The 115,343-nt window shown below is 41.4% G+C and carries 122 protein-coding genes, 1 pseudogene, 2 riboswitches and 1 other annotated feature (1 of these 126 running past the window's edge); of the genes and pseudogenes, 22 read left to right on the top strand and 101 right to left on the bottom strand.

The window, feature by feature from the left end:
* The 6 genes from QFZ73_RS20915 to QFZ73_RS20890 all read right to left on the bottom strand — a co-directional run.
* Positions 1–721 carry the 5' portion of a dihydrolipoamide acetyltransferase family protein gene (locus QFZ73_RS20915; protein ID WP_307270249.1) on the bottom strand. 563 nt of this gene lie to the left of the window's left edge, so 721 of the gene's 1,284 nt are visible here — the first part of the coding sequence; it begins with the start codon at positions 719–721; its stop codon lies off the left edge, out of view.
* A gap of 26 nt (positions 722–747) precedes the next feature.
* Positions 748–1,731 (bottom strand): alpha-ketoacid dehydrogenase subunit beta, encoded by a 984-nt coding sequence (locus QFZ73_RS20910; protein WP_307270246.1) that lies wholly within the window; start codon positions 1,729–1,731, stop codon positions 748–750.
* Positions 1,732–1,743: 12 nt separating this feature from the next.
* Positions 1,744–2,739, bottom strand: coding sequence for a thiamine pyrophosphate-dependent dehydrogenase E1 component subunit alpha (locus tag QFZ73_RS20905; RefSeq protein ID WP_307270243.1), 996 nt, complete (start codon positions 2,737–2,739; stop codon positions 1,744–1,746).
* Between the two features lie 24 nt (positions 2,740–2,763).
* Positions 2,764–4,185 carry a dihydrolipoyl dehydrogenase gene (gene lpdA, locus QFZ73_RS20900; protein ID WP_251434866.1) on the bottom strand — a complete coding sequence of 474 codons (1,422 nt, stop codon included), beginning with the start codon at positions 4,183–4,185 and terminating at the stop codon, positions 2,764–2,766.
* 131 nt (positions 4,186–4,316) lie between these two features.
* Positions 4,317–5,414, bottom strand: coding sequence for a branched-chain amino acid dehydrogenase (bcd, locus tag QFZ73_RS20895; RefSeq protein WP_251434864.1), 1,098 nt, complete (start codon positions 5,412–5,414; stop codon positions 4,317–4,319).
* Positions 5,415–5,787: 373 nt separating this feature from the next.
* Positions 5,788–7,845: a sigma-54 interaction domain-containing protein gene (locus QFZ73_RS20890; RefSeq protein ID WP_307270237.1), complete on the bottom strand. Its 2,058-nt coding sequence runs from the start codon at positions 7,843–7,845 to the stop codon at positions 5,788–5,790.
* 205 nt (positions 7,846–8,050) lie between these two features.
* Between QFZ73_RS20890 and QFZ73_RS20885 the strand changes: the two genes are divergently transcribed.
* Positions 8,051–8,287, top strand: coding sequence for a DUF2627 domain-containing protein (locus QFZ73_RS20885; RefSeq protein ID WP_101222519.1), 237 nt, complete (start codon positions 8,051–8,053; stop codon positions 8,285–8,287).
* A 43-nt stretch (positions 8,288–8,330) separates the two neighbouring features.
* Here the strand turns inward: QFZ73_RS20885 and QFZ73_RS20880 are convergent, their stop codons facing one another.
* From QFZ73_RS20880 to QFZ73_RS20735, 30 genes are all read right to left on the bottom strand, one after another.
* Positions 8,331–9,065 (bottom strand): glycerophosphodiester phosphodiesterase, encoded by a 735-nt coding sequence (locus QFZ73_RS20880; RefSeq protein WP_307270231.1) that lies wholly within the window; start codon positions 9,063–9,065, stop codon positions 8,331–8,333.
* Positions 9,066–9,146: 81 nt separating this feature from the next.
* Positions 9,147–9,314 carry a hypothetical protein gene (locus QFZ73_RS20875; RefSeq protein ID WP_251431038.1) on the bottom strand — a complete coding sequence of 56 codons (168 nt, stop codon included), beginning with the start codon at positions 9,312–9,314 and terminating at the stop codon, positions 9,147–9,149.
* 199 nt (positions 9,315–9,513) lie between these two features.
* The gene (locus tag QFZ73_RS20870) at positions 9,514–9,723 is read right to left on the bottom strand and encodes a hypothetical protein (protein WP_307270226.1); all 210 of its coding nucleotides are present in this window, start codon (positions 9,721–9,723) and stop codon (positions 9,514–9,516) included.
* A gap of 13 nt (positions 9,724–9,736) precedes the next feature.
* Positions 9,737–9,904 carry a hypothetical protein gene (locus QFZ73_RS20865; protein ID WP_307270224.1) on the bottom strand — a complete coding sequence of 56 codons (168 nt, stop codon included), beginning with the start codon at positions 9,902–9,904 and terminating at the stop codon, positions 9,737–9,739.
* A gap of 522 nt (positions 9,905–10,426) precedes the next feature.
* Positions 10,427–11,218 carry a sporulation transcription factor Spo0A gene (gene spo0A, locus QFZ73_RS20860; RefSeq protein WP_034308269.1) on the bottom strand — a complete coding sequence of 264 codons (792 nt, stop codon included), beginning with the start codon at positions 11,216–11,218 and terminating at the stop codon, positions 10,427–10,429.
* Between the two features lie 330 nt (positions 11,219–11,548).
* A complete protein-coding gene (spoIVB, locus tag QFZ73_RS20855) occupies positions 11,549–12,841 on the bottom strand; it encodes a SpoIVB peptidase (protein ID WP_307270221.1) in 1,293 nt (430 codons plus the stop codon).
* A 152-nt stretch (positions 12,842–12,993) separates the two neighbouring features.
* Positions 12,994–14,709 carry a DNA repair protein RecN gene (gene recN / locus QFZ73_RS20850; protein ID WP_307270218.1) on the bottom strand — a complete coding sequence of 572 codons (1,716 nt, stop codon included), beginning with the start codon at positions 14,707–14,709 and terminating at the stop codon, positions 12,994–12,996.
* 22 nt (positions 14,710–14,731) lie between these two features.
* Positions 14,732–15,181, bottom strand: coding sequence for a transcriptional regulator AhrC/ArgR (gene ahrC, locus QFZ73_RS20845; RefSeq protein WP_034308279.1), 450 nt, complete (start codon positions 15,179–15,181; stop codon positions 14,732–14,734).
* A gap of 328 nt (positions 15,182–15,509) precedes the next feature.
* Positions 15,510–16,337 carry a TlyA family RNA methyltransferase gene (locus QFZ73_RS20840; protein WP_307270213.1) on the bottom strand — a complete coding sequence of 276 codons (828 nt, stop codon included), beginning with the start codon at positions 16,335–16,337 and terminating at the stop codon, positions 15,510–15,512.
* 4 nt (positions 16,338–16,341) lie between these two features.
* A complete protein-coding gene (dxs, locus tag QFZ73_RS20835; protein WP_307270210.1) occupies positions 16,342–18,234 on the bottom strand; it encodes a 1-deoxy-D-xylulose-5-phosphate synthase in 1,893 nt (630 codons plus the stop codon).
* Between the two features lie 249 nt (positions 18,235–18,483).
* Positions 18,484–19,377 (bottom strand): polyprenyl synthetase family protein, encoded by an 894-nt coding sequence (locus QFZ73_RS20830; RefSeq protein WP_307270207.1) that lies wholly within the window; start codon positions 19,375–19,377, stop codon positions 18,484–18,486.
* Position 19,378: 1 nt separating this feature from the next.
* Positions 19,379–19,612, bottom strand: coding sequence for an exodeoxyribonuclease VII small subunit (locus QFZ73_RS20825; RefSeq protein WP_034308286.1), 234 nt, complete (start codon positions 19,610–19,612; stop codon positions 19,379–19,381).
* Entirely contained in the window at positions 19,609–20,961 is a 1,353-nt protein-coding gene (xseA, locus tag QFZ73_RS20820; protein WP_251431014.1) for an exodeoxyribonuclease VII large subunit, read from the bottom strand. The genes QFZ73_RS20825 and xseA overlap by 4 nt, the downstream gene beginning before the upstream one ends.
* Before the next feature lie 150 nt (positions 20,962–21,111).
* Complete coding sequence (gene folD / locus QFZ73_RS20815) at positions 21,112–21,987, bottom strand: bifunctional methylenetetrahydrofolate dehydrogenase/methenyltetrahydrofolate cyclohydrolase FolD (protein ID WP_307270201.1); 876 nt, start codon at positions 21,985–21,987, stop codon at positions 21,112–21,114.
* Between the two features lie 69 nt (positions 21,988–22,056).
* Positions 22,057–22,449 carry a transcription antitermination factor NusB gene (gene nusB / locus QFZ73_RS20810; protein WP_251431009.1) on the bottom strand — a complete coding sequence of 131 codons (393 nt, stop codon included), beginning with the start codon at positions 22,447–22,449 and terminating at the stop codon, positions 22,057–22,059.
* Positions 22,450–22,896: 447 nt separating this feature from the next.
* The gene (locus tag QFZ73_RS20805) at positions 22,897–23,301 is read right to left on the bottom strand and encodes an Asp23/Gls24 family envelope stress response protein (protein WP_222620245.1); all 405 of its coding nucleotides are present in this window, start codon (positions 23,299–23,301) and stop codon (positions 22,897–22,899) included.
* Positions 23,302–23,338: 37 nt separating this feature from the next.
* On the bottom strand, positions 23,339–24,691 hold the full coding sequence (accC, locus tag QFZ73_RS20800; RefSeq protein ID WP_251431006.1) for an acetyl-CoA carboxylase biotin carboxylase subunit: 1,353 nt from the start codon (positions 24,689–24,691) through the stop codon (positions 23,339–23,341).
* Positions 24,692–24,705: 14 nt separating this feature from the next.
* The gene (accB, locus tag QFZ73_RS20795; protein WP_307270194.1) at positions 24,706–25,203 is read right to left on the bottom strand and encodes an acetyl-CoA carboxylase biotin carboxyl carrier protein; all 498 of its coding nucleotides are present in this window, start codon (positions 25,201–25,203) and stop codon (positions 24,706–24,708) included.
* A 620-nt stretch (positions 25,204–25,823) separates the two neighbouring features.
* Positions 25,824–26,417 carry a SpoIIIAH-like family protein gene (locus QFZ73_RS20790; RefSeq protein WP_251431000.1) on the bottom strand — a complete coding sequence of 198 codons (594 nt, stop codon included), beginning with the start codon at positions 26,415–26,417 and terminating at the stop codon, positions 25,824–25,826.
* A gap of 14 nt (positions 26,418–26,431) precedes the next feature.
* Positions 26,432–27,103, bottom strand: a complete 672-nt coding sequence (gene spoIIIAG, locus QFZ73_RS20785; protein WP_063233088.1) for a stage III sporulation protein AG — start codon at positions 27,101–27,103, stop codon at positions 26,432–26,434.
* A 7-nt stretch (positions 27,104–27,110) separates the two neighbouring features.
* Positions 27,111–27,719, bottom strand: coding sequence for a stage III sporulation protein AF (gene spoIIIAF, locus QFZ73_RS20780; protein WP_251430994.1), 609 nt, complete (start codon positions 27,717–27,719; stop codon positions 27,111–27,113).
* Between the two features lie 16 nt (positions 27,720–27,735).
* A complete protein-coding gene (gene spoIIIAE / locus QFZ73_RS20775; RefSeq protein ID WP_251430991.1) occupies positions 27,736–28,944 on the bottom strand; it encodes a stage III sporulation protein AE in 1,209 nt (402 codons plus the stop codon).
* Positions 28,945–28,977: 33 nt separating this feature from the next.
* Positions 28,978–29,367, bottom strand: coding sequence for a stage III sporulation protein AD (spoIIIAD, locus tag QFZ73_RS20770; RefSeq protein WP_094246647.1), 390 nt, complete (start codon positions 29,365–29,367; stop codon positions 28,978–28,980).
* Between the two features lie 14 nt (positions 29,368–29,381).
* Positions 29,382–29,585, bottom strand: coding sequence for a stage III sporulation protein AC (spoIIIAC, locus tag QFZ73_RS20765; protein WP_034308319.1), 204 nt, complete (start codon positions 29,583–29,585; stop codon positions 29,382–29,384).
* Between the two features lie 21 nt (positions 29,586–29,606).
* Positions 29,607–30,122 carry a stage III sporulation protein SpoIIIAB gene (gene spoIIIAB / locus QFZ73_RS20760; RefSeq protein ID WP_251430989.1) on the bottom strand — a complete coding sequence of 172 codons (516 nt, stop codon included), beginning with the start codon at positions 30,120–30,122 and terminating at the stop codon, positions 29,607–29,609.
* Entirely contained in the window at positions 30,115–31,047 is a 933-nt protein-coding gene (gene spoIIIAA, locus QFZ73_RS20755) for a stage III sporulation protein AA (RefSeq protein ID WP_251430986.1), read from the bottom strand. The genes spoIIIAB and spoIIIAA overlap by 8 nt, the downstream gene beginning before the upstream one ends.
* Before the next feature lie 893 nt (positions 31,048–31,940).
* Positions 31,941–32,498 (bottom strand): elongation factor P, encoded by a 558-nt coding sequence (gene efp, locus QFZ73_RS20750; RefSeq protein ID WP_034308328.1) that lies wholly within the window; start codon positions 32,496–32,498, stop codon positions 31,941–31,943.
* Between the two features lie 26 nt (positions 32,499–32,524).
* Positions 32,525–33,586 (bottom strand): M24 family metallopeptidase, encoded by a 1,062-nt coding sequence (locus tag QFZ73_RS20745; RefSeq protein ID WP_251430983.1) that lies wholly within the window; start codon positions 33,584–33,586, stop codon positions 32,525–32,527.
* Entirely contained in the window at positions 33,587–34,033 is a 447-nt protein-coding gene (gene aroQ / locus QFZ73_RS20740) for a type II 3-dehydroquinate dehydratase (protein ID WP_307270180.1), read from the bottom strand.
* A 94-nt stretch (positions 34,034–34,127) separates the two neighbouring features.
* Positions 34,128–34,640 (bottom strand): YqhR family membrane protein, encoded by a 513-nt coding sequence (locus QFZ73_RS20735; protein WP_307270177.1) that lies wholly within the window; start codon positions 34,638–34,640, stop codon positions 34,128–34,130.
* 333 nt (positions 34,641–34,973) lie between these two features.
* Between QFZ73_RS20735 and QFZ73_RS20730 the strand changes: the two genes are divergently transcribed.
* Both QFZ73_RS20730 and QFZ73_RS20725 read left to right on the top strand, forming a co-directional pair.
* Complete coding sequence (locus QFZ73_RS20730; protein ID WP_307270173.1) at positions 34,974–35,927, top strand: DUF1385 domain-containing protein; 954 nt, start codon at positions 34,974–34,976, stop codon at positions 35,925–35,927.
* Positions 35,928–36,063: 136 nt separating this feature from the next.
* Positions 36,064–36,438: an SA1362 family protein gene (locus tag QFZ73_RS20725; RefSeq protein WP_063233078.1), complete on the top strand. Its 375-nt coding sequence runs from the start codon at positions 36,064–36,066 to the stop codon at positions 36,436–36,438.
* 22 nt (positions 36,439–36,460) lie between these two features.
* Here QFZ73_RS20725 and QFZ73_RS20720 read toward each other — a convergent pair whose 3' ends face one another.
* Both QFZ73_RS20720 and splB read right to left on the bottom strand, forming a co-directional pair.
* Positions 36,461–37,342, bottom strand: a complete 882-nt coding sequence (locus tag QFZ73_RS20720) for a patatin-like phospholipase family protein (RefSeq protein ID WP_207440971.1) — start codon at positions 37,340–37,342, stop codon at positions 36,461–36,463.
* 85 nt (positions 37,343–37,427) lie between these two features.
* Positions 37,428–38,453 (bottom strand): spore photoproduct lyase, encoded by a 1,026-nt coding sequence (gene splB / locus QFZ73_RS20715; protein ID WP_307270166.1) that lies wholly within the window; start codon positions 38,451–38,453, stop codon positions 37,428–37,430.
* Between the two features lie 137 nt (positions 38,454–38,590).
* Here splB and QFZ73_RS20710 point away from each other — a divergent pair, with 137 nt between their 5' ends.
* The gene (locus QFZ73_RS20710) at positions 38,591–38,776 is read left to right on the top strand and encodes a hypothetical protein (RefSeq protein ID WP_063233075.1); all 186 of its coding nucleotides are present in this window, start codon (positions 38,591–38,593) and stop codon (positions 38,774–38,776) included.
* A 147-nt stretch (positions 38,777–38,923) separates the two neighbouring features.
* Here QFZ73_RS20710 and QFZ73_RS20705 read toward each other — a convergent pair.
* Both QFZ73_RS20705 and QFZ73_RS20700 read right to left on the bottom strand, forming a co-directional pair.
* Positions 38,924–41,495 (bottom strand): annotated as a pseudogene (locus tag QFZ73_RS20705) (vitamin B12-dependent ribonucleotide reductase).
* Positions 41,496–41,885: 390 nt separating this feature from the next.
* Positions 41,886–42,722, bottom strand: a complete 837-nt coding sequence (locus QFZ73_RS20700) for a lipoate--protein ligase family protein (RefSeq protein WP_251430969.1) — start codon at positions 42,720–42,722, stop codon at positions 41,886–41,888.
* A gap of 202 nt (positions 42,723–42,924) precedes the next feature.
* Here QFZ73_RS20700 and QFZ73_RS20695 point away from each other — a divergent pair, with 202 nt between their 5' ends.
* Complete coding sequence (locus QFZ73_RS20695) at positions 42,925–43,308, top strand: rhodanese-like domain-containing protein (RefSeq protein WP_076365383.1); 384 nt, start codon at positions 42,925–42,927, stop codon at positions 43,306–43,308.
* A 154-nt stretch (positions 43,309–43,462) separates the two neighbouring features.
* On the opposite strand, the gene gcvPB is transcribed toward QFZ73_RS20695, so the two are convergent.
* Genes gcvPB through gcvT form a run of 3 tightly spaced genes read right to left on the bottom strand, consistent with a single transcriptional unit; the run spans position 43,463 to position 47,383 of the window.
* Positions 43,463–44,920: an aminomethyl-transferring glycine dehydrogenase subunit GcvPB gene (gene gcvPB / locus QFZ73_RS20690; RefSeq protein ID WP_251430966.1), complete on the bottom strand. Its 1,458-nt coding sequence runs from the start codon at positions 44,918–44,920 to the stop codon at positions 43,463–43,465.
* Positions 44,913–46,259 (bottom strand): aminomethyl-transferring glycine dehydrogenase subunit GcvPA, encoded by a 1,347-nt coding sequence (gcvPA, locus tag QFZ73_RS20685; RefSeq protein WP_251430963.1) that lies wholly within the window; start codon positions 46,257–46,259, stop codon positions 44,913–44,915. The genes gcvPB and gcvPA overlap by 8 nt, the downstream gene beginning before the upstream one ends.
* Before the next feature lie 17 nt (positions 46,260–46,276).
* Positions 46,277–47,383, bottom strand: a complete 1,107-nt coding sequence (gcvT, locus tag QFZ73_RS20680; protein ID WP_307270149.1) for a glycine cleavage system aminomethyltransferase GcvT — start codon at positions 47,381–47,383, stop codon at positions 46,277–46,279.
* A 141-nt stretch (positions 47,384–47,524) separates the two neighbouring features.
* Positions 47,525–47,608, bottom strand: a riboswitch (glycine riboswitch).
* Positions 47,609–47,611: 3 nt separating this feature from the next.
* Positions 47,612–47,699, bottom strand: a riboswitch (glycine riboswitch).
* Between the two features lie 375 nt (positions 47,700–48,074).
* Here gcvT and QFZ73_RS20675 point away from each other — a divergent pair.
* The gene (locus QFZ73_RS20675) at positions 48,075–49,763 is read left to right on the top strand and encodes a DEAD/DEAH box helicase (protein ID WP_251430957.1); all 1,689 of its coding nucleotides are present in this window, start codon (positions 48,075–48,077) and stop codon (positions 49,761–49,763) included.
* On the top strand, positions 49,741–50,538 hold the full coding sequence (locus QFZ73_RS20670) for a YqhG family protein (RefSeq protein WP_251430952.1): 798 nt from the start codon (positions 49,741–49,743) through the stop codon (positions 50,536–50,538). Before QFZ73_RS20675 ends, QFZ73_RS20670 begins: the two co-directional genes overlap by 23 nt.
* A gap of 46 nt (positions 50,539–50,584) precedes the next feature.
* Here QFZ73_RS20670 and QFZ73_RS20665 read toward each other — a convergent pair whose 3' ends face one another.
* The 9 genes from QFZ73_RS20665 to QFZ73_RS20625 all read right to left on the bottom strand — a co-directional run bounded on the left by QFZ73_RS20665 (position 50,585) and on the right by QFZ73_RS20625 (position 55,439).
* On the bottom strand, positions 50,585–50,770 hold the full coding sequence (locus QFZ73_RS20665) for a YqzE family protein (protein ID WP_063233067.1): 186 nt from the start codon (positions 50,768–50,770) through the stop codon (positions 50,585–50,587).
* A 119-nt stretch (positions 50,771–50,889) separates the two neighbouring features.
* Positions 50,890–51,276, bottom strand: coding sequence for a competence type IV pilus minor pilin ComGG (gene comGG, locus QFZ73_RS20660; RefSeq protein ID WP_307270141.1), 387 nt, complete (start codon positions 51,274–51,276; stop codon positions 50,890–50,892).
* Positions 51,269–51,748: a competence type IV pilus minor pilin ComGF gene (gene comGF, locus QFZ73_RS20655; RefSeq protein WP_251430946.1), complete on the bottom strand. Its 480-nt coding sequence runs from the start codon at positions 51,746–51,748 to the stop codon at positions 51,269–51,271. Before comGF ends, comGG begins: the two co-directional genes overlap by 8 nt.
* A complete protein-coding gene (locus QFZ73_RS20650) occupies positions 51,696–52,034 on the bottom strand; it encodes a hypothetical protein (protein ID WP_251430942.1) in 339 nt (112 codons plus the stop codon). The genes comGF and QFZ73_RS20650 overlap by 53 nt, the downstream gene beginning before the upstream one ends.
* Positions 52,021–52,464, bottom strand: coding sequence for a competence type IV pilus minor pilin ComGD (gene comGD, locus QFZ73_RS20645; protein WP_251430939.1), 444 nt, complete (start codon positions 52,462–52,464; stop codon positions 52,021–52,023). The genes QFZ73_RS20650 and comGD overlap by 14 nt, the downstream gene beginning before the upstream one ends.
* Positions 52,465–52,471: 7 nt before the next feature.
* A complete protein-coding gene (gene comGC, locus QFZ73_RS20640) occupies positions 52,472–52,831 on the bottom strand; it encodes a competence type IV pilus major pilin ComGC (RefSeq protein ID WP_373458959.1) in 360 nt (119 codons plus the stop codon).
* Positions 52,832–52,860: 29 nt separating this feature from the next.
* Positions 52,861–53,895, bottom strand: a complete 1,035-nt coding sequence (gene comGB, locus QFZ73_RS20635) for a competence type IV pilus assembly protein ComGB (protein ID WP_307270131.1) — start codon at positions 53,893–53,895, stop codon at positions 52,861–52,863.
* Positions 53,879–54,964 carry a competence type IV pilus ATPase ComGA gene (comGA, locus tag QFZ73_RS20630; RefSeq protein WP_373458958.1) on the bottom strand — a complete coding sequence of 362 codons (1,086 nt, stop codon included), beginning with the start codon at positions 54,962–54,964 and terminating at the stop codon, positions 53,879–53,881. The genes comGB and comGA overlap by 17 nt, the downstream gene beginning before the upstream one ends.
* A gap of 94 nt (positions 54,965–55,058) precedes the next feature.
* Complete coding sequence (locus QFZ73_RS20625) at positions 55,059–55,439, bottom strand: Spx/MgsR family RNA polymerase-binding regulatory protein (RefSeq protein WP_251430933.1); 381 nt, start codon at positions 55,437–55,439, stop codon at positions 55,059–55,061.
* A gap of 215 nt (positions 55,440–55,654) precedes the next feature.
* On the opposite strand from QFZ73_RS20625, the gene QFZ73_RS20620 reads away from it, so the two are divergent.
* A complete protein-coding gene (locus tag QFZ73_RS20620; RefSeq protein WP_251430930.1) occupies positions 55,655–56,356 on the top strand; it encodes a helix-turn-helix transcriptional regulator in 702 nt (233 codons plus the stop codon).
* An 85-nt stretch (positions 56,357–56,441) separates the two neighbouring features.
* Positions 56,442–56,684, top strand: a complete 243-nt coding sequence (locus QFZ73_RS20615; protein ID WP_076365317.1) for a DUF2626 domain-containing protein — start codon at positions 56,442–56,444, stop codon at positions 56,682–56,684.
* A 53-nt stretch (positions 56,685–56,737) separates the two neighbouring features.
* On the opposite strand, the gene QFZ73_RS20610 is transcribed toward QFZ73_RS20615, so the two are convergent.
* Complete coding sequence (locus QFZ73_RS20610; RefSeq protein ID WP_307270117.1) at positions 56,738–57,838, bottom strand: class I SAM-dependent methyltransferase; 1,101 nt, start codon at positions 57,836–57,838, stop codon at positions 56,738–56,740.
* 364 nt (positions 57,839–58,202) lie between these two features.
* On the bottom strand, positions 58,203–58,829 hold the full coding sequence (locus QFZ73_RS20605) for an MBL fold metallo-hydrolase (protein WP_251430925.1): 627 nt from the start codon (positions 58,827–58,829) through the stop codon (positions 58,203–58,205).
* Positions 58,830–59,062: 233 nt separating this feature from the next.
* Between QFZ73_RS20605 and QFZ73_RS20600 the strand changes: the two genes are divergently transcribed.
* Complete coding sequence (locus tag QFZ73_RS20600) at positions 59,063–59,236, top strand: DUF2759 domain-containing protein (protein ID WP_034308396.1); 174 nt, start codon at positions 59,063–59,065, stop codon at positions 59,234–59,236.
* 41 nt (positions 59,237–59,277) lie between these two features.
* Here the strand turns inward: QFZ73_RS20600 and QFZ73_RS20595 are convergent, their stop codons facing one another.
* The 5 genes from QFZ73_RS20595 to QFZ73_RS20575 all read right to left on the bottom strand — a co-directional run bounded on the left by QFZ73_RS20595 (position 59,278) and on the right by QFZ73_RS20575 (position 65,175).
* Complete coding sequence (locus tag QFZ73_RS20595; RefSeq protein WP_307270104.1) at positions 59,278–60,450, bottom strand: YqgU-like beta propeller domain-containing protein; 1,173 nt, start codon at positions 60,448–60,450, stop codon at positions 59,278–59,280.
* 172 nt (positions 60,451–60,622) lie between these two features.
* On the bottom strand, positions 60,623–61,789 hold the full coding sequence (locus QFZ73_RS20590; protein WP_307270101.1) for a M14 family metallopeptidase: 1,167 nt from the start codon (positions 61,787–61,789) through the stop codon (positions 60,623–60,625).
* A gap of 147 nt (positions 61,790–61,936) precedes the next feature.
* Positions 61,937–63,790, bottom strand: coding sequence for an LTA synthase family protein (locus tag QFZ73_RS20585; RefSeq protein ID WP_307270098.1), 1,854 nt, complete (start codon positions 63,788–63,790; stop codon positions 61,937–61,939).
* A 189-nt stretch (positions 63,791–63,979) separates the two neighbouring features.
* Positions 63,980–64,951, bottom strand: a complete 972-nt coding sequence (locus QFZ73_RS20580; protein ID WP_307270095.1) for an ROK family glucokinase — start codon at positions 64,949–64,951, stop codon at positions 63,980–63,982.
* Between the two features lie 14 nt (positions 64,952–64,965).
* On the bottom strand, positions 64,966–65,175 hold the full coding sequence (locus tag QFZ73_RS20575; RefSeq protein WP_076365307.1) for a YqgQ family protein: 210 nt from the start codon (positions 65,173–65,175) through the stop codon (positions 64,966–64,968).
* 214 nt (positions 65,176–65,389) lie between these two features.
* Between QFZ73_RS20575 and QFZ73_RS20570 the strand changes: the two genes are divergently transcribed.
* A complete protein-coding gene (locus QFZ73_RS20570) occupies positions 65,390–66,247 on the top strand; it encodes a hypothetical protein (RefSeq protein ID WP_251430910.1) in 858 nt (285 codons plus the stop codon).
* Here QFZ73_RS20570 and QFZ73_RS20565 read toward each other — a convergent pair.
* The 6 genes from QFZ73_RS20565 to QFZ73_RS20540 form a co-directional block, all read right to left on the bottom strand.
* Positions 66,242–67,780: a rhomboid family intramembrane serine protease gene (locus tag QFZ73_RS20565; RefSeq protein WP_307270091.1), complete on the bottom strand. Its 1,539-nt coding sequence runs from the start codon at positions 67,778–67,780 to the stop codon at positions 66,242–66,244. The two genes, QFZ73_RS20570 and QFZ73_RS20565, sit on opposite strands and share 6 nt — an antisense overlap.
* 184 nt (positions 67,781–67,964) lie before the next feature.
* A protein-coding gene (locus QFZ73_RS20560) for an IS3 family transposase (protein WP_307270088.1) occupies positions 67,965–69,313 on the bottom strand; the annotation gives its coding sequence in 2 pieces (ribosomal slippage) (positions 67,965–68,869 and positions 68,869–69,313; 1,350 coding nt in all).
* A gap of 84 nt (positions 69,314–69,397) precedes the next feature.
* The gene (locus QFZ73_RS20555) at positions 69,398–69,586 is read right to left on the bottom strand and encodes a hypothetical protein (protein ID WP_192205532.1); all 189 of its coding nucleotides are present in this window, start codon (positions 69,584–69,586) and stop codon (positions 69,398–69,400) included.
* Between the two features lie 76 nt (positions 69,587–69,662).
* On the bottom strand, positions 69,663–70,235 hold the full coding sequence (locus tag QFZ73_RS20550; protein WP_307270083.1) for a 5-formyltetrahydrofolate cyclo-ligase: 573 nt from the start codon (positions 70,233–70,235) through the stop codon (positions 69,663–69,665).
* Between the two features lie 176 nt (positions 70,236–70,411).
* Positions 70,412–70,561 (bottom strand): 50S ribosomal protein L33, encoded by a 150-nt coding sequence (gene rpmG, locus QFZ73_RS20545; RefSeq protein WP_028391797.1) that lies wholly within the window; start codon positions 70,559–70,561, stop codon positions 70,412–70,414.
* A 118-nt stretch (positions 70,562–70,679) separates the two neighbouring features.
* A complete protein-coding gene (locus tag QFZ73_RS20540) occupies positions 70,680–71,288 on the bottom strand; it encodes a hypothetical protein (protein ID WP_230161855.1) in 609 nt (202 codons plus the stop codon).
* A 428-nt stretch (positions 71,289–71,716) separates the two neighbouring features.
* Between QFZ73_RS20540 and QFZ73_RS20535 the strand changes: the two genes are divergently transcribed.
* From QFZ73_RS20535 to QFZ73_RS20525, 3 genes are all read left to right on the top strand, one after another.
* On the top strand, positions 71,717–71,869 hold the full coding sequence (locus QFZ73_RS20535; RefSeq protein ID WP_307270079.1) for a hypothetical protein: 153 nt from the start codon (positions 71,717–71,719) through the stop codon (positions 71,867–71,869).
* A gap of 229 nt (positions 71,870–72,098) precedes the next feature.
* Positions 72,099–72,221, top strand: coding sequence for a hypothetical protein (locus tag QFZ73_RS20530; protein WP_307270076.1), 123 nt, complete (start codon positions 72,099–72,101; stop codon positions 72,219–72,221).
* A 4-nt stretch (positions 72,222–72,225) separates the two neighbouring features.
* Positions 72,226–72,408, top strand: a complete 183-nt coding sequence (locus QFZ73_RS20525; protein WP_307270073.1) for a hypothetical protein — start codon at positions 72,226–72,228, stop codon at positions 72,406–72,408.
* Between the two features lie 214 nt (positions 72,409–72,622).
* Here QFZ73_RS20525 and phoU read toward each other — a convergent pair whose 3' ends face one another.
* The 9 genes from phoU to QFZ73_RS20480 form a co-directional block, all read right to left on the bottom strand.
* The gene (gene phoU / locus QFZ73_RS20520) at positions 72,623–73,276 is read right to left on the bottom strand and encodes a phosphate signaling complex protein PhoU (protein WP_307270070.1); all 654 of its coding nucleotides are present in this window, start codon (positions 73,274–73,276) and stop codon (positions 72,623–72,625) included.
* A 20-nt stretch (positions 73,277–73,296) separates the two neighbouring features.
* Positions 73,297–74,118, bottom strand: a complete 822-nt coding sequence (gene pstB, locus QFZ73_RS20515; RefSeq protein WP_373459020.1) for a phosphate ABC transporter ATP-binding protein PstB — start codon at positions 74,116–74,118, stop codon at positions 73,297–73,299.
* Positions 74,119–74,139: 21 nt separating this feature from the next.
* Positions 74,140–75,018 carry a phosphate ABC transporter permease PstA gene (gene pstA, locus QFZ73_RS20510; RefSeq protein WP_307270063.1) on the bottom strand — a complete coding sequence of 293 codons (879 nt, stop codon included), beginning with the start codon at positions 75,016–75,018 and terminating at the stop codon, positions 74,140–74,142.
* A 3-nt stretch (positions 75,019–75,021) separates the two neighbouring features.
* Positions 75,022–75,921 carry a phosphate ABC transporter permease subunit PstC gene (gene pstC, locus QFZ73_RS20505; protein ID WP_307272948.1) on the bottom strand — a complete coding sequence of 300 codons (900 nt, stop codon included), beginning with the start codon at positions 75,919–75,921 and terminating at the stop codon, positions 75,022–75,024.
* A 139-nt stretch (positions 75,922–76,060) separates the two neighbouring features.
* The gene (locus QFZ73_RS20500) at positions 76,061–77,023 is read right to left on the bottom strand and encodes a PstS family phosphate ABC transporter substrate-binding protein (protein WP_307270059.1); all 963 of its coding nucleotides are present in this window, start codon (positions 77,021–77,023) and stop codon (positions 76,061–76,063) included.
* Between the two features lie 205 nt (positions 77,024–77,228).
* Positions 77,229–79,397, bottom strand: coding sequence for a peptidoglycan D,D-transpeptidase FtsI family protein (locus tag QFZ73_RS20495; RefSeq protein WP_307270056.1), 2,169 nt, complete (start codon positions 79,395–79,397; stop codon positions 77,229–77,231).
* A gap of 191 nt (positions 79,398–79,588) precedes the next feature.
* The gene (locus QFZ73_RS20490) at positions 79,589–80,809 is read right to left on the bottom strand and encodes an MFS transporter (protein ID WP_251430858.1); all 1,221 of its coding nucleotides are present in this window, start codon (positions 80,807–80,809) and stop codon (positions 79,589–79,591) included.
* Positions 80,810–82,333: 1,524 nt separating this feature from the next.
* Positions 82,334–82,942: a superoxide dismutase SodA gene (sodA, locus tag QFZ73_RS20485; protein WP_034308436.1), complete on the bottom strand. Its 609-nt coding sequence runs from the start codon at positions 82,940–82,942 to the stop codon at positions 82,334–82,336.
* A 143-nt stretch (positions 82,943–83,085) separates the two neighbouring features.
* A complete protein-coding gene (locus tag QFZ73_RS20480; RefSeq protein WP_307270050.1) occupies positions 83,086–83,571 on the bottom strand; it encodes a DUF456 domain-containing protein in 486 nt (161 codons plus the stop codon).
* A 163-nt stretch (positions 83,572–83,734) separates the two neighbouring features.
* On the opposite strand from QFZ73_RS20480, the gene QFZ73_RS20475 reads away from it, so the two are divergent.
* From QFZ73_RS20475 to ispG, 4 genes are all read left to right on the top strand, one after another.
* The gene (locus QFZ73_RS20475; protein WP_307270047.1) at positions 83,735–84,502 is read left to right on the top strand and encodes a DUF1189 domain-containing protein; all 768 of its coding nucleotides are present in this window, start codon (positions 83,735–83,737) and stop codon (positions 84,500–84,502) included.
* Positions 84,503–84,688: 186 nt separating this feature from the next.
* A complete protein-coding gene (locus QFZ73_RS20470) occupies positions 84,689–84,814 on the top strand; it encodes an anti-repressor SinI family protein (RefSeq protein ID WP_251430848.1) in 126 nt (41 codons plus the stop codon).
* Positions 84,815–84,937: 123 nt separating this feature from the next.
* Complete coding sequence (locus QFZ73_RS20465) at positions 84,938–85,270, top strand: LysM peptidoglycan-binding domain-containing protein (RefSeq protein ID WP_251430846.1); 333 nt, start codon at positions 84,938–84,940, stop codon at positions 85,268–85,270.
* A gap of 213 nt (positions 85,271–85,483) precedes the next feature.
* Positions 85,484–86,596, top strand: coding sequence for a flavodoxin-dependent (E)-4-hydroxy-3-methylbut-2-enyl-diphosphate synthase (ispG, locus tag QFZ73_RS20460; protein WP_185116202.1), 1,113 nt, complete (start codon positions 85,484–85,486; stop codon positions 86,594–86,596).
* Positions 86,597–86,687: 91 nt separating this feature from the next.
* On the opposite strand, the gene QFZ73_RS20455 is transcribed toward ispG, so the two are convergent.
* Entirely contained in the window at positions 86,688–87,155 is a 468-nt protein-coding gene (locus tag QFZ73_RS20455; RefSeq protein ID WP_307270040.1) for a DUF4190 domain-containing protein, read from the bottom strand.
* Positions 87,156–87,322: 167 nt separating this feature from the next.
* Here QFZ73_RS20455 and QFZ73_RS20450 point away from each other — a divergent pair, with 167 nt between their 5' ends.
* The gene (locus QFZ73_RS20450) at positions 87,323–87,907 is read left to right on the top strand and encodes a 5' nucleotidase, NT5C type (RefSeq protein ID WP_251430840.1); all 585 of its coding nucleotides are present in this window, start codon (positions 87,323–87,325) and stop codon (positions 87,905–87,907) included.
* A gap of 36 nt (positions 87,908–87,943) precedes the next feature.
* Here QFZ73_RS20450 and QFZ73_RS20445 read toward each other — a convergent pair whose 3' ends face one another.
* Genes QFZ73_RS20445 through QFZ73_RS20435 form a run of 3 tightly spaced genes read right to left on the bottom strand, consistent with a single transcriptional unit; the run spans position 87,944 to position 90,004 of the window.
* Complete coding sequence (locus QFZ73_RS20445) at positions 87,944–88,369, bottom strand: Fur family transcriptional regulator (protein ID WP_307270035.1); 426 nt, start codon at positions 88,367–88,369, stop codon at positions 87,944–87,946.
* Positions 88,370–88,384: 15 nt separating this feature from the next.
* A complete protein-coding gene (locus QFZ73_RS20440) occupies positions 88,385–89,218 on the bottom strand; it encodes a metal ABC transporter permease (protein ID WP_063233033.1) in 834 nt (277 codons plus the stop codon).
* 21 nt (positions 89,219–89,239) lie between these two features.
* Positions 89,240–90,004 carry a metal ABC transporter ATP-binding protein gene (locus tag QFZ73_RS20435; protein ID WP_307270030.1) on the bottom strand — a complete coding sequence of 255 codons (765 nt, stop codon included), beginning with the start codon at positions 90,002–90,004 and terminating at the stop codon, positions 89,240–89,242.
* Positions 90,005–90,219: 215 nt separating this feature from the next.
* On the opposite strand from QFZ73_RS20435, the gene QFZ73_RS20430 reads away from it, so the two are divergent.
* Entirely contained in the window at positions 90,220–90,480 is a 261-nt protein-coding gene (locus tag QFZ73_RS20430; protein WP_063233031.1) for a DUF2624 family protein, read from the top strand.
* A 102-nt stretch (positions 90,481–90,582) separates the two neighbouring features.
* Here QFZ73_RS20430 and QFZ73_RS20425 read toward each other — a convergent pair whose 3' ends face one another.
* Together QFZ73_RS20425 and QFZ73_RS20420 are read right to left on the bottom strand one after the other, a co-directional pair.
* The gene (locus QFZ73_RS20425; protein WP_307270025.1) at positions 90,583–91,479 is read right to left on the bottom strand and encodes a deoxyribonuclease IV; all 897 of its coding nucleotides are present in this window, start codon (positions 91,477–91,479) and stop codon (positions 90,583–90,585) included.
* 12 nt (positions 91,480–91,491) lie between these two features.
* Positions 91,492–92,805, bottom strand: coding sequence for a DEAD/DEAH box helicase (locus QFZ73_RS20420; RefSeq protein ID WP_251430829.1), 1,314 nt, complete (start codon positions 92,803–92,805; stop codon positions 91,492–91,494).
* 403 nt (positions 92,806–93,208) lie between these two features.
* Between QFZ73_RS20420 and vrrA the strand changes: the two genes are divergently transcribed.
* Positions 93,209–93,895, top strand: a complete 687-nt coding sequence (vrrA, locus tag QFZ73_RS20415; protein WP_307270022.1) for a VrrA/YqfQ family protein — start codon at positions 93,209–93,211, stop codon at positions 93,893–93,895.
* Between the two features lie 126 nt (positions 93,896–94,021).
* The gene (locus tag QFZ73_RS20410; protein WP_307270020.1) at positions 94,022–94,966 is read left to right on the top strand and encodes a 4-hydroxy-3-methylbut-2-enyl diphosphate reductase; all 945 of its coding nucleotides are present in this window, start codon (positions 94,022–94,024) and stop codon (positions 94,964–94,966) included.
* A gap of 48 nt (positions 94,967–95,014) precedes the next feature.
* On the opposite strand, the gene QFZ73_RS20405 is transcribed toward QFZ73_RS20410, so the two are convergent.
* The 21 genes from QFZ73_RS20405 to yqfC form a co-directional block, all read right to left on the bottom strand.
* Positions 95,015–96,133 carry a Nif3-like dinuclear metal center hexameric protein gene (locus QFZ73_RS20405; RefSeq protein ID WP_307270018.1) on the bottom strand — a complete coding sequence of 373 codons (1,119 nt, stop codon included), beginning with the start codon at positions 96,131–96,133 and terminating at the stop codon, positions 95,015–95,017.
* A complete protein-coding gene (locus QFZ73_RS20400; protein WP_307270015.1) occupies positions 96,130–96,837 on the bottom strand; it encodes a tRNA (adenine(22)-N(1))-methyltransferase in 708 nt (235 codons plus the stop codon). Before QFZ73_RS20400 ends, QFZ73_RS20405 begins: the two co-directional genes overlap by 4 nt.
* A 214-nt stretch (positions 96,838–97,051) precedes the next feature.
* The gene (gene cccA, locus QFZ73_RS20395; RefSeq protein ID WP_251430801.1) at positions 97,052–97,420 is read right to left on the bottom strand and encodes a cytochrome c550; all 369 of its coding nucleotides are present in this window, start codon (positions 97,418–97,420) and stop codon (positions 97,052–97,054) included.
* A gap of 236 nt (positions 97,421–97,656) precedes the next feature.
* Positions 97,657–97,851 (bottom strand): hypothetical protein, encoded by a 195-nt coding sequence (locus tag QFZ73_RS20390; RefSeq protein ID WP_307270011.1) that lies wholly within the window; start codon positions 97,849–97,851, stop codon positions 97,657–97,659.
* 529 nt (positions 97,852–98,380) lie between these two features.
* Entirely contained in the window at positions 98,381–99,514 is a 1,134-nt protein-coding gene (rpoD, locus tag QFZ73_RS20385; protein WP_034308477.1) for an RNA polymerase sigma factor RpoD, read from the bottom strand.
* Positions 99,515–99,549: 35 nt separating this feature from the next.
* A complete protein-coding gene (gene dnaG / locus QFZ73_RS20380) occupies positions 99,550–101,355 on the bottom strand; it encodes a DNA primase (protein ID WP_307272942.1) in 1,806 nt (601 codons plus the stop codon).
* Between the two features lie 51 nt (positions 101,356–101,406).
* Positions 101,407–101,862: a YaiI/YqxD family protein gene (locus QFZ73_RS20375; protein ID WP_307272939.1), complete on the bottom strand. Its 456-nt coding sequence runs from the start codon at positions 101,860–101,862 to the stop codon at positions 101,407–101,409.
* Between the two features lie 512 nt (positions 101,863–102,374).
* Positions 102,375–103,196 (bottom strand): pyruvate, water dikinase regulatory protein, encoded by an 822-nt coding sequence (locus QFZ73_RS20370; RefSeq protein ID WP_230160715.1) that lies wholly within the window; start codon positions 103,194–103,196, stop codon positions 102,375–102,377.
* A 16-nt stretch (positions 103,197–103,212) separates the two neighbouring features.
* Positions 103,213–103,851 carry a transcriptional regulator CcpN gene (ccpN, locus tag QFZ73_RS20365; protein WP_034308483.1) on the bottom strand — a complete coding sequence of 213 codons (639 nt, stop codon included), beginning with the start codon at positions 103,849–103,851 and terminating at the stop codon, positions 103,213–103,215.
* Between the two features lie 162 nt (positions 103,852–104,013).
* On the bottom strand, positions 104,014–106,083 hold the full coding sequence (gene glyS / locus QFZ73_RS20360; protein WP_307270002.1) for a glycine--tRNA ligase subunit beta: 2,070 nt from the start codon (positions 106,081–106,083) through the stop codon (positions 104,014–104,016).
* Positions 106,070–106,966 carry a glycine--tRNA ligase subunit alpha gene (glyQ, locus tag QFZ73_RS20355; RefSeq protein WP_034308488.1) on the bottom strand — a complete coding sequence of 299 codons (897 nt, stop codon included), beginning with the start codon at positions 106,964–106,966 and terminating at the stop codon, positions 106,070–106,072. The genes glyS and glyQ overlap by 14 nt, the downstream gene beginning before the upstream one ends.
* Before the next feature lie 98 nt (positions 106,967–107,064).
* Positions 107,065–107,241 (bottom strand) — a binding site (T-box leader).
* 59 nt (positions 107,242–107,300) lie between these two features.
* Complete coding sequence (gene recO / locus QFZ73_RS20350) at positions 107,301–108,053, bottom strand: DNA repair protein RecO (protein WP_307269999.1); 753 nt, start codon at positions 108,051–108,053, stop codon at positions 107,301–107,303.
* 33 nt (positions 108,054–108,086) lie between these two features.
* A complete protein-coding gene (locus tag QFZ73_RS20345) occupies positions 108,087–108,230 on the bottom strand; it encodes a YqzL family protein (protein ID WP_101222596.1) in 144 nt (47 codons plus the stop codon).
* Between the two features lie 100 nt (positions 108,231–108,330).
* On the bottom strand, positions 108,331–109,260 hold the full coding sequence (gene era, locus QFZ73_RS20340) for a GTPase Era (protein WP_230302623.1): 930 nt from the start codon (positions 109,258–109,260) through the stop codon (positions 108,331–108,333).
* The gene (locus QFZ73_RS20335; RefSeq protein ID WP_076365241.1) at positions 109,253–109,651 is read right to left on the bottom strand and encodes a cytidine deaminase; all 399 of its coding nucleotides are present in this window, start codon (positions 109,649–109,651) and stop codon (positions 109,253–109,255) included. Before QFZ73_RS20335 ends, era begins: the two co-directional genes overlap by 8 nt.
* A gap of 39 nt (positions 109,652–109,690) precedes the next feature.
* Entirely contained in the window at positions 109,691–110,068 is a 378-nt protein-coding gene (locus tag QFZ73_RS20330; RefSeq protein WP_251430787.1) for a diacylglycerol kinase family protein, read from the bottom strand.
* A complete protein-coding gene (gene ybeY / locus QFZ73_RS20325; protein WP_251430784.1) occupies positions 110,046–110,522 on the bottom strand; it encodes an rRNA maturation RNase YbeY in 477 nt (158 codons plus the stop codon). The genes QFZ73_RS20330 and ybeY overlap by 23 nt, the downstream gene beginning before the upstream one ends.
* Positions 110,519–112,693, bottom strand: a complete 2,175-nt coding sequence (locus QFZ73_RS20320; protein WP_307269987.1) for an HD family phosphohydrolase — start codon at positions 112,691–112,693, stop codon at positions 110,519–110,521. Before QFZ73_RS20320 ends, ybeY begins: the two co-directional genes overlap by 4 nt.
* Positions 112,694–112,883: 190 nt before the next feature.
* Positions 112,884–113,846, bottom strand: coding sequence for a PhoH family protein (locus QFZ73_RS20315; protein WP_207437151.1), 963 nt, complete (start codon positions 113,844–113,846; stop codon positions 112,884–112,886).
* 3 nt (positions 113,847–113,849) lie between these two features.
* Positions 113,850–115,037 (bottom strand): sporulation protein YqfD, encoded by a 1,188-nt coding sequence (gene yqfD / locus QFZ73_RS20310; RefSeq protein WP_307269981.1) that lies wholly within the window; start codon positions 115,035–115,037, stop codon positions 113,850–113,852.
* A gap of 15 nt (positions 115,038–115,052) precedes the next feature.
* The gene (yqfC, locus tag QFZ73_RS20305; RefSeq protein ID WP_034308511.1) at positions 115,053–115,337 is read right to left on the bottom strand and encodes a sporulation protein YqfC; all 285 of its coding nucleotides are present in this window, start codon (positions 115,335–115,337) and stop codon (positions 115,053–115,055) included.
* Positions 115,338–115,343: the final 6 nt, after the last annotated feature.

Here is a 115,343-nt window from a genome sequence, read left to right as displayed (position 1 = left end):
GATTATCACGCAACTTCACCATATTGCTTGCGTCAACTTCCACCATCGTCCAGGCATGTGGAATTTCGTGCTTACTTTTCAACATATTGGACGCAATTGCCTTTCGGATGCCGGTAACGGGTATTTCCTTGTCACCAGCCGCAGTAGGCACGTTTATTACTGGACTGGTTTGACGATTAACTTGAGGAGCAATCGCTTCAGGAGCCGAATCGGATATTGCGGAAGGCTCATCCGCCTTAGGAAGTTCCCCTGATTCAACAAGTTTCAGTAAATCTTTACGGGTGATCCGTCCCTCATTCCCCGTTCCTTTAACTTTTGAAAGATCGATTCCATGCTCCTGGGAAAGTTTTAACACAGCTGGCGAATAGCGAGCTTTCCTTGATGGTTCGGCCGCTTGCTGCACATCTCTTGTAACGGGTGCCTCACCATTTTCCTCACTATGAGAAACTTGCCCAGCATTTTCGTTATCCGTCTTTGCCATTTCAACTTCAATCGAGCAAATGACTTCCCCGACTGCCAATGTTTGATTCTCATCCGCTCTCAATTCCTTGATGATGCCGGTGAAGGAAGAAGGAACCTCAGCATTTACTTTATCCGTCATCACTTCAGCTAGCGGGTCGTATTTCGTGACATGATCCCCAGGCTTTACAAGCCATTTACTGATGGTTCCCTCTGTGACACTTTCGCCTAGTTGAGGCATCTTCATTAATTCCATAGCCATTATTCTTTCCTCCTTCTTAACAGTCATTAATACTCGGCCAATTCCCTCATAGCTTTTTCCACTTTATCAGGATTCACCATAAATTGTTTTTCCATCGTAGGTGCATATGGCATGGCAGGTACATCAGGTCCGGCCAATCGTTTTACAGGGGCATCCAAATCAAAAAGGCAATGCTCGGCAATGATGGCCGCGACCTCACTCATGATGCTTCCTTCTTTATTATCTTCCGTAACCAGTAATACTTTCCCCGTTTTAGAAGCTGCTTCTATGATGGCATCCTTATCCATTGGGTAGACGGTACGCAAGTCAAGAACATGTGCAGATATTCCATCTGCAGCTAATTTTTCTGCTGCCTGAAGGGCAAAATGCACACAAAGGCCATAGGAGATGACAGTAATGTCTTCCCCTTCCCGTTTCACATCCGCCTTACCGATTGGAAGTACATAATCTTCAGTGGGTACCTCACCCTTGATCAAGCGGTATGCGCGTTTATGTTCAAAGAAAAGCACTGGGTCTTCATCGCGAATGGCAGCTTTAAGCAAGCCCTTTACATCATACGGAGTGGAAGGCATCACAATTTTCAAGCCCGGCTGATTGGCAAAGATTGCTTCAACCGATTGTGAATGATAAAGAGCTCCATGAACCCCTCCTCCATATGGAGCACGGATTACCATAGGACAGCTCCAGTCATTATTGGAACGGTATCTAATTTTGGCTGCCTCTGAAACTATTTGGTTAATGGCAGGCATGATGAAATCAGCAAATTGCATCTCAGCTATCGGCCGAAGCCCATACATGGCGGCTCCAATTCCCACACCTGCAATTGCAGATTCAGCGAGAGGGGTATCGATGACCCTGGCTTCACCGAATTGGTCGTATAAACCATTAGTGGCTTTAAAGACCCCACCTTTTTTTCCTACATCCTCTCCCAATACGAATACACGGGAATCGCGTTCCATCTCTTCCCTCATTGCCATTGTCACGGCATCTATATAAGAAATCACTGGCATTCTATTACCCCCTTACTTTTGTGCATACACATGATTCATAGCACTTTCAGCCTTCGGATATGGAGCATTTTCAGCATAATCGGTTGCTTCGTTGACTATCTTCATGACTTCATCATTCATTCGTTTCTCAATGTCATCATCCATGATTCCCACTTCTTTTAAATACGCTCCAAATGTCATTATGGAATCCTTCGTTTTGGCTTCGGCCACTTCGTCCGCTGTCCGGTAGCTTCGGTCATCATCATCACTTGAATGAGGTGTGAGCCTGTATGAAACGGTTTCTACTAGTGTAGGGCCTTCTCCCCTTCGTGCACGGTCAGCCGCTTCTTTCACCGCTGCATACACTGCCAATGGATCATTGCCGTCCACCGTTATTCCAGGCATCCCATAGCCAATCGCCCTGTCGGAAACATTTTCACACGATAGCTGTTTCGAAATAGGAACGGAAATCGCATATTTATTATTTTCACACATGAAAATGACCGGTAGCTTATGCACACCTGCAAAGTTGGCCCCTTCATGAAAATCGCCCTGATTGGATGAACCTTCCCCAAACGTTACGAATGTTACCAAATCCTTACCTTCCATCTTCCCTGCAAGGGCAATTCCAACAGCATGCGGGACCTGTGTCGTAACAGGCGATGAACCAGTGACGATCCTATTTTTCTTTTGACCAAAATGACCAGGCATTTGGCGCCCGCCGGAATTGGGATCTTCCTCTTTCGCGAAACCTGAAAGCATCAAGTCTTTTGCGGTCATTCCGAAGGTAAGCACAACACCTACATCCCGATAATAAGGCAGGACATAATCCTTTTGCCGATCAAGCGCAAACGCTGCCCCAACCTGTGCAGCTTCTTGCCCCTGGCAGGAAATCACGAAGGGAATTTTCCCGGATCGGTTTAAAAGCCACATGCGCTCATCAACTCTGCGGGACAAAAGCATTGTCCGGTACATATCTAAAACCGTTTCCTCATTTAAGCCTAATTGTTCATGACGTTTTTCTACCATCATAAAACCTCCTGACCTTATTCTTTATGAATGAATGGCACGTCCATCGACAGCAAGGGCCGCCTCTCCGATTGCTTCAGAAAGACTTGGGTGCGGATGAATTGTCTTGCCTATCTCCCATGGTGTCGCATCAAGCACTTTTGCAAGTCCCGCTTCTGAAATCATATCCGTAACATGTGGTCCGATCATATGAACGCCCAGTATATCATCCGTTTTCTTATCGGCGATGATTTTGACAAAACCGTCCGCTTCCCCGAAAACAAGGGCCTTACCAACTGCACGGAACGGGAATTTCCCAATTTTAAGACCATAGCCTTCCTTGTTTGCCTGTTCTTCCGTCAAACCGACACTTGCAGCTTCAGGGCTTGAATACACACATTTTGAAATGAGCGAATAATCCAGCCGTTCCGGTTTTTGGCCTGCCATATGTTCAACGGCTATAATACCTTCATGGGAGGCAACGTGAGCCAATTGCAGACCGCCGATACAATCACCGATCGCATAGATATGTGATTCCTTCGTTTGGAAGAAGTCATTGGTTTCAATAAAACCATTTTCTTTCACAATTTCCGTATTTTCAAGTCCGATCCCTTCAACATTTGCTGATCTGCCTACGGAAACCAGCATTTTTTCAGCTGTGAATTCCTCTACCGAACCTTTGACTTCAGCAGAAATGGATACTGAAACATCCGTTTTCAGGGTTTCAGGCAATACCTTGGCACCTGTAACGAATTTGACGCCTTTTTTCTTTAGGAGACGAAGCATTTCACTGGAAATATCATGGTCCTCAGTCGGAATGATTCTATCTGCATATTCCAGTACTGTCACTTCCACGCCAAAATCATTGAGCATCGAAGCCCATTCAATGCCGATAACTCCCCCGCCTACAATAATCATAGATTTTGGCAGGCTCTCAAGCTTGAGAGCTTCATCCGATGTAAGCACAAATTCCCCATCTATCGTCAAACCGGGCAGTGTCCTCGGACGCGAACCGGTGGCAATGATGACATTCTGAGGAATGAGCATTTCATTTTCACTGCCATTATTCATTTCCACGGAAATTGTCCCAGGCATCGGTGAAAATATAGATGGGCCAAGTATACGTCCTAACCCTTCATAAACCGTTATCTTCCCTTGTTTCATCAGGTGCTGGACACCTTTATAGAGTTGGTCGACCACTTTATTCTTTCTTTCCTGCACCTTAAGGAAATCTACCTTTACATCCCCGGTAACAACACCGAATTCCTCACTTTTCACTGCAGTCTGATAAACTTCCGCACTCCTTAAAAGTGCTTTTGAAGGGATACAGCCTTTATGTAGACACGTTCCGCCGAGCTTTCCTTTCTCCACGACAGCCGTTTTCAATCCTAATTGAGCAGCCCTTATCGCTGCCACATACCCGCCTGTTCCTCCTCCGAGGATAACGAGGTCAAATTCTTCAGCCAAAACCGCTCCTCCTCACAAATACATACTATTGTCACCAGTTTTACTTGCCCTATGTTTATTACGTTATCCTTGTTGAAAATTCCTGTGTTTATTTAAAAAAACACAGGAATCTATATCTTGTAAAACTACATTCACTTTCTTCCATTCAAGATATGTTTTTCATTTTGCAAGAATTGGCTCCTTGAATTCCTCATGCGAGCAATGCGCTCCTCGGCCATCCTATCCGCTGCTTTATAAGTTGGGATTTTATCACGTTTTGCAATCTCGATGACCCGTTCAATTGTATCATAAACCGTTTCCACTTTCTTAAGGGCTCTTTCCCGATTATACCCTAGAAGCTCATCGGCCACATTTATGACTCCACCAGCATTAATTACATAATCAGGAGCATATATAATCCCTTTTTCATGAATTTGATCGCCATGAACAGGTTCCTTTAATTGATTATTGGCTGCACCGGCAATGACCTTCGCCCTGATTTGATTGATTGTATGATCATTTATGACAGCCCCTAATGCACATGGTGCATAGATATCACAGTCGACTCCATAAATTTCATCAGGATTCACTGCAGTCGCCCCAAAGGATTCAACCGCACGGGCCACGCTTTCTTTATTGATATCCGTAACGATCAGCTTGGCGCCCTCCTCATGAAGGTGACGGCATAAGTTATAAGAAACATTCCCGACGCCTTGAACTGCAATTACCTTGCCTTCTAAAGAATCCGTTCCGAATGCTTCTTTTGCAGCAGCCTTCATACCGCGATACACCCCATAAGCAGTTACAGGGGAAGGGTTACCCGAAGAACCGAATGCAGGGGAAATCCCAGTGACAAAATCCGTCTCCTCATGAATGAGATCCATATCCTCAACCGTTGTACCTACATCTTCAGCTGTTATATAACGCCCATTCAGCCCTTGGATATACCTTCCGAACGCACGGAACATTTCTTCATTTTTATCCTTACGCGGATCGCCGATGATGACGGTTTTCCCCCCGCCTAAATTCAAGCCGGCAGCTGCGTTCTTATATGTCATTCCTCTCGAAAGCCTTAAGGCATCTTCAATGGCTTCTTCTTCAGATGCATACGTCCACATCCTTGTGCCTCCAAGCGCAGGCCCTAATGTTGTATCATGAATGGCAATAATCGCTTTAAGACCCGATTGTTTATCCTGACAGAATAGCAGTTGCTCGTAATCATACTTCTCAAGATATTTAAAAATTTCCATAAAGGAATCCTCCCTAGATGTTTTAATACATGTCAGATATGAGGACATTAAATTACTCCTCATTCTCATTCTTACTTGTTCCTACGTTCATTTTAAATAAAATCGCTACTCACATGATATTTTACCCATGGGGAATGGTTCCCTGGAAAAATCCATGTACCTTTAAATATGCAAATAACATGCCAATAAAATACATAATGAGAGCCTTTTTATCCAAAAAAAGGAGATGCTGGTTAATATGTTGGGCAACTATAGCCTATAACAAATTCAAAAAAATTTCATGTTAGAAGTGGAGTCTCGCTTAAATTAAAATAAATCAGAAAATTCCGTGCAGTTTTTTTCATAGTACGCAATTGTTTGCGTGCAAAAATTTTCACAGTTTTAGTTTTTCCATTTTGTAATATAGATTTCTAACTGAAATCCCCAGTGCTTTTGCCGTAAGTGTTTTATTTCCCTTGTGGGTATGGAACGCTTGCTGAATGATTTCGGCTTCATACTGGTCTATTATCTCCGAGAGCGATTTTCCCGATACGTAGCCAGAAGGCTTCATTAATAATTTCTCCTGTTTCAATGGAATCTCTTCGATAAAATCCGGAATATGATGTATATCAATGATCGTCTCGTTCAATTTCATGAAAATGATGGCCCGTCCTAAGATATTTTCCAGTTCCCTCACATTACCTGGCCAGTTATAGACTTGCATCTTATGTATAGCTGCTGCCGTAATTCCCTCTATGCTCCGTCCATACTCTTGATTGATTTTATTAATCAAATGCTCCGCCAATTCTCTCAAATCTTCTTTTCGCTTTCTTAATGGAGCAATGAAAATAGGCATGCGGTTCAGCCTGAAATACAAGTCTTCCCTGAATGATCCGGTTGCGATGGCCTGTTCAAGATTGATATTCGTAGCGGCTATGACCCGGACATTGATGGGAATCGGCTTCGTCCCCCCCACTCTGACGATTTCCTTTTCTTGTAAGACCCGAAGTAATTTAGCTTGGATGTTGGCTGGTAATTCACCAATTTCGTCCAAAAAGATACTCCCTTGATTTGCCTCTTCAAAAAAACCGACCTTTCCGCCCCTGCTTGCCCCTGTAAAGGCTCCTTCATCATAACCGAACAGTTCACTTTCAAGTAATGATTCCGAGATGGCCGCACAATTTACACGTACGAATTTATTGAATTTCCTATCGCTCGCATTATGGATGGCGTGTGCAAATAACTCTTTGCCAGTCCCTGATTCCCCCCTTAATAAGACAGTAGCAGGTGTTTTTGCCGATAATTTCGCCTGTTCAATGGGAAGCTTCATCTCTTCGGAAGCCCCAATTATATCATCGAAGGAATATTTAGCCTGCAATGTACGAATAATCTGTCTTGCCCGATTCAGTTCATGGGTCAAGGCCTGAATTTCCGATACATCATGAATGACGCCAACGCTCCCTTTCAGGCACCCATCCACGATGATTGGAGCAACATTCACGATCACTTCCTTATGTTTTGGGCCGACACGCATATTTACACCCCGAACAGGTTTTTTTGTCTGAAGCACTTTCATATGCATACTTTCACCTTCGTAAATATCGATGGAAGCCGGCTTACCAATCACTTGGGTCTTTGTTAAGCCAGTGATTCTTGTATATGCCGGATTGATCAAAAGCCCCCTGCCTTGATCATCCACAACAGATATGGCTTCATCACTGGATTGAATGATCGCTTGGAGCATCGTCTGTATCTCTTTTAAATCAGTGATCTGCTCCGCCAATTGTACAGCTTCCGTTTTATTCCTGAACACGGAAAAGGCACCTATGATTTCCTTATCGGCATTCACCAGAGGTATCCTTGTCGTTATGAGTTCCATCCCATTGCTAAGGGTGATTTCCTGATTTACTTCTTTTTGGTTCGTTTGCATCACTCGCAGCAATCCAGTCGAAGGGATGAAATCTTTGATATGCCTGCCTATCACATCCTCGCGCTTTGTGTCAGATGCACGTTCCGCACTATCATTGAACATGATGATGAATCCTTCATGATCAATCACCACCATCCCTTCGCTGGTCGTATTAAGGATCAAGTCCATTTTTGCCGAGGTATTCTCCAATTTACTTATTAAACGATTTTTCTCTTCAAACAACTTAGCCATAATGAGGGCGACACTTCCAGGAATGAGAATCGTTTGTTCACCCATGTCCCTTTTTATCTTTTTATAGACAGACGGGTCACCGGTCGTATCAAAAATGATGTCCAAATCCCGCTCCAGACCCATGCTCCAATTGGTCACTGTAGGAATCTTTCGTTCCTTTGCAGCAAGCATCCCTTCAGCGGATTCATTCGTATCAGCCATACAAACAATGGAGAATACTTCACTTTCCGATAGGAGTTTCAACACGGTTGTCCCTCCCACTCCTCCCCCTATTATCATGACCTTTTGCATGAGCCATCCCCCTTAAGATATAATTACCCCTTTTAATAGATCATTCCCTGCAATTTTTTTCATACTTCACACCATTTTACCATATCGGCACCCTTAAAAAACAGCCACCAACTCCCAGTCATTATCTGGATTCCCGAAACTTGACAAATAATTTATATCCTTTATCATTTTTTAAAGACGGAATTTTCGGAAGGGATTTGACCGCATGAAACGTTTAATCGCTTTTTTGATTCTTTTTATACCCGGTGCCTTTGCTGCCTATGGCATAAAAATAATGAGGGACATGGTGTTCGGTATTTTACAGCCTCCCTATCCAGTCCTTTGGCTGCAATTTTTAATCGGACTGCTCATTACGATTGGCGGAATAGCCTTTATCGCCGGCTTCGTCCTTCATCGAGATCGAAAACAAAATAAGGTCCAAAGCAGGTTCAATAAATTTTAAACGCAAAAAGAAGGTGCCATGTATCATATGGCACCTTCTTTCTTTAACTTGATTTCAATCCTTCTCTGATCCGTACGGCTGCCTCGGGAAAATCGGTTATGATGCCGCTGCACCCCAATTTGAATAACCGCTTCATCTCGGCTTCTTTATTAATGGTATATGGGCGTACAGGAACACCCATACTCACCGATGCTTGAATTAGTGCATCAGGGGCAGCACGGATATTTGGGTGGATTGCACTTCCGCCTATTGCCTTGGCATATATCCACGGCATGTATAGACCATCCCTATAAAGCGGTGCGGTTTCCAATTCAGGTGCCAATTGATGGCAATTGACCAAACTGTAATGATTGAAAGAAGAAAGGATTACCCTTTCCTCCATTTCGTAAGTACGGATGAGCCGGATGACTTTCTCTTCTAAGCCTGGATACAGAAAAAGCGTATTTTTCAATTCAATATTGCAAAAAAGCTGATTATCGTAAAGCCAAATAAATAGTTCTTCAAGCGTCGGAATCTTTTCTTTACCCAAATTACCCTTATGGGTTGAGGACGCATTAAGAGTTTTCAACTCCTTCAAGGTCCGGTCTTTTACATACCCCGAGGCATTCGTGGTCCGATCGAGCTTTTCATCGTGAATGATGACCACTTCTCCATCCTTCGAGAGCTGGACATCCGTTTCAATTCCGTCCGCCCCGACACGGGCAGCTTCTTTGAACGCCGACATCGTATTTTCCGGATGTGTTCCCGCAGAGCCTCGATGTGCAAAGATTAAGGTCATGATGAAACGCCGCCTCTCTCAATAAAATGTTATATCCCAATTTTATGAACAGAAACAGCAAATTATTTTCATCTAGATCAATCATTTAATCAAAATGCAGGTGATTATTTTCTGCATAGAAGGTTCCTTTAGTCCTTTCGTCAAATCACTCACTTTCTTTTCCAAGTCTTTAATTTGCATGTGTGAATCCGGAAAGGCCATTTGACCAATCGTAATTTCCCCTTCCCCTATAGATTCAAGCATATCCATGATTGACTTCCGTTTTCGTCCAATTGATATATTTGAGCCATCAACCTCTCGAATTGATTTCTTGTTTGTTCATATTGAAAATTTTGTTCACCATTCAATTGTCCCAGATACATTTCATATACATCAAGCTTTTCCTTTATTGATTCAATTTTCATTATTTTTGATTTATAAAAAAGCAAAGTCCCATTCAGTTCTTCTTTTAAAAGATCAGGTTAAATCCCTTCACATTTATTAACGTTTTCCGTTCCATTCGATTCCCGATCACAGCCGCCCTCACTCTTCCATGCGTTTCAATTACGCCGCCGATTAATTTTCCCTTCTTTTCATCCGTGAAGATATTTTTGGCTTTCAGAAACTCCCCATTGAATATGATCCTATATGTATATTTTCCCCTGCTGTTAAGTGGCATTCGTTGGCATGTTTCACAAAGATGTTCCTTGCTGCAGATATTTTGGAAACGCGCCTTTACCAAATATCCCACCTTTAATGAATACATCCCCCTCCTTTGACTTGATTTCCTTCACATTACTTACATCAAGCTCACTTAAAATGGATATATCCTTCGTAGCCGTCACGGAAAAATGATCCATTTCCGTCTTCCCACTTGAATTCTTTCCCCGCTTGCCTCTGTAAGTGCATCCTTTAATTCTTTGACGTTCTCCAATATGATTTGCGGAAAACCGAACAAGATAGGATTCATTGAAGAATGGAAAAGCCTTTTTGAAAAACGGTTATAAAAATAATATCCTTATCCGCTTCCAATACAAAATACTCATTTTTCATTTACTCCTCTCTTCCGAATGATTAAATATACCTATAATTATAATCTAAAAATTTAGAAAAGGAGCTATATAGCAATTTGTGCCGCTTTTCAATCAAACAAAAACGCCTTTTATTTATGGGATTTCCTGCAAAATCCAATAAATAAAAGGCGTTTAATTTTTTTACCGGCAGCGTAAAAAATTCTGAAGTTGCCGATTAGAAAAAATCACGAAGCAACTTCTTCCTGTCCTTTACCTCCAGATGGAGATTTCCTATTTATATTTAGCGGCTCTAGCCTTTATATGGTCAATTGTTACCCTGAATCTTAACAATGGGTTCCCCTACCCCTGTCAAGAAGCCTTATGTTCGAGACGCAGCTTATCGGCAACCATGGCAATGAATTCGGAATTTGTGGGTTTTGCCTTAGTCATGCTTACGGTATATCCGAAAAGAGATGAAATGGATTCTATATTTCCACGGCTCCAGGCCACTTCAATCGCATGCCGGATAGCACGTTCAACACGGCTGGCCGTAGTATTGTATTTTTTTGCGATATCCGGATATAAAACCTTGGTGATAGAACCCAATAGTTCGATATCATTATATACCATGGATATCGCTTCCCTTAAATACAAATAGCCCTTAATATGTGCTGGGACTCCAATCTCGTGAATGATGCTTGTGATGCTGGCATCTAGGTTCTTCGGCTTGGATTCATTTTGGGGACGATAGCTAAATTGACTATGATTTTTTAAAACCGCCTGCCCTTTACCGCTTACCTGACGTATGTGATTGGCCAGATTTTCCATATCAAATGGTTTCAGGATAAAGTAAGACGCGCCCAAATCAACAGCTTTTTTCGTTACATCTTCTTGACCAAAGGCAGTAAGCATAATCACATTAGGCATAGCACCCCGTTTTACTTCACGAAGTTTTTCAAGTACACCTAACCCATCTAAATGAGGCATGATAATATCGAGGATCAATATATCCGGATCAACGCTTTCAAGCATACCCAGGCAATCTTGACCGTTATGTGCCACCCCAATTACTTCCATGTCTTCCTGTGCAGAAATGTATTCTTCCAGAAGGCCAACAAGTTCTCTATTATCATCTACAACGCACACCTTAATTTTTTTCACGCTTGATTTCCTCCTCAACTACAATTGGTCTTTTTTTCTATATGACTAAATTCTATTGTAATTGAACTTTTCGACAATGGAAACTAAATTCCTTTTATTTTTGAAAAAATATAAGGAATTCAATATTATTCTCCGGATATCTCTTGTTTTCGACTTCGTTTGCTATTCGAATAAACTTGTTTGTCGAAAAATCTTCATATCGTTTTCATTTTATCACATCGTTTCAAAAAAACCTCTATTTTTTGAAGAAATCAAATTTAATTCATGCCCGAACCTATGCTAATCATAAATTTCCATTAAAAAGGGGCATCCAAAAGGATACCCGGATTCTTAGCTTGCCTTTTCATAATTATCTTTGTCGTATATATTTATACCGGCTTCGTTTAACATCCATTCGATATGGACTCCATACCCACTTGTAGGATCATTAACGAATACATGGGTGACTGCACCGATTAATTTCCCATTTTGTATGATAGGACTGCCGCTCATACCTTGAACGATCCCACCCGTTTTTTGAAGCAATTCCTTATCCGTCACTTTTAAAACCATTCCCTTAATTGCAGGAAACTTCTGTGGTATGGAACTGACGATTTCGACATCGAATTCCTCCACTTCAGAACCATCCACCACTGTAAGGATTTTTGCTGGTCCTTCCTTTACCTCATGGGAAAGGGTGATGGGGAGTGGCTTTTCGTTTATTCCATTTTTAAAATCCTGATTTAATTTCCCAAAAATGCCAAAGGGACTATTGCGATTGATATTTCCTATTTTTTCTTTATTGGAAGAAAAGCGTGCCAATTTTTCTCCAGGATCACCATTGCTTCCCTTTTCAATGGATGTGACCGTCGATTGAACAATCTGACCGTCCTTAACAACAATCGGCTTTTTTGTATCCATATCGGATATGACATGTCCCAACGCCCCATATTTTTTCGAATCCGGGTGATAAAACGTCATCGTTCCGATGCCAGCTGCCGAATCACGGATATATAAACCTAATTTGTAAGTTCCTTCATTCTTATCTTTTAGAGGTAATAGGGTACTATGAAGCATTTCATTATCACGGTTAATGACAAGATTCAACGCCTCACCCTTTTCGCCTGCCTGCTGAACAAAAGGGGTTACATCCCCCATCTTCTTTATCGTCTGACCATTGATTTCTGTAATAATATCACCGATTTCAATTTTCGCTTTTTCTCCCGGTGATTTTTTCCCCTGCGCAGTATCAATAAGATGATGACCTACTACGAGAACCCCAAGAGTATTAAGCTTTACTCCAATGGATTGGCCTCCAGGCATGACTTTAAAGTCTTTTAACACCCTGATGTCGACCTTTTTGGCAGGCAAGCCTGCTACATCGAGTAACACTTCATTCGTACCTGGTTTCTCAGCACCAAGCGTAATCGAAGCTTGTTCATCATGAAGCGAAATTCCATCACTGGATTCCGAAGTTTTTGCGGAAACAGGCAATGATTTGGAAATACTATATTGACTTCCTTCAAATAGCACAAGATGATTTGGAATTAAAAAATATTCACGAGATGGCTGGTATAACCCTAATGTTAATAGCGAAACAAGGAGAATTCCACCGATGATCCTGTTTATCCATACAAATTTCAACCCATTCACTCTCCTCGCTCTCTGAAACTTTATGGCTACACCTTTAATTTAGCCCTCATGACAGTCATTTATAACAGATGCAAAAAATAAAAGCTATCCGTTTTTGGATAGCTTTACAATGAATGCTTATAAATAATCTTCTTACCGTCCCATCATGATGTAATCTTCAGCCTTTTGGCCAGCTGGATTAATTCATTGGCATGCTGCTTCGTCAAATCCGTTATCTCTACTCCTGAAATCATCCTGCCAATTTCTTTTACTTTTTCAGTTTCAATTAGCGGCTTGACCGAGGTATTAGTGCGTCCGGCCCTTACATTTTTCGCTATGAAAAGGTGAGTATCCGCCATAGCTGCAACCTGTGGCAAATGGGATATGCACAGTACTTGTGATCCAGTTGCCACTTTATAGATCTTTTCGGCAATGGATTGTGCAACCCGTCCGCTCACACCTGTGTCCACTTCATCAAATATAATGGACGTTATGCCTTGGTGCTTGGAGAAAATGCTTTTCAAAGCCAGCATGATTCTCGACAGTTCTCCGCCAGAAGCGATTTTAGAAAGAGGTTTTAACGGTTCACCTGGATTGGTGGAAATATAAAATTCCATTGAATCCAGCCCTGACTGATTAATGCCCTTCTCTGACAATTCATCGAAAGTATAGGCCGTTTGAAGGAAATGTGGTTCGAAAATTGTCTTTTCCATGTATAAATCTTTTAATTCCTGATGGATCTTTTTGGTTAACTGCTGAGCGAATTTCTGGCGAAGTTCAGAAAGATTCTTTGCTTCGACAATTAAATCTGCCTTGATGGATTTCATTTCCTTTTCAAGCTTCGCTATATGTGTTTCCCTATTTTGCAGTTTTTCGACTTCTTCTTCTATAGCGGCTCCATATTCCAGGATTTCCTCGATGGTCCGCCCGTATTTACGCTTTAATTGATTTATTTCATTAAGGCGACTTTCAATGAATTCCACACGTTCAGTATCATAATCCAAAGAGTCTAATTGGTCTCGGATGTTTGACACGGCCTCTTCAAGCAGGAAGTAGCTATTTGAAACGGTTTCAGAGCTGTTCTTCAAACCTTCATCAAGCCCTGCCGCTTCCTCCAAATTATTCATGGCTACGGAAAGCCAATCAATTGCATGCTGCTCACCATTTAAAGCATTATAACTGGTTTGCAGCGCTTCATGGATTTTTTCGAAATTATTAATTTTCTTCCGCTCTTCCATCAATTCTTCATCTTCGCGTAATTTCAAATCAGCTTTTTGGATTTCATCGAATTGAAATTGGATCAAATCAAGGCGGTGGACCATTTGCTGTTCATTTTGGCTCAAACCATTCAATTGTTTAGAAGCGGTTTCATAACGTTTATATAGCTTTTGGTATTCAGTGAGTGCAGATGCGATTTTTTCACCGCCGAATTGATCGAGTAGTGGAAGATGGAGTCGTTCATCCATTAATTCCTGATGTTCATGCTGTCCATGGATATCTATCAATGTCCGTCCTATCTCCCGTAAAGTGGAAATCGTTACAAGCTTTCCATTTACCCTGCAAACGCTTTTGCCGCTTTGTGAGATGTCCCTTCGAAGTATCGCCATCCCATCATTCATATCCAGGCCAAACTCTTCCGCTTTTGCAAAGACCGGGTGTTTTTCATCTTCAATTTGGAATAATCCTTCTATTTCGGCCTTAGACTCACCATGCCGAATGAACTCTGCAGAACCACGCCCCCCAACCAAAAGATGAACGGCATCTATTATGATTGACTTCCCTGCCCCTGTTTCCCCTGTCAAGACCGTCAAGCCTTTCTCAAATGAAACGGACAGGCTGTCTATGATTGCAAAATTCCTAATCGATAGTTCTATTAACAAACTAGGTCACCTCACAAAATTATTAGAGCATGTCCAAGAATTTGCCGGAAATGATCTTTGCATCTTCCTCAGAACGGCAGATAATTAAACAAGTATCATCGCCGCCGATCGTCCCGAGTATTTCTTGCCAATTTAAATTATCGATCAATGCACAGATTGCCTGGGCATTACCTGGGAGCATCTTCATAACCAGTAAATTGTTGGCTGAGTCAATGCGAACAAATGCATCGACAAGGATTCTCTTTAATTTTTGAAGTGGATTGAAACGTTGGTCGGCCGGCAGACTGTATTTATACCTTCCATCCGTTAAAGGAACTTTTACAAGGTGAAGCTCTTTAATATCCCTCGAAACAGTGGCTTGAGTTACATTGTATCCAGCTAATTTCAATTCTTCAACTAACTCATCCTGGGTTTCGATATCATTATTCGTTATAATGTCCCTTATTTTTATATGTCGTTGTCCTTTATTCATAAGTAGAAGCACCTCTTCTCAACTGTTGCTCAATTAATGATAATGTATCACTTTCATTTCTAACTTAAGAAAGCTGCCCCAATATGGGATTGCTTCGGTATCATCAGTACGTGCAAATAGGCCGCTTTAGAAAGTGGCTAATATTAATGTTATCGGATTTTTATGCAATTGTACAACTTTTTCTCTAAAATGAATACAAGTCTATTTTTTGTACTTACCTATTTTATGTTCCACCCATAAATGATTCGAGTGCATATGACGCACAGTGTATAGTGAAAAAGCTCCTTTAGCCAACCATTCAGCCAAAGGAGCCCATACAAAGTTCTAGCTATTCTTTTTTAAATTGGGCATGGGCCTCTCCAACGATGTCATCAACCGTTTTCGAAAACAATATCGCTCCATCTTCCTTCGACCCTTGCCAGTGTAAATGAAGTAAGAATTCAATATTTCCATCACCGCCGGTAATCGGTGAGAAGGAGGCATCCTTAATATCATAGCCTTCCTTTATAGAAAAAGAAATGATCTTATCCAACACTTGTTTATGGATTTTGGGATCACGAACAATCCCCTTTTTACCCACTTGATCCTTCCCGGCTTCGAATTGCGGTTTAACCAAAGCAACGACATCACTATTCGGGACGAGCAAAGTCTTTAGCACCGGTAAAATTAACGTAAGCGAGATGAAAGAAACATCAATGCTTGCAAAGTTTGGCATCTCCCCATCGAGATCGGCGGGTGTAACATAACGGAAATTGGTCCGTTCCATTACTTTAACCCGCTCATCCTGCCTAAGCTTCCAGGCAAGTTGATTATAACCCACATCAAGCGCATAAGACATGGTGGCGCCATTTTGCAAAGCACAATCCGTGAACCCACCAGTTGATGAACCGATATCAAGCAGTATTTTTCCATTCACTTGTAAATCGAATTCCCTTAATGCCTTCTCAAGTTTAAGACCGCCTCTTGAAACGTAAGGCATGACTTTTCCTTTGATCGTAAATTCGAGGTCGACCGGCACTTTTTCCCCCGGTTTTTCGTACCTCTCTTCATTCGCGTAGACAAGGCCTGCCATAACCATACGCTTCGCTTTTTCACGTGTATCGGCCAAGCCTTGTTCCACTAGTAATACATCTACTCTTTCTTTCATCACTTTCATATTGTCAGGCCCTTTTTTCTTTTTTGGGTGTTATCATTTTAATCTTTTTGATGGCTGTCTCAGTCGTTAAACCGATTTCTTCAAGAAGTTCATCGACACTTCCATGTTCAATGAAATAATCAGGTATTCCCATTCGATCTATAGTTGCCCCATAAAACCCTTGATCATGAGCATATTCAAGTACAGAACTACCAAAACCACCTTGAAGAACCGCTTCTTCTATTGTCAAGATAGGCATTTTTTCACCAAGGAGACTGCTTAGCATGTTCTCATCCAAAGGCTTAATGAACCGGGCATTGATCACCTTGACTGAATAATCCTCTTTCTCCAGCAGTTCTGCCGCTTCAAGAGCCATGGGAATCGTTGTACCGAACGTTAAGATGGCCGCATCCGTTCCTTCTTTAAGGACTTCCCACGTACCGATTGGAATCTGCTGTAATTCGGTATCCATCGCAACTCCCCAACCATTCCCACGAGGGAAACGCATAGCAATCGGACCATCATTATAGTTTAAGGCCGTATTGACCATATGCTGACCTTCGTTTTCATCTTTCGGCATCATCAACACCATATTCGGAACGTGGCGTAAGAAAGCAATATCGAAAACGCCTTGATGCGTTTCACCATCTGAACCAACCAATCCGGCACGATCGATCCCTATGAAAACGTTCAAATTCTGACGGCAGATATCATGCACCACCTGGTCATAAGCCCTTTGAAGGAATGTTGAATAAATAGCCAGAAAAGGTTTCATTTTTTGTGTTGCCAATCCGGCTGCAAAAGTTGCAGCATGCTGCTCTGCAATACCTACATCATAGAAACGCTCCGGGAACTCCCGGGAAAAGCCCACCAATTTCGAACCTACGGGCATTGCAGGTGTAATCGCGACAATCCGCTCATCGTCACGGGCTAGCCGGCTGACAGTATCGCTTACAAGAGCGCTCCAAGCAGGACCTTTACTAGGGGATTTCACGAAATCACCTGTCTCGATCTTGTATGGGCCTGTCCCATGCCAGTTTCCTGTTGTATCCAACTCGGCAGGGGAATATCCCTTTCCTTTTTTCGTGATGACATGCAGCAGTACAGGTCCCTTCGTTTTCTTGGCATATCTTAAATTCTCCAGCAATTCCTCATAATTATGACCATCCACTGGTCCAAGGTATGTGAAACCGAGCTCTTCGAAAAAGATTCCTGAGACCAATAAGTACTTCATGCTATCCTTCAAGCGTTCTGCTGTAGCCGCAAGTTTACCACCGACTGCAGGAATTTTTTTCAAAAGCAGCTCCAATTCATCTTTTGCCCAGTTATATTTACCTGCTGTCCGCAATCTTCCCAATATCGTGTGTAAAGCACCTACGTTAGGGGCTATGGACATTTCATTATCATTCAGGATAACGATCATGTCCTTTTTTTCATCACCGATATGATTCAACGCTTCCAGCGCCATTCCGCCTGTTAGGGCACCGTCCCCGATTACAGGCAAAATAAAACTGCTTTCACCTTTGATATCACGGGCAGCCGCCATTCCCATTGCAGCTGAAAGGGAAGTCGAGCTATGACCGGTTTCCCAAACATCATGGGGGCTTTCAATCATTTTAGGAAAACCGCAAAGACCTTTATATTTCTTTAAGGTGTCGAACTCTCCTGCTCTGCCAGTCAGGATTTTATGGACATAGGATTGATGTCCGACATCCCATAAAATTTTATCATTCGGACTGTCGAATTCTTTATGCAAGGCTATAGTCAATTCGACGACACCTAAATTGGGACCAATATGCCCACCGGTCACCGATAATTTTTCCACAAGGAATTTACGTACTTCCATACTTAACTCGACAAGTTCTTCATTATTCATCTTCTTCAAAAAAGAAGGGTCTTTTATAGATAGAAGATCCAAACAGGACCACTCACTTTCTGTCATCTTCGGTTGTAAGCATAAACAAAGCCTCATAAAAGAGGGCTATGGAAGACTTGACCGAAAAATTGGTTTTAAGTTAAAAAATAGCCGCCAACACCCAGGTGATTTCGGCGGCTTATTATACCTATTTTATCACGTTTCTCAATTGAAAAATTCATTTTGATTTTCACATATTTTTGCACAATGAGTATACCATAAAACCTCAATTGATAACAAATTTAGCCACAATCAATGGTTGCGGTTCGCTATTAAATCAGTTAGTTCATTCAACAAACCCGTTTGTAAGGTTGTTTTTCCTAAAGCGGCATGGGCAAGTTCTATATGATGTTCCAACTTTTCCTTTGCCCCTTGAAGTGTAAGTAAAGAGGGATATGTGCTTTTATGATTCCCCACATCACTTCCAACCGGCTTGCCGATCAACTCGACGGACCCTTCAATATCCAGAATATCATCGCGAATTTGAAAAGCAAGCCCCAGTTGGTATGCAAAGTCACGTAAATGCAGTTGCTGTTCTTCATTCGCTCCGGCTAATATAGCTCCGGAAAGGATGCTTGCAGTCAATAACTTCCCTGTTTTATGTTCATGGACATACTCCAATTCCTGAAGGGTCAATTGTTTATTTTCCCCTTCCATATCGGCAACTTGACCTCCAACCATTCCTTCGGCTCCGGCAGACTTCGCAATTTCACTTACAAGGTCCAGCTTCATTTCAGCCGTCACCTCGGGATCGGTCATATCCGTCACCAATTGAAAGCTATATGTAAGAAGCGCATCACCTGCCAGTATTGCAACCGCTTCACCGAACACTTTATGGTTCGTCGGTTTTCCGCGGCGGAGATCATCATCATCCATCGCCGGAAGATCATCATGAATCAAAGAATATGTATGAATCATTTCAATGGCAGCCGCTGCAGGAATCCCCATCCTCAAGCTTTTTCCAAAGGCCTCCAGAACCGCAAAGACCAATAACGGGCGAATCCGTTTACCTCCTGCCTCCAGTGAATAGATCATGGCTTCTTTGACCACTGCCGGGGCTTTAAGTTTATTGACATATTCCACGATTTCCCGTTCTATAACCGCCTTATATTCTTTAGAAAACATTTCAAAGGACGCCGTACCCATGTCATTCTTCCTCCTGTACAGCGAAGTTTTCAAGTTCCCCATCTTCGCGTAAAATTTGAGTCAACTGATCTTCAACAGCCTTAAGCTTTGAATGGCAAAGCCTTGATAAATCCATTCCTTGTTTATATATGGAGATGGCTTCTTCCAAGGGCACATCGCCTTCTTCCAACTGTTCCACAATTTTTTCGAGATTCTCCATCGCTTCTTCAAATGTAGCTTCCTGTTTTTTTGTCATGGTTCAATCCGCTCCTTTATTTCTTTAATTTCACATTCAAGGGTACCATCTTTAATCGAAACCGCTATCTTATCCCCTTTGGATACTTGCTGTGTACTTTTCACTAATGTCTCATCCTCAGCAAAAACCAATCCATAGCCCCGTTCCATGATTTTTAGTGGACTCAGCGCAGACAAAGTGGCTGTAATATGGACGAACTGCTGTGATTTTTGCCGATAGATGGCTTCCATGGCCCTCCGTAAAACCTTTACATGCTGGTGCAATTCATCTTTCGCATTTTTCACCGCTTGTTCAGGATGCTGCTTTTTCAGAATATCGTTCAGCTGATTCAGCTCATCTCTCTTTTTCATGAAATATCGCGTGCTGGTCCTCCCTAGCCTGTCCATCGTCTTGTCTAGCTGTTCAAGCTTCTGTTCATACATTTTATGTGGATAACGGAAAGCATAAGACCTCTCCATCCTGGTCAAACGGGTTCGTTCAAAATTGACCGCTTCTTGAATGGAGCGGGTCAATCGATTCTTGCGGTTCATAAGGCGTTCGAGTATTTCATTCAAGTGAGGAACCGCTAACTCCGCTGCACCAGTCGGTGTAGGAGCACGCATATCGGCGACAAAATCAGCAATTGTAAAATCGGTTTCGTGACCGACAGCAGAAATTACCGGTATATCGGAATCATAAATCGATTCAGCCACTATCTCCTCATTAAAGGCCCATAGCTCCTCGATCGACCCGCCGCCCCTTCCGACGATGAGAACATCACTCTCAGCCCTTGCGTTAGCCGTGGAAATTGCCTTGGCAATCGATTTAGCGGCATTATTCCCTTGTACAAGTGCTGGATAAACGATGATCCTGGCGATTGGATATCTCCGCTTGATGGTTATCAGGATATCTCTTAGTGCAGCTCCGGTCGGCGATGTAATGACACCTACAGATTTAGGGTAATGGGGAATCGGCTTCTTATGTTCGGCCAAAAACAAACCTGCCTCCTCCAGCTTTTTCTTCAGCTGTTCATAAGCAAGATACAAATCCCCCACACCATCAGGGGCCATGCTTTTCACATAAAGCTGATACTGTCCCCCCGCTTCATATAATGATATATCGCCCTTAACAAGTACCTTCATACCATTTTCGGGCAGGAATTTCATCCCTTTATTATTGGCGGCAAACATAACGGAGAGGAGTCGGGCCTTCTCATCCTTTAAAGTAAAATACATATGTCCGCTTGTATGTTGTTTAAAATTTGAAATTTCACCTTTTATGTATACATTTTGCAAGTGGGGGTCGGCATCGAACTTCCGTTTGATGTACTTCGTTAAAGCCGACACACTCAAATATTGTTGATTGCTCATATAATGTCTCCTTCCGATGGAAATCGGATATAAAGAAAACCCGCCTATGGATTACACTTAAAACTTGATTAATCCATGAATGGAAAAAAAGCGGTCTCCCGTTATTATAAAACAAGAGGTCCGCTTCTTTAAAATAAATTAACGTTTTTTTCAGCTTTTTAATGCTTGATTGTTCTGTTCAAGTGCTTTTTGAGCAGATTTGACCGTATTCTTCATAAGCATCGTAATCGTCATTGGACCAACGCCTTTAGGAACAGGTGTAATGTATGAAGCCTTATTTTTCACTTCATCAAACGCCACATCACCGCAAAGCTTCCCTTCATCATTCCTGTTCATTCCGACGTCAATGACGACTGCGCCTTCTTTAATATGGTCACTCGTGATCGAGTCCCTCTTTCCGACAGCTGCCACAACTACATCGGCTTGCTTGGTATAATATGCAAGATCCTTTGTCCGTGAATGACAGTATGTAACGGTTGCATTTGCATTTAAAAACAATTGTCCGGCTGGTTTTCCGACGATATTGCTTCTCCCTACGATGACAACATGCTTACCTTCAAGGTCATAGTCGATATACTCAAGCATCACCATGACGCCGTAAGGAGTACAAGGTAAAAATGTATCCTGTCCCGTCATCATCCGCCCAATATTAATCGGGTGGAATCCATCTACATCCTTTTCAGGGGAAATCGCTTCAATGATCGCTTTTTCCTGAATATGTCCAGGCAATGGCAGCTGCACCAATATACCATGAATGCTGTCATCCTGGTTTAACTCGGCAATGCTCTGAATTAATTCCTCCTGAGAGAGTTCCGCAGGCTTTTTAATTAATACGGAATGCATGCCCAAGTCCTCACAGGCCTTTTGCTTATTGCGCACATAAGTTTGTGATGCTTGATTGTCACCCACCAGGATTACAGCCAAACCCGGAACGACATTTTTTTCACGTAACTGTTGAACTTCCTTACTGATTTCCTGCTTAACTGACTCTGCAATTTCTTTACCATTAATGATTTGAGCTGACATGTGTTTATTCCTCCCAAGTTAATTTTGCTAAAGAAATTGCTATGAGATTCCTTGTTCAAGGCTGCAGCTTTAGCTGCCGCTTTTCACCTTTACTTTGGATAAAACGGCATTTACAAAGCTGCTCGATTGATCATCACCGAATTTCTTAGCAATTTCAATAGCTTCATTCATTGCAACACTTACAGGGACCTCTTCACTTTGAACCATTTCATAAACCGCGATCCGCAGTAAATTCCGATCAATGATCGCCAGTCTTTCCAACGTCCAATTCTCTAAATTGTCCCTGATCATTCCATCAATTTGTTCTCGATTTTCCGTTATCCCCATTACTAATTTCTTGAAATATTCATCAGTGGGAGCACCATCCAGTACGCTTTCCATTGCTTCTTCTGCATTCGAGTTGGCAATATCTATCTGATATAGTGCTTGAAGGGATTTTTCACGGGCTTCTCTTCTTTTCATAATCTTACTCCTTTAACATCTACTATTATATATGAAAATGCTAGAACAAACGAACATTAAATAACATTTTTTCAAAAATATTAAGATTTTCGCTATATTATTTAAAAAACAAGCTAAATCCCACTAAAATTAAGGCCAAAAGACTCAATATCTTGATTCAAGATAACATCTCAAGATTACTTTCCAATTAAACGGCCAACACAGTCCCATACTTTTTGAAAGTGTCAAAAAGCTCATGCCTAGCTTTCATGCTCATATTTCACCTTTTACACTCTAACAGAAATCACCCTTGAATTAAAGGGAAACTTCCAGACACCGCCTTATTATGTTCATTTAAATTTAATATTATAAGCAGGCTCCAAAGCGGGGTATCATGAAGTATACATTCAAAAAAACAAAAACCCGGCTTTTTGCCGGGTTTTTGCAGGTGTGAATCGATGAAGCCACTTACACTTCTTGTTCGTAATCAGCTTCTTGTTTAGCGTTTTCAAACGCAATGCCCACTACATGAATGTTCACTTCGCCAGCGTCGATAGCGGTCATATTCAACAAAGCTTCACGAATGTTATCTTGCACTTCCTGAGCAACTTTCGGAATTGAAACACCAAACTTCATGACACAATAAAGTTCGACTTTGATGGATTCTCCCGTTAAGTCCACTTTAACACCTTTGCCGTGGTTCTTTTTACCAAGCTTTTCAACAACACCCGTAGCGAAATTCCCGCGCATATGTGCAACACCTTCAACTTCCGATGCAGCGATACCCGCAATAACCTCTATCACCTCAGGCGCGATCTCCACTTTGCCCAGCCCACTATTATAATCATTCATTTCGAGTAATTGGCCTTCCATTTCACTCATTCAAAAGCACCTCCTGTCTTCCTTTACATTATGAGTTCATTACATCATATATTTCAAGAAATTTGGTATTAAATTCCCCGGAAACAAATTGTTCATGCTGAAGTAACTTAATATGGAAAGGAATTGTGGTACTGATCCCTTCAATGACAAACTCACCTAAGGCGCGTTTCATCTTCTCGATCGCCTCTTCCCTAGTCGGTGCATGGACGATCAATTTAGCGATCATGGAATCGTAATATGGCGGTATCGAGTACCCAGGGTATGCCGCGGAATCCACACGAACTCCGTAGCCGCCTGGCGGTAAATACATCTGAATCTTACCTGCGGAAGGCATGAAATTCTTTTCTGGATTTTCCGCATTGATCCGGCATTCGATAGACCATCCGTTAAAAGTGACATCCTCTTGCGAAAGCGATAGTTTGTTACCTGAAGCAACTTTGATCTGTTCTTTAATCAAATCCACGCCCGTTACCATTTCTGTAACTGGGTGTTCAACCTGGATACGTGTATTCATTTCCATAAAGTAGTATTTTCTATTCACATAGTCATAAATAAATTCTACTGTTCCGGCACCTGAATAGTTAACGGCAAGTGCAGCCGTTACTGCAGCCTGCCCCATTTCCGCACGTGTTTCACCATCCAATGCTGGTGACGGGGTTTCTTCAACAAGTTTTTGCAAACGTCGCTGGACCGTACAATCACGCTCACCTAAATGGATGGCGTTGCCATGATTATCTGCCATGACCTGTATTTCAACGTGACGGAAGTCCTCGATGAACTTTTCAATATACACGCCAGGATTCCCAAATGCCGTCGCTGCTTCCTGTTGCGTGATGTTAATGCCTTTAATGAGCTCTTCTTCAGTCCTTGCGACGCGGATACCTTTACCGCCTCCGCCGGCAGTAGCTTTGATGATGACTGGATAGCCCATTTCATTAGCTAGCGCTACACCCTCATCCGTATCTTTAATTATGCCTTTAGAACCGGGAACGATCGGTACACCAGCTTTGCGCATGGTTTCCCTTGCTACGTCCTTTGTTCCCATCTTATTGATCGCTTCGGGGCTGGGACCTATGAAAATGATATTGCATTCACGGCATAGCTCAGCAAAGTCGGCATTTTCAGCTAGGAATCCATATCCTGGATGAATAGCGTCGGATCCCGTTTTCTTGGCTGTGCTGATAATGTTCGTTGTATTTAAATAACTGTCTTTTGATAATTTAGGACCGATGCAATATGCTTCATCCGCAATTTGAACATGTAATGCTTCTTTATCTGCTTCTGAATAGACCGCAACAGTCTCGATTCCTAATTCCTTGCATGCCCGGATGATTCGGACAGCAATTTCCCCACGATTGGCAATTAATACCTTTTTAATCATTTAGAAACAGCTCCTCATTCCGGCTTTACTAAAAATAATGGTTGACCATATTCTACAAGCTGACCCTCTTTTACAAGGACTTCAACGATTTCGCCGCTTACTTCGGCTTCGATTTCATTGAAAAGTTTCATGGCTTCCACGATGCAGACGATGGAGTCCCCCGTTACTTTATCGCCTGTTTTTACGTATGCAGGTGAATCCGGTGCAGGAGATTGGTAGAAAGTCCCTACCATCGGAGAAGTGATTTTATGTAAATTTTCCTGTTCAGTGACGGCAGCAGCCGGTTTTACAGGTTCAACAGCTTTCGGCACTGCAGGTGCAGGGGCCGCTGCGGGCTTGACCTCTACAGCTGCATTGGCTTGAACAACTTCTTGAGCAGCTGCTGGGTGTGATACTGTACCCGTTTCAGTTTTTTTCAATTGAATTTTCGTTCCTTCATTTTCAAAAACGAATTCACTGATATTTGATTGATCGACTAGCTTAATAATTTCACGAATTTCTTGCACTTTCATTTTGTGGCACCCCTTGTCTAATTTAATATGAGTTTGTGAGGCAATAATATTTTATGTAACCTTACCCTTAGCTTATCCTACTTTGTCCAATACTGCACAAAGTAGCCGCTTTCTTTATGCGAATGCGAATAAACTGAATACAAACCTCATCTGTATTATAACAGATATTTCACTTTCTCAAAATATTGTTTCCCTTAGAGAATTGAATAGTTTATGACCAGCTTCTAACATCATACAATATTAGCTTATACAAATTCAATGATAGATTAGTTGTGACTTATTATCCATACTTCCATCTTACACCTTTATTATAATATTGTGAATATTTTTCAACTGGGGCACCTTAACGCTTTCTCTAGTATTTTGCATATTACCCGTAGAAAATCTGCAATAATATTCATTATAATTACTTTTCTAGAATATTGCGGATGATCATGATCGCCATTTCTATTAGAGTTCCAGATACCAATTTACATAAAAAAACTTTCCCTCAAAAGTTTCCCGGTTGTAAGATGGTTAAAAAGTCATAATAAAAAGCCTCCCTTTTTTTATTAAGGGGGGCTTTCAAATTTTTATGATGTTGAACTGTTCTGTATCAGTAATTTTTTCTGTATGTGTGTTTACTTTTCCGGTTGGAAATCGACCACTACATTTTGTGCATCGCTCACTTCTTTCCTTACGAGGCGGATAATGTTATTGGCCTCTGTTTTCGTTTGTTTATCGGCCTTGACACTCACCTTTACATCCGTTCCGTCCACCCGGACCAGTGCGGCATTGTAATCCATGGCAACAATTAAGTTTTCGATGATATTTTCTTTTACTTTCGTTTCACTTAATTGTTCGATTTTTGCATAAGCCTCGTCTCTTTCTTCAGCTGATAGTTCTGTGTTGCCCATCTTTGCAGTCAATTCTTCATTCAGCTTCGCCCGTTCATCTTCAATCTGCATCCTTAACGATTCGAACTCATCTCCAGATGCAATGGTTACAGAGGAACCTTCTGTATTTTTAGCCGTTTCTTTTTCACTTTTATTTTCACCTTTTGTATCCGCTTTGTTTTCTGTTTTACTTTCTGTTTTATTTTGTTCCTGTTCCATTTGCTCTGTTGCCGTCATATCGGCGGCATTTTCTTCAGGAGCGGTTAAATAATAGACTGAAAGCACAACGACCAGACTTAGCATAGTCAATAACCAAACGGTTTGTTTTTTTAATAACATGTAGATTTTCCCCCTTATTTTTTAGGCATGACAGAAACCCTGTGACTCGGTACATCAAGTGAGCGTGTGACAGCCTCGATGATCCACTTCTTTATTTGAATGTTTTCGGCCCCTTTAGCGACTACCAGGACTCCTCGTACACTAGGTTTTTTCGTTTCCGAAATGATCGGTCCTTCTTTTTCACCGCTCTTGACCAAAACTAGCTGTTCATCAACAGATGTGTCTTCGACCGTCCTTTTGCCGCCTTCCTGGTCGGTTTCTTCAGTGACTTGTTTTTGGGTGACTTTGTTTCTTTCATATACTTTTTTCTCGGATGCATCGACGTAAATTACGACTTTTACATCCTGCACGCCTGCGATGGACTCAAGCGCCTCCTTCATTTCATTTTGAAGATATATTTCATAGTCTTTTGTTGTCTTGAATTCTGATTTCTTCTGGCCGAATGTTTCAACATCCCCTTCATCATCCTGTTGTTTATCATTATTGAATACAGTCTTCACTTCAGGTGTTTGTCCCGTCTGGTTGGTGGTTAACAAATTCCCGGCCATCATGATTCCCGCTCCCAAAAGGACAACTATTAGAGCATAGACATACAGGGAAGGTTTTTTTTCCTTAGGCTCTTTTTGGTCAGGGTCTTTATTTAATAGTTTTTGCAGCCAGGATAATGGACCTTTGTCTTTGTTCAATACTCAGTCACTTCCTTTCCCCGGCGATTTCAATGATCTCTTCATCTACAGACCAACTTGTTGCCAGAAACCTTTTGACAGCATCCAGATTGGCATCATTCGAAGTGGATGGGCTATCTGCATTGATATCAACCTTCGCTATTGCCTCTATCTCCGAGTTTTCTTCCCCTTCTGCTTTTTCCAATGAGATGGTTATGTTCTGCAGATCATCAACACCCGGTTCTTCCTCATCCTTGACCCCTACATCAATTGAACTAATCTTCAGTTTATAATCCACCATCAGCTCCTCTTCCACTTCTGCCTGTAAGTCAACAGCCATTTGTTTTAAAATATATGCACCCTGGGTAGCTTGTATTTCTTTTTTCTTCATTTCTGTCAAATTTCCTAAATCTTTTTTTTTCTGATCCTTAAATTCACTAGTAGCCGCAGAGAGGATATCGTCGAAATCCTTATTGAATAATCCCAATATAGGAGTGATGATGATCGCAATCAGTAATAGTCCGATGACCATTTTGGCATACTTCTGTAAAGCTGAATTCGGAAGAAGCATATCGATCACAGTAGCCAGCAATACAAATATGATGATGTTGGATACCCAGCCAGCTAAAAAACTCACCAAGCTCTCCTCCTTTCTAACGAACCATCAGGGTAATGTTTCCAGAGGCGATAATTACCGTGATACTTAAAAAAAACATGAGTGAGACAATGGCCAATGCAGCGAAAATATAAATCATGCTTTTACTTATAATGTCAAGGCATTTTATTACAGGTCCTCCGCCCAGCGGCTGCAAAAGACTCGCTGCCAATTTATAGACAAAAGAAATCATCAAGATTTTTATGGCGGGAAATGTGGTGATGAGCAAGAGAATGATGACGCCTGACAAGCCCACTGTATTTTTCAAAAGGACAGAGGCACTAATGACCGTATCCGTTGCATCAGTAAACATGCGCCCTATTACCGGTATAAAGTTACCTGTCACGAATTTGGCTGTCCTGATCGTAACTCCGTCGGCTACAGCTGAGGATGCTCCCTGAACGGAGATCACACCAAGGAATATGGTCATGAATGCCCCCAGGATACCGATGGCAAAATTACGGAGAAGTTGTGCCATCTGTGTCACTTTGTAATGTTCGGTCAGCGTGCTGACTATGCTTAAAATCGCTGCAAAGAATAATAACGGAAGGACGACAAACTGAATCAAGATGCCGCTTGTATTCATCAAAAACATCAATACCGGATGAAAGAAGGCTGCCGATACAAGTCCGCCTGAAGCAGCCATCAATGCCAAGAGTAAAGGGATGAGCGCCATTAAAAAGGAAATCATCAAATCTATCGTATCTTTTGTATATTCAATCGCCACATGAAAACTGTTAAGTGCCAAAATGATCAGCACCATATAAACGATTGCGTAAGCGACCTTACTTACGGAGCTTTGCTCGAACGCATTCTGCAAAGACTGGAGGAACATGCTGAAAACGGTTAACAAAATGAGTGATCCCAGTAGCTTTCCATTAACGAGCAGTTCATGAAAAATGAATTTTGTCATTCCCTTAATCCATTGGTCAAAGGAAAATTTCTTATCGCCGCTTACAAAATCCATGAAGCTCCCTTTCTGGCTTTCCGGTAAGAATCCACCATATTCCGTAACGATGTCATCCCAATATTGTTTGAGCTCATCGACACCCAGCCTTTCTATTTGGGCTTGTACCAGTTCGGACTGCATGACCGGCTCTTGATCGATTTCACCATTTTCGGGATTTTCGGCAGCTTGTCCAATAGATGCATGCAAAAAAAAGAGTAAAACCAATAGAATGGATAAGTAAGGCATCCGCTGCTTCATACATTCACCTCATTGACTAGTAGGAGTAATCCGTTAACTTGGGAGCATCTGTAAAATCGTTTCGATAATGACCGTCAAAATCGGAATCGCCATCGCAAGAATCAAGATTTTCCCGCTCAATTCTATTTTGGAAGCGAGCGAACCTTGCCCTGCATCTTTTGTAATTTGAGAAGCGAATTCTGCAATATAGGCAATTCCGATTATTTTTAAGATGGTCTCTAGATACACGGTATTTACATTCGCATTTACCGCAATTTTTTCTAACATTAAAATGATTTCGTATATTTTGTCAGCTAAAAAAAGAAAAATGGAGCATCCTACAAAAACAACAAGCAGGAATGCGAAATTTGGTTTTTGCTCTTTGACGATCAGTGCCAAAAAGGTGGCAACTAGGGCAATGGCCACGATTTTTATGATTTCAATCGCGAATCCCTCCCTTACTGAAATAGAAATACAGATTTAATTTTTTGAAATAAATCCTCTACTACAGAAGCTACCATGAATAAAATATAGATAAATCCGAAAAGTGTCACCCACTGGGCATATTCCTTCTTCCCAACCTGGTCGAGTATCGTGTGAAGAAATGCCACAACTAACCCCACACCCGCTATTTTAAATATGATGTCCACATCAATACCCATTTTCATTCCCCCCACATATTCCTACATCAGCAAGATGATCAATAATAGCCCTGATAAAAAACCAAGACTTTTCATCATTTTTTCATATTTTCCCTGTCGGTCGAGTGCATCGCTCTCTTCCCGTTCCAAGTGTGCCATCGTTAGCATGATTTGCTTTTGCTGATGATATTTATCACTTTTTCCAAGCGTCTCCCCAAACTGTGAAAGAATCTCGAATTCTCCCTGTTTCAAAGCAAGGGATTGCCATATTTTCTTCAAACTATCATCCCATGCTTCTTTGACGGTGGTCTCTCCTGACTCGAGTCGATTCGCAAATGTATCGAAAAAGATGGATAAAGGTTTGGCCATCTGTTTAGAAAGTTTCCTTGCCGCTTCTTTCAAAGGTGTATGACCATACATGATTTCAGCTTCAAGCGATTGCATGGCGACTTTCAGCTGTCTCAGTTGACGGGGCCTCATACTTAATTTTTTCGCGGCTTCGAAACCTGCCCATGTCGTAGCAATAATAATTATCGCTGCTCCTATTAACTTAAACATGCCGGTTCACACTTTCTCCCAAGAAAATGGGAACCCCTGCTGCATCAAGGACTTTGTAGCTCCTCTTACCGGATTTACTTTTCTGTAATTCTATAAAGCGTTCAAAGATGTTTTGCTTTAATATTTCGGCGATAAAAGGTCGCTTCTTAACCTCATCCAGGGTATGGCCATGTGTAGTTATCATGAGTTTAATACCTGCGTTCACTGCTTCCAGTACAGCCTGTGTATCCGCTGCACGGCCTATTTCATCCACGATCAATACATCCGGGGACATCGAACGGATCATCATCATCATCCCTTCCGCTTTAGGACATCCATCGAGCACATCAACCCTTGTTCCAAATTCGAGCTGCGGCACTCCATGAACACATCCGGCAATTTCCGAGCGCTCGTCCACTATCCCCACCTTTTGAGGGGCAATGCCGCGTTTTTCATTACCACTGGATATCATTCTTGCGATATCACGTAATATGGTCGTTTTTCCCGTTTGCGGAGCACCGATCAACATTGTATGTTGCCATTCCCCGTTATATAAATATGAAGTGAGCGGTTCAGCTGCACCTATTTTTTCACGTGCAACCCGAATATTGAATGAGGAAATATCCCTGATGGCTTTGACCGACCCATTTTCCAGGATCACCTTGCCAGCAAGCCCCACCCGATGTCCGCCCGCTATGGTTATATATCCTCGCTTTAATTCTTCCTCAAGTGTATATAACGAAAATTGACCTATTTGATTCAATAATTGATCTGCATCCGAATGGGTCACTTCATAGGAAAAGAAGTATGGTTCCCCTCCTACAATGACCTCAAGCGGCCTTCCAACCCGAATTCGCAGCTCTTCCATCTTATCGATCATCATCGGTGTCATACCCCGGAGTTGCTCGTATAATTTTTTCGGTAAAAAAGAAAGAATCGTTTCCATTTTGACAATCCTCCTGTATACACCACTTTCAATAAAATATATGCCGACCCGCCCACAATGATGACAGGCTATTAAAGAAACCGACCATTTATTGATTTTTTTATAACTTCCGGGATCTAAAAAAGACCAAAAAAAAGACCGAGAAATTAATCTCGGTCTACAGTCCTTTTATTTTAAAAAAGTTACAGTTGATTTCAGAAATACGCTCCCTTTCCGCCGACTTTCTGCAGCCTCCTCGGCGTAAGCGCCTTTGGGGGTCTCGGCTAGCCAGTTATTCGGCAGGAGTGTCGCAGATTTCTTCAATCCAGTGAGGGTTCCACTCAATAAAAAGGGTAAAACATGAAGGATAACCAAGTCTTCTTATAAAATCATGGTTTGGGATTAGAACATACGGACCCCCTAGACTGTAGACAAATTTGAAGAAAGCGAGTTACCTACAGTTTTTTTATAGCTTGTACAATATGGACATTGATTGGAAAGTAGGGCACTCGCTTCCCGTGGGCTGTCCGCACTCGGCGGTCATGCGCCTGCGGGGTCTCCCTTGGACACGCTATTCCCTCAGGAGTCTCGTACCTTCCTTTCCAATCAACTTTGGTTTAACATTATGATAGAACTCATTTTACTACAGTCTTTTTAAAATAGAAGGATGGGAACTTGAGGTGATGAGGATGCTTTTTAAAAGCGGTCATGATTCTATTTTCAGCGAGACCACCTGGTGCCAGCGAACCATTTAGTTAGTAAAATGGGGATTTAAAGTACACAACAACAAATAAAGAGGGCTGTACAAATCATCCATATCCAATGAAAAATCAAAAAGGCTTCGGAATGAGACCATTCCGAAACCTTTTTGTCTACCAAACGAAACCGAGAAATTAATCTTGGTCTTCTTTCATTTATGCACGTGATACGTAAGAGCCTTCATTTGTATTGATCAATAGTTTGTCACCTTGGTTGATGAAGAATGGAACTTGAACCGAAAGGCCCGTCTCAAGTACGGCTGATTTCGTGCCGCCTGAAGATGTATCGCCTTTAATTCCCGGCTCAGTCTCCGCCACTTCAAGTTCCACTGTGTTTGGAAGCTCGACACCAAGTGTTTCCGCTTGGAAAGTCATGATATGCACTTCCATATTTTCCTTAAGGAATTTAAGTTCACGTTCAATGCTTGAAGCAGGCAGCTCGATTTGGTCATACGTTTCGTTATCCATGAATACATGGCTATCTCCACTTGCATAAAGGTACTGCATCTTGCGGTTTTCGATATGTGCTTTAGCAACTTTTTCACCAGCACGGAATGTTTTCTCTTGGATTGAACCCGTACGAAGGTTACGAAGTTTAGAACGTACAAAAGCTGCACCTTTACCAGGTTTAACGTGTTGGAACTCGATAACCTGCCAAATTCCATTATCTACTTCAATCGTAACACCCGTGCGAAAATCGTTTACAGAAATCATAAATTTGTCCTCCTACATGTACATGTTTACAGAATGATTAACTCTTTGGTTGAATGAGTAAGTGCTTCGTTACCTTCAATTGTAACGATTGTATCATCTTCAATCCGCACTCCGCCTACCCCCGGTAAATAAATGCCCGGTTCAACGGTTACAGCCATACCTGGTTCTAAAATGATATCAGACCTAGAGGATAATGCTGGACCTTCATGAACTTCAAGACCGATTCCATGTCCGGTCGAGTGTCCAAAATACTGCCCATATCCCTTTTCTTCAATTAGATTACGAGTTAGTGCATCCGCTTCCCTGCCAGTCATACCGGGTTTGATCCCTGCCATTCCTCGCAGTTGAGCTTCTAAAACAATGTCATAAATATTAATAAGTTCTTCACTTGGCTTGCCAACTGCTAATGTCCGAGTGATGTCAGACACATACCCGTTATGATAAGCCCCGTAATCCAATGTGACAAAATCGCCTTTTTCGATGATTTTATCCGTAGCCACTCCATGCGGAAGTGCGGACCTTATACCGGATGCCACAATAATATCGAATGAAGAAGAAGTTGCCCCTTGTTTCCTCATAAAGAATTCAAGTTCATTGGATACATCCAGTTCCGAGATCCCTGGACGCAGGAAATCCAGTATATGTGTAAACGCAGCATCAGCAATAGCAGCCGCTTCCTTTAATATCTTAATCTCTGATGAAGTCTTTATCAAGCGTAAATTCTCAATAACCCCCGACACCGGCAAAAGTTGACCATCAATGGCCGCTTCGTATGCCTTATATGTAGCATAGGTCAAGTGTTCTTGCTCAAAGCCCAGCTTGCCGATATTCATCGCTTCAGCCTGCTTACCGACTTCTTCGATGATGGTTCCTTTGTGTTGAACGATCTCATAATCCGGTGCCTGTTTGCCCGCTTGTTCCACGTATCTGAAATCAGTGATGAATTTAGCTTCTTTTTGGGAAATGAGGACAACGCCTGCACTTCCCGTAAAGTTGGTCATGAATCGGCGGTTATATGTACTGGTGATCAAAAAACCATCAATGCCCACCTTTTCCATTGAGGCTCTTAAGCGCATTAGTTTATTCATTTAATTTCTCCCCTTTGCAATCTTTGTGATCGCCTGCAAAGCCAATTCATATCCGTGTATCCCCAAGCCGACAATCTGTCCCGCCGATACCGCTGCGGTCACTGATTCATGCCGAAAGCTTTCACGGGCATGTATGTTCGAAATATGCACTTCCACCACTGGAACATCAATTCCGGCTATTGCATCACGAATCGCATAGCTATAATGAGTAAAAGCTCCAGGATTAATGATAATCCCGTCGACCCCATGATCCTCTGACCAATGGAGCTTGTCGATAATCGCTCCTTCATGGTTAGTTTGAAAAGAGGTTAATTCCACATTTAACCTTTCAGCTTGCTGCATTAATTGCGCTTCCACATCCGCAAGCGTCGAGGATCCATAATGCGCAGGTTCCCGCTTCCCCAAGCGATTTAAATTCGGACCATTGATTAGTAAGATTTTTGTCATCATCAAACACCTGCTCATGTTAAAAGAATGCTTTCCAAGAACATTCTATCATAATTACAAATTGTCTTACTACTTTTTTACAACCAAGAAGCAATCAGCTTTCCGATTGCTTCTCGGCTTTGTTTTTTTGGCGTATATATTCCTGATGATCGTATGATATAGAAAACCCTACAAAAAGACCGTATATAATAAAAATGCATAAACTTGATATAACCGTATTCGCTGACATTTTAGAAAAGGTTGGCAAATCGATGAACATCGGTTTTAGGATAAATACCAGCAAAGCCCAGCAAACCACTCCCAAAAAAATACCCGGAAAAATACTCTTCATCCTTTTAAAAAGACTATAGTAGATAAAAGCGATCCCCACGGATAGAATTCCGAATAAAATTATGGTCATTACCGTACCGAGCCAATGATCGATCCAGGTCAAATTCGACCATGAAGTCAGTATGAATTTGGGGCTAAAATCCATAAAGTTAAGATAATGGGCTATGATTCCGATAAAACTGGCAAAAGCCCCCCCAACAAAACCGACAGCAAGTACATTGTAGATCAACATGTTTTGATATTCCTGTTGAATTTGTCCATTTTCATTAGAAGACATATCAAACACCTCCGCTACGTAGTATGCCCTTTGTTAAATAGAACTATTTTTTTTTATTGTTAGGGAGGAGAATCACTAGAGGTTTTGTGATTTATTCTGTATGATTAAATCATAAATAATCTACTTTTTGCAGAGGAAAATACCCATCCTCTGTTGAAATTTATAATGTACACAGGATAATACCTTCCTGTGATTCAACATTCATAAAGTAATTACAGGGTTATATCCGCCATTCAGCTTTGGAGGACCGCGTTTAACCCTTGTGATGCTTGATAATAAACATGTTAGCACCCTTGAGAGAGCTACGTGAATAACTATTAGGTTGGTGTAGAAATGTCTGAGGTTCAAAAACCCGTTTATGGAGGGCAGGCTGTAGTGGAAGGCGTCATGTTCGGCGGCAAACATCACACAGTCACAGCGGTACGCCGCAAAGATTCGACGATTGTATATTATCATCTGCCGCGTGAATCGAAACCTGTTGTCAACCGCTTAAAAAAAGTACCGTTTCTACGGGGCATCGTTTCACTGATTCAATCAAGTGCTACCGGCTCGAAACACCTAAACTTTTCAACTGAACAATATGAAGAAGAAGAAGGGGAAGAGCAGGAAGAAAAGAAAAAAGAAAGGAAGGAACCTTCTAAAATAAGTGTATGGCTTGGAGTTGCCGTAATCGGTGTTCTTTCCTTCCTATTCGGGAAGCTGCTTTTCACTTTGATTCCAGTCTTCCTTGCCGAATTGACAAGACCCTTCTTCAGCGGCCATATGGCACAGGTTTTAATAGAAAGCTTGTTCAAGTTGATATTATTGCTGGTATACATTTATGCAGTATCCATGACGCCATTGATCAAGCGGGTCTTTCAGTATCACGGGGCAGAGCATAAGGTGATCAATTGCTTTGAAGGCGGAAAAGAATTGACCGTAGCAAATGTGCAGGCAAGTTCACGCCTTCATTATCGCTGTGGCAGCAGCTTTATTTTATTTACAGTCATTGTAGGTATGTTCGTCTATATGGTTGTTCCGACCGATCCATTATGGCTCCGTATCGTGGATCGCATTTTGCTTATCCCCGTAGTGCTTGGCATAGCCTTCGAGGTATTGCAGTTGACCAACAAAGTAAGAGACATTCCAATGCTGCGTTACCTTGGCTATCCCGGCCTTTGGCTTCAGTTATTGACAACCAAAGCCCCTACAGATGATCAAGTCGAAGTCGCATTGGCATCCTTCCAAGAACTGTTAAGGATGGAAAAAGAGACTGAAAAAGGTTTAGAATCGGATGTAATTGTGTAAAACATCTATACACATTTTGATGAAGAATAATCATATACTAACTAAGGGAATGATTTTCATTTTTTCAAAAATTTTACATGAAGAATGTTTAAAATAAGCAAAAACTGCTTATGATGCTCTTAAGGAGGTGTCTTTGTTGAAACGTTTCATATCTTTCATGATATACGGAATCATCGCCCTCGGAGTCCTCGGACTAATGAGCCGACTATTTAATGACCCGATTGGCTTTTTTAGAAACATTCTCATAATAGCCATTGTCGCAGGGATTATTTATATGATTTATACCGGATTAACAAAGGGAAAACCAGTTAAGAAAGAGCAGCAAGCATTCCGAAAGGCTGCCCGCCAATCGAAAAAAAGGCTAAAAAACCGAACTTCGAAAAAAGATAATGTGGCTAGTTTCTCTGCAGCAAAATCATCCAAGAAAATAAAATTGAGAAAGAAAACCGATAGTCACTTAACCGTCATCGAAGGGAAAAAGAATAAAAAGAAAAATCGGGCTTCTTTTTAAGAGCCCGATTTTTTATTTATCATTAATAAGTCCATTTTTTTAGGAATTCTTTCGTGCATTGCCTGCCCCTATTCATCAATTCACCCTTTTTTTCATCATTCAGATTGAAATCCATTGCAGAAATTCCCTTCATCGGGATAAATACAATATTATGGACGTGTTTCTTGGAAATATACCGTGCATCATGGGCATCTTTCATCGTTTTGAATAGTGCGGAGAACAATTCAACCGCATTATCCACCTCATGCGGTTTCCATATCTCATCGACACTTAGCCGCAAGCCTATAACCGGCCTTTCCTTTCTTACATGATCTGAATTGAATAACCACATTGGAAAATTGCTTAACACACCACCATCAACAAAAAGGAACTTGCTTTTTCCGACATCAAGTTTGACTGGCTCAAAGAAATAAGGAATGCTACAACTCATTCTTACTGCTTTTGCCACTGGAAAAGTGCTCGGATCAATTCCATAGTTCGGTAAATCATCAGGCAGTACCACCAATTTCCCATTTGTAATGTCAGAGGTTATGATACGGAGGGATTTCGGTCGAATATCCTTAAAGGTTACTACATTCCTTACGGCAAGTTTACTTGCGACCCAGGCTTCCAAAGCGTCTCCTTTATAAAGGCCAAGTTTCCAGTATACAAGGAGCCATTTGGCAAGCGGGATTGGCAAAAGACCACGCCTTTTATCCAGCAGGCCGCTTAAATCTATATCAAGAAAAAGCTTTTCCATTTCTTTTCCTGTGTACCCAGCTGCTACGAAAGCTGCAATTATGGAGCCTGCACTTGTACCGGCTGTCCGATGGAATACAAATCCCCGTTCTTCTAATTCCTGCAGGGCTCCCACTAAACCATAGCCTTTAATCCCGCCTCCGGAAAAAACGCCGTCAATAATCATAGCTGCCCTCCCCTAATCCGGTCTTTACATTTCTAAGCAGGATTAGAGCGATTTATGACAGTTTTAAATAGAAAATTGCCTTGATTCAGGTAAAATACTGAATTTCCGCTTTCGGTAAAAATTCCGCTATATACCCACGAATGGTCGTTTCCAGTTCTGCGGCTTCTTCGTTTTGATAAACATATTTACCAATTCCATATCGGCCCCATTTATATTTACGCTTCGTTTCGTCCAGTTCCAATTTTGTTTTTGGGTAGTTTTTTTGAATCACTTTTTTTGCTGGACCAGTAAACCGATGCTGGATTAATTCGAAAGTCAAGTCAGGGATATCCACCCCTTTTAACGCCTCACTCAACCGTTCGAATAATTCATGATAGCCCTCCTTCCATGCTTCATGACGATATATAGGAGCTACGATAAACCCCAGAGGATATCCGGCATCTGCCACTTTACGTGCCGCTTCCATCCTTTCCTCAAAGCTCGATGTACCGGGCTCGAAATTCTTTATCACATAACGTGAATTTATACTGAAGCGAAATCTCGTTTTTCCATTATGTTCAGCATCCAACAGATGGTCGACATGATGAAATTTAGTAACGAACCTAAGAACCCCATATTCACTTTTTCCAAAATATTCTATAGTCCTTTTTAACGAATGTGTCAAATGGTCAATCCCGACGATATCCGATGTACAAGCGGCCTCAAAACGGGTGATTTCAGGCTTTCTTTCATTTATATAATTTTCGGCTGCCTCGAAAATCTCGTCAATATTCACATATGTCCTAATATATGGCTTTGATCCGAGTGTCGTCTGTAAATAACAATAGTGACAATGCCCCATACACCCTGTAGCAAGAGGGATGGCATATTCAGCAGATGGCTTTGAAGAATCGAATTTCAATGTTTTTCTGATTCCTACCACAAGCGTCGATTTGGCGACACGATATTTTTGCAGATCATTTTCTCCAGGAAGATCCCTAATTTGGTTATGCGATGTGGTCTCACGGATTTCAATGTTCAAATCTTCGAATTTCTTTTTCAATTCACGGCCGAGCGGGTATTCCAGTGCCCTGGGCTCGATATATACTAACTGTGGCATAAATGGTTTCATTTCGTTCTCCATTCTTTTATCTATTTGTTCATACTTTCGATTGAACTACACAATCTAATTCATAAGGATAGTTTTTCTTTATTCTGTTATCCTCATGATTGTTTTTACTTGGTAACTCAAAATGAAGGAGATGCGATATGGCTAATAAACGAGACTTCTTGACAAATGGAATGGGGAAACAAACGATTACCGTCCAAACAGATAATAAATATCCAAATCCCAGGAATATACCTGGAGACTCGGTCGATGAATTTTCGGTATTGAAGGACGGAAACCAATATCTAGCCGAAAAGGAAATAAGGCAGCAAAATGAAAATGGTTGATTGAACGCAATAGAAGACCGAACTTCATGATTCGGTCTTCTCCATTCGTATATAATTGAAGCTGACTGTCACTATCCTACATTTAAGACACTAAAAAAGCCGTTAAGATAGCTTTGCAGCATACTTAACGACTTCCCTTCCATCAGCTTATAGCCCGCATTTTAATTGAGCTCCGCAATTCGTGCAAGTATTGCATCCGCCCATTTCCTGGACTTCACCCTTACGGCAGACCGGGCAAGTGTTACCCACTTCCGACCCAATCGTAACATTCGTCGAACGCAGTTCATTTATGGTATCGACCAATACAACTTTTTTCTTTACTTCAACATCTGTCAATTCATCCATTTCAAGCTGCTCGTCCATTTGGTTTTCTTCCGCTTTGAGCGTAAGAACCTGACTGTCACGGCTGCCATCCACATATACAGTACCGCCTTTTGCTCCGCCTTTGTATAGACGTTCATATACTTTTTCAACTTGTTCGACAGTATATCCTTTTGGAGCATTGACCGTCTTACTGATCGAGCTGTCAATCCAGCGTTGAATGATGCATTGAACATCAGCATGTGCTTCTGGAGCTAATTCCATAGCGGAAATGAACCATTTTGGAAGCTCTTCTGTATCGGCTTCTGGATGACGGTCCAAGTATTCCTGTACAATGTCAGCCTTAACTTCAATGAATTTACCCAGACGGCCGCTGCGGAAATACGTGAAGGAGAAATATGGTTCAAGACCTGTTGATACCCCAACCATCGTTCCTGTGCTTCCTGTAGGAGCCACGGTCAATAAATGAGAGTTACGGATGCCATGTGCAGCAACGCTTTCCCTGATATCTTCCGGCATTTTTTCCATAAATCCGGTTTGTGTGAAACGCGTTCTAAGCTCATCGGTTTCTTTGTCCGTTGACCCGATCAGGAACGGGAAACTGCCTTTTTCTTTAGCAAGTTCCACGGAAGCCCTGTAAGCTGTAGTCGCAATCGTTTCAAACACCTTGTCAACCAGGATATTTCCTTCTTCAGAGCCATATTCCGTTTCACAGTAGATCAACAGGTCATGCAGACCCATTACACCTAGTCCAACCCGTCGCTCGCCCAGTGCCTGCTTTTTGTTTTCATCCAAGAAATAAGGAGTTGCGTCAATGACGTTGTCCTGCATACGCACACCGACTTCGACGGTCTGCTTAAGTTTCTCGAAATTAACCGTTTTGCTATCTTTATCAGCCATTTCAGCCAGATTGACTGCCGCAAGGTTGCATACTGAATACGGAGCCAATGGCTGTTCGCCACAAGGGTTCGTGGCTACGACTTGTTGACCGTATGCTTTGGCATTCGTCATTTCATTAGCATTATCGATAAAGAAAATACCTGGTTCAGCAGAATATGTTGCACAAATGTTTATTAAATTCCAAAGCTCTTTAGCTCGGATTCTACGGTAAACACGGACTTTGTGACCCATTTTCTCCCATTCGCGAACATCACCGACTTTATGCCATTCTTCATTGTAAATGGCCATTTCTTCGGCATTATAGCTTTCAACATCAGGAAAACGCAATTCGTATTCAGCATCTTTTTCCGCCGCTTCCATAAATTCCTTAGTCAGGCAAATCGAAATGTTGGCTCCAGTCAGGAAATCCGAATTATGGACACTGTATGTTCCCCCTGTACGGATCTTTTCCTCTGCATCCCTAATGATTTTCTCGCTGAATCCACCTTGGCCAGGAATCTCCTTATAATTGATGATCCCTTGATACATAGCCGTTTCCTGTTCGGTGTGCGGCGTGAATTTCAATTTATCCGTCGCATATTTCTTGATGGCTTCATCTTTAGTGTTTTCCACTAGGTAACGCAGAATCCTTGGATTTTGCATTTTAGAAATGATGAACTCTGCAATATCAGGATGCCAATCAGCAAGCATGATCATTTGCGCGCCGCGTCTGCTACCGCCCTGTTCAACAAGATGCGTCAATTTCGCAATATCGTCAAGCCATGACACTGAACCCGAGGATTTTCCATTTACCCCCTTTTGCCAGAGTGTTTCTTGGACGCAGTGTCGATCCGTTCGTACCCACTCCGCCGCCGCGGCTCATGATTTCCATCACTTGTTTCCTATGTTCTGAAATCCCTTCACGTGAATCCGGTACGAATGGCATTACATAGCAGTTGAAATAAGTAACATCCGTATTGGAACCCGCACCGTATAATACTCGACCTGCCGGGACAAAATTAAGGTTCTTTAATTCTTCATAGAATTTATTGAACCATTCCGTTCTTTTTTCTTCCGTGGTTTCCACTGATGCCAAGCCCGTTGCATTACGTTTCGCAATTTGTTCATAATATATTTCAAGCGGCTTTTCGATTATATCCAACGGACGGTTTATAATCCCCGTCTCCACTTCTTCCGGATTGTCCAATACGCCACGGAATTCTTCATCCACCAATACCTTGGCCTTTTTTGTTTCCCAATCTATTTCAACGATGTGACCGAGACCCCTTGCCGGGAATTTCGGGTCTTCCTTAATCGTCAACACGACGAAATCGCCTGCCGAGAGTGTGATTTTTTCAGTATCCTTAAAAGAATAGCGGTCAAGCATGACTAGACGGGACACTCCCTTATGCGCCATTTTCATATCAGCAGTTACAGGGTGAACCTGGGGAAATAAAGAAATATCCTTATTCAACCTTTCTAGATCAACCTTTAAAGCTTCTTTTATTACAACCGACATAATTCCCTCTCCTTTATATGTTTCAAGATCCGTTCTTGCTGCCGCAAAAATCCTTATGTAGCCTTACATGTCCGTTTCGCTTAACAAGTACCCTAAATTTATCATAGCGAAACTCAAAAATCAATATATAGTGTCGTATTAAATATTTCAACCACTATATATTGTGTTTGTTTTGAATAACTTTTAATTTTGTCAAACGATAAATCAATTAATATAGTTAGCAAAAGGGAGGAAAATGTCGATTTACAATAATTTTTCATCAGATTTCAATTAATTTGGACCTTGCTTTTTCCCCATCCCTTTTAGGGCTTATCCCTGCAAGGGATAGCTTATTGGTCAGACAAATCTGAAAAAACTTTTTTATTATCCACTCTAATTATCCCGCTTCGTCTATCTCATGAAATTCCATTCATCGCTTTCATATTTGCTTTCTGCAATGGCCTTCACTTCCAGCAATTGCTTTTCGGTGAGGACGTATGGCTCTAAATCGATCGAAAGTCCTTCGGCAAAACCTTTTTCAAAAGCTTCTTTCGCTTCAGGGATGGTAACCTTTCTTCCGGCAACGTCATTTATGGCCACAGCTTTATTTTTTAAGCTTTTTTGCATTCTCTCTTTAACCCTGTCATTTGAGAATTTAAATACGCTAAAGAGCTTTTCATCATCAAGTTCAAGCAAAATGGCCCCGTGTTGAAGGATGACACCTTTTTGCCTGGTTTGAGCGCTGCCAGCGACCTTCCTGCCCTCAACGACCAGTTCATACCAGCTTGGAGCATCAAAGCAGACGGAAGACTTGGGCGCTTTTAAAGCCGCTTTTTCCTGCTCGGTTCGAGGCACGGCAAAATAAGCATCCAATCCAAGATTCCTGAACCCCATTAATATCCCTTCAGAAATGACACGATATGCTTCAGTAACGGTGGTTGGCATTCCCGGATAGGATTCTGGAACGATTACGCTATAAGTCAATTCATGCTCGTGCAGTACCGCTCGTCCCCCTGTTGGTCTGCGAACAAAACCAAGGCCCTGCCTTTTGACCTCTTCCATATCAATTTCCGCTTCTGCCTTTTGAAAATAACCAATCGACAATGTCGCTGGATCCCAGCCGTAAAAGCGTATGATTGGCGGAATTTCCCCTTTGCTTTGCCAGTTTAACAGTGCTTCGTCCAGCGCCATATTATAAGCCGGTGAACAATACCCCGAATCTATAAAACCCCATTTTTCTTTAGTCATCCTTATCCCTCGTTTCAATAAACTGTTTTTCAATCCCCCACAAAAAACTCACATGTAGTAGTTTAACAGACTTTCACACTCTAAAAAAGAAAGTGCTATCAAGTCGATGAAGAATTCGAGAAAATTCTTTTTGATTATTGGGTAAAGCAATTATATAATAAAGATTGTCTGTATTCGTTAAGGTAGAAGGGAGTTTTTATGTTTGGAAATATTATATACACTGCTCATCATCTTAGGAGTGGTTATTGCGTATTCACTTTTTAATTGGTACCGCCAGCGTAAAATCGTTAAAACATTAACACAGGACGAATTTATCGCTAACTACAGAAAAGTGCAGCTAATCGATGTGCGGGAACCGAATGATTTCGATAATGGCCATATCTTAGGCGCAAGAAACATCCCTATGACTCAAATGAAGACCCGCTTGGTCGAAATAAGGCCGGACAAGCCTGTATATTTGTACGCCCAAAGCGAAATCATCAGCGGCAGGGCTGCAGCCATGCTATACAAAAAGGGCTACAGGGAACTTTTTCACCTAAAGGGCGGTTTCAAAATGTGGACCGGGAAAATCAAAGCAAAGAAATAAGACCCCATCTCCAAGGGCTCTTTTTAATTGCCTCCATGTACATCATGCGGGCTCTAGGAAAAATGAAAGTTAATTGTTGGACTTAAATGATTTCTTACATAAACATGAAAAATCCCCGCCGGCAGGCAGGGATTTTTTTGTGTAAGCTATCAATCTAGGCTTGATAACGCAGAACAGGTTTTCTTGCAGCAAGAGTTTCATCAAGCCGCTTTATAACGGTTGTATGCGGAGCTTCCTGAACGATTTCCGGGGTTTCTTCCGCTTCCTTGGCAATCTGGATCATCGCATCGATGAACGCATCCAGAGTTTCTTTTGACTCGGTTTCAGTCGGTTCTATCATCATTCCTTCTTCCACGTTCAACGGGAAGTAAATGGTTGGAGGATGATACCCGAAATCCAGTAATCTTTTGGCTATATCGAGAGTCCTTACCCCCAATTTCTTTTGCCGACGTCCGCTTAATACGAATTCGTGCTTACAATGACGATTATATGGTAAATCAAAATAAGGTTCCAACTTACGCATCATATAATTGGCATTGATGACCGCATTCTCGGTGACGGCTTTAAGGCCATCAGGACCCATTGAACGAATGTACGTATAAGCCCTCACGTTTATCCCGAAATTTCCATAATAAGGTTTTACCCTGCCAATGGATTGCGGACGATCATAATCAAGAACGAATTGCTCGCCTTGTTTGACCACAAGCGGTTTAGGCAAGTAAGGAATCAAGTCCGACTTCACCCCTACAGGACCAGAACCCGGACCGCCGCCGCCATGCGGGCCCGTGAATGTTTTATGGAGATTTAAGTGAACCACATCAAAGCCCATGTCACCCGGACGTGCTTTTGACAGGACTGCATTCAAATTGGCTCCATCATAATAAAGCTTCCCGCCTGCGTCATGGACAAGTTGTGCCATTTCCAAAATGTTTTCTTCAAACAATCCCAATGTATTGGGGTTCGTCAGCATCAAGGCCGCCGTATCAGGTCCTACAACCCGCTTTAAATCCTGAAGGTCTACTAACCCATTTTCATCGGATTTCACTGTAATCGTTTCAAGTCCGGCAACAGTGGCAGAGGCAGGATTCGTACCATGTGCAGAATCAGGTACAATCACTTTCGTACGTTCTGTATCGCCATTCGCTTCGTGAAAAGCACGAATCATCATCAATCCTGTCCATTCACCGTGAGCACCTGCTGCAGGCTGTAATGTCACTTGGTCCATCCCGGTGATTTCCGTTAAGTGTTCCTGCAAATCAAATAATAGTCCCAATGCTCCCTGAACAGTAGCCGGATCTTGATATGGATGGATATGGGCGAAGCCGTTGAAGCGTGCCACATTTTCATTTATTTTCGGATTATATTTCATCGTGCATGAACCCAGCGGATAAAAACCCGAATCCACCCCATGATTCCGTTTGGAAAGTGCTGTATAGTGACGCATGATATCCAGTTCGGACACCTCAGGAAGCTCTGCCTCTTCTTCACGGATGTAGTCGGCAGGAAGAATTTCTTCGAGCGGAATAGTTGCAACATCCATTTCTGGCAGACTGTACCCGATTCGACCGGAAGTACTGATTTCAAAAATGAGTGATTGATCTTGATTATTCATGTTGATCCCCCAATTCCTGCGCAAGTGCATCAATTTCTTCTTTTGTTCTAAGTTCAGTTACCGCAACCAGCATATGGTCTTTCAGCTCAGGATAAACCGTTCCTAAATCGAAGCCGCCGATCATCCCTTTTTCAAAAAGGTTTTTATTGATTTCTGAAAATGAAGCAGGCAGTTTAATGACAAATTCATTAAACGAAGGACCGTCGAATATCACTTCCACCCCTTTTGCCATAATTGCTTTTTTCGCATAATGCGCTTTTTGAATATTTTGCACGGCCATTTCTTTGACACCCTTTTTCCCAAGCGCGGTCATTGCAACAGAAGCTGCCAAGGCATTCAAAGCTTGATTGGAACAAATGTTGGATGTGGCTTTGTCACGGCGAATGTGCTGTTCACGAGCTTGAAGCGTCAGCACAAATCCCCTTTTTCCATTTTCATCCACAGTTTGACCGACGAGTCGGCCCGGGACTTTCCGAACAAGTTTATTAGTAACGGCAAAATATCCACAATGAGGTCCACCAAATGCCGCTGGTATGCCGAATGGCTGAGCATCCCCCGTTACGATATCTGCACCGAGTGCACCAGGGGATGTCAAAGCTCCCAATGCAAGCGGATTACTTGAAACGATAAACATGGACTTGACGCCATGAATGATTTCTTCGATTTCTTTCAATGGCTCGATGCGGCCAAAAAAGTTCGGATATTGAACGATCACCCCTGCAATGTCATCATTCGCCAATTCCCTTAAAGCAGCTAAGTCCGTCACACCGTCTATAAATGGAATTTCGATCACTTCCACACGTTGCCCTTTCGCATATGTCTTCACAACTTCTCTTGATTCAGGATGAACCGCTCCTGAAATGAGAATCTTCTTGCGTCGTGTCTGGCCTGAAGCAAGCATGGCCGCTTCAGCTAGCGCCGTCCCGCCGTCATACATGGAGGAGTTAGCCACATCCATGCCCGTCAGTTCACAAATCATCGTTTGATATTCAAAAATTGCCTGAAGCTCACCCTGTGAAATTTCAGGCTGATAGGGTGTATAAGCCGTATAAAACTCAGAACGCGATAGGACATGATCGACGATGACCGGTGCATAATGGTCATAGACACCCGCACCAAGGAAGGAAGCATAGTTTTTAAGATCCGCATTCTTGGCTGCAAGCCTTGATAATTCTTTCATTAATGCAGGTTCCGACTTAGCAGGCTTGATATCGTATTCTCCTTGAAAACGAACACTTTCAGGGATATCGTTGAAAAGTTCTTCAGCAGTAGATACCCCTATCGCTTCCAGCATTTCTTGTTTATCTTGCTCTGTCATGGGTAAATAACGATGTTTCATCTAATGACCATTCCCCTCTATTTACGTGGTTTTTTATAAAAAGGTGTTTGTATTATAACGGCTTTCAAACGTTTGGAACGGATTTCCACTTCGACTTCCGCATCCAGCACCGAAAATTCCTTATCGATAAGTACCAATCCCACGTTTTTCTTCAACGTTGGTGATTGGGTACCGGTCGTGACCTCGCCAATGACTTGGTCACCGCTGTAGACCTTATACCCATGACGTGGAATGCCACGGTCAATCATTTCAATTCCCACAAGCTTGCGGGGAGCTCCTTTCTCCTTTTGCTCAGCAAGAACGGCTTTCCCGAAAAATTCAACTTCCTTATCCACTTTTACCGCAAAACCAATCCCGGCTTCTATCGGGGTGATGTCCGCTGAAAGCTCCTGCCCATAGAGCGGCAGTTTTGCTTCAAAACGCAGGGTATCACGAGCACCTAAACCAATCGGCTGAATCCCCTCTTCCTTTCCGGCATCCATAATCGCCTTCCAAAGGGCAGGACCATTTTCACTGTCGCTATATATCTCAAAACCATCTTCACCAGTGTATCCAGTACGGGATACCATCGCGGAGATACCGTTTATCATGACATTTTCCTTGAACTTGAAAAATCCAATTTCACTTAGGGCAGTATTTTCCGATAGCTTTTGTAATATCTTCTCTGCAGCTGGTCCTTGAAGTGCCAGCTGTGTATAGTCACTCGATACATTCGTAATTTGGACATCTTCCGTTAAATTAGTTTGCAGCCAATTGAAATCTTTTTCTGTATTCGCTGCATTGACCACGAGCAGATAGTTGTCCTCAGCCCTTTTATACACAATAAGATCATCAACCGTGCCTCCGTTTTCATAACACATGGCTGTATATTGGGCACCGCCCTGTTGCAGCTTTGAGATATCATTAGTCAGCATCTTCTGTAAAAAGGAAAGGCTCCCAGGACCCTTAACATCGACCTCCCCCATATGGGAAACATCGAATAACCCCGCTTTTGTACGTACGGCTTCATGTTCGTCCTTTATACCAGAAAATTGGACAGGAAGTTCCCAGCCGCCAAAATCAATCGTTTTACCTCCGTATTCACGATAAACCTCAAATAGTGGTGTTCTTTTTAAATTGGTCAAAAAATGACCCCCTTCAGATTTTTTTAAATTAATCGGCTTCATTATCAAAAGCTTTCTCTTGTCATTACGCATCAGATATATCCTGATTCATGATGTGAAAAAAGCACAAAAAAGGACAGAGAAAGCCCGTTTGAGCTTTTTCTCTGTCCTGAAACCTGAAAGTTTACCTATGTAATAGGTTTTCCCCTTTGGTGGCCGTCCCAAAACGGGCGGCGCTCTCCAGAGTTGCGTCCAATAAGAGTTCTTTTGCCTGAGAGATTCACTGCTAAGTTTGCTCCTTCGGCGCTACATCCGTAGTCTCTCCCCTTATCTTCACCCGCATATAAATGGTCTACCAATGAAAGGAAACGAATAAGCCCCAAGCATTGGTAAAACCTTTGAGCATCATGGAATGCATTCACTGCCAATTCTCCTAAAACTTCAGAAACCGTTTGAGTGATCTCCTTCAGTAATCTTGGATAAATTAGGAGCCTATAGCCCATACTAAGAAAACGCGAACTGCAAAATCGATGTACAAACATTCTTTGTAGCGTTTGAAAATTGGAATTTTCTAAATATACTTATATCCTACCCTAAGAAACTTATCTCTGCAATATCTTTTGAAGAGAAATATTTTTCTTACTTCACATATGAAATGTTCGGGTTTTGACCTTTTATTAAGGAAATTATGATTTAAGAGGGAGTTATTTCTATGAAAATCAATATATCCTTCAATTCTGAATGGAATGACGAGTTTCTGCAAAAGATGGAAAATGACGGTCCATGGGGAAATTGGGAGCTTTATAAATTGGCGGTTCAAATGGAGGAAAATCTTATCATCCCTGATTTCGAAGGTTTACAGGCGCCTAAGCACCTTCCGCAGTTAACCCCGCTTCCCCATCAATTGGAAGCAGCCAAGCAAGTGGTGGAAAAGATGAATGGAAAGGCCATTTTAGCTGATGAAGTAGGGCTCGGAAAAACAATTGAAGCAGGCTTGATCCTAAAAGAGTATATGATTAGAGGCCTTGTAAAAAAAGTATTGATCCTTGTTCCGGCTTCCCTTGTCACACAATGGGCTTTTGAATTGAATACCAAGTTTCATATTCCGGCAGTCGTTCAGAGAAAAAGTTATGTTTGGGACTCCTGTGATGTGGTCATTTCATCCATTGATACAGCGAAACGCGCTCCACATCGAGATATCATTTTCAATCAGGAATATGATTTCATCATTATTGATGAAGCTCATAAACTTAAAAATAATAAGACGAAGAACTATGAATTCGTCCAAAATCTGAAAAAGAAATTTTGTTTACTCCTGACAGCGACTCCGATTCAGAATAAGGTCGAGGAAATTTTTCACCTCGTTTCATTATTGAAACCAGGTCACTTGGGAAATGCCTCACTCTTTTCGGAAAAGTATAAAGGGAAAGGCCGAAACATAATTGATGATGAACACCTAAAGGAACTGGTCAACACTGTCATGATTCGAAACCGGCGTGCCGATACTGGTATTGAATGGACAAAACGGCATGTGGAAACCATCACCATTGAATTTTCTCCAACGGAACAAGCATTGTACGATGCTGTTTCAAAATTCAAGCCCATTTCGGACGGATCAAAAGGAAGCGCCTTTTCGGCTCTCACTCTCCAAAGGGAAGCATGCAGCAGCAGAGAGGCGGTCTTTTATACATTAAAGAATATGAGAGATAAATATGATCAGCCTTCCCCTGACTTTTTGGCCAAGCTTGATGATTTATTTTCTAAAGTGAATGAAACCGTTCAGAACTCCAAGGCTGAAAAAGCTTTGGAACTGATCAAGAAGATTGATGACAAAGTAATTATCTTTACCGAATACCGGGCAACTCAGCTTTATCTTCAATGGTATCTACAGCAGAATGGAATTTCTTCAGTTCCTTTCCGAGGCGGTTTTAAGCGCGGAAAGAAAGATTGGATGCGAGAATTATTCCAAAAGAATATACAGGTTTTAATTGCAACCGAAGCTGGCGGGGAAGGGATAAACCTTCAGTTTTGCCATAACTTGATAAATTTTGACCTGCCATGGAACCCCATGAGGCTCGAACAGAGAATTGGACGGATTCACCGCCTTGGTCAGGAAGAAGATGTGATGATTTATAACTTTGCCACGAAAAATACAGTAGAAGAACATATTCTGAAGTTACTATATGAAAAAATTAATTTATTTGAAAAAGTAATTGGTGAATTGGATGATATTCTCACCAAACTGGATATTAACAACATTGAAGAATATTTAATTGATGTGGTCGGCGAGTCCAAAACAGAGGGCGAAATGAAAATCAAGATGGATAATTTTTCATCGTTAATCCAATTCGCTCAATCAATGAAGGAAGGTGAGGTACATGCAGCAACGGGAAATTCATGATTTTTTATTAACTTACTTTAAAGCCAATGATTGTGAAATACTGGATAATACACCAACCCACCTTTCAGTCCAATTGACAATCGAAATGGATAAGGAATTAATGAACAGACCTTTTTATTGGCACTATCTCGAAAAAACAGGTGGTGTACCGAACCCGGCCCAGATGACGTTCATTACCAATGCCGAACAAGCTCCATCCGACTTAAAGGGAGAAATGATTCATTTTGGCTCCCCCCGCCTTCATCAGATTGTTCAATCAACCAAAAAGCTTGCAGGGTATACTAGACTTTTTGAGGATACTCCTCCATCAAAAGGCGGAAATAATCCTTTATTTCCCTGGCTGACCCTGAATGTGAAAATATCCTATCAATGCGACCGTAAAAAAGATACCTTCATGTCTATCGGATTGAATTTAATCTCGGGTGAAATCATGGAAGGGTTTCACCGTCGGGTTTTACCGATTAAGGTCACCCCAAAAATACCGGATTACTCCTTTACGCTTTCACCGCTCATCATGCCCAAGAGTGGATTGGCAAGACTGGATACATACATAAGAACCAGTTTCGAGGATGATGATCATACCTGGGCGGAGGAAGCAATGCTGCGCTGGCAGAGTGACTTAAATTTATTGGAGCATTTTTACAAGGATATGGACGAAAAAAGTGAGAGCTATTTTACCGAAAAAGAAGCCTTAAAAGCTCAATATGAACCCAACATCCGAGTATCCATCATCAACGGAGGGTTATTTTACCTTTCAGATAGGGCGTTGGGATAAGTATAGAACGATAAAAAACAGATGTCCTAAGTTCAGGACATCTGTTTTACTTTTTGATATTTTTCCTTACGAACATCGACAAAGCAAAAGGGACAATGCCAAACCAATGGGACATTCCATGATTTTTATCCTCTTTTCTATGACGGCGCTTTTCTTTTCGTTCTTTTTTCGTCAGATTAAAATACTCGACAAGCTGCTGCGTCAGATATTTAATATAAGCGTTTGTAGACATATAAAATCATCACCCTATGCAAAGTATGCCCGGTTTACGCTTCTTTTATTCCTTCTCTTTTCCCCTTAACACACGTAAACCTGTCGCTTTCCGTTTAAAAAGAGTGTTGATATTGCGTATTACACAGCCTGCTTTTCCAACCATTCTTTCACTTCCCCCGCTTCTTTATCGTATTGAATGATGACCCTGCCCTCACGGCCATTTTTAGTCGTGGAAGAAAACTCTATATAGACATAAGGACCTTCCTGCTTCATTAAGGAATACCGCACCACACCATTAGGATATGAAATTTCCCCCTCGATGATTTTTGGGATCTCTTCGCCCCACTCTGCCATCACATCCTTGATGGCTAGATGGACAAGATGGTCGGCTACAAGCGATTCTTCCACTTCTTTATAAAACTTTTTATCAATGATAAACTGATCGATCATTAGTATCGTGAACATGATGAAAACACTCGCTACAATCATGACCATCGGGAAAACGACTCCTTTTTGATTATTCATCGACTTTCGTAACATTCCTAAAGAAAGGATGGAATCTTCGACTGAAAATAGCCCCTGCTTTATCCGTAATATTTATAACAATGACACTGCCATCCTTCTCAACCCGGAATTCCGAAATGTTCTGCAAGATGACCTCATGCCCCATACCATTCACTCGTCTTCGGACCTTATCTTCATATTGTTCAAACGATGATAATTGTTCACCTGAAAGCAAATATAATTTATTTCCCATTACATCCTGAACTTTGGAACTCCGGACCTCCTGCTTCATTTGCATGGTAAAGACCTCCCACTCTTTAGGATGCAATTTATCAACGGACCCCATCTGGGTGTGAATGATTGAAAAAAGCTGTAGAACAAAAAGGGACGTCGTCATTAAAATCATTAAAGAAAAAAGCATTTCGATCATCGTAAAGCCATCATTTTTTCGCAGCATCACAAATGGATTCCAGATTACCCGATTCATCTTCATAACGTACACACCCTTCAATCATTCCCGGGAAATCCCCATGGGCCTTCCAAACCAATTCATAGGATCTTTTTTTGTAAATGATTTCCTGACCAACTGCTTGTATCTCCCCATCCATGAATGCCGTCAATCTTTCATATAATAAATGGTGGGCTTCTGTCCTTACGGCAATATCTTTCCGATGCGTAAATAACTCTTCAAGAATTGGTAAAATGGCAAGGACCAGGAATATACAAACGGAAAATGCGGCTATCAGCTCAAGGTAAACATAACCTTTACAATTTCTCAATCCTGAACCTCCCTTTACCGATATTGAGGACCAACTTGTACTTTCCCTTTGAGGTGTCAATCATAATCGTTCCGGCTTTTGAAGCGTTTCCATACTGATTAAAATGAAAGCTGAACCCCAAAGTGCCACTTGAAAACTGTATATCCTTTGGTATGCTTCTCTCCAGAACGATCCCCTCCTTATAAGACGAAACGGTATAAACCTTTTTGGTATTATCAATATGGAGGTAAATCAATCTCTCATGACTGATGGCATACTGTTGTGCATAGAAAAGATCTTCATGGAATTGAGAAAGAAATAACCTATTTTCCATTCCTTTAGTGAAGCTAGGATATAGATTAGGGCCGATGGAAATCAGGAGTACAAAAATTACGAGGACAATAAGGGTTTCAGTTAGTGTATACCCCCGATTGGAATGCCGTATATTCACTTCTCTCCTACTCAACGACCGTTATCTTTCCATTACTATCCAAACTAATATCATTCCCATTTGGACAGGATGTCTGCTTGAGATAGCCTTGACTTTCCAATTCACCGATACTTCCGGGCAGTTTTGCATTGTCGATCTCATAAGCCTGTACCTGTGCTTGGGCCATCTTCACGAATGCTTCACATCCTTTAGACTGGATCGTGGATTGGTTCTTCGTGATATTGGGGATTGTTATAATCAAAAGGATGGATATTACCAGTAAAACAATAAGCATTTCAATTAGTGTAAAACCACGTTCATTCATCACTTTCTTCAACATATCATCATGCTCCTGAAACCATCTGAATACCAGATGACCTTCGAGCATTTTCACCTCCAGAATACAAAAATAAAATCCTATATACCTTCGAGCAGTGAGAACATCGGCAGCAAAACCGCCAAATAAATGAACACGATCAAAAGACCTATAAGTGAAAACAAAAGAGGCTGGATGATTTTCAAGATTGCATTCATTCTCTCTTCAATTTTCTCCAGTATAAAACGACTGTAATGGAGTAGCTCCGCATCAAGTCTGCCGTATTTTTGACCATTTGCAGCGACCATCGGTAAATTCCCATCAAAATATGGGAGCTCCCGAAAAATGATTTCAAGTGATCTGCCCTCGATCAGATCATCCTTAATGATCGCGCATAGTTTTTGGTAAAAAGGCTGCTGTTGATTTATCGAGAATAATTTGATGCTATCGTTTATCGATAGCCCTCCCGAAAGTAAGCCACTGAATTGGCTAGCAAAAAAATAAGTTTCGTATAATTTGATGAAAGTCCCGAATATCGGAATTCCCATCAAAATCCTCCGCTGCCTTAATGGGCACAATCCGTTAAACCAAAATCGTTTGAGTACATACAAGAATAGGAGCAATCCGAGTAAAAGAAAGGGGAGTACAGGAAGAATGAATGTGAAGGCTGACATTAATCTTAAAAGTGTATGCTGATCGACATCCATCGTTAAATAGATTGTCTGGAATTTTGGAAGGAGGACACTCTGAAGAATATAAAAGACGATGCTTACAAAAAAGACTAAGAATATGGGATACACCATTAACTTTTTTACTTTATCCATATCCTCGGTTCTTTTCTTCCAATATCGCCCTCCTTCTTTCAATGCCCGTTCCAGGTCACCATATTGTTCTCCATAAAATATATAACTTACAAGCTGCGGATGAAAATTAAGATGGGTCAGCACCATGTGCAACGGGTAACCGTTCCTTAAATCGGCTTTAGCCTGAGTGAAGTCTTCCGCTTTCTTCTTTGATTCCTGAAACTCAAGAAAATGTAAAGCGTCCGCCAAAGGATAACCATGATTCAATAATTCACCTAGTTTCGAAATAAAGACCGCCTGCTCTTTTACCTTCCATTTACTTTTTGGTTTCATGGTATACCAGCCGTTCATATTCCTGAGAATCCACATAGCCCATCGCAACCGCTTTTCCGATTTCATCCTTCAATTGGCGGTAGCTGACCGTTGCCTTTCCTTTTTCATCTCCCATTATCCGGAGAACCTCAGCCAGGCTTTTTCCATATAGCAATTCATATACACTTGCCCTTTTATTCCTGGCAGTCATTTTGCAAGCTAAAGCACAGTCCCCTTTACAGGAAAGACATCGCAACTCAACCAGCCGCTGTGCTGTCACGCCAATCAAACTCTGTTCAACCTCAAGCAAGCTGACACCAAACTCCAGTAACCTGGTGATGGCGCCCTGGGCGTCCCTTGTATGCATGGTTGTAAGTATCAAATGACCGGTTAATGCGGCACGCACTGCAATTTTGGCAGTTTCTGCATCCCTGACTTCCCCAACCATGATCACGTCAGGGTCATGCCTCAGGACAGCTTTTAGACCGACAGAATACGTAATGCCCGCCTTTTCATTGATTTGGACCTGCAATACCTTTTGGGATACATTTTCAATGGGATCTTCAAGTGTAATAATATTTCGATTGATCATCTCATGGGCATGGTGAAGCAGGGAATATAGTGTTGTGGTTTTTCCACTGCCCGTCGGACCGGTAAATATGAGCATGCCATGGGAATGCTTCAGGAGTGCAATCAATTTTTGAACGGTGTTTGGAAATAAGGATAACTGTTCGAGAGGAAGGATATTCTGTTGGGGTATTAAGCGGATGACCAAACTTTCGAGATGGGCAGTGGGTAAAGTGGAAAGGCGGAGTCCGACCACCTGGTTAGCCAAATTGATGGTGATGGCACCACTTTGGGGCCTCCTTTTCTCCCCTATATCCATCGAGGCAAGGAACTTCAAATGAGCGATCAGCCTTTCAGCTTCAAAGAATGATAATGTTTCCTGGGGAACAAGCTTATTGTCTATCCTAAATTGGATGAGAGGTCCCTCTCTGCGAAAAAAAATGTGGATATCCGATGCCGATTCCTGTACTGCACTGGTTAGTATTTTTTCTGCGGTCTTTTCAATCGATATCAATTCATTCATCACCTCCTATGTTTCTTGTTGTATGGATTCGACAATCCACGACAAATTCCTGCTTCAGAATAAAAAAATTCCCGAAAAAACTTCGAGAATCATCTCACATGCTCATTTTCAAATCAATCCTATGGGAAATCAAATTCCTTAATGCGTCTACATTATGACCAATCACCAGTTTTTCCCCGTCTATGAGGATGGGCCTTCTTATTAACTTCGGTTCTTTTGTTAATAATTGGATGGCATCAGAAAGCATCATTTCGCCAATATTAACATGTAAGTCTTTGTAAGCTTCACTTCTTGTTGCCAGGACTTCATCAAGTCCTTCCGATGTCAATTCAAGAATTCTTCTTAACTCTGCTACAGTTGGAGTCTCTCTGAATATATGCCGCTCATCGAAGGAAACTTGATTGGCCCTTAACCATTTTTTTGTTTTGCGGCAAGATGTACAACTTGGATACGAAAAGAAAGTTAACTGTGCCATACTAATCACTCTCCGTTCACATTTTGTATACATTATTAACCTATATAATTATTGTATAATATTTGTATAATCAATGTATAGATATTTGCTTTGTAAAACGGTTTCAATTGTGAACTTTTTTTAAACTAAAGGGAGTTTGCCCTTTCTCTTATTCCATTTTTTTCTGCCTGCATTATAATGAACATAGGAAAACTATGGAATAGCAGGAGGGTGTAATGGAACAAACGTTAAAAATAACAAACGTGTTAGCTGATCCCACCAGATATTATATATATCAGCATATTGTGAACAACCATGGTGATGTATCGGTACAGCAAATCGCCGATTCATTTAACATCCATCCAAATGTTGCCCGTCTCCATTTGTCAAAACTTGAGGATATCGATATGTTGACCTCGGATGCCCGAAAGACCGGGAAAGGCGGTCGCCCCAGCAGACTTTATCGATTATCCGATAAAATCATTCAGCTTCATTTTCCATATAGGGACTATCAGCTGCTTTCAAGGATTGCCATCCAGACGATGATGACATTAGGGGAACAAGGAAAACAGGCTCTTTATGAAACGGGGAAAGTATTCGGGGAGGAATTGATCAATCAGCAACTAGCCCTGAAATCGACGACGATCGATCGACTTGCTTTTGCGGAAAAAGTCAACATGCTTAAAAAGGCGGCTACCATCGCAGGGTTATCTCCTGATATTCAAGCAAGCGAAGAAGAAAACAAAATATACTTCCATATCTTCAATTGCCCGTTTAAGGAAGTTACTGAAGTGGAGCCAGGAACAATCTGCTCCATGCATAATTCACTTTTAAAAGGTATGTTCGAAGCCTTGTTTGAGAATGTCAATCTTGTGGAATTAGAAAATATGATGTCCAATTGTGCAACATGCTCTTACCAGGCTTCGGTTCTCACATAGAAACAAAAGGCATCCTTTACATTACCTTACAATTTCATTTATAATTATTTAGAATGTACACGACTAGACATAAGGAGGGATTCGGGTGGAACGCATGTTCAGAGTATGTGGATTTTGGACAGGAATTATGGCAATTTTCTTTTATCTTGGCCATATGCATCAAACGTCTTTGCTTTTCTTTGCACAAACGATCTTTTTTGTACTTTTAAGTTATTTGAAATTATCTGAGCGCATGTATATTTATGTTTTCGGCGCCTATCTTACCGTCTTCTTTGCAGGATTTTCCTACTGGAGCGTATTTATGATGACTCCGGGTACTGCGCATTAAGAACAAGCAATATTACATAACCCATGAATTTTGCATTCATGGGTTTTTACTTGTCACCATTCAGGAAATATTCTTACACCTTCCGCTAAATCCTTCGATTGAAGCAACACTTTGAAATGTTCACTAAATCCTCCTGGAACGATTAGCCCCCGAATTGCACGATTACGCTTTGCCGTTTTCGAAAATGGATCAGTTCCTTGATGGTCCTTCAATTCCTCGAGTATCCCTGCTTTAAGCAAAAATTCATTTTGAAGAAAAAGCCCCTGATTGGAAAGGTCCTTTCTTTTTCCAATATCTATTAATGTGTCAAAATGGATATGTGTCGTCAAATCCATATCACCAGGATACATAAGTGCATCTTTAATCATTTGATGCTGATAATAGCCCCTCAAGCTCCCTTGAAGATGAGCTGGCTCCTTCCATTCCCTATCGGTATAGCCATAATCAATTGTAAGGAGAATACCCGATTCGATACAGGAAACGATCTTCTCATATTCACGGACCATTTTTAATGGAACTTCGTATCGTTGTTTTTCATTTAAGGTGATAGTTCGTTCTGTAAGGTAAGATAGAATGTCAGGGTTGTCCAAAGGTTCCCTCTCTTCTACCAAATCGCCTTCCTTTTCAGTGACGAATACTTCTACCAGGGCTCCCTTATACTTTTCAATGACATGTACTGGCAACGCGTCGAAAAGTTCATTTGAAAAGACGATTCCATTTACATTCGTCCATTTTTCTAAACTGGCAGCAGAAACTGCCTGTTTGAACATCCCTATACGCTCTTGCTGAATCTTTCTATGAAATGGACTGCCATCCACAAGGATATAAGTCAGAGAGTCCCATATCTGCGGTTCCATTTCTTTTATGAAAACGAGGATGTCATATGCCAGCTTACCGTCCCCTGCGCCGACCTCGATGATTCTTGGTGAAACTCCGCACCTTTTTATCAAATAAACGAACCATCTGGCCAGTGATCTCCCAAATGCATCACCAACATTGCCAGACGTATAAAAATCCCCTCTTGAGCCAATCTTCTCTTTTGCGCGTGCATAGTAACCTATATTTGGCGTATATAAAACAGCATCCATATAGTCATGAAAGGAGATTCTTTTTTGGGGGCTTCCTGCTATCAATTCCTTCAAGTGATTTTTCAACACAATAGCCTCCGTCTCCATGATCTTCCATCATATTGAAAATTAAACGATCCCTTTTCTTTATAAAGCTAGGTGCGCTGACATGAATAAGTTTTTTTATCGACAATCATACTCAAAATCCAATTTTAAAGTTCACAAAATGTTCAATTTTTTATCTCGCAGTCATAATAGTGCATCATTACAAAATGTATGTTTCCAACAAATATTTAAATATTCAACTTACTTCAGAGCAGAATCAGAAAAGTCATGCACACTAGGGAAGACCTTTTTTTATATTCAGTATAGTTCCGGAAATGACCCATTTCAATATTTTTACATAATTAAGAACTTAAAAACAGGTGCCATATGGCACCTGCAAAAGTCATTATCTCAAAAAGGGATTGGTATTCTTTTCATCCAGAATGGTCGTGACAGGCCCATGACCAGGAAAAACGATAGCATCATCAGAAAGTGTCAGCAGCTTCGTTTCAATGCTATTTAACAGCACTGCCTCGCTTCCCCCTATTAAATCGGTTCTGCCAACGCTTCCTTGGAACAAGACGTCCCCTGAAAAGAGAAGACGTTGCTCCTTCGCATAATACGAAACGCTCCCTGGTGAGTGTCCGGGGGTTTCGAATACTTCGAAAGTGAATCCTCCAATAGTAAGTTCTTGCTCATATGCCAGGATGTGATCGGCAGGCTTCATGCGCATTGGATTTTCTGGGAACCAGTTTTGGGAACCATTCAATGCGGGATCAAGAAGCCACTTTGCCTCTTTTTCATGAATATATGCAGGTATCCCATAATGATCCCGAATAGCATCAAGAGCACCGATATGGTCAAAATGCGCATGTGTCAATAAAATCGCCAAAGGCTTTAATTTTTTTGTTTGTATGTACTGAATGATTTTCTGAGGCTCTTCACCCGGATCGAAAATGATGCAATCCTGTCCATCGGAAACTACATAACAATTCGTTTGCAGAGGGCCTAGAGGAATTTGTGTCCATTTCATTTCCATCAACTCCAATATGATTTTCTATCTTCATCTTACACTAATTCAAGCGCCAATGTTAATCCAGTTTACTCAAGTCATAGAAGTGTCACCTTTTAAACCTCGACAAATAATTGAAAAAATAATAAGATATTAACAAATGCAATCTTTTCTACATATTTTTGGTAGTTGCTTTATTCTCTGGGTATATTATTAGGGATTAGGTATCCATTACGAAAAAAGGGGGTTTTGACATGATATTAATGGTTGTTTTCGGACTTGTGGCTATTTTAGGAGTAGCAGCTGTGTTTACCTCATTAAAAAAGAGAAACTTCTTAGGATTCATTTTTGCAGCCGGCAGTGCAGTCGTGTTTGGCTGGTTCACTGTCATGACTGTCATCAACAGCGGTTTTCCGGTTGCCCACTGAAGAAAAAAGCTCGCCATCCGGCGAGCTTTTGTTTTAGGTCATCATGTTTGTTTGAACAATCTTTGTATTTGATGGGTTTTCATATCAATGATTTTCTCAAATTGATATCCATATAAGCAGAAGTTGCCATCAAGCGCACAGCTTAATGGTTCATTTTCCATGTCCTTCATCAATTCTTCTTGTGTGCCTTTTTCCCAATTAAATTTAGTTAAGGTAAACCTTCCCTCATATTGGTCCACATCTTTTGATTCATTTGGAATAAACGTTATGAATTCCTTGTTTTTTTCAATGAAATCATAGGATGGAATCACCCAATCTGAAAAGCTTTTCAATAGTGGCACGGAAAAAGAGTGGATCGGCTTGTTTGTTTGATCATAAAATGCATATGTACCGCGATCTTGTTTTTCTGTCTCCACTTGAATTGTCATCAGCGCTTGTTTCATTTTTTTAAAGTGAATGACATCGAGCATCAGGCTGTCAGCTCCATCCTCATTCAGCGCTTTTTTTTCTAGGGGAGCCGTCAAAGCAGGTTCTTCCCTGTCCCAATCGAGAAACATCAATTCATTTTCACTTGCCCATTGAGCAAAGGGCTGCGGAAAGTCCAATGTTTCCATTGTTTGTTCATCTGGGTTCAACATATAACTGTTGTACGTCCAATCTTCATAAAAACTCGATAAAAACAACCGGCCATCTTTATATGAATTCCACTCATAAGCTAATTCATAGGCTGGTATCGCCACGGAATACAGTGGATTTCCCGTTTTATCAAGTATTGTGATTGATGCTTTACCCGAAGAGGTGAAGGACGATAACAAAATATGCGTACCAGACGGACTGATCGATACTTCAGAAAACGCAAAAGCCGGCTGATAGAAGACGGAAGTAACATTCGTTTCCAAATTCCATGCCATCAACTGGGATAATTCATTACCATCCCGCTTCACAGAATATAAAATGGTTTTAGAATCCAGCCATCCAAAAATGGCTTCGATTTTTTCCGTTTCTGAAGTCGGGACCTTTAAATTGCTTACTGAAGTTTCCAGGTTAGATTGGGAGTGTTCTTTTTCCGTATCATTTACGGGTTTACTAAGGTCCTTGGAAGGCTCACAAGCCGAGATAAGAAGGATAGTGGAGATAAATAATGGGACGAAACACAACAACTTACAAATGGAAAGCCGCATACAAAGTGCCGCTTTGGATACTTTAATCTCCACACACCTCCCACTTCAAAACTAAAACGCCTGGCATATGTGAGCAAGACATTAGAAAGAGAGTAAGGATTAACCAATCGAGTCCTTACTGTCTTTCATTATAAAGTAAAAAAGAGAAAATGTGGCGGATAATGTTCTTATATTTTTTTGGAAGTATATTCCTTAGGGGGATGCATCACATATATAGGCCTGCCATCAAAATCTTGACAGAATCTTCATATATACCAGGCAAATGGGATAGCGGAAGCGGATTGATGCCTTTTCCCAGTTCGATTGTGAATCCGCCGCGTTTGAATTCCTGAATGAACCAATCTTTATACCCAGCATGGCTGTCAACGTATTGTACGGCCCGATATCCGCTGCGCTCCTCAAACTCCCTCGCAACATTCGCTGCATGTTCAGGTTCATGTCCCTCATATCCCCAATAGAATTCTTTTCCCTGGGTGTGAAGTGCAAGCACTCTTTCAAAATTCCGTCTTATTGCCAGCTCCTTCATGGCCAATGCTTCTGGTTCCGATAACGCGGTCTCTCCTGGAAAATCTCTCGGGGCAGGGGCTTTAGGAATCTTTCTACGCTTTTCAATCTCCCAATTGGCAGGATATTGATTATTCAGGTCTACACCGCGGATATTGGCTTTCCAAGCATAAAAGGCAGGATTACCATTATTTATTTTTAAAACATCAACCTTCCCCTCTGCTGCCTCCTCCCCCTTCAGGACTAGCTCGACTCCATCCGGATTCACCATTGGAACCATCGAAATGGTCATATCCCGATAGAAGGGCATACAATCCATTCCGCATAGTGTACGATCATTCGTTACTGCCAGCAGAAAATCATTCAGCCATTTCATCAAAACCGCCGAAGTGATCCATTCATTAGCATGGAATGAACCGTTATAATGTATGATTTTTTCACCTTGACCGATTCTTGCCTCAAGGAGTTCTTTTCCCAACACACTCCTCCCGATCGATTCAACCTTAATAAAGGGATAATGAAAAGATAGAATATCAAGATCGTCAAGAAGTGATTGATATTCATAGGGCTTGTCGGTGACAATCATCGGGTTCATCACCCGGACGGGTACGGAAAAAGGTCTTTGTCCATCTTGATTCAACAATAATATCCCATCGATGGGCAGGTGATATTGTAAAGCGATTTCGTTAAAATCGATATCTAACCGGGACTCTTCCTGAACAATGTATCCAGGTATCTGTACTTCCATGCCATTTAGCAAAACCCCGCCAGTAATGGCGGGATTGGCATCCTCAATCAAAACCCGGGGAATTTGGAACAATTGACTGTAATATGCCAAATCATCCCCGCTTCTGCTCACAACTTTCATTCTGCTCCGCCCCTTTCATTGTTTTATCTTTATGAAGGGAAAGACTGAAAGATGTGCAGGAAGTCTCACGTGTTTCATAATTGTAATGGTACTGTACTGATTTTCCTGAAATAAACAAAAAAACCTGGATTGCGCCAGGTTTCTTTTTCAGCGTTGCTCATAAAATCGGAGCAAATCCCCGTAAATGATTTTATCGGAGTAATCAAGCTCCTGCTTTGCCTTTTCCAAAAACTTCTCACATGAATCCTTTTCAGTCGCCACTCCAGTCTTTTTATCATAGCAGGTATCCCTCGTATAGAGATAATCCTTCGTGATGAAACTGCTATCGCGAAGAACGGTGAATTCTAATTTCTCCTCAGAAAATAGATCTTTGCCGAATTCGATATAATCATCATTTTCAATTCCCAATAAATGAAGGAGAGTCGGCCTTACATCAATTTGGCCGGAAACGGTGGAAATCGTTTTTCCCTCCTGCCCGGGGACATGCATGATGAGCGGGACACGCTGAAGTTGGATGGATTCGAAAGGCGTGATTTCCTTCCCAAGGAACTGGCTCATGGCAGAGTTGTGATTTTCCGAAATTCCATAATGGTCTCCATATAGTACAATAATGGAATCCTCGTATAATCCATTACGTTTCAAGTCGCCGATAAACCGTTCCAAGGCTTCATCCGTATAACGTACGGTCGGAAAATACTGATTCAATGTTTTGGAATTCGAAGCGTATGGTTCCAATGTACGGTCTTCTTCATTCAATGTGAATGGAAAATGATTGGTTAACGTTATGAACTTGGCATAAAAAGGCTCATGCATCCTCTTCAAGTGAGAGATTGATTGCTTGAAGAACGATTTATCATTCAAACCCCAATTGATGGAATTCCCTTCAGAAATTTTGTATTCATCACTATCATAAAACCGTTGGTACCCAAGAGAATCGTACATGATGTCACGATTCCAAAAGCTCTTATTATTGGCATGCAAGGAAGCCGTATAGTAACCTTTTTCCGTTAAGATTTCGGGGGTGGCTTTGTATTCATTTTGGGCATGAGTGAAAAATACTGCACCTCTACCTAAAGGATAGAGGGAATTCTCAATAATGAATTCTGAATCGGATGTTTTCCCCTGGCCAGTTTGGTGATAAAAGTTATTGAAATAATAGCTCTCTTTAATGAATTGGTTCAGAAAAGGAGTGATTTCCTCACCGTTGACAGTTTTATTGATGACAAAGCTTTGAGTGGATTCCAATGATACAAGTATCACATTTTTGCCTTTTGCCAGACCATAAAGATCATCATTTACCTCTTTTTGATTGGCACGGACATAATTTTCAATTTCCGACAATTCACTGCCATCCGCAAGGGCACGTTGAGCTGATGATTTCGTCTGTAATATTGCATCATAGAGGTGATAATGGTACGTACCGATATTCTTAACGAGGATTTCACGGTCAAACGTTCTTGTCAGGAGTTCAGGGCGCGCCGCTTCAGCTAAAGCTAAGTTAAAAAATGTCACTCCTAAAGCCATTAACATAAAGAATTTACGGTCCTGGGGATTGTATCGACATTCATGGAATGTTTTTGGTTTGTATTTCAGCAGAAGCATCAAGAACAGGATATCGGCAAAATACAAGAGGTCACTCGGATTGATCAATTCATGTACACTGCTTCCAAGGTCGTTCATATTGCTCGTTTGAAAAAGAACGGGAATGGTTAAAAAATCATTGAAAAAGCGAAAAAAAACAAGGTTGGCAAAGAGGACGAAGGTGATGAGAAAACTCATGGTCAATAAGTATGCCGTCCTTCTATTTTCTTTTAAAAATATATTCACGCCAAGAGTAAGTAAAAGGAAACCGACAGGATTGATGAATAGTATGAACTCCTGGAGCCAATTATCAATGCCTATCTCAAAACTTGTTTTATAAGCAATATATGTTTTAAGCCAAAGTGAAAATAATACGGCCCAAAACAATGAATATCCCTGTTTTTTGACGACCCTTTTCAATCCTGGTCCCTCCTCATCGAAGAAGCGCTGGAGCCAGGGTCCAGAGCGCCTCAATCATGGGTCATGGTTTTCCCCCCTTTATGCAAAAGCAGGAACGGTTGCCCCCACCCCTCAAAAACAGGGAACTTTTTTGAAGATTCCATCTTTTTTTCTTATAACCCTGTTTGCCACAGGGCAGCAACGGGTCAATCAAGTATTCAGTTGGCTTTTAATGAGCCAGGCTGCACCTATTACCCCTGCATCATTGCCTAGTGTGGCCAGGCTGATTTTCGTTGATTTACTAACCCGTTTGAATGCATACCTTCCGAAGGCAGAACGGACAGGTTCAAGCAAAATGTCTCCCGCTTGTGAAACGCCCCCACCAATGACGATTTTATCTGGATTCATGACATTCCCAACATGTGATAGTGCCAGCCCCAAGTAATTCCCTACCTTATCCACCACAGCTTTGGACAAAGGGTCACCTGCTGCAGCGCATTGGAATAACAGTTTGGATGTAACCGCGTTTCCCTCATCGACTTTCTGCTGAAGCATTGACTTATCATCTGAGGCATTCAAGGCTTCTAAAGCCGTACGGACGATTCCCGTGGCTGAAGCAACCGTTTCCAAACAACCGGTCTTGCCGCAATTGCATGGTGCCCCTCCGTCCGTTACGACCGTTATATGCCCTATTTCTCCAGCAGCCCCACTGGTACCATGGACGATTTGACCATTATGGATGATCCCGCCGCCTACACCCGTTCCCAGAGTGACACAAACGAGGTCTTTGGCACCATTACCGGCACCTTTCCACATTTCTCCCAAAGCTGCCATATTGGCATCATTATCGATCACAGCTGGAAGAGATGTCTCCACCTCCAATAAATCTTTTAAAGGATAGTCCTTCCAGCCTAGATTGACGGCTTCATATATGGAACCGTTAACAAATTTCACAGGGCCGGGAGCACCCATCCCTATCCCTACTATCTTACTCTTCGGTTCATTAAGTTCCATGAGCTTCGCATCAATTGCTTTGGCTATGTTAATCGTAATGAATTTTCCCTTTTCGGAGATGTCCGTGCTGATTTCCCATTTATGAATAATCTCTCCGTATAAATTGATCAGAGCCAGTTTGGTAGTTGTACCGCCTAAATCCACACCCATCAGCCACTTTTCCATCATTCTCACCTTTTTTATCAATTTTTTTTCTGTTTTTCCCTTTCAAGAGACAATTGCTGCCTAATTAATAGGATCGCCATTTGATAATCTTTCGTATCCATCATCTGCATACGGTGGATTTCCCTTATTTCGGCTTCCATCAGTTCAAGCTCGGCTAAGCGATCACCAATATAGATAAATGTACCGAATCTTTTCAAGTATTGTTGAAGATCATAATATGTTTTCATAGTAAACCTCTTTACTCTTTTCTATATGAAAGTATATCGAATCAGCCTCTTCGTAACAAGCGCCCATTACCCCTTTTGATAATTTGCCCCATCCCCCTCATACATGTCCAACTGTATTCATATGATGAAATATCAAGAATGTGGACTCTTTCGATTTAATTTAGCACCTTAATGTTTTTAAACCATTCATCACGCGTGAAAACGGAGGGGAAAAATGAAAGTACAATTGAAGTATACCGTCTTTTTGGTCTTAACCACCATTTTTGTCATCCTATATTTATCAAATCATAAACAGACAGAGGAAACCATCATTTTTTTTCCCATCGATTCCTCGCTCCATTTTGAACATGCTTCCACCCACCTGACTCCGAAGGGTACCGGGGATTCCACCTATACCATCACTTGGAGGGTGGATTCTTCGTTGGACCGGCCTGCTTACTTACGTCAGGACGTATCGCTTTTGTACAAAAATGGAAAATTGGCAGGAGCTTTAAAAAATTGGCGCCAAAATAAACAAGAACTCTCTCAAAAAGCGAAATCTAAAGAATCCGAGAGTGGGCGCTATGAAGCGGTAACGTTCCATTATGCCGAGGTTCATCCGAGTGACACAATTTTCACCAGTGCCCAGCAGCTCAGTAAAGATAAACTCTATACAGTAACGACACCGGTTTTTCAATTTTTCCACCGTCCCCTTTCAGAAGAACAGGTTCAATGGAAAAAAACGCTGGACGGCTTGACAGATCAAACGGTTCGAAATGGTTTGGAGAAAGCCGGTCAAGCATTTCAGGTTAATCTGGATCAGTACAAAATCATCTCTTTAACAGATCTGCCCTCAAAGAAAAATCAATGGCTTGCTGCCTTCCCCCAATTCAAACGGGAAGAAATTGTGGGAAAACTGTGGGAAGGACTTTACAAAAATTATGTGCTGGGAATAAAAAAGGAGGATGGATCCACTGTGAGTCCACAAGGTAGCACCATCCCCCTATTGCTTATGGCGAAAAATCAAAGTGAAATACTTGTCTTGTTTACCCTGAAAGACGGTACCCCAATCATGCTGCGTCAAAAGTTATAGTTGCTTTTCAATTTCTGCCAGCAGTTTAGTGTATGACTTATTATCCGGGGCAAGCTCAATAGCCTTATCAGCTTGCTCCTTAGCTTGATCGAATGAATCGAGATTCATGTAGACTAAGGCAAGATTGTAATGGGCTTCATGCAAATCCGGATTACTTTCAATCGCTTTTTCATAATAATCCCTAGCTTTGTAAATGTCCTCTTTATCATAAAATAAATTTCCTAGCATAAACAGCGATAGCGGTGCATCAGGATTTGCATCAACATATTTGAGTAACATCCTTTCCGCTTTATCCTCTTCATCATCATCAATATACTTTTGGGCCAGCATGGCCATGGTATTATCATCTATGGCTGCACTTTCCTGATGATTGAAACCAAATTGAAGCAGGGCATAGGTCAGTATCCCCGTCCCTATCAGAAAAGCCAGCTGCCGAAAGATATTCTTGGATTTTGGCAAATGGACCACTCCAGCAGCCAAGAACCCTCCGATCAAACCTCCGATATGCCCTGCATTGTCAATTCCCGAAACGGTGAAACCGTATATTAAGTTTATGATGATCAACACGATCACCGATGAACCCATCGAGCGCATGAATAATTTCGGATAGACGATGCCAAAGTACAGAAGTGCCCCAAAACAGCCAAAAATGGCTCCGCTCGCTCCTGCGGAAAGATTCGGGGTCATGATGAAGCTGCCTAGAGTTCCAGCGAAACCAGCGAATATATAGATGAAAAGGAACCTGGCATTACCGTAAATCCTTTCAACTTCAGCACCGATCAAATACAATGAAAATGTATTCATCAGTAAATGAATGAACCCGATATGGACGATGATCGGTGTAAGGAACCTCCACCATTCCCCTTGTATGATATAAGGGGAAAATTTAGCGCCAAACTCAATCAAGGTTTTGGAATTGGTACTGCCCCCATTAAACTCCATCAGGATGAACACAGCTATTTGTATCGCCATGAATATATATGTAAAGAATGGCTTATTGGCATTTTGAAATACCTTCTGCTCAGCCTTAGCCTTTTTGACTGACTGCGAGATGGCGTCCTTCTTTACTGCGAGAACCTTTTCCTCATCTATTTCATTTTCTTCAAGAATTTGAATTGAAAGTGGTTTTTTCAAAACATGTTCAAGGTTTTGCAACGAATCATGAAAGTTTTCACAAGTTAGAAGAAACGTGTTAACATTCGTTTTATTAAAGGAGGCCACCCGTGAACTAAAGTCATGATCATCCACCGGGGCGAATTTACTGACATAGATACTTAATATGTTTATGGGCTTTCTGTATAATTTCCTTCTGATTCTTTCCCCATTCTGCAATGTTCGGTCGATATCGCGTTTCAGCCAATTAGCCCAATCCAAATCATGTCGAATGAGTCTTATGACTGGAAACTCCTTATTCTTATCGCTCTCAAGCCAAATCTCCTGATGGTTTTCCGTGACAGTGATCATTCGATAATCATAATGGGCAGACAACTCCCTTATGGTTTCCCAAAACAAATAATCCTCTTTAAATCCCAATGCCTTCCCCACTTTCCAATGAAACTTAAGCTTCTACAATTCCTGTTTCTTTAATTAAAACTATAGACGAAATCATGTAAAAAGTAAAAAAGGAGACTGTTTAAAATCCACCCTCCCCGATCCTTATAAATAAAAAAGGAACCCCTGATTGAAGTGAACCCAAAAAGTTAGACATTTTATTTACTTAGGCAGCCTTGAGGGCATGAACCCGGTAATCTACCGGGCTCATGCCTTTTAATTTTACCTTGATTCGTTGATGATTGTAGTAATGGATATATTCTTCTAGTTCTTGTTTGAAATGCTCCATGCTTTCAAATTCTTGAAGATAGAGTAATTCGGATTTTAATAAGCCAAAGAAGTTTTCAATGACCGCATTATCGAGACAATTTCCTTTGCGGGACATGCTTTGTGTAATGTTATGTTTTTTCAAATCATGCGAGTATTGTTTCATCTGATAATGCCAGCCCTGATCTGAATGGAGAATGGGTGAATCTTTCGATTCCAAGCGATCAAAGGCTTTATCCAGCATTTTGGAAACGAGCGGATAAACAGGACGAGATTCGATATTATAGGCGATGATTTCTCCATTAAACAGGTCTAGAATGGCCGATAAGTATAGTTTCTCCCCAGCTAGATGGAATTCTGTGACGTCTGTCACCCATTTTTCATTGGACTTTGCCGCCTTGAAATCACGTGCTAGAATGTTGGGCGCAATCTTGCCGATGTTCCTTTTGTACGAACGGTATTTCTTCATGCGAACTAATGACTTCAATCCTAGTTCATTCATCAATCGGAGAACTGTTTTATGATTGATGCGAGCACCTCGGTTACGTAATTCTAGGGTGATACGCCGATACCCATAACGCCCTTTATGCGTATGGAATATCTCTTTGATAAGGGATTTAATTTCTGTGTATTTATCCTCACGCCCGAAGGCGTTTACCCAATAATAGTACGTACTCCGTGCCATTTTAGAAATGGATAGAAGCAGATTTAAATCAAATTGTTTCCTTAGTTCATGGACTACTTTCGCTTTTTCTTTCTTTGTAAGGCTTCCTTTTCTTGAACTAAGGCATTCAACTTTTTTAGATAGGCATTCTCTGCACGTAAGTATTCTAATTCGGCAAGAAGTGCTTCTTGAGAGCCATTAGCTGGCGATTTTTTCTTAGTTTCTTTTTTCATGGATAGACGCCCCTTTTTCTTTGGTTTAAGGGCGTCTATACCTCCTTCCTTAAACTGATTTGCCCAATTCAAAAGTGTAGAATCAGAAGGAAGGTTATAGTGTACAGCGGTCTCGTTGATCGATGCCCCATATTCGTTCATATATTTAAGTACTTCTAGTTTAAAGGGCAAAGTGTAATTTGTATAGGATGAAACAAGTCCTTCCATCCCATGTTTTAGATAGCGAGCGACCCATCTTTTCAGAGGGGATAAACCTACATTTCTTTCTTGAGCAATGGATTTATAGGATTTTTTCCCTTCTAAGTACTCTAAAACTGCATTTGATTTTTCGTCTATCGTATATTTAGTCAAAAAAACTGCACCTCCAATTGTTAGATGTTGTCTAACAATTGGGGTGCAGTTCAGATCAGGTTCCTTTTTAAAATGCCGGCATCCTCATTTGGTCTGAGTGAACATGCTTTGCATCATTTTATCCCTAAACATTGGCATATCCAAGGATTTAGTCACTAGAAATCTTCTCAGCATGCCGTTGGACAGCGCAACATTTATCAGGCGGTACCGGTTTTGGTAACCTGCATAAACAACTAAACCAACCAAGAAGATTTGAATAATTAATCGAAGCATAACAATCCCTCCTATCAATAGTTTGATACAGGACAGGATTTTTATGAGCTAAAAGTGATAAATAATAAACTTCTTCTTAATGGGCGTACGTGCGTATGACCCTGGATGGCGTAATGAGTTTGCCGACCGCTATATCATGTACCTCTATCGGGAGTTCATCCATTAATTGAAACTCGTATGTAAGGGCCAATGTATCTCCTCGGTAATAAGATAGGAAACGGTCATAATAGCCCCCTCCAAAGCCTAGGCGATACCCTTCCTTGGTAAAAGCAAGACCGGGTACGATCAATGCATCCAATTCCTCTTTGCGAGCCTTGGCTGTTTCAGCCACTGGTTCTAGCAATCCGTAATAAACAGACTCCAGCTGATTGAAGGACGAAATTTTTTTGAATTCCATTGTCTTTTTTTCAGGATCACATTTTGGTACAGCCACTTCTTTTCCTTCACTCCATGCTTGTTTTATGATTCGTACCGTTGGAACTTCAGGCGGGATGGAGATGGTGATGCCAATTGTTTCAGCTTTTTTCCATTCTTCCAGTGAAAATAAGTTTTCAGCGATTCTGTTCGATAATTCTTCATGTTCCTTTTTAGACAGCTCCATTAAGCGGGACCTAACTTCTTGGCGGAGCTTATTCTTGTTTTCTCTCATCTTTTCCGACTCCTTTAGTCTACTTCTATCATTATCTTATAATATTTGTTCATTTACGAAAATACGGTGTCGGAAATCGCTGAATCATTAGTGCATTCTGAAAATATTCACTAAAGGAAAGAGAGAAAGAAGGAATAAAAAAATGCATAAAAAAACAACAGGAAAAATCCTGTTGCTTACTTTGTTTCACGGTGAGTCGTGCTGCGTTTTTCTCTTGAGCAGTATTTTTTAAGCTCAAGACGGTCTGGATTGTTACGTTTATTTTTTTTAGAAATATAGTTACGGTCTCCACATTCAGTGCAAGCTAATGTAATATTCACGCGCATTGTGTATTTCCCTCCAAACATATTGACTTTTTCACATAGGACTTTTCTATAATAGCATTATTCAATGCGAATTGCTAGTATGTTTTTTGGGAAATCCAACATTAACTTTTTTGAATTCTTAATTGTTTACGTTTTGCATCGTCAGGAGGAGCTGATTATTTATAACTTTCGCTTCTTCTTTCGTTTCAGCATGAATGACCCAAGCCACAGCTTCCACACATTCTTTCGGTAAAATTTCCGTCTCTAACGTAAACACGCTGGTAACTTCCCCTTTGGCGAGCGGTGAATAAGCCAGGAGCCCTTCTTTCAATGATTTGAAACATCCCTCTTGATAAAGGCTTCCCTTACCTTGGATGCAATATTGAGCGATGCTTTTTCCTTTCACCAATCCACCCAATAAGGCAATCGATTGAGGGGCTACATGTAAAATCGCCCGTTCATTCGGGCTGTAAAAAGCGACCGCCTGCCTTTCGAAAGCGTTTTCATAGTGAAAAAACACTTTAGGGCGCTTAGTCTCGAATGAGGTATTCCTAATCGTGAACTTCGAAAAGGTCACCTGTCCTTGGGTATATGTTTGTGAAAGTGTCCGGATCTCTCCATTAGGATGACTCATCATATCTTCCTCAGGATACCAATCGAAACTCTCATCCATCCATAACCCAGCCTTTAATCCTTTACGAAATATATCCTGATTATCCTGCGGCATATACGCGAATAGCGAATTCATAATAATCATCCCTTCCCCTTCATTATCCTTATATAACTTATCGTTAGGCGCTGACAGTGAAACAATCCACTTTAGAATCTGCACACCATTTTCTTATAGGTTCGTCAATTTTTAATTATTCAAAATATTTGGTTTTTTTCGATTTATTCTATCTTTATGTTAGCACTGAATTGGCTGATGGACAATAAACACATTTTGTCGAATTTTATGTATGTTATCTCTCAAAGGTTTTTTTTTCCATTTTAATGCCTAATTTTTTTTCTTCAACGACGGTCATAAGGCTTTTCGACAATATTTGAAAAAAAACAGACAATAAATGAAATATACGGCCCATTTCCGAAAATATAAAAATATGAAAATCTCCAATTTTTTAAAAATACGTGTAAAATATAAATATATTGTCGAAAATTGTCTTCTGAGGTGAAAACATGGAAACACTTATCATCCTTTTTTTTTCATTAGCGATCGTCCTTCTCATCATTTCCTTTTTCGGTACAGATAAAGTTGCAAAATTGGAAGAAGATTTAGAACAGATGACACTAACGTATATGCAGGACATCCACCAATTAAACAAGAGGTGAAGATTCTTGAAGAGGAATTCGTTATCCAGGACGACCTTGTTCCCCCTGTAAAGAATAAATCAACTGTCAATTCCAATGATATGGAGCCTATTCATGAAATTCTAAGAAGCCAGGTTCTTTCTTTTTATAGTCAAGGTCTTTCTTTGGACCAGATCGCTAGACAATCCTCATTAACGAAGGAACAAACCATTTCAGTGATCGAGCAGCAAAGATTGCGGGGTGAATGAGAATGAACAAAGCAAGACTGCAAGGTCTTTCCGCCGGCATCATTTTTACAACAACAATCTTTGCTGGCTTTTATTATGGCACCGGATTATTCGAAGGCACCACCCCTACTGCGGAGGGAAGCTAAGGAATTGCTCGTGAAGCAGGGATTCGTCGTTACACTTCCCAAGGAGGCAACTAAAAAGACCGTCCAACCACCAGGGAATGCGGAAAAGGATTTAATGGAGAAAGAGGCTTCAAAAAAAGATCCCTCCATCGTCACCTATACGATTAAAGTGAAAACGAATATGACCACAACCGAAATTTGCCGATAGCCTTTCCAAGGAAAAGATCATCGATGATGCTGCTGGATTTGAAGCTTATATGAATGTGCATGTTCACTCAAAAAAAGTTCAAATCGGCGAGTTTGTGGTTCGAATAATATGACATATAGACAATTGGCCAATACTTTGACCCATTAATAAATAAGAGAGACTTTTAAATGGACGATGTCCGAAAAAGCCTCTCTTTTTTTCAATTAGGATGGGTTCATTCATTCCTGCTAATATATCTCCCTCTTACCAGGAAATAAATATTCTCTGCGATATTCGTTGTATGGTCAGCCGTTCTTTCCAAATATCGTGCAATTAAAGAAAGCTGTGTGATCTGCTGAAGGTTTTTTTCATCTGAAAGCCGAAGGAGACTTCGAATCATCTCTCCATAAAAGCGATCGACTTCATCATCCATTTCAATGATTTCTCTTGAAAGAACAACATCTTCCTTCTCAAATGCTTCTATCGAAAGTTCAATCATCTTTAATGTAATATCATGCATTTGCTTTAAAGGTGTTAAGGGCAGAATAAATGGCTGGTCACCAATTCGGATGGCCGATTTAGCGATATTGACGCCAAAGTCCGCCATCCTTTCAATATCTGAAGCTATTTTTATGGCAGCAATGATTCTCCGTAAATCAATCGCAACCGGCTGTTGCTTAGCAATCAGTAAAATCGCAAAGTCATTAATTTCCTCTTCCAGTAAATCAGCTATTGTATCATCATCAATAACCTCAAGAGCATCATCTACATTATTGTTTTCCAGTGCGGCATATGATTTTGATATGGCACCTGAAGCTAAATTTGCCAACTTCACGATTTTCTCCTGTAGCTCTTTCAATTGAAGCTCGAAATTTTCACGAACGATCATTATCGCATCTCCCTTTCTCTTTAACCGAAGCGTCCGGTAATGTAATCTTCTGTTCTTTTATCATTCGGATTAGAGAAGATGGTGTTTGTATCAGAATATTCGATGACTTCCCCATTTAAGAAGAAGGCTGTTCTATCAGAGATACGTGCTGCCTGCTGCATGTTGTGGGTAACGATGATGATGCTGTAATCCTTTTTCAGTTCTTGGACCAATTCTTCTATTTTCAAAGTGGAAATCGGATCAAGGGCAGAAGTCGGTTCATCCATTAAAATGACATCTGGTTCGATTGCCAAACATCTGGCGATACAAAGGCGCTGTTGCTGTCCACCTGAAAGTCCATATGCATTTTCATGCAGACGGTCTTTCACTTCACCCCAAATGGCTGCCCCTTTTAAACTCTTTTCAACTATCTCATCAAGAATTTTTTTATTTTTGATTCCATGAATCCTTGGTCCGTATACAACATTTTCATAAATTGATTTAGGAAAAGGATTAGGCTTTTGGAAGACCATCCCCACCTGTGTCCTTAAGTCTTCCACCTTATAGGACTGATCGAGGATATTCCTGTTCCTATATTTGATCTGGCCTGTCGTTTTAACATCCGGGACTAGTTCTATCATTCGGTTCAATGTTTTGATGTAGGTGGATTTCCCACATCCTGAAGGCCCTATGATGGCGGTCACTTCATTTTGATGCATATCCAGATTAATATTTTTCAAAGCATGGTTTTCTCCATACCATAAATTGAGATTGGATGTTTCATACACCTTTTCCGTCAGGGCTGCTGAACCGACATTATCGATCCCAATTGCCGGTGACTCTTGTTCTCTCGTTAAGGTCATATTCATGCTTCCTTCCTCCTATCAGTATCTTTTCTGGAATTTATTTCGAATTATAACCGCTATTGAATTCATGAAGATTAACAGGAAGAGTAAAACGATGATTCCCGCGGCAGCCACCTGCTGGAATTCCTCCTGCGGACGAGATGTCCAATTATAGATTTGCATTGGCAGCACGGTAAATGTATCCATGACCGTTTGAGGTAAAAAGGCGATGAACATTGGTATGCCAACAACCACCAATGGCGCCGTTTCACCGATTGCCCGTGACAAAGCAAGTATGCCCCCAGTTAAAATTCCAGGTATCGCAGCAGGTAGGACCACTTTCAAAATCGTTTGCCACTTTGTAGCACCCATTCCAAAAGAAGCTTCCCTTAAATCACGAGGAACCGCACGTATGGCCTCTTGGGCAGCTACTATGATGACCGGGAGGACCAGTAGGCTCATGGTCAAGCCTGCTGCTAATATGGACCGGTCCAAGGCTAGAGCACGAACGAAAACCGTTAAGCCCAGCAGTCCAAATACTATTGACGGGACACCTGCCAGATTGGAAATATTCACTTTGATAAAAGTGGTGATCCAATTCTTCCTGGCATATTCCTCTAAATAAATGGCCGTTCCAACACCAAGCAGCAGGGAAACTGGAGCAACCACTACCATCAACCATATTGAACCGATCAGCGCTGCCTTTATACCAGCCTCTTCAGGTTTCCTGGAAGCGAAATTCTGAAGGAAATCCCCATTCAGACTACCAATTCCTTGAGTGAATATCCGATAAAATAAGATGGCCAATACAATGAGGCCAACCAATGTTGCCAAGAAGAATAATCCTTTAAAAATCGTGTTAACAGCCAGCCTAACGGGCATTTTTTTTGCAACATGACTTTTGTTTATCAGTTTCATGTCTTAATATTCCTCCCTGAACCTGCGAGAGATGAACTGCGCCAGTAAATTCATGATAAGCGTAAAGACGAACAGTGTCATTCCAACCGCATATATGCTGTAGTAAATCGTTGTCCCGTACCCTGCATCCCCCGAACTGACCTGTACGATATAAGCGGTCATCGTTTGAATCGATGAAGTGACATCCATGCTCATATTTGGTGTCGAGCCCCCGGCAACACTCACAATCATGGTTTCCCCGATCGCTCTGGATAAAGCAAGAACGATGGATGCCACAATTCCTGAAATGGCTGCTGGCAATACCACTTTAATTGTCGTTTCGAGTTTCGTTGCTCCTAAAGCATACGCACCTTCGCGAATCGACTTCGGTACCGATACAAGGGCATCTTCCGACAAAGAGGCTATCATCGGCATGATCATGATACCTACAACGATCCCAGGACTTAAGGCATTGAACATGTCAAGGAAAGGAAATAAATCCCGCAAAACCGGTGTAACAAAAGTTAAGGCAAAAAAGCCGTAAACGATAGTAGGAATCCCAGCTAAAACTTCTAAAATCGGCTTGATGATTCTCCGTGTTTTCTCAGATGCATATTCACTCAAGAAAATGGCTGTTGCAAGCCCGACTGGAACTGCAACCACCGCTGCTATGACTGTTATCTTCAACGTTCCAACGATAAGGGGCATAATCCCATAGGAAGGTGCAGATGCAAATGGCAGCCATTTAGCTTCTGTAAAAAACTCGACGATAGATACTCTGTCAAAAAAGATAAATGTTTCAAATATAAGCGTCAGGATGATCCCGATTGTAGTGAAAACGGAAATTGCCGCCGTAAGGAACAAAAGCTTAGGTATGACTTTTTCCATATTCATTTTTTTCTTACTTTTCTTTTCCAGGATCATTTGCTGTACAGAATAGGTTTCTGTTTTTCTAAGTTCCAACTTGCATCCTCCATTTCTGACACGCAATATTTGGATTTACAAGCTGTTACCCCCGCCTTAATCGTGCCAAGGCGGGATTTCAGTAGCCTGTAATATCGTTTTATTTTTCCAGTTCTTTTAATTTATCAAGATCTTTCTGGTACTCTTCTTCAGGCAGGCTGATATAACCCACTTCTTCAGCAAGCTCTCCTGCATTTTCGATGACGAATTGAGTATAATCTGCAACTTGTTCTTTTTCAGCTACCGACTTATTAGCTACATATGTGTAAAGTGGACGTGATAATGGTGCATACTCCCCACTTTTAATCGTTTCATGCGTTGGCTCTACAGCGCCTTTGCCGTTGTCGATGGAAATGATTTTTAACTTATCTTTATTTTCAGCATAGTAGGCATAACCGAAGAATCCAATCGCATTTTTATCACCTTCTACACCTTGTACAAGAACGTTATCATCTTCTGAAAGCGTCGCATTTTCCACCATCGGTTTTTCTTCAAGGATCACTTCATTGAAATAATCATATGTTCCTGAATCTGTTCCCGGAGAGTAGAATTTAATTTCTTCCTTCGGCCATTCAGGACGTATATCAGACCATTTCTTCACCTTTCCATTATCAACCCACAGTTTTTGAAGCTCTTCGACTGTTAGTGAATCGATGAATTCATTATCTTTATTGGCGACGATTGAAATCCCGTCAAATGCCAGTTTCAATTCTGTATATTTAACGCCCTTTTCATCTAGTAAGGCACTTTCCTCTTCTTTGACCGGACGGGATGCATTGGCTAGGTCCGTATCACCAGCGATGAATTTCTTGAATCCCCCACCTGTTCCTGACGATCCCACTGAAACCTTCACATCAGGCTGTGTACCCATATATTCTTCGGCAACTGCCTCCATGATCGGAAAGACCGTTGAAGAACCATCCGTAATAACTTCTCCCTGCAGTTGGCCAGATCCTTTTCCTTCACTGCTGCTTGTCTTAGTGTCATCGGATCCACAACCCGCCGCTACTGCAATTACTCCACCCATCATTACAGTCATTGCCATACCTTTGAAACGTCTCATTTGTAAATCCCCCTAAGAATTTTATATGAATATTTTGTCCTACTCTCACATCATACTTTCAGACTGTAAATTCCGTTTAAAGCATTTGTAAATATTCAGTAAATAATTGTGTGCTAATTGTAAAGATGAAATAACTGTACTGATCCAGTTCTAAAAATGCAAAAAAACACGTTTTCGGTTTTACCCAAAAACGTGTTTTAACCTTTTATTCATTTTCCTGGCTTTTCCTAACTTCAGCCTGGTCCTCTTGAACGTCTTTACCATTCTCCACTTTCAAATCAGTCGAGGTTTCGGTATTTTCCTTCTTAGCCCGTTCTTTTTTAAGTTCGAAATAAGTATCCATGATTTCTTCACCTATCTCTTTACTCATGCTATGGCCCGTATGTCCTTGGTATGCCCACGGCACAACCACCGCAAAAGCGACCTCAGGATTTTTAGCTGGGGCGTAGCCAACAAGCGTGATGTTCATCGTTTCTTGGGGCTCGCTATAATCCATCCGGTTCGGGCCGTCATAGAACGCTTCCGCAGTACCGGTTTTAGCTGCCACTGTATACGATTTTTTCCCAAAATAGGTATAAGCCGTTCCGCCTTGTTCCATCGCAACTTTCTCGAAACCGCTCTGAACACGTTCAATCCATTCTTCCTTCATATCAAGACGATTAAGGACAGTCGGTGAAACGTCTTCGGCAATAGGTCCCAATTCCTCATTATTATCAACCGGATCGCGGATTTCCTTAACCATATGCGGCTTCATGCGGTTACCGCCATTCGCAATGGCTGAAGCATATTGCACGAGCTGCATTGGTGTGTACGTATCATACTGTCCGATAGCAAGGTCAAGCAGCTTACCTGGAGATGTTTCGGAACCTTTGAATCCGCTCATTTCATTAGGAAGATCAATCCCCGTGCGGACTCCCAAGCCAAACTGGGCAAATGAATTCCGCATGGTCGAAAAGGCGCTTGAACTAATATTCAAAGGTTCATTCGGCACATAATGCGCACCTGCAATATTAATTGCCGTTCTGAACATATAAACGTTCGAAGATACTTTCAATGCGGTCAAATCATTAATGTTCCCGAAGTCACTATATGAACCTTTGGCCGGTGTACCTTTGATTTTCAACTTCGTATCATAAAAGTACGTACCCGGCTGGATCGCACCTTGCTGATAACCGGTTAAAACGGTAGCACCTTTAACCGCAGAACCCATCGTATAGGAAGTCGTGATATTTCCTAATGCAAAGTCCTCAATGGAGGATTTCCCCGTTTTTGGGTCCTTCTCATATTTTTTTCCAGCCATCGTTAATACTTCCCCTGTATCGGGATCCATCATGACGACAAAGGCCCTATCCAAGAATTTGGTGTTACCCATCTTTTTCTTGGCAATCAATTGCTTTTCAATGATTTCCTCAGTTGCAAGCTGCAAATCCATATCAACTGTCAATATAAGATCTTTTCCTCGCGAACCTTCAGTAATCACTTCGGAATCGACAACATTTCCTGATTTATCGGTCACATTCCTTACTTTCGCTTTCTGTCCTTGGAGGATATCTTCATATTGCGCCTCAATATAACTCTTACCTACACGGTCATTCCGGCTGTAATCACGTGCAAGGTAGTAGTTCAGGCTTTCACTAGGCAACCCTTCTTCAGATGAGGAAACTTTACCTAATACAGATTTAAGTGTTTTATTATATGTATAAAAACGATCCCAATCTGTTGATATATCGACCCCAGGGAGAGAATCAAGGTTTTCACTCACCCTGGCGAATTCTTCTTTTGTTACTTTCTTGTTTTTCACAATTTGCGGGGTAAGGGCATATCCGCTTGCAAATTCCCTATAGATGGCAAGGACTTCTAGATCTTTTTTCGAAAGCTTCATTTCACCTAAAGTAATCCGATCAAGCTGAAGCTTATACAAATCACTTTCTTCCATCTCGCCCTCTTCCACTTTTTTCCGCTCTTTATCCGTAATCTTTTTCTCGGCCAGCTTTGGATTATTCAAAATCCAAAAATCCTTTTTATCTCGTTCAGTCACTTTGCCTGTTTCCTTTTCGATCAACTTCGCGAGTTTCTCAGCCGTTTCCACCATTTCTGTTTGTTTCGTACCTTGCTTTCGTGTATATGTAATTGCATCCAGTGGTTGGTTATCGACCATCAGTTTTAAATTCCGGTCATACATTTTCCCACGGGGCACCGAATTATTCACGGTCACTTCCTCTGTTCTTTCAATCTCACGCCGGTAATCATCACCATAAACAATCTGTACAACACCCAAGCGTAAAATTAAAGCGGAAAACAAAACAAACACTAAAAAGAAAAGAATATTCAATCTGAAAGGCACATGCGTCTTTTTCTTTTTCTTTTTATTCACACTAAGCCACACATCCTTTTTACATAGTCATAATAGTCCTATACTATTCTATAGAACATTTATATTTTTTTCTACCTTAGTGTTCTAGAAATTTTAAACATCTAACGAACTTTAATAAAAAGTGACTTACGGCTCATAAATCCTAAAACCGTAAGTCATGTTTATTGAAAAGAGGCCTCTAAGGCCTCTTTTCAATCTTGGTCAATGATATCGATTTTCCGTACAAACCAATATATCACGGTATGCCCTGCACCGACGATTAACAGATAAATCGGCAGTAATTGCTTTAGGTCGAAAAACATGACGGAAAGTATGAATCCTGATATGGATACAATCCTTCCAATATGAACGAACAGTTCCCGGACAACGATATATTCAATCCTCATTTCCGCCGCTTTCCAAGCGCGTCCTATAATGTCATAAGTCAATGATATATAAGGGACCAAAAGAATAGGATAAGCGGTAGCGACAATTGCCCCATAAATGAGAAGCTTCCCGAATGTGATATCAAATGCAATCAATAAGACCCCTGCATACAACAGGATTCCTCCAATAAGAATCGCTTTTTTTCGCATCGGCTGTTTTATATATCGTGAAGCAAAAAAATACGCAACGAATGATATGGCCGAATTTAACAGACCATAGCTCCCTAAGGCAAGTTCACTATCCGTCTGAATGAAAACGGTAATCGAAATGATGAACATGAATGTGCCCTCTCGAATCCCTTGAAAAAAGTGAGCACGAGTGATCAAGAGCCAATTCCGATTGTTTTTCCGTTCCTGCAATATCCGAAAGAAATAGTATCTGCCATGCGCTGGACGTCTTTTTAACGAAAAGCTAAGAAACACCGCAACGGAAAACAATAGCAAAGACAATCCGAATACAATGGAATATCCAGTGAATTTTTCAAGCCTTGAAATGATGAACCCTGAAAGAATCGGACCGACCATTCCCCCAAGTGATGATAAAATTCCTAAAAAACCATTGAAGAAATCCCTTGTTTCCGGTTCAGTTATCTCAAAAGTCAATACATTATAAGCAAGCCAATAAAACCCATAACCGATTCCTAACAGTCCTCCAAGCAACCAAAGGAAATCCGTTGCCCGTGTGCCGACCAATAGGACTGATAAATAAAATAGAGCCAAAAAGATAACACCCAGACGCAAAACAATGATTCGATCAACCTTTTTCGCCAGCCTCCCAGCAAAGACAAAAGTAAGCGGTTGAAAAAGCACCACGGTTAGATTATATACGGCAATATCAACAATTTGACCGGATTGTTTCCACAAGTACACATTAACGAATGTATTGGATAAAGCAATACTTAGGCTGTACAGCCCGCCAATAAACAATAGGAGGTGCAGGTCCTTCTTCCCTCCCGCTTCACCCAACCATCTCTCTAAAATACCCATTGTTTTAACTCTCCTTTAAATTCCACTCTAGTGTTTGAAAAAACAAAAGAATTTATGTGAAAAAAGGTAAAGAAAACTCTTCGACTGGCGAAGACAGAGTAGTAGTTGCTCTTACACTGGTTTCCTTAAAGCTCTTCCTTTTAAGAACAGTGTAAAGAAACTCTTCGACTGGCGAAGACAGAGAAGTAGTTGCACTTACACTGGTTTCCTTAAAAGCTCTTCCTTTTATATCAAGAACAGTGTAAAGAAAACTCTTCGACTGGCGAAGACAGAGAAGTAGTTGCACTTACACTGGTTTCCTTAAAAGCTCTTCCTTTTATATCAAGAACAGTGTAAAGAAAACTCTTCGACTGGCGAAGACAGAGTAGTAGTTGCTCTTACACTGGTTTCCTTAAAGCTCTTCCTTTTAAGAACAGTGTAAAGAAACTCTTCGACTGGCGAAGACAGAGAAGTAGTTGCTCTTACACTGGTTTCCTTAAAAGCTCTTCCTTTTATATCAAGAACAGTGTAAAGAAAACTCTTCGACTGGCGAAGACAGAGTAGTAGTTGCTCTTACACTGGTTTCTTAAAAGCTCTTCCTTTTATATCAAGAACAGTGTAAAGAAAACTCTTCGACTGGCGAAGACAGAGAAGTAGTTGCACTTACACTGGTTTCCTTAAAAGCTCTTCCTTTTATATCAAGAACAGTGTAAAGAAAACTCTTCGACTGGCGAAGACAGAGTAGTAGTTGCTCTTACACTGGTTTCCTTAAAGCTCTTCCTTTTAAGAACAGTGTAAAGAAACTCTTCTGGCGAAGACAGAGAAGTAGTTGCTCTTACACTGGTTTCCTTAAAAGCTCTTCCTTTTATATCAAGAACAGTGTAAAGAAAACTCTTCGACTGGCGAAGACAGAGAAGTAGTTGCACTTACACTGGTTTCCTTAAAAGCTCTTCCTTTTATATCAAGAACAGTGTAAAGAAAACTCTTCGACTGGCGAAGACAGAGTAGTAGTTGCACTTACACTGGTTTCCTTAAAAGCTCTTCCTTTTATATCAAGAACAGTGTAAAGAAAACTCTTCGACTGGCGAAGACAGAGTAGTAGTTGCTCTTACACTGGTTTCCTTAAAGCTCTTCCTTTTAAGAACAGTGTAAAGAAACTCTTCGACTGGCGAAGACAGAGAAGTAGTTGCACTTACACTGGTTTCCTTAAAAGCTCTTCCTTTTATATCAAGAACAGTGTAAAGAAAACTCTTCGACTGGCGAAGACAGAGAAGTAGTTGCACTTACACTGGTTTCCTTAAAAGCTCTTCCTTTTATATCAAGAACAGTGTAAAGAAAACTCTTCGACTGGCGAAGACAGAGTAGTAGTTGCTCTTACACTGGTTTCCTAAAAAGCTCTTCCTTTTATATCAAGAACAGTGTAAAGAAAACTCTTCGACTGGCGAAGACAGAGAAATAGTTGCACTTACCCTGGTTTCCTTAGAAACAAAAAAAAGACGGGCTCCCCTGAAAAGGGATTCCCGTCTATTGTTACCTGATTACAAATTATTTTGCAGCGCTGTAACGTTTTGCAACTTCATCCCAGTTTACAACATTCCAGAAAGAATTGATGTATTCAGGACGGCGGTTTTGGTAGTTTAGGTAGTAAGCATGTTCCCAAACGTCCAATCCAAGAAGTGGTGTTTTACCTTCTGATAATGGATTGTCTTGGTTTGGTGTACTTGTTACTTCCAACTCGCCATTGTTGACTGCAAGCCAAGCCCAGCCAGATCCAAAACGAGTGGTAGCCGCTTTAGCGAACTCTTCTTTAAAGCTGTCAAAGCTTCCGAATTTTGAAGTGATAGCATCCGCTAATTCACCAGTTGGTTGTCCGCCGCCGTTAGGTGAAAGGATTTCCCAGAATAAAGTGTGGTTAGCATGTCCTCCACCATTGTTGCGTACAGCTGTACGAACAGCTTCAGGTACTGCGTCAAGGTTAGCGACGATTTCTTCAACGCTTTTGCTTAGAAGTTCTTGGTTGCCTTCTAGCGCATTGTTCAGGTTTGTCACATATGTGTTGTGATGTTTAGTGTGGTGAATGTTCATTGTTTCTTTGTCGATGTGTGGTTCTAATGCATCATATGCATACGGTAATTGTGGAAGTTCAAAAGCCATAATAAAATTCCTCCCTATGTAAGCTGTTTTTTTGAGGGCTTCAGTTCCCGAAAGATACCTAAAGCTCGCTAGCAATAGAGTATCAAATTTTTGTAACCGTTTCAAACCTTATGCCTCAATTTTTCATTTTTCGATTATATTTCCTATGAGATTACCACGAATATAAAATATCCAATCATCAGAAGTTGAATGATGCCTTTTGTAATTACACTGCTTATAAAGCCTACAACGGAACCAAGGCCGATTTTGGAAGCAGTGACCGGGTCTTTTTTATGTACTAGGATCTCTGCCAGGAATGCCCCGATGAATGGACCAATTAGAATTCCGACGAACGGAATCACGAATGGCCCGAACAGAAGCCCAATCGTACTGCCCCAAACTCCAGCTTTCGTGCCGCCATATTTTTTGACCCCGACCATGTTTGCAATATAATCAGCTGCGAATAAAAGGATGACGAATAAAATTTGGACCGTCCAGAAAAACCAACCAAATGGTTCAAATGAATAAAATAGTCCATATAACAATATTCCGCCGAAAATGAATAAAACACTTGGGATGATAGGAAAAATCAGGCCGACAAAGCCCATTATGAACATGAGGATAATTATTACCCAAAATAGTGTATCCATAACTAAAACGCCCCTTTCTCATTTCATATATAATTTGCCTTTATCTCTCCATAATTGCCTCTTTACTGATGGTTGAAACCAATGAAGCAGAATACAGGTTGTTTTATTTTTCCCATATAGTTAAAATTGGTTAGGAATCTTATATAGTTAGGTGCTGAAAACATTGAACATATTCAAACAACTGTGGGTAAGCTTATATTCTCCTAAAGATATCGCTTCCTTTCAAAACCAAGGTATCGGGAAAACGATTTTATTCGTATTCTTTATAAGTCTCATCGCCTTTCTCCCTTCAGCTTTTTATTTCGGTACAATGGTAGTTGACGGGATAGATGCAATGCACGAAACAGTATCAGAGGACTTACCGGCATTTGAAATCAAAAATGGCACGTTGACGACTGAAAAGGATGAGCCATTTAGCCTGATTAAAAACGGATATCAAATTTTTGTAGATGGTACGGGGACCTTGACCCCGGAAGAAGTAGCTGCAAAAGCTGATGAGGCTGTCGCGCTTTTAAAGTCTGATCTGGTTTTCGTATCCGGAGGCAACATACAATCCTCTACATATTCCGTTCTGGAGGGAGATAATCAGGAAATATCCGCTTGGCTTGATTCAGTTGAATCTGTGCTGCCGATCATCCTTCCATTGCTTCTACTTATATTATACCTGTTTACCGCTAGCGGAATCTTCATTAAAGTGACAATCCTTGCCGCTTTCGGCCTTCTTTTCAAAAATGCTCTTGGCCGTTCTCTTTCCTATAGACATCTATGGAGAATTGCTGCTTACAGCATTACGCTTGCCACCATATTCTTCACCATCATGGATGCTTTTCAAGCTATTGTACCATTCGCTTCAATCATTAGCTGGTTTGTAACATTGATGATGTTATATTTATCCATTAAAGAAACATCAGCCGATAAAATCGGAAATTGACCCTAAAAGCAAAAAGATCCGGACCCACCTGGTTCGGATCTTTTTGCTTGCTTAAAATCGGGTAATCCATGCCTTTCCCCCGAATATGACTACAGTCATCATTTTTTATATCTACTTAATTCGACAAAATACTCACCAAGTTATTCCTATACTTATGATTGAAATAGTATTTAAGAGGTGATTGACATGAAGGAGAATAATATTGATGTACAGTGGTTGTTACTCATAATGGAGGCAAGAGAGATTGGTTTGACTCCAAAGGAAATTCGTTCCTTTCTTAGCATCCATTCAAATGATAAGGAAGTTACTTAACTGAAATAGAAAATTTGAATGGTCACTCTCACATTCCATTTGAAAAATCGCCCATTTTCAGGCATATTTTCAGCCCCCTCCAAGTATAGATGAATTAAAGACAAGCTTGGGAGGATGGAAAAATTGAAACGGCTACTGCTTTTTATCTCATTCTGTTTCACTTTATTTATTATTTATTTCGATCTGACTACGGGTACCCTGCCGGCTTCCCATCCACCTGCCTCTACAGACGAACCGGCCATACCGGCCAGTCAGCCTGCATCCGCACCATCTGCTGCTTATAAAGAAATCACCATGAAACCCGGGGATACCTTACTCTCCATCGTTGAAACGGAAAAAGGCGCATCCAATCAGCCAATCGAAACGATCATCTCTGACTTTCAAAGTTTGAATGAAGGATTGAATCCCGAAAATATGCAGATTGGCAAAACATATAAGATTCCCGTTTATAAATAACTGTCAAATGGGGATATGCGCGTTCACAAGAACTATTAAGGGGGATTTCCAAGTATCAGTTATATCCAGAAATAGGAAGTGTCTCATATTGAAAAAAGATTATGCGTCCTATTTCCTTGTCAAGCGGTATGTACATTGATACAATATTTCAGAGAAGCAAATTAAAAATCAAAACTGATTTTTTCCTAAAGGAGAGAATTCCACTTGAGTGAAATCATACATCGCACCAAGACGCGGCCAATTAAAGTCGGAAACTTAACGATTGGCGGCAATAATGAAGTTATAGTACAAAGCATGACAACTACAAAAACACATGATGTTGAAGCAACGGTAGCAGAAATCCTTCGTCTTGAAGAAGCGGGATGTCAAATCGTACGTGTCGCCTGTCCGGATGAAAGAGCAGCTGACGCAATCTCTGAGATAAAAAAACGGATAAACATCCCTCTTGTAGTCGATATTCATTTCGATTATAAACTTGCTCTGAAGGCAATTGAAGGCGGAGCGGATAAGATCAGGATAAATCCTGGTAACATCGGACGCCGTGAAAAGGTTGAAGCAGTCGTGAAAGCTGCGAAGGCTAAAGGAATCCCAATCCGCATCGGGGTCAATGCTGGTTCTCTCGAGAAGAAAATCATCGAGAAATATGGCTTCCCGACTGCCGATGGAATGGTGGAAAGTGCTTTACACCATATCAAGATCCTGGAAGATCTCGATTTTCATGACATTATCGTTTCCATGAAGGCTTCCGATGTGAATTTAGCCATCGAAGCATATGAAAAAGCTTCAAAAGCATTCGATTATCCTTTACATCTTGGGATAACGGAATCAGGTACACTGTTCTCCGGGACCGTAAAAAGCGCTGCCGGACTAGGTGCCATCCTAAGTCAGGGTATCGGAAGCACGATGCGTGTTTCCTTAAGTGCCGATCCTGTTGAAGAAGTGAAGGTGGCAAGGGAGCTTCTAAAAGTATTTGGCCTTGCTTCTAACATGGCCACTTTAATTTCCTGCCCTACTTGCGGTCGAATCGAGATTGATTTGATTTCTATCGCCAATGAAGTTGAAGAGTACATCCAGACGGTTAAGGCACCAATCAAGGTATCTGTGCTTGGTTGTGCGGTAAACGGTCCTGGAGAAGCCCGTGAGGCTGATATCGGCATAGCAGGTGCCCGTGGTGAAGGTTTACTGTTTAGAAAAGGTCAAATCGTACGTAAAGTGCCTGAAGAGACGATGGTCGAGGAACTGAAAAAGGAAATTGACAAAATCGCTGAAGAGTACTATGAAAAACAAAGAGCGGAAGCTGCTGCTGCAGCTTTACTAAATAAATGAAACAAAAAATCCCGAATTTTCATAATCGGGATTTTTTGTTTCATTTGAAAAACCCTTTGATGCATAATGACATCAAAGGGTTTAATGGTGCTTAAAAGAACGGCAGGATGAATATGCCAACGATGATGGAGACTGCGCCAATGACGATGGCCCATGTACCCAAGTTCGATCCCCTGCTTCTGGCCACTATCCCTACAATGATACCCACAATCCCTAAAATGAAAGGCATCATGAATAAAGATATAATGGAGATGATCAAAGCTATGACACCAATCACTTTCCCTCTTGATGCCACATCCCCGGAATCATCAGCCTCTACAGGCTCATCCCTATAAGACCTGATTCGCTGAGGCGGTGTTGAAATTTCGGCAGACGTTTCTTCCTGATACCGGTTATCCATATTGGTTATGGTCCCACGACTTTCATACCGTCTGTCATCTTCAGGTGTATCTTCATTATAATACCGCTCATGAAGCTGATCATCCACAACGGTTGGTTCACTGCCCTCTTTGGCCAATTGCATTTTATCGTCAATACTGGAGTATTGATCTTTTTCCATTCGTGCATCCCTCACTTTCGTTTGTGAAGCATTTATAGTGTATGTAAAAATTGCAGGAACCAACGTGAAAATGGTTTCATGTCTTGGAAATAAATACGGGTTTTTACCAAAGCTACGATGGGATATGTTACACTATTACAAGTATTGAAAATGAGGAGAGATTCATCATGAAAAAACGTTTTGGCATCGATATAGACGGGACTGTTACAAGACCTGATTCCATGGTCCCCTTTTTAAATAAAGCTTTTCAGCTTAATTTAGCTTATGAAGACATTACCGAATATGACTTATTACCCTTCGTGAATGTTCCAAAAGAGGATTTCACTAAATGGTTCATTGAGAGCGAGCCACTCATCTATTCCGAATCTTTATTGGCTGAGGGTGCGAAGGATGTATTGGAAAAATGGACAGAACAAGCTAACCTTTATTTCATCAGTGCCAGGAGCAACCGTTTATTGGATGTAACCAAGAATTGGTTCACGACGAATGAAGTCCTATATGATCATATAGAGCTTGTAGGTTCACACGATAAAGTGGCTGCAGCCAAAAAATTCGAAGTCGATCTCTTTTTAGAGGACAAGCACGACAATGCAGTTGCGATTTCAGAAGAGTGTAAAATACCCGTGATTTTATTTAATACTCCCTATAACCAAGATCCCGTGCCTGAAAGGGTGATTCGGGTCAACAATTGGCAAGAAGCCTCTGCCTGGGTGAATAATTGGATGTCAGGGAAACCGGTAACTATAAAATGAGACAAGAAAAAACCATTGACTGGAGGTCAATGGTTTTTATGCTTCCAAAGATACGCTACATGCGGGACAGCGTCCGTAAATTTCGAATTTATGCCCTGAAACATCGTAGTCCTTCAAGCTTTCCTGAAGTTCCTGCATCGGGCACAATTCGATTTCTTTCGTTTTTCCACAATTCAAACAGATGAAGTGGTGATGGTGGGAAGAATGACCGCATGTAAAACGAAAATGCTTCTCCCCTTCCAACTCGGTCGTTTCAAAGATGCCCAGTTCGACAAATAAGGAAAGATTTCTATAAATCGTATCGAAGCTTAAACCAGGATAATCCTGTTTCATATTCTCCAATACATTTTTTGCCGTTAAATATTTATCGCTGGAAGAGAAAAGCTGAAGCATTTCTTCCCTCTTTCCTGTATGTTTAAAACCTTTATCTTTTAATAGTTGCATGGCTGTAGTTACGTTCAAAATACATCACCCCATCTATCGATTTTTCCACTTATCAAACAAAATTGACAAGATGAGAATTAGCACAGCTATTATTACAATGGTCCCACCAGGAGCGAGATCAAGGTTGTATGATAAAAATAATCCGCCTATGACAGAAACTTCACCGAATAATACCGAATAGCCAATCATCTGCTTAAAGCCCTTCGCAAAGCGGAGACTAGCAGCTACCGGGAGCGTCATCAGCGAAGAAACAAGTAATATGCCAATGATTTTCATGGAAGCGGCAATGACCAATGCGACCATGACAATAAAAATAAAATGAATAGCTTTATAAGGTATTCCAGACGCTTTGGCATGCTCTTCATCAAAAGATAACAGAAATAATTCTTTATACAATAAGGTAAGCATCAAGGCAACGACTATCCCCACTGCCAAAATGACATACAAGTCCGCCCGGCTGACGGCACTGACACTACCGAATAAATAACCATATAAATCGGTATTGAAACCATCTGCAATGGATATGAAAATGACACTAAGTCCCATGCCGCCGGACATTATGATCGGGATTGCAAGCTCTTGGTAATGCTTGTACACCCCTCTTAATTTTTCAATGAATAATGAACCACCTACAGAAAACGCCATTCCTATATAAAGTGGATTCAATCCTGCTAGAGATAGAAAGCTCTTCTGCAGCAATAAACTAAACGCTATACCAGCAAGCGCGACATGACTGAGCGCATCGGAAATCATCGACATCCGCCTTACCACGACAAAAACGCCCACTAATGGCGCAATCGCTCCGATGATGATTCCGGTCAAGAATGCGTTCTGCAAAAATTCAAATTGCAATATCCCCGATATCATTGGGCTATCCTCCAAAACATATTAATGATCATGATTTAAAAATTGGACGTCATGTCCATAAATGGACGAGAGTTCACCTTCATCCAACTCATTATATTCACAGGCATCCCCGTGAAAATGAAGCTTTTTATTTAAGCAGGCGACATGTGTGACTTTATCGGTCACAGTACCAACATCATGGGTTACTAAAATCAGGGTTATTCCTAATTTTTTATTCAACATCTCAAGCATTTCATAAAATTGGTGGACGTTTTTAGAATCAACGCCAACCGTGGGCTCATCCAATATCATCAATTCCGGCTCGCTGACCAGTGAACGGGCAATGAATACCCTCTGCTGCTGGCCTCCGGACAATTCCCCGATATTGCGGTTCTGATATTCAAGCATGTCCACGGATTCCAGAGCCTTCTTCACCTTTTGCTTATCCTCTTTGCCAGCAAACTTGAATAAGCCTATTTTTTTGGTCAAACCGCTCTGAACCACCTCAAATACAGTGGCAGGGAATCCTGAATTGAAGGAATTCGCCTTTTGGGAAACGAACCCGACCTTTTGCCAATCTTTAAAGCGCCGAATGTCTTCCCCGAATATTTCAATTTTCCCCTTTTGGAGCTTGAACAAACCAAGCAGCAACTTCAAAAGCGTTGATTTACCGGATCCATTCGGCCCGACTATAGCTAGAAAGGCCCCTCTGGGAATTTCAAGCGAAACATGTTCCAGCACTAGATCTTTTGTATATTTGTAAGATATATCTTCAAATTTAACTATGGGCTTTACTACATTATCCAAAGAGATCACCTATTTTTTAAGAATCATTACGATTAACAATCGTTAGTATAAATCAAAGAAGTCCAGATGTAAAGAATCCGGTCCTTTGAACAAGTGACGATCCGCCCTGAACCATCAAAAAAATGTTAACTTAAACAATTTCCCAAAAATCAAATAAAGTTTCATGTTCACATACGTCTTCCCCCTTCATATGTTTTAACAAAGGAGGAGATTGTTTGAAATTATTTGAAATGATGGTCAATCATAAAATCAACAGTATACGCCCTGATGAATTGCTTTCCCTTGCTAAACAGCATAAGGTTGCACTTACCCAAAAACAAGCACAGGATATTACTGCACTCCTAGCAGGTAAAAATATTAACATTTTTGATATACGTCAAAGACAGAACGTACTTGGTCAAATTACAAAAGTTGCCGGAGCAAGCACAGCCAGGGAAATAGAATCCCTTTTTAACAACCTTACTTCCACTTTTTAAAGGATCTTAGTGTACTTTCCGGCAGTCTTGAATGGGCATACTTAAACCAAAATGAAAGGACGATTCATCTTTATTTCGATGAATCGTCCCTTTCTATTATGATTATTGTTGGAATTTGATCTTTTCCAATAAATCTTCTTCAAACTGTTTATTCTTGAACATATCAATTTCAAATTTATATGGTGCCTTTTTATCTTTTTTGTCTTCCCCTACATAAGGTGTTTCCAGGATTTTCGGTACAGTGCTTAATTGCGGATGATGGACAATTTCGTTCAACGCCTTAAAGCCGATATGGCCAAATCCAATGTTTTCATGGCGGTCCTTACGTGTGCCCCGTTCGTTTTTGCTATCGTTAATATGAAGGACCTTGATGCGTTCAACACCGACCAATTTATCAAATTCATTCAGTACGCCATCAAAATCCTCGATGATATTATATCCAGCATCATGAGTATGGCAAGTATCGAAGCATACCGATAATTTTTCATTATGGGTCACACCATCAATGATCATCGCCAGTTCCTCGAAAGACCTGCCACATTCTGTGCCTTTACCCGCCATCGTTTCAAGGGCAATCTGCACTTTATCGTCGGCAGTCAGAACTTCATTCAAACCTTCGATGATTCTCTTGATTCCCAGTTCACTGCCTACACCGACATGCGCACCTGGATGAAGTACGATTTGTCTTGCGCCAATCGCTTCGGTCCGATCGATTTCGCTGCGTAAGAAGTTGACTCCAAGCTCATATGTGGCTGGATTCGTGGTATTTCCTATATTAATGATATACGGGGCATGAACAACGATATCACTGATTCCATTTTCTTCCATATGCAGTCTTCCGGCTTCGATATTTAAATCCTCGATTTTTTTACGTCTTGTGTTTTGAGGGGCCCCTGTATAGACCATGAATGTGTTGGAGCCATACGAAGCCGCTTCTTGACTCGCAGCAAGAAGCATACCTTTCCCGCTCATCGAAACATGCGATCCAATCTTCAGCATCTGATTTCTCCCCTATTTCTTTCTCTGTATACGACGTTCACGTTTTTTAAAGTTTTCCACATCTCGTTGAATTTTCTTCTTGTATCCTGGCTTGACTTTAGTTGGCTTCTTGACGTGCCTGCTCGCTTTAACATCGATTTCAGATTTTTGTTTTTTACGGTTTTTCCGTTTATTACGTTCGTCGATATCAACCCAATCACCGTTTTGGATATCGGCATCACGGAATTCAATGCCCATTTTTTCAAGGCGGTTCAATGAATCTTCATCAGAAGTATCGTAAATGGTAGTGGCAATGCCTGAATATCCTGCACGAGCCGTCCTTCCCGTCCTATGGATGTAAAAATCCAAATCTGAAGGCAATTCATAGTTAATGATATGACTTACACCTTCAATATCGATTCCACGGGAAGCCAGATCTGTCGCAACGATGAATTGATACTCCAAATCATTGATTTGCTTCATCATTTTTTTACGCTCACGAGGCGATAAATCACCATGAATACGGCCGACATTCAACCCTTTTTCGATCAAGGAGTTAGCCACATGATCCGCCATTTTCTTTGTGTTCGTGAAAACAATCGCCAAATATGGATTATAACGAACGATGATATCATGAAGTAACTGCTCTCTGTTACGGTGGCGAAGCGGTACAAGAACATGTTCAATTTTCGAAGCGGTCGCCTGCTTTGGATTCACTTGAACATACTTTGGATTCTCCATATATTTATTTAAAAACGGCTTCAATTTTTCTGGGATGGTTGCCGAAAAGACAAGCATTTGAATTTTTTCAGCCATACGTGATGCAAATAAATCGACATCTTCAATGAATCCCATGTCTAGCATAAGGTCCGCTTCATCGACTACAAGCATTTTTGCTGTATACACCTGTAGTGCCTGAGCTTCAACCAAATCCTTGATCCGGCCCGGCGTACCGATTACCAGTTGCGGCTGTGTCTTCAATTTATCTATCATACGCTGTTTATCAGTACCACCGATGAAACAACGGACTTGAATCTGCTCATCCTCAGGGAAATGGTCAGCAATTTTCAAAGCTTCTTTGTAGATTTGGTTCGCTAACTCACGGGTTGGTGCGGAAATAATAGCTTGAACCTCGTTTTTACCAGCATCAAGCCTGTTCATGATCGGCAGCAAATAGGAATGTGTCTTTCCTGTACCTGTCTGCGACTGTCCAATTAAGCTACTTCCCTTTAAAAGCGACGGAAGAACGCGCTCTTGAATTTCCGTCGGCTTATCGAACCCTAAAGTACGAACCGCATCTAGAATGTAGCTTTTCAAATTAAATCGTTCAAATTGATTTTGTTTCATCAAAAAACTCCTTTATCCTGTCAGTCATTAGACATGTCCTGTTATTATAATAAATTTTACACAGAAAGCGCAAGCGCCTGAGTTGCTCGTGAAGAAAATAGGGATTGTCCCAAAATGGGCAGGCAATCAACTTATTTTTCACTGTGACCCATTTACTTAAATCACAAAAGCGCATGCGCTGAGGCTAGTTCTCTTAAAATGGACTCCTGCAAACGAAAAGCCCCTGTCCTGGTCATAGCGTATCCCCCGCAGACATGGAGCTAAAAGACTACCGTTACCATCTTACCTTCTTTCCGGTTACTTCACAACTGCCCAGTCACTCTTTCCTCAAACCTTTTTTGTCGAGTTGCATAATTTATATAGAAGATTACACCAGCATATAAAAACTTAGGAGGTGAAACCTATGTTCCCAAATGGTAATCGTCAACCCGGACCCGGTTTTCAGCCACCCAATGGCCGAAGGATGCAGCAGCACCCTGCTCCATTCAGACAGTCACCGCAAATCCCCCACCCTTATCAGCAGATGCAGCGGCCGATGTTTCAAAACCGACGGCAGGGGCCACAGGGACCACAAGGTTTCGGAGGCCCTTTCATCCAACCGCAGCGGCAGGAAATGCCGCCAGTAAAGAAAGAAGGGTTATTGTCAAAAATACTTGGTAAGTCGAAACAAAAGGCAGCTTCACCCAATTTGTTTGCGCCGGCTGCTTCCACTAACCGAAGTTCTTCAAGAAGCGGCGGAGGCGGTATCTTAGAAACATTAAAAAATCCCGATTCCCTTAATAATATGCTTTCCAACACGCAAAAAGTGTTGCAAGCAGCGGAACAATTCACGCCTATGGTGGAACAATACGGACCAGTGATTAAAAACCTGCCTTCCATGTGGAAAGTTTTCCGGAGCATATCATCAGCCGGTGATACCGAGGACCAGGGGGCTTCCGTTGAAAGCGGGCCCAATGTTGAGGCACAAAAAAACAGTGATGTAAAAACGGATTCGAAGAAAAAAGAAAAAGCTGAAGAAGCTAACCCCAGCACCCAAGTTCGTACCGAAACCAAAAGGAAAAGATCATCCGGTCCCAAGCTTTATATTTAAAGTCTACAAAAAATTCACCAATAACTGATTTTATGTAAATATGATGTTTTGTAATATCATCTATGGTCTTATATAATAGAAAGGTATAAAAAGTGAGAGTTTCTTGCCTTGAAGGAGGACACATAGATGAAAGTGATTAAAATTTCCCCGCGCGGCTATTGTTATGGCGTTGTCGATGCCATGGTGATCGCCCGTAATGCGGCTTTAGATAAAACCTTGCCACGTCCCATCTACATTTTAGGAATGATCGTGCATAACAAACATGTGACGGATGCTTTTGAAGAAGAAGGAATCATCACATTGGATGGCAGCAACCGCAACGATATCATCGAACAGGTGGACAGCGGAACCGTCATCTTTACTGCTCACGGCGTTTCACCTGAGATTAGGAAGATCGCTGAGAAAAAAGGTCTTGTCACGCTCGATGCAACATGTCCCGATGTTACCGCAACACATGACTTAATTCGGGAAAAAGAAGCGGAAGGCTATCAAATCATTTATATTGGCAAAAAAGGCCATCCGGAACCAGAGGGTGCTGTCGGAGTTGCACCCGATGTCGTTCACCTGGTTCAAAAGGATGAAGATGTTGCAGCCTTGACTTTGAATAGTGATAAAATCATTGTCACCAATCAAACAACGATGAGCCAATGGGATGTTTTGGATATCATGGATAAGGTCAAGGAAAAGTTCCCACATGCCGAAGTCCATAAGGAAATTTGTTTAGCGACACAGGTTCGCCAAGAAGCGGTTGCCGAGCAAGCTGGCCAAGCAGATGTTTTAATCGTTGTCGGGGACCCCAAGAGTAATAATTCAAACCGCCTTGCACAAGTTTCCCAAGAGATTGCCGGTACGAGAGCTTATCGGATCGCTGACATTTCCGAGCTGAACCTTGAATGGCTAAAAGATGCAGAAACGGTTGCCGTCACTTCGGGGGCTTCCACACCAACTCCGATCACGAAAGAAGTTATCGCATTTCTAGAGCAATATGAAGCAAATGATGAATCGACTTGGAATACCGAAAAGAAAACGCCATTGCATAAGATTTTACCTAAGATTAAAGTGAAGAAATGATTGAACAAAAACAAAGGCAGCCACTAAGGGCTGCCTTTTTCGTGTTATTTAAATGAAGCGGAAAGGGTCTGTATTCAGCCGGGACGGAATGAATTCCACATCGTAGTTCTTTTCGCGGCACATTTTTTCAAGAATTCTTGCTACACCTTTTTTCATCACCTTTTCAACATTGTGGCCTGGATCCACGATATTCAATCCAATCATCATCGCGTCATGGGCAGTATGATAATACATGTCACCTGTAACGTATACATCTGCTCCCTTGAATTTCGCTGTCGTAAAGTATTTATTGCCATCCCCGCCCAAAACGGCCACTTTTTTTATGGGACTTTGCAAATCTCCAACGACACGCACCTTTTCAACATCGAGTGTCCGCTTCACATGTTCGGAAAATTGTTCAAGTGTCATTTCTTCAGAAAGTACACCAATCTTCCCTAAGCCAAGAGACTCCCCTTTATTCTCCAGTTTATATATATCGTGAGCAACTTCTTCATATGGATGGGCTTTAATCATCGCAGCTAGCACTTTCTTCTCGATATTTTCCGGGAATATCGTTTCAACCCGCATTTCAGCTACTTCTTCAAGCTTTCCTTTAGAGCCAATTCCCGGTTCACTGCCTTCACCTGGCAAGAAGCGCCCGGTACCTTCCCCCGAAAACGAACAATTTCTGTAATTCCCGATCGCTCCCGCCCCTGCCTTACCTAGGGCTTCCCTCACCTTTTGTTCGTCGGTCTTTGGAACATATACGACCAATTTCTTTAGAGCTGTCTCGTAAGTTGGAATCAATACCTCTGTGTCCTGCAATTGTAGCGCTTCGGCAAGTAAATCATTCACCCCGCCCTTAGCAACATCCAAATTGGTATGTGCAGCATAAACAGCGATATCATGTTTGATCAGCTTTTCGATGATGCGGCCTCCAGCTGCGTTTGTATCGATCCTTTTCAATGGTCGGTAAATAAGCGGATGGTGGGCGATGATCAATTCCACGCCATGTTCTATCGCTTCGTCTACAACCTCTTCCAGCACATCAAGGGCAATCAGCACCTTAGTAACCGGCTTATTGAGCTGGCCTACATGCAGCCCGATCGGATCTCCCTCCATTGCATAATGCTTTGGGGAGAATTGTTCAAACGCTTCAATGATTTTGTGACCATTCACTGTCTTCAACCTTTAAGCACCTCCTCAATTACTGAAATTTGGGATTTTAATTCATTGCGCTTCGTTTCCAGCCCGCTTCTACCGCTTTCATCCAATTGTTCGATGATTCTTTCCAAATGTTTTTTCTCAAGCTGCCATTTTTTTATGAAAATGTCACTGAATTGCTCTCTTAGGTATGGTCCGAAAATGAGGCCGGCTTGCTTGTTTACTCGATAAGGGCGGAGCGGATCTCCTTTTCCGGCAATTAAGATCTCATAGATTTTCCCGTCTTCCTCAAGGATTTCCTCTCCACTAAGTTCCCAGCCGTTATCGATCAGCCAGCTGCGAACATTAGCTGCACCGACATTAGGCTGAAGGATAAGCCTTTCTGCCTTGCCGAGTTTCCCTTTTCCGCTTTCCAATATACTTGATATTAAAGTCCCTCCCATGCCTGCAATCGTAATGCATGTCGCTTCATCGGGATTCAATACTTCAAGCCCGTCTCCTTTACGGACCTCTATCTTGTCCCCAAGCCCCGTCATTGCCACTTGCTTGCGTGCTGACTGATAGGGCCCTTCTACAACCTCACCAGCTATAGCGCTGTCACACAAGCCGTTAGTCACCGCATAGCACGGCAAGTAAGCATGGTCTGACCCTATATCTGCAAGGATGCTTCCTTTTGGTATATGTATGGCAACACGTTCTAATCTCATCGATAGTTTTTCATGATTCATATTTATCAACTCTCTTAATTCAAATAATGTCTTACTATAATTAGTTTCCCATTCGATTATACCAAGTTCAATCGAAAAATTACAGAAAGGAGAAATAGGACTCTTTCTATCAGTGGGCAAAAGAAACCTTCCATCCGGAATCTTCCTTTTCTGAATAAATGAAAACTGACTCAAAAAGTCGCCTTTCAACGATTTCTTGAGTCAGTTTCATGAATTATTTCAGTCCATGAATATATTCGGCCATGGCATCAATGTTCTGTTCTTCGACTAAACCTGGTGGCATTCCACCTCGTCCATTAGTGATGACGTCTTTAACCTCGTCAACCGACAGACGGTCGCCAACTCCTTTTAGAGCGGGTCCGACACCGCCTTGATAGGCGTCACCATGACATGAGATACAAGTTTGCTTATAGATGTCCTCAGGTGATGCCGAGGCACTTTCTGTTTCTTCTGTCTTTTCGCCGCCCTCTTTTTCCTTAGCAAGATCTTTGGCATCACCCAAACCTTTAAACGAAAGTAAAAACATAAGTCCAATACCAAAAACCATGATAATAATAAAAGGCATTACTGGATTGCGATTCATAGTATTTCCTCCCCTATGTAGAACCTTAACTTACCATATTTAATATTATATACAAACAGCTATATATTATTTTACTTGAAAAGAGTTTCAAGTAAAAGCCCAAAAATAGAAGATATTATATAATTTCTTAAAATTGTCAAAAACTTATGTATATTTCCAAACAATTTTACTTTTTCTTACATATGTTTCATAATACCCTAAAATCATTATTTAAAACCGCTGGAATGTCCTTGAAATTATATTAATAAAAAGTAAAGAGTGACCAGTGCTTCCTTGCCTCCCGCTATGGAAAAATGGTACAGATTCAGTTTATTGCCCATTAAAATCCAGGGTCCGCCATTAATGAACAAGAAAATATAAAGGATGCCCAATTTGCCGGGTGCCATGAATTCCGCCAAACTGACAGTTAATAAAAGCAATGATAGCGCCATTCCCATCAACACCATTTGAAAAATGATTTTCCTGCCGTTTAAGCGGCGGACCGCAAGCCCAAAAAACAAGCATTGAAATTGTCATAAGCATTTGCAATCTTATGGGTATTTCAGTAAAATAATTCAAAAATACAATAAATGCAAAAAGTGCCCCAATCAACATCCCGGAAAAGATGTCGTTTTTTTGCTCCCGGTTTTATTCGATTTTGATGGCGGCAGTTCGCCTTGACAGTATAATTCAGGTAATTACAATATTGCTCCGGAAGCATACGACTTTCCTTCCGGGAGTTTATTTCTTGAATGATGATTTTCTTTCTCATCTCATCCATGAATCTCACATCCCCATGATGATCATTTCTTTTTACGGCTTAGCTTTTTGTGTAAAATTGCTTCTTGAAATCAATTTCCATTATATAGAAAATTGGATAAGTATTGTTCTTACAAGGATATTTTTACATCGAAATTGAAAAAAAGAGCCGCTCCCGAACGCTGGGCATTCAAAGAGGGCTCTGTTAAAGGCATATATATTCTATTCCAGGAAATCTTTCAAGCGTTTGCTGCGGCTTGGGTGTCTCAGTTTACGTAGCGCCTTCGCTTCGATTTGACGGATACGCTCGCGGGTTACCCCAAACACTTTACCTACCTCTTCAAGTGTACGGGTGCGGCCATCATCAAGTCCAAAGCGGAGTCTCAAGACGTTCTCTTCTCGGTCAGTAAGAGTATCCAATACGTCTTCAAGCTGTTCTTTCAATAGTTCATATGCTGCATGTTCCGATGGGGAAGTCGCATCCTGATCTTCAATGAAATCACCTAAATGTGAATCGTCTTCTTCACCTATTGGCGTTTCCAATGAAACAGGCTCCTGAGCTATTTTCAAGATTTCACGAACTTTTTCAGGAGTTAAGTCCATATCCTCCGCAATTTCTTCCGGAGAAGGTTCACGTCCTAAATCCTGAAGAAGCTGTCTTTGGACACGGATCAATTTATTGATGGTTTCCACCATATGCACAGGTATCCGGATCGTTCTTGCTTGGTCGGCAATGGCACGGGTTATCGCTTGGCGAATCCACCATGTTGCATACGTACTGAATTTGAATCCCTTGCGGTAATCAAATTTTTCCACTGCTTTGATAAGTCCCATATTACCTTCCTGGATCAAATCAAGGAAAAGCATTCCACGTCCGACATAGCGCTTGGCGATACTGACAACAAGACGAAGGTTAGCCTCTGCCAAACGGCGTTTCGCTTCTTCATCCCCATCTTCAATTCTCGTCGCCAGAGAGATTTCCTCTTCTGCCGATAAAAGGTCGACCCGACCAATTTCCTTTAAATACATGCGTACCGGGTCATTAATTTTAACGCCAGGAGGAACACTTAAATCATTTAAGTCAAACTCTTCTTCTTTTGCAAGTTTCTTCTCATCTGGATCATCTTCATCCTCGTCTTCCTCACCATCAGTGAGTATTTCGACGCCGTTTTCTGCTAACACCTCATAGAACTCATCCATTTGATCGGAATCCAACTCAAAACCGCCAATCATTTCAGCGATTTTTTCTAAAGTCAAAGAGCCTCGTTTTTTACCTAGCTCTAGTAATTTTTCTTTCACCTGTTCAAGGCTAAATTCATTATCAACTTGTTTGGAACGTGCTGGTTTTTCAGCCATTAGTTCCCCTCCTTCCAGGACTTACACCTAAACGACTACAACATTTTACGCAATTTAATGATTTCCATGGCAATTTGTGCAGCAGTGACATAATCACTTCGTCTAACTGCATCTTTTTCTTCAACTTGTTTTTCTTTTATCTTTAACAACTTTTCATATTTCAACACTTGATTTATACAATCGGTCAGTTCTTTATCGGTAACTTCCTCATTCACTGACATCATTTCTATTTCCGAAACGATCCTTCTCAAGTTTGGATCCGGTAAATAAGTAAGGAAAAAGCTTGTATCCGGTTCGTGTCCATCTTCATAGAACGCATATAAATAGGTGATGATTGCCTGATGTTCATCTACATGAAAGACCGTTTGCCCAAGCAACTGCTGAATTTTGAAAGTCATATCCCTGCTTTTTAGCATATGGGCAATCAACTTCGTTTCAGCATTATGGTGAGCAGGCTTTAACTTGTGCTCATATTGCAGGGCCATTTTCTTTTGGGCTGCTGGCTGCGGCAGTGCCCCCTTCTTGCGTTCCGTAAAGAACACCTGACGCTGCTGCTGTTCCAGCGCATCCAATGAAAGGGAAAATTCAGAGGATAGCTGCCGGAGATAATGATCCCTCTCCACTGCATTGGGCAATCGCGAAATTTCTTTAAGGACTTCTTCGATATATTGAATTCGATCTCCTTCATTATTTACATTTTTCCCTCGACGCAAATAATGCATTTTGAATGCCATGTAGGTTAAACTGGCCCCTATTACTTCAGAAACAAAGCTTTTTTCACCGAATTCCTTTATGTAGTCATCGGGGTCCAAGTTATCAGGCATAAGAGCGACTTTCACGGAAAACTCATGGTCATGTAGCATATTAACTGCACGATTGGCAGCGTTCAATCCCGCAGAGTCCGAATCGTAGCAAATAAGTATCTGATCAGTATTTCTTTTTAAAAGCTGGATATGCTGGTCCGTCAAGGCAGTACCCATTGTAGCGACCGCATTCTCTACACCTGCGCCAACTGCTGAAATGCAATCGGCAAAGCCTTCAAAAATGACTACTTGTTCTTTCTTTCGTATGTGTGGTCTTGCATGATGGAAATTATATAAAGTTTTACTTTTATTAAAGATTGGCGTTTCAGGACTATTCAAATATTTGGGCTCATCGTCCCCCATCGCTCTTCCTGAAAACGCAATCGTATTTCCTTGATGATCCATAATTGGAAACATGACTCTATTTCTGAAACGGTCAAAATATGACTCGTCTTTTTCCCTGTAAATAATAAGCCCTGCCTGCTCCATGTATTCCGCTGGAAACCCGCGTTTTAAAAGAAACTTGGACACGAAGTCCCATGAATTCAAAGAGTAGCCAATTTGGAACTTTTCTATCGTCTCTTCAGTAAACCCGCGTTTAAGTAAATATTCGAGAGCATCCTGCCCCTCTTTCGTATTAACGAGGAGATGATGATAAAACTTCCTCAGCAGGTCATGGGCTTCAACCATTTGCTGCGAGCCTGCCGGCATGTTGGAACGCTTGGAATCCTTATTTATTTCAACATCCAAAGGAACATTTCCTTTTTCAGCTAAAACTTTTGCAGATTCCACAAAGCTGTAGCCTTCTATATCCATTAAGAAGGTAAAAATATTTCCGCCTGCCCCGCAACCAAAACAGTGAAAGATTTGTTTTTCCGTTGAAACGGAAAACGAGGGCGAGTTTTCACCATGAAAAGGACATAGCCCAAAGTAATTGCGTCCCTGCTTCTTCAGCTGGACATACTCCCCAATTAAATCAACAATGTCAACAGCTTCACGAATTTGATTAATTTTCTCATCTTCTATACGGCCATTTATCATTTTTCCACCTTGCAATATTGGTGATAGTTTCTAATTCGATACTGTTTCCTAATCCCCTGCAAAGTTCGACAATGTTTTCAAAAGTTTATTTGTAAAACATGCACGATCTTCCTTTGTGAATGCTTTCGGCCCTTTCGTATGCTTGCCCTGCCTGCGGAGTTTCGCCGACTGATAACGCATATCCAAGAGCATGAAAATATTCTCGTCAGTGTATTCTTTTCCCCTTGGCGAAAGGACATAAACGTTTTTAGGAAGCAGGGTTCCAGCCAAACCAATATCTGCAGTAACGACAATATCACCCTTTTTTACTGAGTTCACTATATAAAGATCTGCCGCTTCTTTGTCTGCATCGACATATACCCATTTACCTTCAGGGTTATTCATCATATTTTTATATGATGCAACAAAACAGACTTCAACATCGTGCAAACTTGCACAATGAAGGATTTCGTCTTTCACCGGGCATGCATCGGCATCGACGTGTATCATAGGTTTATTATTCATACCTTCTAATTCTACATCTTTCTGCATAATCCTTTTTCTCCCCTAAACTTTATGAAGTTATGGTGAATTTCAGCATTGATTCGGAGGGTTCCCTCCAAAAGAGCACACATTATTCTTCAAAGAATACCTGCTTATTTAAGTAAAAGCGCCTCTTTTGCCTTGAAAAAGACCAACCCCTCCTGAATTATACGGAACATGTCGAATTATTTTTATGATAAAAACCTTGACATCTCATTAACCTTTAGTTTATTCCTTATTAATTAAGTCTAAACCTTAAGATTACTTTTTTCTCACAATTTTTTATTATAGTCTATTTGATTAGAAGATGCCAACATTTAAATTCCGAATGTGATTTCATGTAAATCAATGGATTTACATTTGGAAACCAAGAGGAATTTCATGTAATTATTTTGAACTTATTCTTGTTATTCCCTTATTTAACCTTGGCATTAAAATGTGAGCTGACACATAAAGTGTCTAGCTCACATTTTGATTTGCCTTAATTATAAGGATCAACGGTTTTTGTTTTGAAGGATATTGATTATCAAATTGGCTGTTTCTTCAACAGCTTTATTGGTTACATCAATGATGGGACAGTTCAACCTTGATATGATTTTATCAAAGTATGTCAATTCTTCTTTTATGCGCTCCACATTTGCGTAAATGGCATGATCATTGAGCCCAAGTGACTTTAATCGCTCTTTACGAATATGGTTCAGCTTTTCCGGGCTGATCTTTAAACCAATGCATTTTTCAGGAGGTACCAGGAACAGCTCTTCTGGAGGTTCCACTTCAGGCACTAAAGGTACGTTCGCCACTTTATAGCGTTTGTGGGCTAAATACTGTGATAATGGCGTTTTGGAAGTGCGTGAAACACCCACAAGGACGATATCTGCACGTAAAATGCCACGAGGGTCACGTCCATCATCATATTTTACAGCAAATTCAATGGCTTCCACACGCTTGAAATAGTCATCATCCAACTTTCTTACAAGACCAGGTTCATTAAGCGGCCCTTTTGGCGCCCTTTCCTGAAGGATGTCCATGAGCGGCCCTAAAATGTCATAAGCAGACAGGTTTTCTTTCTCGACCTGTGCTTTCATATACGCTCTAATAGCTGGCTTCACAAGAGTATAAGCAATGATTGCCCCATCCAACTTAGCCAGTGATATCACTTCATCCACGTTTTGTTCATCTTCAATATACGGAATTCTCTTTATGGAAAATGCAGATCCCGAGAACTGGCTTGCAGCGGCTTTTGTAACCAATTCCGCTGTTTCCCCTACCGAATCCGATACAACATATATAATAGAACCGTTCATATTCTCCGTCATTCCTTTTGCAAGCCCCCTAATAGCCTTCATCAGCCAAAGCTACGAATGCTTTCGTAATATTGGTTTTTGTAATCCTTCCAATTACTTCATAGCCTTTTTCTGTGTCTTTGACGACCGGTAATGAGTCGATTTGTTTATCAATCAATTTTTTGGCAACATCAATCAAAAGGTCTTCTTTTGAACACATTGTAATATTGGGCATCCTAGTCATGATGATATTGACTGGAATGGAGTTAAGCTCTTGTTTCCCAATACTCGCACGCAACAAGTCTTTCCTTGATAAGACACCAACAAGCAATGCATGCTTATCGACTACGAACATTGTTCCGACATCTTCTAAAAACATCATGACGATTGCATCATATACGGAAATGCCCTCGTCAACAACGACAGGTATCGATTGGTAGTCTCGTACATAAAGATGGTTAAGGCTATCTGTCAAGAGCTGTGTCCCTGACCTGCCTGTATAGAAATACCCCACTCGGGGCCTGGCATCAAGAAAACCTGCCATCGTTAAAATCGCTAGATCTGGACGAAGTGTCGCCCTGGTAAGGTTCAATCTATCCGCAATATGTTCTCCAGTAATCGGTCCGTTTTCTTTTACAATTTGTAAAATCTGTTCCTGACGCTTATTCAATTGGATTATAATCACCACCCCACTGCTTTCGCAGAGTAAAGTAACAAAAGTTATTCATTTAATAATTATATACTAAATTATTTAATTAGGGCATTTTTGTCCTTTTTATTGACCATTTATCTTTTTAAGAAATCGGAAACCCTTATTTAAAGGGTTTCCGATTTCCATCCATCATTTCGATCATGAAAGGATGATTTTATTCATGGCAGCAAAACCTGCAACCAAATCACTGATTTCCTTCATTAAGGATAAACGGTTATTACGGATTGCTTCATCCTCTGCCATGACCATGGTATTCTCGAAATATGGCTCTATTTCCGATTGAAGCGAAACAAGCTGTTCAAATCGCTCATTCTCATCTTTAGATTCATTATAACGCATTGCCACGTTTTGATATTTTACGTATAGCGCATTTTCTTGATCATTTTCAAAGGCACTAGGGTCAACTGTCACCTTATTGTCACATTTTACGGCAATATTCATGACCCGACTTAAAGCTTCCAGACTTTCCTTGAAGCCTGCTTCGTCTTTTTTAGCATCCAAGACATGTGCACGTTCCACGATAGAGTGGATATAACCGATCTCATTGAACAGGACTGCATCGATCAAATCGTAACGGATTTGCTGTTCTTGAAGCATGTGTTTGACACGGGCTTTAAAGAATGCGAACATATCTGCTTTAACGTCTTCAAGATCACGTTTTAAGATGCCTTTTGATTCCAGTCCTTTAAGGCCTAAAACAATAAGCTCCTCTAAAGAAATATTCCAATTCTTCTCAGCTAGAATCTGGACGACACCGCTCGCCTGCCTTCTTAATGCGTAAGGATCCTGGGAACCTGTCGGGATGATGCCAATAGCGAAGAATGAAGACAAAGTATCAATTTTTTCAGCTAAACTCACAACCGCTCCAATGACTGAAGGTGGTACATTGTCATCCGCATGTCTTGGCATATAATGTTCATTGATAGCCGCGGCCACTTCTTTGGCTTCCCCTTTTAAGAGGGCATATTTTTCACCCATGTACCCTTGTAATTCAGGGAATTCATAAACCATATGACTCACCAAATCGAACTTGGCAATTGCCGCTGTACGAAGCGCCATTTCTTTTTCCGCCTTCAAATTCAAAGCATCCGCAAGGGCACCGGTCACTGCAGTTACCCGGGCAGTTTTCTCGGCTAATGTACCAATTTCTTCATGATAAACGATGCTGTCAAGCTTTTTCAAAGCATCCGAAATCTCTTTTTTCTGATCTTCTTTATAGAAGAATGCTGCATCCGATAAGCGGGCACGCAATACTTTTTCATTACCTTTAGAAACCTTATCCAAATGGCGGTCATCGCCATTACGTACGGTTACAAAGTAAGCAAGCAGTTTCCCGTCCTGATCTTTGACAGGGAAATAGCGTTGGTGTTCCTTCATTGATGTGATAAGTACCTCAGCAGGAAGCTCAAGGAACTCTTCTTCAAAATGTCCAAATAACACCGTTGGATACTCTACCAAATTATTGACTTCTTCTAGCAGGTCTTCATCGACCGGGATGATCCAGCCTTTCTCCTGCTCAAGCTCTTTAATCTGATCCAATATAACTTGTCGGCGTTTATCTGGATCCGCCATTACAAATTGTTCTTTTAGCGTATCTTCATACCGTTCCGGCTGCTCGATGATTGCGCTATCGCCCAAGAAACGGTGTCCTTTCGTTTCACGGCCCGTTTCCACATCAGCAATGCTAAATGGCACTATGTCATTGCCGAATAAGGCAATCAGCCATTTAATCGGACGGACGAAGCGGAGCTCCTGATTGGCCCAGCGCATATTTTTCGGGAACGTCATGCCGCTGATGATTTCCTGCAGCTCAGATAAAAGCTGAACGGTCTGCTGTCCTTTTATGAATTTATTCACATGGGCATATTCCACACCCTTGAGTTCTTTAAAATAAATGTCTTCTGAAGTCATGCCTTGACCCCTGACGAATCCCAATGCGGCTTTAGACCAGTTGCCTTCGCTGTCCAAAGCGATCTTCTTAGCCGGACCTTTTGCTTCTTCTTCGATATCCTTTTGGGATTCTTCCACGTCTTTCACCAATACGGCCAAACGTCTTGGTGTGGAAAAAGCTTCAACCGTTCCGAAATCAATCGCTTTTTCCGTTAGCCATTGCTGCACTTTATCTGACAACTGTTTCATTGATGCTGTCACAAAACGGGCAGGCAGCTCTTCCAATCCTATCTCCAATAACAAATCACGCTTGCTCATTTGTGTTCTCCCCTTTCACTTTCAGGATCGGGAAGCCTAATTTTTCCCGCTCTTCATAGAAGGTTTTGGCAACCTTACGCGCTAGGTTACGGCACCGGGCAATATAACCCGTTCTTTCCGTCACCGAGATGGCACCTTTGGCATCCAAAAGGTTAAATGTATGTGAACATTTCAAAACATAATCATATGCAGGATGTACAAGTCCTTCTTCCATTTGGCGATGCGCTTCCTTTTCATACATCGTGAAAAGCTGAAACAGCATATCAAGGTCGGAGGTTTCGAAAGTATATTTCGAATGTTCGTATTCCGGCTGTCCAAATATATCCCGAACTGTGAATCCATCTGTCCATTCTAGGTCAAATACGTTTTCCTTATCTTGAATGTAAGAGGCGAGACGTTCGATCCCGTATGTAATTTCCACGGAAACCGGCTTACACTCAAGGCCGCCCACTTGTTGGAAATATGTAAATTGCGTGATTTCCATTCCATCAAGCCACACTTCCCAACCGAGACCAGCACATCCTAGTGATGGATTTTCCCAGTTGTCCTCCACAAAGCGAATATCATGCTCAAGCGGATTTATCCCTAAAGCGCGTAATGAATCCAAATATAACTCCTGGATATTGTCAGGAGACGGCTTCATGATCACTTGGAACTGATGATGCTGATATAGTCGATTAGGGTTCTCACCATAACGACCGTCAGCAGGACGGCGGGAAGGCTCTACGTAAGCAACGCTCCAAGGCTCCGGTCCAATGGCTCTCAGGAACGTGTATGGGCTCATCGTTCCTGCCCCTTTCTCGACATCATAAGCATTCATTAATATGCAGCCTTGTTCAGACCAATGCTTTTGTAACGTTAAAATCATATTTTGAATATTCATCGTACACCTCCAGGTTATTTAAAAAGGCTCTTTTAAAAATTAAAGGTCGGAACCCATACATTTCGGCAAACAAAAAACTCCCGTCCCTATGCGAAATGCATAGGGACGAGAGTATACCCGCGGTTCCACCCTAATTGCCGTTTATAAAACGGCCTCTTTTCAAAGCAACATGCTCCGGAAACGCCCTTCCCTGTAAATCCATATCCCGGCTTTCACCGTCCCGGGTTCGCTTTTTATGGAGAATGACAGATACTCTTTTCCATCAACGCAATCTTCTTATTTTGATGATTAGAATTTTATACAAACTAGCATGGAATGTCAATAGGCCGGATCCCTAAAACATATCTTTCATCGTATCAATCTGTTTCAGGAATTTTTTTGATTTCAAATGCAGGCCAGAATATTCCTCATAATAAGCATCGATGATCTTCTGCAGTTCTTTTTTCGTTTCAGGCTTGACGGAAATCTTTCCGAGCCTTGATAAATCGAAATAATAAAAGATCCGCAGCAATTTGACGGCTGCAGGTGAAATTTTATAGTGATAAGGGTCTTTCCCCAGACAGCGGTGACAGATAAAGCCCGCTTCCCGAAGCGAGAAGGAGAATTCCCCTTCCGTTTCACCGCATACAGCACACTGATTAAGCACTGGGTTAATCCCATTGACGGGCAGCATCTTCATTTCAAAAATGAATTTCAAAACCTCTGCGTCATATTCTTCGTTTATGTAATGCAAGGTTTGCGAAAGCAATTCATACAAATATGGATTCGGTTTCTTATCCTCGACGCTTTTATCAAGCAATTCAACAATATAAGAAGCATAAGCAGTGGCAAAGAGATCCTCCCTTATGAAACGGAGTGAATCGACCATTTCGCCTTGCTGAAGGCTTCCGAGTCCGGTTGATGTGGTTACAAGAAAATACCCGGAGCAAAAAAGCTGTGTGACGGCAGAAAGCCTGCTGTTAGGTTTACTAGCTCCTCTAGCCATAACGCCAATTTTTCCTAGCTCACGGGTATATATAGTAATGATTTTGTTATTTTCTCCATATGCAGTTCGCCTTATGACAATGCCCTCACATTTTTGGAGCATACCAAGACACCACCCATGCTCGCCAAGACTTACCTATGAAACAGGAAAATCAATTTCTGCTAGCTCATCATTCAATACCAAGTGTCTTTCCTGTCTTTCGACTTCTATCTCCTTAAACAGCAAATAGGTGTCCACATTACCTGTTTCACTAAATAATTCCCAGGTAAAATCCAACATATAAAGCCCACCTTTCATTTTTAACTAGCAATTATGAATATCCGACCATATGATTAGCTTGACCGTTTTCCTAACTTTCATGACGCGTAAATTTTGTTAATTAATACTCGCTCTCATTGAAACCATAATCGCGAAGCTGGCTTGCTTTGTTACGCCAATCCTTCTGTACCTTCACCCACAGTTCCAAGAACACTTTCGAGCCCAATAGGTTTTCGATATCCACTCTGGCACGGCTACCGACTTCTTTAAGCATTTTCCCTTGCTTTCCGATGACAATGCCTTTTTGCGAATCACGTTCGACAACGATCGTCGCCATGACATTAATGGTGTCGCTGTTGTCCATTTTTTTAATTGAATCGATGACAACGGCCACCGAATGCGGAATTTCTTCACGTGTCAGGTGCAGTACCTTCTCGCGGACCAATTCGGAAATGATAAAACGTTCCGGATGGTCGGTCACTTGGTCAGCTGGATAAAACTGGGGACCTTCAGGCAGGTGTTCCTTGATTTGTTCGAGCAGTGTATCAACGTTATTCCCTTCAAGAGCAGAAATCGGAACGACTGCCGCAAAAGGGTAAAGCTTTTGGTATTTTTCAATGATCGGAAGTAAATCATCCGGATGCATCGCATCGATTTTGTTTACAACCAGGAAAACAGGCGTTTTTACGGATTGAAGCTTTTCGATGATAAACTCGTCACCGCGTCCGTATCCTTCAGTCGCATTGATCATGAAGAGTATCAAATCGACTTCTTTCAATGTATTCGTTGCCACTTTCATCATGAAGTCACCAAGCTTATGCTTTGGTTTATGAATGCCTGGTGTATCGATGAAAATCATTTGTGAATCGTTTTGCGTAAGTACTCCCTGGACCTTATTTCTTGTAGTTTGCGGTTTATCGCTCATAATGGCAATCTTTTGTCCGATGACCCGATTCAGAAATGTACTCTTTCCGACATTAGGTCGTCCAATAATTGAAATGAAACCTGATTTGTAACCTTTTACTTGTGTATCATCAAATAGTTTATCCATTTAAATCCTCCGGTGAAAAAGCTCCTGGAAGCAATTCCTGTACTGTTAGTTCTTTTATATCCCCATGTAAGTTGGTCAAAACGACCGGCATATCCTTTTCGCACAGTTCTGAAATAACCTGCCTGCATGCCCCGCATGGAGAAACGGGACCATCGGTATCTGCCACGACTGCAAGTTTAGTGAATTTTTTATCGTTATGGGCATAAGCGCTGAATAAAGCTGTCCTTTCGGCGCAATTACACATGCTGTATGCAGCATTTTCTATATTACAACCATGATAGACCTTTCCATCAGCAGTTAAAAGGGCTGCCCCCACCTTAAATTTGGAGTAAGGCACATAAGCTTTATCCCTTGCTTTTTTAGCTTCCTCAATCAATTCTTTTGTATTCAATTCACATCTTCCTTTCAAATTGAGTACCATTTCGGCAACCTACAGGCCAAACTTAGGCAAAAAGATAATCAATCCAACTATTATAGAAAATATAGCATATATGAATACAGCTCCGGCTGCAATATCTTTTGCCTGCTTGGCAAGCGGATGGATTTGATCCGTTACCAGGTCCACTACCCTTTCAATCGCTGAATTAACGAGCTCCAACGTGATCGTACCGGCTATGGCTGCCAAAATGAAAAGCCACTCCATCCCATTCAATGAGAAGTACCAACCAAAGAATACGACGATTGCCGTTAACGCGAAATGAATCTTGATATTGCGTTCAGTCCGAACAGCCTCCAAAATTCCCTGACAGGCAAAAGAGAAACTTTTTAATAAAGGATACTTTTTTTTATCCTTCTCTTGAAAGTCCATATTCTTCCAAGATCTCCTTTTGTTTTGTGAACATCACTTTTTCATCTTCTTCATTCATGTGATCGAATCCCAATAAATGAAGAAAACCATGCAGCGCTAAAAATCCAAGTTCCCGGTCAAATGAATGACCATATTCTTCAGCCTGTTCTTTCGTACGTTCAATGGAAATGATGATATCCCCTAACATGCGGGGCATTTCCGCTCCGAAAATTTCCACTTCATTTTCTCCCATTTCTTCAAGTGCAAAAGAAATGACATCTGTAGCTGAATCTTTATGACGATATTCTTTATTGATTTCCCGAATTCTATCATTGTCTACAAACGTAACGGACAGCTCGGTGTCTTTTTCGATGTTTTCTTTTCTTGCCGCAAATTGCAGAATGCTTTCAACAAGCTGCTGAGCTTCCTCCGTTACTTCATTCGTTTCATCCATTAAATCGATAGCTAAAATCATTCTTTCACCTTCTGTCCTAATTTATCCGGCTCCGGATATTCAATCCTGGAGTGGAAGATACCATTCAGCGATTCACATAAGGAATGCTTCACGATACTCAATTCTCTCATAGTAATGTCACATTCATCAAATTGACTATCTTGAATCCTGTCCTGAATGATGAAACTTACCAGCTCTTCAATCTTCTCGGGAGTTGGGTGCTTCATCGATCTCACTGCAGCTTCCACACTATCGGCTATGCCGATGACGGCTACTTCCTTCATTATCGCCCTCGGCCCTGGATATCTGTAGGCCGTTTCGAGTGTGGCCTCATCCTGTTTTTTTGCCTTATGGTAGAAAAACTTCAATAAAGCGGTCCCATGATGCTGCTCTGCAATATCCACAATCTCTTTCGGGAATTTGTGACTGCGCAGCATCTCCCCGCCATCTACGGCATGGGCAATGATGATATCCCTGCTCGTTTCCGGCTGCAGCCGATCATGCGGGTTCTCTTCACTCATCTGATTTTCGATGAAGAAGTGCGGCCGCTTCGTTTTACCGATATCATGATAATAACTGCCGACCCTTGCCAGCAATCCATTCGACCCGATGGCTTCACAAGCCGATTCCGCCAAATTGGCGACCATTACACTGTGATGATATGTCCCCGGAGCCTCAATCAAGATCCTCCGCAGTAACGGATGATTGGGATTCGCGAGTTCGATAAGCTTAATCGATGATAAGATCCCGAAACCAGCCTCGAAAAACGGTAACAGGCCCATTGTCAAAACGGCTGAACCCACTCCAGAACCCATGGCAGCAGCAGCATAATACAAGTACTCCATTCTAGTATAATGGCTGTCCATAATAAAGATGAGCGAAAAAACGAATGCCATATTGATTAAAGACAATAGCAGCCCTGCTACCAGCACCTTTGATTTGAAATTGGGCCTAGATAGAATGATGATCGCCGTCAATCCCCCGAAAATGATATAAAGCCCCATCGAGAAATCCAGATTTCCAGGTGTATCACCATTAAATATAATCGTACCATACGAACCTAACAATATGATCATTGCTACCGCTAACTTATCATTCAATAATATCTTGATGAGCATCGCCGCCATGGCACCCGGGAAAATGTATTCCAAGTTCGAGTTTTTCAGGTCTGCCAGAATGCTGACCGTTTTCATGGTAGCCATTGAAAGGATAAAGACAAGACTGAAGATCAATAACTGATTGTACTTGTTATCCTTTGTAGAAATGGAATAGTAGAAAAAGTAATAAAAAGCGGCAAAAGTCAGGAATATGAATAACAGCAGGCCGATATACGGGTAAATGGTGGACTCTGTATTTAAGAAGCCTGCCAGTTCAAGCTGCCTATATACATCCCTGTCCACTAATTGATTTTCTTCAACGATGATCTGACCTTGAAGGATCCTGATTGGCTCCACGCTTTCAACCGCTTTCCTTCGCTGTTCCTCGGTTTTGTCCTTATCGAAAAATACATTCTGAATGATTGCCGTACGCGCAAGGGAAGTGGAGGCTTTTTTCATATCGCCACTAATGCTCATATAATCCAATTCCTCTACAACCTTTTTCTTGGCATTTTCGACGTCACTTGCAGCGATTCGGGAGCTCATCACATTATTCACGGCTGTAATGGTTGAATCCTTCGCTATTTTCAACTCATCTTCATCCGCCTGCACTAAAGCAAGGAAAACGGATTCCTCAATATCTTTATTGACTTCATCGGTCAATTTTTCTTTTAATATGGAAACTTTTTGAGCATCCGTCTTAACGATCTCTTTTTTATCCTCTTTCCCCTCATCTTCTTTATGATCTTCCTCGGGGTCCGTTTCTTTATTCACCTCTATCGCTGAATCGAAAATGGATGAAATCAGATCGACTTTATTTTTGGCATATTCTTTTTTTAAAGAATAAACATCCGCCACCTGTTTAGAAATCTCTTCTTTTTCCTGTTCCGTCTTATAGGTATCTTCCACAGTCTTGGTTGAACGGATCGTTTGTTCCGCAGGCTTAAAAAGCTCTACCTGGACCCTTTCCGGCTTAACATTTGAGAACATTAACCCATAAGCAAACAAACCAAGTATGATAAACAATAGCACTTGAAAAAAGCGATGGACCAACAGCCCTTTTATTTGAGTGAAAAATTTCTGGATACGATTCAAGGAAGGTCCTCCTAAAAAAAATGATGTTTATTATTCTAGATATGTAAAATCATAACAGTTTTCAAGTAAATTTTCACCTTCGTATTGATAAATGTAAAGCTACTTTCATTCCATATCCACCTTTTAACCAAAAAGTTTGTCATTTAGACACATCACGAAAAATCCGCCGATTGAAATGGCGGATTTTTTCTTATGACTTCGCCTGCTCGTAAGCAGTAATGATTTTGGCGACAAGCGGATGTCTGACTACATCACTTTGTTCAAAATACACAAAGGAAAGGCCTTTAACATTCTTCAAGATCTCTTCTACCCGGACCAGACCTGACTTCATACCTTTTGGAAGGTCAATCTGGGTCCTGTCTCCCGTAATGACCATTTTCGATCCGAAACCAAGCCGGGTCAAGAACATCTTCATTTGGGCTTCCGTCGTATTCTGGGCTTCATCCAATATGACAAAGGCATCTTCAAGCGTACGGCCCCTCATATAAGCCAGAGGAGCTATTTCGATCGTTCCGCGCTCTATCATCCTTAGCGTCTGTTCCATCCCCAGGAGGTCATGGAGAGCGTCATACAGCGGCCTTAGATAAGGATCTACCTTTTCCTTCAGATCACCCGGCAGAAAACCAAGGCTTTCCCCTGCTTCCACGGCAGGCCGTGTCAGGATGATCCGTTTAACATGTCCATTTTTTAATGCATTGATGGCCATCACTACGGCAAGATAGGTCTTTCCGGTTCCGGCAGGCCCTATTCCAAATACAAGGTCCTGTTTCTTTATTGCCTGGATATAGTACCTCTGCCCGATTGTTTTGACTTTAATGGATTTCCCCTTAGCCGTTTTAGCGATTTCTTCATCATATAATTCACCGAAATACTCCAATGTGCCTTTTCTTGCCAATTCAATTGCATAAAGCACATCTCTGGAACTGATTGCAATTCCTTTTCTGATAACTGTCAATAATGCCTTAAGGATTTCCTCCCCCATCGTCACCCGCTCGATATCCCCGGCAACACTCACCGCTTCACCTCGGGTTATGACGGAGATGCCAAGCTCCTCTTCAAGCACTTTCACATTTGAATCCCCATTGCCCAATAACGCGATCGCTTCATTGGGTGATTTTATTTCGAGCTTAATTACTTTCACATCATCTGCCATTCGTTAGTCTCCTTGAATGATTGGTTGTCCAATCGCTATATCTTCAATAACTTGGTAATGTATAGATAATTTAACTTTACCATTCTCCATGGTTTCGTGCAAAATTTTTTCCTCGACGATTTCATCTTCCTCGTCCAAATGCTTTTTCAATTCTGCTTTAGCCATTTTCCTGCCTTCCTCCACCGCTTCTTCCTCCGTATAACTTCGTACAATATCTTCTTTGCTCCTTAATGTCACTTGTTTATAAGAAATGGGCAGTTCCCATTGAAGAAAGTGAAAAGGCCTCACTGTCGTTTCTTTTTCCTGTTTTTCATATCCCGGATCCTTGAACCCCCAGACAGGAAGGGAATATCCCCCCATTTTCAAAAAGTGCCTGCTCGTTTCATCTCCGTTAAAAACGGAAAACTTGGTTTTTAACGGAACTTCCACTTTCGCTTTATACCACGTTTTCCCTTTTATTACTCCCTGTGCGGATACAATTTCCTGCTTATCCTCTTTTCCAATCAATCCTGAAACAAGAAGCTGTCCTTTTCCTACATAATCATTCACATTAACAATAGATTGTCCTTTTTTAATGAACATATCAGTGATGATCGCTTTTTTTGACGCTACCAAATTCTGTGGAGATGTTTTCTCGACTTCTTTAGGCTGCCGTTTTTCTACAACCCGAAAATGGTATGTCGTTCCCTTTAGCTCTACCCCTACCCATGTCAATGCACCAATCCGGTCCGACAGCTTACGCTGAATCGTATCCACATCATCAACAAAGAATTGCACTTTACCGATCTTCACGCCCATCTTATCCAATTCTTTCCGGATGGCATGCTCGGTTGCCGGTTTGGCATCTTGAACCTCGATGCCCCATACCATATTGGAAAGTACAAATATGCAAAGCAGGAAAGCGATCATCCCCGCTAAAAATCCGCTGTTTTTCATGACTCTCTTCATTAGGAAAGGGAAACCCTTTCCTTGCATGAACTTTACTTTACAATCGCTCTTACGCATGACCTGACGGAGTTTGGGGATATCCCTGACATCCATATGAAAAATCAGGGATTCGCTTCCGACACGCTTCACATCCCAGATATGAAGCCCCCTTCTCGTCAGCATATTAATCAGCCGTTCTGAACCTTTGCCATAAGCCTTCACCTTTACATAGCCTGTATAATAGTTTGTCCATTGGTTTTTCATGGAGACCTCCCGGGATCATTCATTGATAAAATAAACCTTGTCAATTTTGCCTTCGAGCATGATTTCTTCCGGCAAAATCGTCTTTATGACAAAGGCATTTCCCTTTATCAGCAACTGCCCATTTTTTAGCATCAATCGCACTTCGCTGTCTGTAAAAGCCAATAGGCCACGATGGTTTTCAATATAAATATGTAATTGTCCGATCATTGTAATTCGCGGCAGGTCCATCATGACATCTTGCGGAAGGTCCATCGTTTTGGTCATAAGCTGTTTCACTTTTTTTCCCCAATTACGAGCCATAAAAAA

Source organism: Peribacillus sp. V2I11, assembly GCF_030817135.1.
Taxonomy (GTDB): domain Bacteria; phylum Bacillota; class Bacilli; order Bacillales; family DSM-1321; genus Peribacillus; species Peribacillus simplex.
The sequence above is the reverse complement of the archived record's forward strand: the minus strand, read 5'-3'. Positions and strand labels throughout refer to the sequence as shown.

What these genes read in the sequence shown, in the direction of transcription:
- QFZ73_RS20910 (WP_307270246.1), bottom strand. Translation starts at nt 1,731, where the DNA reads ATGCCAGTGATTTCTTATATAGATGCCGTGACAATGGCAATGAGGGAA.
- QFZ73_RS20905 (WP_307270243.1), bottom strand. Translation starts at nt 2,739, where the DNA reads ATGGTAGAAAAACGTCATGAACAATTAGGCTTAAATGAGGAAACGGTT.
- bcd (WP_251434864.1), bottom strand. Translation starts at nt 5,414, where the DNA reads ATGGAAATTTTTAAATATCTTGAGAAGTATGATTACGAGCAACTGCTA.
- QFZ73_RS20890 (WP_307270237.1), bottom strand. Translation starts at nt 7,845, where the DNA reads ATGCAAAAGGTCATGATAATAGGGGGAGGAGTGGGAGGGACAACCGTG.
- QFZ73_RS20885 (WP_101222519.1), top strand. Translation starts at nt 8,051, where the DNA reads ATGAAACGTTTAATCGCTTTTTTGATTCTTTTTATACCCGGTGCCTTT.
- QFZ73_RS20880 (WP_307270231.1), bottom strand. Translation starts at nt 9,065, where the DNA reads ATGACCTTAATCTTTGCACATCGAGGCTCTGCGGGAACACATCCGGAA.
- QFZ73_RS20875 (WP_251431038.1), bottom strand. Translation starts at nt 9,314, where the DNA reads ATGGATATGCTTGAATCTATAGGGGAAGGGGAAATTACGATTGGTCAA.
- QFZ73_RS20870 (WP_307270226.1), bottom strand. Translation starts at nt 9,723, where the DNA reads ATGCCACTTAACAGCAGGGGAAAATATACATATAGGATCATATTCAAT.
- QFZ73_RS20865 (WP_307270224.1), bottom strand. Translation starts at nt 9,904, where the DNA reads ATGGATCATTTTTCCGTGACGGCTACGAAGGATATATCCATTTTAAGT.
- ahrC (WP_034308279.1), bottom strand. Translation starts at nt 15,181, where the DNA reads ATGAATAAAGGACAACGACATATAAAAATAAGGGACATTATAACGAAT.
- QFZ73_RS20840 (WP_307270213.1), bottom strand. Translation starts at nt 16,337, where the DNA reads ATGAAAGTGATGAAAGAAAGAGTAGATGTATTACTAGTGGAACAAGGC.
- QFZ73_RS20830 (WP_307270207.1), bottom strand. Translation starts at nt 19,377, where the DNA reads ATGGGTACGGCGTCCTTTGAAATGTTTTCTAAAGAATATAAGGCGGTT.
- QFZ73_RS20825 (WP_034308286.1), bottom strand. Translation starts at nt 19,612, where the DNA reads ATGACAAAAAAACAGGAAGCTACATTTGAAGAAGCGATGGAGAATCTC.
- xseA (WP_251431014.1), bottom strand. Translation starts at nt 20,961, where the DNA reads ATGAGCAATCAACAATATTTGAGTGTGTCGGCTTTAACGAAGTACATC.
- folD (WP_307270201.1), bottom strand. Translation starts at nt 21,987, where the DNA reads ATGTCAGCTCAAATCATTAATGGTAAAGAAATTGCAGAGTCAGTTAAG.
- nusB (WP_251431009.1), bottom strand. Translation starts at nt 22,449, where the DNA reads ATGAAAAGAAGAGAAGCCCGTGAAAAATCCCTTCAAGCACTATATCAG.
- QFZ73_RS20805 (WP_222620245.1), bottom strand. Translation starts at nt 23,301, where the DNA reads ATGGAAGGCCAATTACTCGAAATGAATGATTATAATAGTGGGCTGGGC.
- accC (WP_251431006.1), bottom strand. Translation starts at nt 24,691, where the DNA reads ATGATTAAAAAGGTATTAATTGCCAATCGTGGGGAAATTGCTGTCCGA.
- accB (WP_307270194.1), bottom strand. Translation starts at nt 25,203, where the DNA reads ATGAAAGTGCAAGAAATTCGTGAAATTATTAAGCTAGTCGATCAATCA.
- QFZ73_RS20790 (WP_251431000.1), bottom strand. Translation starts at nt 26,417, where the DNA reads ATGTTATTAAAAAAACAAACCGTTTGGTTATTGACTATGCTAAGTCTG.
- spoIIIAE (WP_251430991.1), bottom strand. Translation starts at nt 28,944, where the DNA reads ATGAAGCAGCGGATGCCTTACTTATCCATTCTATTGGTTTTACTCTTT.
- spoIIIAC (WP_034308319.1), bottom strand. Translation starts at nt 29,585, where the DNA reads ATGGGTATTGATGTGGACATCATATTTAAAATAGCGGGTGTGGGGTTA.
- spoIIIAB (WP_251430989.1), bottom strand. Translation starts at nt 30,122, where the DNA reads ATGTTTAAGTTAATAGGAGCAGCGATAATTATTATTGCTACGACATGG.
- spoIIIAA (WP_251430986.1), bottom strand. Translation starts at nt 31,047, where the DNA reads ATGGAAACGATTCTTTCTTTTTTACCGAAAAAATTATACGAGCAACTC.
- efp (WP_034308328.1), bottom strand. Translation starts at nt 32,498, where the DNA reads ATGATTTCTGTAAACGATTTTCGCACGGGTGTTACGATTGAAGTAGAT.
- QFZ73_RS20745 (WP_251430983.1), bottom strand. Translation starts at nt 33,586, where the DNA reads ATGAATAAACTAATGCGCTTAAGAGCCTCAATGGAAAAGGTGGGCATT.
- aroQ (WP_307270180.1), bottom strand. Translation starts at nt 34,033, where the DNA reads ATGACAAAAATCTTACTAATCAATGGTCCGAATTTAAATCGCTTGGGG.
- QFZ73_RS20735 (WP_307270177.1), bottom strand. Translation starts at nt 34,640, where the DNA reads ATGTCTTCTAATGAAAATGGACAAATTCAACAGGAATATCAAAACATG.
- QFZ73_RS20730 (WP_307270173.1), top strand. Translation starts at nt 34,974, where the DNA reads ATGTCTGAGGTTCAAAAACCCGTTTATGGAGGGCAGGCTGTAGTGGAA.
- QFZ73_RS20720 (WP_207440971.1), bottom strand. Translation starts at nt 37,342, where the DNA reads ATGATTATTGACGGCGTTTTTTCCGGAGGCGGGATTAAAGGCTATGGT.
- splB (WP_307270166.1), bottom strand. Translation starts at nt 38,453, where the DNA reads ATGAAACCATTTATGCCACAGTTAGTATATATCGAGCCCAGGGCACTG.
- QFZ73_RS20710 (WP_063233075.1), top strand. Translation starts at nt 38,591, where the DNA reads ATGGCTAATAAACGAGACTTCTTGACAAATGGAATGGGGAAACAAACG.
- QFZ73_RS20700 (WP_251430969.1), bottom strand. Translation starts at nt 42,722, where the DNA reads ATGACTAAAGAAAAATGGGGTTTTATAGATTCGGGGTATTGTTCACCG.
- gcvPB (WP_251430966.1), bottom strand. Translation starts at nt 44,920, where the DNA reads ATGAATAATCAAGATCAATCACTCATTTTTGAAATCAGTACTTCCGGT.
- gcvPA (WP_251430963.1), bottom strand. Translation starts at nt 46,259, where the DNA reads ATGAAACATCGTTATTTACCCATGACAGAGCAAGATAAACAAGAAATG.
- QFZ73_RS20675 (WP_251430957.1), top strand. Translation starts at nt 48,075, where the DNA reads ATGAAAATCAATATATCCTTCAATTCTGAATGGAATGACGAGTTTCTG.
- QFZ73_RS20670 (WP_251430952.1), top strand. Translation starts at nt 49,741, where the DNA reads ATGCAGCAACGGGAAATTCATGATTTTTTATTAACTTACTTTAAAGCC.
- QFZ73_RS20665 (WP_063233067.1), bottom strand. Translation starts at nt 50,770, where the DNA reads ATGTCTACAAACGCTTATATTAAATATCTGACGCAGCAGCTTGTCGAG.
- comGG (WP_307270141.1), bottom strand. Translation starts at nt 51,276, where the DNA reads ATGAATAATCAAAAAGGAGTCGTTTTCCCGATGGTCATGATTGTAGCG.
- comGF (WP_251430946.1), bottom strand. Translation starts at nt 51,748, where the DNA reads ATGAAGATGAATCGGGTAATCTGGAATCCATTTGTGATGCTGCGAAAA.
- comGC (WP_373458959.1), bottom strand. Translation starts at nt 52,831, where the DNA reads ATGCTCGAAGGTCATCTGGTATTCAGATGGTTTCAGGAGCATGATGAT.
- comGB (WP_307270131.1), bottom strand. Translation starts at nt 53,895, where the DNA reads ATGAAACCAAAAAGTAAATGGAAGGTAAAAGAGCAGGCGGTCTTTATT.
- comGA (WP_373458958.1), bottom strand. Translation starts at nt 54,964, where the DNA reads ATGAATGAATTGATATCGATTGAAAAGACCGCAGAAAAAATACTAACC.
- QFZ73_RS20625 (WP_251430933.1), bottom strand. Translation starts at nt 55,439, where the DNA reads ATGGCACAGTTAACTTTCTTTTCGTATCCAAGTTGTACATCTTGCCGC.
- QFZ73_RS20620 (WP_251430930.1), top strand. Translation starts at nt 55,655, where the DNA reads ATGGAACAAACGTTAAAAATAACAAACGTGTTAGCTGATCCCACCAGA.
- QFZ73_RS20605 (WP_251430925.1), bottom strand. Translation starts at nt 58,829, where the DNA reads ATGAAATGGACACAAATTCCTCTAGGCCCTCTGCAAACGAATTGTTAT.
- QFZ73_RS20600 (WP_034308396.1), top strand. Translation starts at nt 59,063, where the DNA reads ATGATATTAATGGTTGTTTTCGGACTTGTGGCTATTTTAGGAGTAGCA.
- QFZ73_RS20590 (WP_307270101.1), bottom strand. Translation starts at nt 61,789, where the DNA reads ATGAAAGTTGTGAGCAGAAGCGGGGATGATTTGGCATATTACAGTCAA.
- QFZ73_RS20580 (WP_307270095.1), bottom strand. Translation starts at nt 64,951, where the DNA reads ATGATGGAAAAGTGGCTGATGGGTGTGGATTTAGGCGGTACAACTACC.
- QFZ73_RS20575 (WP_076365307.1), bottom strand. Translation starts at nt 65,175, where the DNA reads ATGAAAACATATTATGATCTTCAACAATACTTGAAAAGATTCGGTACA.
- QFZ73_RS20570 (WP_251430910.1), top strand. Translation starts at nt 65,390, where the DNA reads ATGAAAGTACAATTGAAGTATACCGTCTTTTTGGTCTTAACCACCATT.
- QFZ73_RS20555 (WP_192205532.1), bottom strand. Translation starts at nt 69,586, where the DNA reads ATGCTTCGATTAATTATTCAAATCTTCTTGGTTGGTTTAGTTGTTTAT.
- QFZ73_RS20550 (WP_307270083.1), bottom strand. Translation starts at nt 70,235, where the DNA reads ATGAGAGAAAACAAGAATAAGCTCCGCCAAGAAGTTAGGTCCCGCTTA.
- rpmG (WP_028391797.1), bottom strand. Translation starts at nt 70,561, where the DNA reads ATGCGCGTGAATATTACATTAGCTTGCACTGAATGTGGAGACCGTAAC.
- QFZ73_RS20540 (WP_230161855.1), bottom strand. Translation starts at nt 71,288, where the DNA reads ATGAATTCGCTATTCGCGTATATGCCGCAGGATAATCAGGATATATTT.
- QFZ73_RS20535 (WP_307270079.1), top strand. Translation starts at nt 71,717, where the DNA reads ATGGAAACACTTATCATCCTTTTTTTTTCATTAGCGATCGTCCTTCTC.
- QFZ73_RS20530 (WP_307270076.1), top strand. Translation starts at nt 72,099, where the DNA reads ATGAACAAAGCAAGACTGCAAGGTCTTTCCGCCGGCATCATTTTTACA.
- phoU (WP_307270070.1), bottom strand. Translation starts at nt 73,276, where the DNA reads ATGATCGTTCGTGAAAATTTCGAGCTTCAATTGAAAGAGCTACAGGAG.
- pstB (WP_373459020.1), bottom strand. Translation starts at nt 74,118, where the DNA reads ATGACCTTAACGAGAGAACAAGAGTCACCGGCAATTGGGATCGATAAT.
- pstA (WP_307270063.1), bottom strand. Translation starts at nt 75,018, where the DNA reads ATGAAACTGATAAACAAAAGTCATGTTGCAAAAAAAATGCCCGTTAGG.
- pstC (WP_307272948.1), bottom strand. Translation starts at nt 75,921, where the DNA reads ATGATCCTGGAAAAGAAAAGTAAGAAAAAAATGAATATGGAAAAAGTC.
- QFZ73_RS20500 (WP_307270059.1), bottom strand. Translation starts at nt 77,023, where the DNA reads ATGAGACGTTTCAAAGGTATGGCAATGACTGTAATGATGGGTGGAGTA.
- QFZ73_RS20490 (WP_251430858.1), bottom strand. Translation starts at nt 80,809, where the DNA reads ATGGGTATTTTAGAGAGATGGTTGGGTGAAGCGGGAGGGAAGAAGGAC.
- sodA (WP_034308436.1), bottom strand. Translation starts at nt 82,942, where the DNA reads ATGGCTTTTGAACTTCCACAATTACCGTATGCATATGATGCATTAGAA.
- QFZ73_RS20480 (WP_307270050.1), bottom strand. Translation starts at nt 83,571, where the DNA reads ATGGATACACTATTTTGGGTAATAATTATCCTCATGTTCATAATGGGC.
- QFZ73_RS20470 (WP_251430848.1), top strand. Translation starts at nt 84,689, where the DNA reads ATGAAGGAGAATAATATTGATGTACAGTGGTTGTTACTCATAATGGAG.
- QFZ73_RS20455 (WP_307270040.1), bottom strand. Translation starts at nt 87,155, where the DNA reads ATGGAAAAAGATCAATACTCCAGTATTGACGATAAAATGCAATTGGCC.
- QFZ73_RS20450 (WP_251430840.1), top strand. Translation starts at nt 87,323, where the DNA reads ATGAAAAAACGTTTTGGCATCGATATAGACGGGACTGTTACAAGACCT.
- QFZ73_RS20440 (WP_063233033.1), bottom strand. Translation starts at nt 89,218, where the DNA reads ATGATATCGGGGATATTGCAATTTGAATTTTTGCAGAACGCATTCTTG.
- QFZ73_RS20425 (WP_307270025.1), bottom strand. Translation starts at nt 91,479, where the DNA reads ATGCTGAAGATTGGATCGCATGTTTCGATGAGCGGGAAAGGTATGCTT.
- QFZ73_RS20420 (WP_251430829.1), bottom strand. Translation starts at nt 92,805, where the DNA reads ATGAAACAAAATCAATTTGAACGATTTAATTTGAAAAGCTACATTCTA.
- vrrA (WP_307270022.1), top strand. Translation starts at nt 93,209, where the DNA reads ATGTTCCCAAATGGTAATCGTCAACCCGGACCCGGTTTTCAGCCACCC.
- QFZ73_RS20410 (WP_307270020.1), top strand. Translation starts at nt 94,022, where the DNA reads ATGAAAGTGATTAAAATTTCCCCGCGCGGCTATTGTTATGGCGTTGTC.
- QFZ73_RS20400 (WP_307270015.1), bottom strand. Translation starts at nt 96,837, where the DNA reads ATGAATCATGAAAAACTATCGATGAGATTAGAACGTGTTGCCATACAT.
- cccA (WP_251430801.1), bottom strand. Translation starts at nt 97,420, where the DNA reads ATGAATCGCAATCCAGTAATGCCTTTTATTATTATCATGGTTTTTGGT.
- QFZ73_RS20390 (WP_307270011.1), bottom strand. Translation starts at nt 97,851, where the DNA reads ATGGCGCTATCATTGCTTTTATTAACTGTCAGTTTGGCGGAATTCATG.
- rpoD (WP_034308477.1), bottom strand. Translation starts at nt 99,514, where the DNA reads ATGGCTGAAAAACCAGCACGTTCCAAACAAGTTGATAATGAATTTAGC.
- QFZ73_RS20375 (WP_307272939.1), bottom strand. Translation starts at nt 101,862, where the DNA reads ATGAATAATAAACCTATGATACACGTCGATGCCGATGCATGCCCGGTG.
- QFZ73_RS20370 (WP_230160715.1), bottom strand. Translation starts at nt 103,196, where the DNA reads ATGACGGAGAATATGAACGGTTCTATTATATATGTTGTATCGGATTCG.
- glyS (WP_307270002.1), bottom strand. Translation starts at nt 106,083, where the DNA reads ATGAGCAAGCGTGATTTGTTATTGGAGATAGGATTGGAAGAGCTGCCT.
- glyQ (WP_034308488.1), bottom strand. Translation starts at nt 106,966, where the DNA reads ATGAATATTCAAAATATGATTTTAACGTTACAAAAGCATTGGTCTGAA.
- recO (WP_307269999.1), bottom strand. Translation starts at nt 108,053, where the DNA reads ATGCTCCAAAAATGTGAGGGCATTGTCATAAGGCGAACTGCATATGGA.
- QFZ73_RS20345 (WP_101222596.1), bottom strand. Translation starts at nt 108,230, where the DNA reads ATGTTGGATTTTACCTGGGAATTATTTAGTGAAACAGGTAATGTGGAC.
- era (WP_230302623.1), bottom strand. Translation starts at nt 109,260, where the DNA reads ATGGATAAACTATTTGATGATACACAAGTAAAAGGTTACAAATCAGGT.
- QFZ73_RS20330 (WP_251430787.1), bottom strand. Translation starts at nt 110,068, where the DNA reads ATGGACTTTCAAGAGAAGGATAAAAAAAAGTATCCTTTATTAAAAAGT.
- ybeY (WP_251430784.1), bottom strand. Translation starts at nt 110,522, where the DNA reads ATGATTTTAGCTATCGATTTAATGGATGAAACGAATGAAGTAACGGAG.
- QFZ73_RS20315 (WP_207437151.1), bottom strand. Translation starts at nt 113,846, where the DNA reads ATGGCAGATGATGTGAAAGTAATTAAGCTCGAAATAAAATCACCCAAT.
- yqfD (WP_307269981.1), bottom strand. Translation starts at nt 115,037, where the DNA reads ATGAAAAACCAATGGACAAACTATTATACAGGCTATGTAAAGGTGAAG.
- yqfC (WP_034308511.1), bottom strand. Translation starts at nt 115,337, where the DNA reads ATGGCTCGTAATTGGGGAAAAAAAGTGAAACAGCTTATGACCAAAACG.